Source organism: Sinorhizobium fredii NGR234, from assembly GCF_000018545.1.
GTDB lineage: Bacteria > Pseudomonadota > Alphaproteobacteria > Rhizobiales > Rhizobiaceae > Sinorhizobium > Sinorhizobium fredii_A.
In genome coordinates, this window is the sequence record NC_000914.2 from 173,014 (window position 1) to 288,356 (window position 115,343).

Sequence of the window (115,343 nt, forward strand, 5' to 3'; positions counted from 1 at the left end):
GTAGCAAGTTCCTGGCGCTGTCTTCTACTTAGACATTCGAAGTTCTCGACCGGTTCGGTGATAATCTGGCCCGCGGTGAGACGCGGGTTCAGAGAGGAGTACGGGTCCTGAAACACCATCTGCATCCGCCGGCGCCAAGCTCTGAGCTCGTTCTTTCTTAGTCCTGCGATGTCGGTCCCCTCCACCAGCACTCGCCCACTCGTCGGATCTATGAGCCGCATCAGGAGCCGCGCAAGCGTGGATTTCCCGCAGCCTGATTCACCGACAACGCAGAGCGTTTCTCCTGCCTGGACAGTGAACGACACGTCCTCAACTGCCCGAACTACAGGAACGTTCGTCTTGAACCATCCCGCTTCGATAGGATAGTGCTTGGTCAGGCTCTCAACTTTCAGCAGCGCGTCGCTCATAGGTTCACCACTTCATTCGAACGCCAGCAAGCGGCAGCGTGTCCAGGTTGTATCTCGCTTAGGACAGGCATCTTTTCGCGACATACCCCAATTGCAAAGGGGCAGCGCTCAGCAAAGCTGCAGCCGACAAGAGGCTCGCGGAGGCTCGGTACAACCCCCGGAATTTCGGGAAGGCGAGATTGCCGACCGCGCCGCCGATCGGGCACAGAATTCATGAGGGCTCGCGTGTAAGGATGTGTGGGGCGAGCGAACAGGTCAGTGACGCTCGCCTGCTCCACAATGCGGCCGGCATACATCACGATGACACGTTGGCAGGTCTCAGCGACAACACCAAGATCGTGCGTGATGAACATCACGGCCGTTCCCATACGGTCCTTCAGATCGACGATCAGCCGCAGAATTTGCGCCTGAATCGTTACATCGAGCGCCGTCGTCGGCTCATCAGCAATCAAAAGTTCAGGCGAGCATGCGAGCGCCATGGCGATCATGGCGCGCTGGCGCATTCCGCCGGACATTTCGTGCGGATAGTTGTTGAGGCGTCGCTCGGGATCGGCAATGCGAACAAGTCGAAGCATCTCCAATGCCTTTTCGAGGGCCTCGGCGCGAGACACGCGGCCGTGAATTTGGACTGCTTCAGCGATCTGGCGCCCAACAGTGTGAACAGGACTCAAGCTTGTCATCGGGTCCTGGAAAATCATGGCGATCCGGTTACCCCGGACCTCACGCATCTGGCGCTCAGACAGTTCTAAAAGGTTGCGCCCCTTGAAGATGACCTCGCCCCCGACTGTTTTAGCTGTTTGCTTTGGGAGTAAGCGAAGAATCGAAAGAGCAGTTACACTCTTCCCGCATCCCGATTCACCTACAATACCCAGCATCTCTCCACTTTTCACATGGAAGTTGACACCGCCCAGAGCACGAGTAACGCTCTCTTCGCCGTAAAAGTGCGTCTCCAGGTCGCGAACGTCCAGAAGCAGATCGGCTTTCGGATTTGATTGCATTCTCATTTTAACGCCTCCGCTTCGAACGGGGGTCGAACATGTCGCGCAGGCCATCCCCGAGCAGGTTGACCGCCAGAACAGTGACGGCGAGACACAGTCCAGGAGCAAAGATCGTCAAGGGAGCGATCGCGAGAAAGAGGCGTGAGTTGGCGATCATATTACCCCAACTTGGGATCTCGGAGGGCACGCCCACGCCGATAAAGCTCAAACCAGCCTCGGTCATGATCGCACTGGCACACACAGTCGCGCTTTGAACCATCAAGGGCGGAATGGTGCTCGGCAAAATATGCCGCCAAAGCACCCTAGGCAGGCGTGCCCCACCACACAGCGCTGCTTCTACATAGGGTCGCGAACGAACGCTCAGAACCACGGAACGCACTAATCTCGTAACAGCGGGTGTTTCTGGAATCGCAATTGCAACGATGAGAATCCCAATTCCGGGGCCCGTGAGAGAGAGAAGCGCTATAGCGAGCAAGAACGTCGGGATGGACATCAGTCCGTCCATAACCCGCATGATAATGTTATCAAAGGTGCGGCTGTAGCCGGCGATTACACCGATCAAAAGACCGCAAACCGCTGCGCACACTGCTGAAAGCAATCCCACGATGAGTGATATGCGCGCTCCATAGATTGTTCGGGCGAAGACATCCCTCCCCAGGTTGTCGGTGCCGAACCACATTGAGGCGGAGGGCTGCTGGAGACGCTTGAAGGGGTCCATCACCAAGGGATCACCGCTGTAAAGGGGCGCAGCAAGCGCGAGCAAGATAAGCAACAGCAGGATCCCTCCCCCGAGGAGGACCAGCGGATGCCGCTTTGCGATGCGGACAACGGTGTGGGTTTGAATACGAGGCGATCCCGAAGCGCGCGAAGTGGTAAGGGCCATCTTTAGTACCGGATACGCGGATCGATCAGGGTATAGGCAAGATCGACGAGTAGGTTGATCAGAACGTACAGGCCGGAAATTAGGACCAGCACGGTCTGGATGATGGGATAATCACGGTTTTTGATTGCATCGACGACGAGGCGGCCGATGCCAGGCACATTAAACACGGTCTCTGTCAGAACGACGCCTCCGATCATATAAGCGAAGCTTATCCCGATCACAGTAAGAATGGGTACGCCGGCGTTCTTCAGTGCATGATGGAATAGCATGGCAAATGGCGAGGCACCCTTGGCGGCAGCTGTTCGCATATAGTCTTCCGACAGCACTTCGAGCATGCTGCCCCGCGTAATCCGCGCAATGAAGGCGATGTAGGGGACGCTCAAAGTGACCGTTGGGAGTATCAGATGTAAGAACCAGGGCGCCACACCTTGATTGATGGACGTATATCCTTGAACCGGAAGCCAACGAGTTTGAATGGCGAAGAAGTAGATGAGGATATAGCCAATGACGAAGACCGGGACGGAATAGCCGATAGCTGAAAAAGTCGCGAGGGCGCGGTCGACGAAACCGCCAGATCGCCATGCCGCCAGTACACCGAAGGAGACTCCAACGGTGACCGAAAGGATCATTGTCAACACAGACAGGGAGATCGTCGGTTCCAACCTCTGGGAAAGCAGTTGGAGAACGGGCACCCCCGTGAAAACCGAGGCTCCGAAGTTCCCCCTCAAAACATCAGAAGCCCAATGGACGAACTGAACAGGCAACGGTTCGTTAAGACCTAACTCCTCGCGGATGTTAGCAACCATCTGCTCCGTGGCGGTTGGTCCTGCGATGACCGCCGCCGGATCACCTGGCGCCAGCCTGAGAAGCAGGAAGATGAAAATCCCGACCATCGCCATTACGGCGATGGTCGAAACCAGTCTGCGAAGAATGTAAACACCCACGGTATCAGGCCTTCTGCATGTTCCACATAAGCGGCAGTGTTGCAGGGATGAGGCCGGTAAGCGTCTTGCTGTAAGCGCTAGGTACAATGTTTTGACCGAGCGGAACCTCAGGGACGTAGTCCCACCACAGCTTCTGCATTTCGCGCGCAAGCGCCTTGCGCTCATCGAGCGTTTCGAGGGTCAACCATTTGGCCCGGAGCGCCTCATATTCATCATTCTTTGGCCAACCATACCATGCCTTTTCGCCGTTCATGGCAAGGCTAATGTCGGTAAAAACGTTGGCACGTGTTGCCTCAGACTGGTCAGTGATAAAGATGCTCCAGCCGCCGTTGTCGACGGAGTCTCTCTTCGAGCGGCGGGAGACAAGGCCGCCCCAGTCGCTCGGCGCGAGCTCGGCGTTGACGCCGATTTCACGAAGCTTCGCCGCCACGACCTGTGAAGCATTGCTTTGCTCGGCCCAATCGGTCGCTTGCAGAATGACAATTTTTTCGCCCGCATAGCCAGCCTCTTTGAAAAGTTGCTTTGCTTTTTCGGGATCGCCGCCTGGTTTGAACCATCCCGTATTTTCGTCGTTGGTAACCGCTGCCGTGTTGCCGAACATTGACGTGACGGGCTTGAAATACTGGGGATTGCCGTACGCAGCGCGCAATACTGCCTCTTGGTCCACGAGGTGGAGCAATGCCTGTCGAGCCTTTACGCTGTTAAACGGCGCCTGAAGGCAATTCATGCGCAGAGTCATGTCCACACCAGCCCTATTCAGCGCCTCGAGTTTCAGGTTGGGATCGCTCTCGATTAGAGGCAACAGATCAATCGGCGGCCTGTAGAGAAAGTCGATTTCGCCCGTCTGAAGAGCGGCCACGGAAGTCTGCGGGTCGGCGAGCACGCCGATATCCCACACGACCCGATCGACATAGACCGTCTTGCCGCCAGCCATTCCGTCAGGCGGCTCTTTGCGCGGCACATATTTTTCGTTGCGGTCGTACGTGAAACTCGCGCCAGGTTTGGCTAGGTCGTGATTGAACTTAAACGGTCCTGATCCGATGTTCGCAGTGACCTGCTCCGTCGGAGGTAGTCCGGCGTCTTTCTCCCGCATGATAAACGGACCCTCGAAGGCCAGGATGCTTGGCAAAGCCCCCAGGGGCTCCTTGAGCGAGATGACAAATGTCCTGTCATCTTTTTTTGAGATGTCGCTAGCTCGCGACATAAGGATCTGTCCGCCGGATCCAACCTGCGCCCAGCGGCGAATTGACGCCACGCAGTCAGCTGCGGTGACAGGGGTACCGTCATGCCATCCTAAACCGTCGCGCAATTCGAATGTGTACGTCTTCTTATCATCGGAAACGCCCCAGTTCCCCACCATTTGCGGATGAGGTTGAGACTGCGAGTCAGCCGAGAACAGTGTGTCGTAGATCGCCAGAGCATGGGTTTGGCTGATGCCGGCTGTCGTGGCCACCGGATCAAAGACGCTGAGATTTTCCAGTGCCATCCGAACAGTTTTATCCGCCGCAACTGCGGTCTGCGCCCGAAGAAGCGAAGGAACTGAGAGAGCAGCTCCTGCAGCCAAGCCTGCCTTGAAGAGATCACGCCGAGAAATTGTCATCGCTTTGGTTCCCACTTTTTAGTTGTTACTGCGTTGAAACGCTGGTCTGGCGCGTCCCTCACGCTCGAGCCGCTAGCCACCTTGCACTTTGATCATAGGCGACGCAGGGTGCACATTTCCGGCAGAATGATTTCCGCTGCGACGAAATCCTGCATTTAAGGTGACGCTTCTGACCGAATGCGGCTTATTCGGATATTTTACGTCATACTTTTCCCAATCGGAGGGCTTCGATTTTTCCGCACGCTTTCCAATCCTGTTCAGATATTTGGCGAGTTGACCGAAAAAGGCCAAGGCGCTTCCTTCTCTAGTTGCGCCCCGGAGGGCGAGCGCGTTCATCGATTGTGCAATCCGAGGAAAAACGACTGGGCAAAACTGTCGCAAGCGCCGCCAGACCGCCCTTTTTTCGTCCTGCAGAAGTCGCGGCCGCGATTTAGTTCTGAGCTCGTTGTTGGACGCGCAGATCAGATGGAAGGACACGTGACACGGCGCCGCTTGCCAAAGCAGTTGAGAATTGAGTCCAAAAAAAACGCATACAGGCGACGGCTGCGACGCAAACGAAAGTCGAAATCGGACTACACGTCGCGTTGAAGTGCTCATAGCCTCGGCGGGCCCATCTGGCGTCAGTCTTTAACGACCAGTTCCCGAGGCGTAGCCGTAAGGGGTTCGTGACCCGTTGCTGTTACAACGAAAGACTGCGTGATCGTTATTCCGGTGTTTGCCAACCACAATCCACCCATGAGGTGAAATGCCGCCCCAGGCTCAAGAACAGTAAGATCCGTCCGCCTTATGCTCGCCGTTCGCTCGCCCCATGTCGGTGTGTAGGCAATGCCAATGGAGTAACCCAGCCGGTTTTCCTTCTCGATGCCATGAGCGCTCATGCTCTTGCGCCACGCTAATTCGATGCCTTCGCACGTCACACCAGGTCGGACAGCATCGAGTGACGTTTCGACGGCCTCAATCACATAGGACGCTAAGTCCCGGTAACTCTGGGGCGGCCTGCCGAAATAGACTGTCCTGCTCATGGGTGCGTGATATCGAAGTCGGCATCCCGACAATTCGATATTGGCAACAGAATTTGTGTCGATACGTCGATCGGTAAATATCGGGTGCGGCTCCCTAGCGCGCTCACCGAACCCCATGTGTGGTGGGCTGGTGGCAGGAAGCCCGCCATAGTTCTCTGTGCCCGACATTTGTGCATGGTAGATTGCAGCGGCCACGTCACACTGTCGTACACCTGGCGCTGCGACTTCTACCGCCCGTTTCATCATGCGTTCAGTAATCACGCCGGCTTCTCGCATGTAAGCGATTTCCCGCTCGCTCTTGATGAAGCGCACCCAATTTACGAGCAACTCTGCGTCCTTGAACGCGACATTTGGCAATGCCTTCTGCAGTTCAGCATGATCACGCGCTGTATAATAATAAGCGCCCATTTCCACGCCGACAGTCTTGGCACGCGGAGCCTCCCTTAACAGCATTTGCGCAATAAATTGCGCGGCGTGCCGATCTGGGGAATGAACATATATGTCCGGATATGGTATAATCCGTTCATCAGGAAGATTTGTTGTAACAATTGCGGATTGCTTATCTATTGATCTGCCAATCCACATCGGTAAATCAACGTCTTGGAACACCAACAGTGCCTGAACCGTATAGAAGGACCAAGCATCGTATCCAGTGAGATAGTTGATGTTGGCCGGCTCAGTGACAATCAAGACATCGATGTCTTGAGCTTGCATCCGCTGTTTTACTCGGAGCATCCGCTGCTGATACTCAGCGTCCGAGAAATGAAGAATACGCATTTTGGTTCCTTGACGCTTCGAGAGCGCTCGCGTCCAACGACGCTAAGGCTCCCTGCTGACGGTTTGAGAATTGACGCTTCTCCGCGGCCGAACCAGCCAATTTGCGTCTGATTATCGAAGTGGGTCACGTTGTTAGAAACCAACTTTCGTTGGCTGCCTTCTTTAGATCACACACAGTTGCCGCGGCGACTTCGTCAGCACTTCGCAGCCGGCTTCGGTGACACGGAAGGTCTCACTGAGTACGTAGCCAAAATCTTCTTCAATCCAATTGCCGAGCATCAGGTGGAAGGTCATATTTGGCTTGAGTTTGGTCATATCACCATCCTTCAGGCTTGCAGTTGGTTCGCTCCAGTCGATCCCGATCGCATATCCGCAGCGGGAGTCCTTTTGAAAGCCGGACTTTTCGATCGTGCGGTAGAATGCGTTTGCGACGTCGCTACAAGTAGCGCCAGGCTTTACCGTACTGAGCGCGGCCTCCAAACCCAGTACCTCCGCGTCATGAATGCGTCGAAGTCGATCGGATGGGGCACCTACGGAGAAAGTCCGCATTATTGCTGAGACATAGCCGTGACGAACGCCCGCGATTTCAAGATTGATCTGAGAACCATCGCGGATGACATCTTCACTCCATCGAATGTGGCATGTGCCGGTTCGGGGTGAAGAACAGAAATACATCGACGCGAGATCTGTTCCCGCTTTACCGTTTGTCCCCCGCGCAAGTTGAGCTGCGACGTCAGCCATAACGTCGGCTTCGCGCACTCCCGGTCGAATGACTTCGAATGCCTTTTGGACTCCTGCGTCTGCGATTGCGGCCGCATCACGCATCATCGAAATTTCGAGATCGGATTTGATCATGCGGATCCACGCGACCGAATGGGTGCAGTCAACAATTCGCGCGCTTGGCAGGCGCGTCTTAAACTTTTCAGCTGATCTTACGGACAGATAGCCAAGCTGCACTCCAACACCGCGCTTGTTGGCACCATCGCGTTCGTTCAAGAAGTCAACTACGGCGTCATAGCCGTCCTTATCGGGGTTCCCGATGAGGGCTTCAGAGTACCCGATAACTTTGTCCCGATCCATGAATGTCTGGTGGATCGCCGCAGGCGCGTCTTGGCGCCGCAGGATGAATGTGGGCTCTTCGTCATTCGATGAGATTACGAGAGCCTGTGGCACATATCCGGACTTAGCCGTATAGCCGGTCAGATACGTGATATCAGCAGAACTGCCGACAATGAGCGCATCGATTTCAAGCCGGCCCATCTCCAGCTTCACAGCATTGAGTCGCCTAAGGAATTCGGCGCGAGGAAATACTTGGGGTCCCTTGATAACCGGCATGGCTGCCTCCTGTAGGATATGGTCTGAGCATTTAGTTGCATGATTGTCCGCAGGACGGCGGATACTAAGGTAACGTGTGAACAGATGAGAAGTCAGCGCCTCAACATGGCTGAGGCGTCAGGAGCGCGAGTTGTTCAGCTCTCGAATAGGCTTCCGGCACTGCGTTCTTCGGCGCGCTGAAAGGCAAGCGTGGCAATTGCCGTGTCCTGGACACCGGTCCCCGTAAGATCTGCTATAGTGATATCTGACTCGCGGGTACGTCCGGTTTTCACGCCCGCAATCACCTCCCCCAACTCCGGAAAAGCAGCGTCCCGCGCGATGAGGCCTGCCTCTATGGCATGGTGAAGTTCACCCAGTCTCCGTGTCTGTGTAAGACTATCCGCCACATAAACATCCGCGCGCGCGATTGCCGCTGGATCAAGTTCGTTTTTATGCTCAGCGTCGGAGCCCATTGCAGTTACATGCTGCCCAGCTTCAAGCCAGGACGCTACGAGGATTGGCCGGTCTGCGGGCGTCGTCGTAACAACGATATGGGCACCGGAAACGGCTTGCCGTGGATCATCGGACGCGCTGATGGCGAAGCTATGCTCAAGCTTCAACTGCTCGACGAGTGCCTCCGCCTTAAGCTGATCGCGCGCCCATATACGGGCTTGGCGGATAGGCCTCACCAGAGTCAGCGCACGCAGTTGCAGTCTCGCCTGAACGCCCGCTCCAAAGATGGTTGCGACCGAAGCATCTTGTTGCGACAAATGTTTTGCAGCAACGGCGCCAGCGGCCGCCGTACGAACGTCGGTGAGGTAACCATTGTCTAAAAGAAGCGCTTGAACCAAACCCGTTTGGCTCGAGAGCAATACCATCATCCCATTTGTGCTCGGAAGGCCGATCTTTGGGTTGTCGAAGAAGCCGGGGCTGATCTTAATCGCAAAACCGCCCAAACCGGGAATATACGCAGTTTTCACATCGACTTCACCCCTGCTGTCAGGCACGTCCAAGCGCAGAATGGGCGGCATTTTTACGGCGTTTGGTACGGCGAGTGCGCGGAAAGCGTCTTCGGTGCACTTAACCGCGTCGAGGTCGAGCGGCACGATTTGCCTCAACTCCCCCTCAGTGAGTATTTTCATTGTAGGCATCAATCCTCCTCGGTCGCTCTGACAACTCCGTTAATGACCTCCCGATGCAGGCCCATGTCGATGTTTTGACCTGACAAAACGACTCCTACTGAACCTCCGCGAGCAGCCACCTTGCCGGAGAGAAGCGCTGCGATACCGACAGCGCCGGCGCCCTCGAGTATCTGACGCTCATGCTCATAAGCATGTCTAATTCCCGCGGCTATTTCGCCTTCATTAACGAGGACAACATCGTCCAGAAGGGCTCTGCACATTTGAAAGGTCCAAGCGTTGGCCATGCCGATTCCTCCACCTAAAGAATCAGCCAAGCTCCGATACTCCTTCACTTGTACCGGATGCCCAGCTTCGATGCTGGCCTTCATCGCGGCGCCTCGATCCATAGTGACACCGATGATCCTCGCATGAGGCCGCAGTGCCTTCACCGCTGCTGCAACGCCTGCAGCCAAGCCGCCACCCGACAGTGGAAGCAGTACCATCGCGACGTCCGGCATCGCCTCAACGATCTCAAGACCGACGGTTCGCTGGCCGGCGATGATATGCGGGTGATCGAAAGGCGGGATCATGCTGAGGCCTTCCTCCGCGACGAGCCGCTCGACTTCGACTTGCGCATCGTCTTGTGACGATCCCACTATCCGAACTGTCGCGCCAAGCTTCCGGATCTCGGAAACCTTGTTTTCTGGAACAAGATCCGACATGCAGATGGTGGCGCGAGAGCCGACCGCTTTTGCGGCGTAGGAAAGAGCCCGTCCGTGATTGCCCGTAGATGCCGCAATAACCCCACGTGCCCGATCCGACGGGCTGAGTTGAAGAATTGCGTTTGTCGCACCCCGCAGCTTAAAGCTACCAGTGCGCTGATAGTGCTCGAGCTTGAGGCTGACCTGAGTTCCGGTAAGTTCGGTTAGCGACCTTGATGTCGTCAGAGGGGTACGGAAGACGTGCTCTTCGATCCGCTCACGCGCTCGCTCGATCGATTCTAGACTTAAGTTCGACAATTCATTCACCTAATACAGTGGCAAACATCCTGGCATACAAGTCGATCAACGTGCAGACTGCCCATGCAGCAAATCGAAACAATACTTCACAGCAAGTTCGGTCGTCGGGATGAGAACGTCGTCGGAAACCGCGAACGTGGGGGTATGCACACCGGACTCGTTCCCGGGTTCGCCACTGCCGAACCAGAAATAGATCGATGGAATGCATTGAGAGTAGAAACCGAAGTCATCGCTCCCGCTAATGGCCTTGCCCTGCGTCAACGCGTCGGAACCCGCCATATCGGACACGGCGTCGCGGAAGAGGCGCACCATTTCGGGGTCATTGATGACCGCCGGTTCACCTGATGTAACGACGACCTCGGCTTTTCCGCGATGAAGTGCTGCGACGCCTTCGGCAATTTCTCTCACCCGTTGCGACAATAGCGGTCGCAGTTCTGGGTTCGTCGTTCTTATTGTTCCCTCCATCACGACCTTCGGACAAATAATATTAGTCGCCTCTCCGCCGTGGATTGTGCCTATCGTGATGACCGATCGATCATCGACCGGCACTTCCCTTGAAATGACCTTCTGCACTTCGTTGACAAAAGCTGCCGCAATCGTAATTGCGTCGATGCCATTATGGGGTGTTGAGCCATGGGCTGCACTGCCAGACACGGTAACCTTGAATTGGTCCGACGATTTGCTCACTGCTCCTTCGCGGGCGCCGAATTTGCCCACCTGTATCGACGGGGTAACATGGAAGCCCACAGCATTGTCGAAGCCCTCAAGGAGTCGCTCTTCGAGCACCGTGCGACCGCCAAGCGGTTCAGCCTCTTCTGCCGGTTGAAAAAAGACGCGCAGTTTGCCAGCGAAATTGTTTCGCATTCGGTGAAAGGCCAACGCCACCCCCATGGCGATGGAAGCGTGGAGGTCGTGGCCGCAAGCATGCATCACTCCCTCCACGTGAGACTGGTACGGCAAATCATCGCGAGTTTCTTGTATGGGAAGGGCATCGATGTCGCCGCGGACAGCAACCGCTCTCTTTGGTCCGGAAGCAGACCCTTCGATGTCGATGTAGAGCCCTGTATTATGGAAAACAGTCGCCCCTTTCAGGCCGAACCGCTCAAGCATCCCTCTTATTCGCTGCTGCGTTTTCCACTCGTTGTTGGAAAGTTCCGGCTCCCGATGCATCGCGTGACGCAATTCAAGAACCGCGTCGCGCTCGGCTTCGATTAGAAGACTGTTATTGATACGGAAGTTCATTGCTGCCCTCATCCAATAAAGCTGTTTGAAACTAGATTATCATCAACAGACGAGCAGGTTTGCCGATTTAGGTGCTGATGCTGCAGGATTCCGGCGTTCGGTGAGCGTTTCACGCAGATTCCGGCCCTTCCATTCGTTTGCGCAGGACGCAAGCGGAATGCGAATCTTTTAGGTACGGTGGATTGGCGATTAAGCTCATTTCGTTGCCTCACAAACGGCTCGACCGTCCCACCCGTACAACGAGTCTGAGGCGCCTACGTCGCCGTCGATCCTGTGGCGCCGAGACCAGCCAGCCCGATCGAGTACTGCCAAAACGGAGCCGCTTGTCCACGCAAACGCGATGATCATCGCGACGGCAAGAAGGCACCCGAGATAGGAATGCACCGGCTCGGGATGAGTTCGGATCTCAAATTGAAGCAGTCACGCTGCTGGCCATGGGCCCACTGGCCGGCCGCCAATCATCACCCGTCAAGAACCGCCTTGAGAAATTCGCGCGTACGCTCTTCCTTAGGCTGACTAAACAATTGCTCTGGCGTGCCCTCTTCACGGATTCGTCCTTTGTCGAAGAAGCAGACACGATCGGATATTTCGCGCGCGAATCTCATCTCGTGTGTAACCATCAGCATCGTCAGGTCGTGCTCGGCCGCGAGCCTCCGGATGACGTTAAGGACTTCGCCGACCAGTTCAGGATCTAGAGCGGAAGTCGGCTCATCGAACAGCATAATCTTCGGTCGCATCGCCAAAGCTCTGGCAATCCCCACACGCTGCTGTTGGCCCCCCGAAAGCTGAGCTGGAAATTTATGTGCGTGATCAACTAGGCCGACCAACTCAAGAAGTTCCTCGGCACGTCGGCGCGCTTCCTCTTTCGATAGGCCGAGTACAACCCGCGGAGCCTCCGTGAGATTTCTGAGCACCGTCATGTGTGGAAAGAGATTGAACTGCTGAAAGACCATGCCCAGTTGGGTGCGCATCTTCCTGAGATGTTTTTCTGTCGCAGGCATCATAGAACCGTTCTTTAGCTCATGCCAAAGAGGCTCCCCGCCCACGTAGACTGCTCCATCGTTGATGCCTTCGAGCGTCATCAGTATGCGAAGGACAGTCGACTTTCCGGAGCCGGAAGGGCCAATGATAGATACTTTTTCCCCACGTCGAACCTCGAAATCGAGTTCGTTGATCACGGTGAAATTGCCGTAGGCCTTTTTTACCTTGTCGAAAACGATGATGGAGTCACTCATCTCAGGGGAACCCCTCTTTTGGGAAGGTTGACGTCGACGATCCGAACGAGCGCCGAGGCAACGATTGTTAGGATAAGGTAGATGCCACCAACCATAGAAAGCGGCACGAGATAATTGAAAGTCTGGTCTCCGATGATCTTAGCCGCGTTTAGCATCTCAACAATTGTAACGACCGAAAGAACGGGAACGTCCTTCATAATAGAGACGAGATAATTTCCGAGAGCGGGTATGACACGAGGAATGGCCTGCGGAAGGATCACGTGCGTAAACGTGCGCGCAGGAGGAAGATCAAGCGACTTGGCCGCTTCCCGCTGCCCGTGGTCAACAGCCTGTATTCCGCCCCGATAAACTTCGGAAATATACGCGCTATACTGGATGCCAAGGGCCAAGGCTCCGGTCAAAAAGGCAGGGAATATTATTCCATACTCAGGAAGTACATAGTACAAGAAGAACAATTGGGCGATTAATGGCGTGTCCCTTATGAACTCGATTAGGACAGCGGCCGGCCAGGCTACCCATCTCGTACGCATCCCCCGTAAAACCGCGAACACCATTCCTAGGACGCATGCGACGAAGAAGCCCAGAAAGGCCGCCTGGAGAGTGGTTATCAATCCCATCAAAAGCATTGGCAAAATGGAAATAGCGAATGCTAACTCTCCGTTGCCGGTATCCCATGTAAAACCGTAGAGCATTTCTACCTCCGATGTCCGCGCCAGCGGGTTACCGACGATTCTATGAGGCGCATGAAGAAAGACAGTACGAGTGCTATCCCGAAATACATAAGAAGGACCATTGTATATACGGTCGTGCTATCTTGGTAGAAATTGCGCAGTTGCTCCGCGGCGAAAGTCAAGTCATGCAATGTAATGAGCGATACCAGTGAGGTATCTTTCAAAGCGGCGATCGCGAGATTGGAGAAACTCGGCATCATCTCCGGGATCGCTTGCGGTAACGCCACGCGCCAGAGAGCTTGTGACGAGCTGAAGTTCAACGCCGTTGCTGCCTCATATTGACTAGGACTGACCGCCTGAATTGCCCCTCGAACGATTTCCGCACCATAAGCCCCCAGGTTAAGGCTAAGAGCGAGAACGCCAGCCACTACGGGAGAAAGTCGCAGATCGATGCCCATCATGTCCCCGGCGATCGGCAGGGCGAAAAAGAGCCAGAACAACTGGACCAATAGAGATGTTCCGCGGAAGATCTCAATGTAGAGGATTGAAAAGCCTTTGACGAACGGGTTCTTGGAAAGCTTTCCAATCCCGAACGCGAAAGAGCAGACAGCCCCAAAGAACATAGAGTAAAGAGTGAATTGGATCGTGACCCAGGCGCCACGACCCAACGGTCCGAGGTAGTCGTGCCAATCCATTGATAGCTCGCCTTTAAGTGGAAGGTAGACGCGGCGCGTTCGCACCGGAGAGACGTCGACGGATGTTTCGGTCGACGTTCAATCGTTCTTGCTGCCTCAATTCGAGCATAACTCTTTGGTCGTCTTGTCGGGTATCGCCGCGATCGACTCTGGCAAATAACCGTACCCGAGCAAGAGCTGCTTGAACTCATCCGTCTTGCGGAACTCCAGGAGCGCCTCGTTGAACTTGTCACGCAGGTCGGCGGATTCCTTGTTGAAGCTGAAGGCACCCCAACTGCGCTGAATTTTGCCATCGATGACCGGATCTTGGAAAGGCGTGGCGAGTTCGACTTTGTCGCTCTTTTTGGCAAGGTCGGCTGCAGTTGAGGCCGCCGCTGCATAGGCGTCGGCGCGCCCGGTGGCGACCGCTGAAATAGCGTCGGCATTTGCTGCGATCGTTATTATGTTCTCGTTTGGGACGCCCAATGCCTGCATCATTCGCAACTGATCGGCGCCCGCCATGATCGCAATCTTCCCCTGTTGAGCCACGTCTTCATAGGAGTGAAAGTTTCGCGGGTTGCCTTTGATCACCAGCATTCCCTCGCCATAACTGGAATTCGGCTCACTGTAGATAACCTTCTCGCAACGCTCTGGTCGAATGGCCATCCCGGCGGCGGTCATGTCAAAGCGGTTGGCTTGCAGCCCGGGAATTAACGACCCAAAAGTCGTGACGACCCATTGAATGTTCTCTGGTTTGATCCCCAATTTCTCGAGGACGCGCCGCGCAACATCGGCCTCAGAGCCCTTCACCTCGCCGTTCGGGTCGGTATAGCTGCCGGGCATCTCATTCGCTATTGCGATAGTGATGTACCCGCGCGCTTTCACTTCCTCGAGCGTCACGGCACCTGCAAGCTGCGCTGACAAGAACAAACTTAGGGCCGCAGCCACACTCGCAATGCGGCCGGCAGGAAGGAAGCGAGCAACAGCAGGTGCGGTTTTGGAGATCTTTAGATGTGTCATTTGGTTCCCCTTTTTGAGCGGGCTTACGAAGCCGCCGCTGGGGATGATCAATGCACTCGGCCGCCAGGATTCGGCATTTTTCTGCCTCGGCCGCAGGAAATCAGTAAAATTCAGGCGGGTTTCGCAGGGTTTGGACGGGAACCACCCGGACTTCCCCGCATGGGGTTGTAATGCGCTCTGCTTCTAGTCCGAAGACTGACAGTGCGAGGGATTGGCGGACGTCCTCCTGTACTGCTGGTTTCTAACTGACACGTGCGGCGTACGAGGATCGCGTCCTAGTGGACAGGCGCCTTTATGTTAGAGACACAGAAGGGGTCTACTATTTCCAGGGCCGGTCACGCTACCCCAGATGATTGACCGACGGCACTTCATCCGGCCTCCAGGTCATTGCGCTAGCAGGTCGCGCCAGCCTACGTTTGTGCGAGTTCGCCGGCTATGGCGTCGGGCGAACACGATAGTTTCGGACTAGATTTCGATTGGAACTGCAAATGTGGCTTTCACTCGATCCATAACCACCATGGTCTTAAAGCCCTTGATGTCGTGATTCTCATAGAAAAACCTCCGAGTAAACTCCTCGTATTCCTCCATGTCCTTTGCTGTCACTATTAGGATGAAGTCCGCATCACCTGTGACGTAGTAACCAATCATTACCTCCCGCGTATTTCGAATAGAGGACTTGAACCTGTCGACAATATCGGCACGTTCTCGTTCCAATGACACCATAACAATCATCGTTACGGGGCGGCCGACAGCCTTGGGAGACACTATGGACACATCCGCTTCGATCACACCTAGGCTACGGAGCCGTTTAAGTCTCCTCTGACATGCTGTGGGTGAAAGGCCAACCTTGTCGGCGAGTTCTTCGGAAGTGAGCCGGTTATTTTTCTGTACGGCATTGAGGAGCGCCACATCTGCCCGATCAAGTTCCATAGCGTAATCCTGCAGGATTTCTTGAGAATTGCAGACATCCTGCATAATGACGCTTTCTCCGGCTGTCAATCACCGAGGAACGACGCCCGTACGCTCGAAACTGCGTTCCATTAATTGAAAGACCTCGAAACCCGAACTTGGCGCGAGGAACAGCGTGTTGGTCTGCTGAGGCCGCAACGCTCCTCTGAATGCATTTGTAGACTTTTGTCCCATTCAGTGTCGCTGGTGCACCCGGTCACAATGGTTGTCACAAGGCTGTCGCGAGTCGTATTCGAAAGAAGGACTTAGGAATGGGTCGCTGGATGAGCGACCCATCAATCTTCCGCTTTACGGTGAACAAAGGACATCGGTGGTTTTCGTTGGGATCGCGGCAATGCTTTCCTTTGTCATGCCATACGCCAATTGAATCTCTTTGAATTTCTCAGTCTTTTGAAACTCAAGAAGCGACTTGTTGATCGCGTCGCGAAGGTCGCCGGATTCTTTATTGAACGTATAGCCGCCCCAGCTCCTTTGGGGCTTCCCGTCAATAATCGGATCCTTAAAGGGTGCTGCGAGTTCGACTTTATCGCTCTTACCTGCCAAATCAGCGGCGGTAGTGGCGGATGCTGCGTAGGCGTCAGCGCGTCCCTGAGAGACAGCTGCAATAGCATCTGCATTCGATGCGATGGTGATAATATTTCCTTCTTCAACACCCAGCTTCTGCATCATTCTGAGCTGGTCAGCACCGGCCATGATCGCAACTTTACCTTGCGTGGTAATGTCCTCGTAAGAGTGAAGATTTTTGGGATTACCTTTTGGGACCAGTAGACCCTCGCCATAGGAACTGGTTGGCTCGCTATAGATTACCTTTTGACATCTTTCTGGGCGGATAGCCATTCCAGCTGCCGTCATGTCGAAGCGATTTGCCTGTAAGCCTGGTATCAAAGAGCTAAAGGACGTAACGATCCATTGGATGTTTTCACGCTTGATGTCCATGCGTGCGGGTTTCGGCAAAGTCCGGACAGGATTTCCGGTAATCTCCGGACACAGTTTTCAGTAATTCCCGGACAGCGATTCCGCTAAATCCCGGACAGTTTCCGGCGGCGGTTTGACGGGTTGGTTCGCGGCTGCGCCGTCTTGTTGGTTAGGCCTCTCACGACAACGTTGAGAGGGGCCGATGCCGAGACGGAAGCAAGCAAGACGAACGACAGTGAGGGATATCCGGACTATTCTGCGCCTGACCCATGAAGAGGGTCTTTCGGTGCGCGAGATTGCCGAGCGGCTGAAGATCGGCAAGAGCTCGGTATCGACCTATTTGCTGCGATCTCGGGAAGCCGGGCTTTCGTGGCCGTTGCCAATCGGCGCGGACGAGGATGCAAAGCTGGAGCGGCGGCTGTTCGGCCGAGCCGGTCGACCGCCGCGCGATCTCAGCGAGCCGGACTGGGCGCTGGTGGTTCGGGAGCTGAAGCGCAAAGGCGTGACGCTGACGCTTCTATGGCAGGAATACCGCGCCAGCCATCCTGATGGTTACGGCTTCACCTGGTTCTGCGAGCAGGTTGCCGCCTTTCGGCAGCGCACCAGTGTAGCGTTCCGCAATCGGCACGCGGCGGGCGCCGTGATGCAGACCGACTATGCCGGGCCGACGGTGCCGGTGATCGATCCGGCAACCGGTGTCATCCATCCGGCCCAAATCTTTGTCGCGGTGCTGGGCGCCTCCAACCTGACCTTCGCCCATGCCAGCTTTAGCCAGCAGTTGCCGGATTGGATCGACGGTCAGGTGCGTGCTCTGACCTTCTATGGTGGGGTCACCAAGGCAATCGTGTGCGACAACCTCAAATCGGGGGTGGCCAAGGCCCTTTGGTTCGAGCCGACATTGACTGCGACGTTCGCCGCCATGGCGGAGCATTACGACACCACGATCCTGCCGACCCGCAGCAGGAAACCGCGCGACAAAGGCCGGGTCGAAGGCGCGGTATTGATCGTGGAACGCTGGATTCTGGCCCGGCTCAGGAACCGTACCTTCTTCTCGCTTGCCGCCCTCAACACGGCGATTGCCGAATTGCTCGAGGACCTGAACAACCGGACGATGCGCCATGTCGGCAAAAGCCGCCGCGAGCTGTTCGAGGAGATCGAGCGGCCAGCCTTGAAGCCCTTGCCGGCGATACCGTTCGAATATGCGGAATGGAAGTCGGCGAAGGTCCATCCGGACTATCATGTCGAGGTCGACAAGACCTTCTACTCGGTGCCGCATCGGCTGATCGGATGCACCCTCCAGGTGCGGCTCACCCACCGGGTGGTCGAGATCTTCCACGACCACCAGCGTGTCGCCAGCCATGTTCGCCGCTCCCAGCGTTCCGGCCACGTCACCGTCAACGACCATATGCCCAAGGCGCATCAGCGCTATGCCAACACCACGCCGGCCAATCTGATCGGCCGTGCGACCCAGATCGGCCCCAATGCCGCCATCCTGGTCGAACGCATGATGCGCGACAGGCCGCATCCGGAACAGGGATACCGCTCGGCCATGGGCATTCTGTCGCTGGCGCCGCGCTATGGATCCCAGCGCCTCGAGGCGGCCTGTGAGCGGGCGCTCACCATTAATGCCATCACCTATTCCTCCGTCGCCTCCATCCTCAAATCCGGCCTCGACCGGGAAAGACCGCAGGCTGAACACGCGGCCCCCACGCCTGCGCATACCAATATCCGTGGCCGATCCTACTACCAGTGAAGGAAGCAAGAATGCTGACGAACCCCACCCTCGACCAGATGCAGGCCCTCGGGCTGACGGGCATGGCCGCCGCCTGGCGCGAATTGACCGAGCAGTCCGGCACCAATGAGCTCAGCCGCGATGAGTGGCTCGGACTGATGCTCGACCGCGAAGTCACCCTGCGCGCCGACAAGCGCATCCGTAACCGGCTCGCCTCCGCCAAGCTACGCTTTGCCCAGGCCTGTATCGAAGATATCGACTTCGCCGCCGCCCGCGGTCTCGACCGGCGCAACACCATGGCGCTCGCCCAGGGGCAATGGCTCACCGCCCACGAGGGCCTGATCATCACCGGCCACACCGGCACCGGCAAGTCATGGCTGGCCTGTGCCTTCGGCAGGCAAGCGGCCAGGCTCGGTCACTCCGTGCTCTATGTGCGCGTGCCCCGAATGTTCGAGGAGCTCGCGCTTGCCCGCCTCGACGGCTCCTTCCCCCGCCTCATCGACAGGCTCACCCGCGTCCAGCTCCTCATCCTCGATGACTTTGGAACCCATACGCTCTCCGATCAGCAGCGCTTTCACCTCTTCGAAATCGTCGAGGAGCGTTATCAGCGAAAGTCCACCCTGATCACAGCTCAGGTTCCCGTGGCAAGCTGGCACGACCTTATTGCCGACAGCACGGTCGCCGACGCCATACTCGACCGTATCGTCCACAATGCTCACCGCATCACCCTCCGGGGCGAGAGCATGCGAAAGCAAAAAAGCGCACCCCTCTTGACTGGGGCAGAAAACGGCGAAATCAATCAGCCCTGATGCTAACCAGGCTGCCGAGGACCAACCGCATCAAACTGTCCGGACTTTAATGAAATTGCTGTCCGGGATTTAGCGGAATCAATGTCCAGTTTTTGCGAAGCGCGCACATGCGTTCAAGGACATGTTGGACCACTTCCGCTTCTCGCCCCTTAACGTCGCCGTTAGCATCTGTGTAGCTGGCTGGAATCTCGTTGGCGATCGCAATTCGAATGTACCCTCGTGCCTTAACTTCCTCGAGGGTCACCGCTTCTGCCGCACTAGCCCAGACGAGTAGGCACACGGCGGCACTCGCTAGTGCAGCGCCTTTCGGACGTACGCCAAAGAATTTGATGACTTCGCTGTACACGTCGACCATTTGGTGCTCCCCTGTTTTGAGATGAATCGTGGTCCATCGCCCGATTGTATCGGCGCGGCTCTGCAGTGATCCTGCAAAGACTCGCAAGAATTGCAGGCTTCGGGTGTTTAAAGGCTCATCTCGCAGCAATCCTGCACGTCCATGGACTTTTCCAGTCCCACGACGCGGAAATTTTGCTCACGCAGTCCAATCGGAGGATGATATTCCGCATCTGGCGTTGAGACAGCCGCGCCTCGCCGCATTAAAGCGCGAGCGGGCGAAACTTTGCAGGATTCCGTCGTGCTCACCTACATTGCGCCCAAAAGCGCCTTCGTTTCCGAATTATTGTGTGGCCCTGGGCTTAAGCTTCTTACTTCGTCTTGGCCGCAGAAGCCTTTCTAGCTGGGACTGACGTATAAACCCGGAGAAGTGAGCCGTGCCTGTCGCAAGCTGTTCTGCAACCATTGGTGGGGAGCTTGAGGTGCGCCTCCGCGGGGTCGGCTTGCCACACAGGGGAATTGACCGGTTCGCGAACACGGAGCGTTGGCTCAACTTCCTGGACCCATCGCCTTCCGACGCCTCAGAGTTCTTCCCGTTGTTGCTCGGCAACCGTCGGCTTTGGCTCAGCCCTGCAAAACGCTATGTCTGCAATCCAATTCCAGGAGCATTCTGATGGAAAATAAGTCCCTGCAGCCCCCGCTTCCCCGAAGCGAACGCCGGATTCGAGTGCTTCATAACGACGTCACGATCGACTCCTACGGCTGGCTGCGCGACAGGGAAGATCCTGATGTCCTCGCATATTTAGAAGCCGAGAACCATTACGCGGATGAAGTGACGTCCTATGTAGCAGAACTCAAAGCCGATCTAATCGCCGAAATCGAGAAGCGAGATTCTTGCGATGGCGCACCACCACCGTTCCAAGTCGGCTTTTTTTTCTATTTCCAGAAAAGTCAAAGCGGCTTGCTACATTCAGCATGGTGGCGCCGGCCGGTAACTGGAGGTCCAGAAGAGCTTGTCTTCGATCCGAACACGCTCCCTGGGGCAGAAGTGTTCTATTCTCTCGGCGCGCTCGAACCGAGCGATGACGGTCGCTACATAGCATTCAGCTTCGACCTCATCGGTAACGAGCGCTACGAATTGAGAGTGAGGGACATGACCAACGGCCGCGAGATCTGGCGCGACCCCTCCCGCGCTGGGCGACTAGTTTGGGCAGCGGACAATCGCACGCTCTTCTTTACGCGCGAGCGCGCCGATCGGCGCCAACACGACCGTGTTGTTCGATTGGACGTCGAGACCGGACGTTCCGAGGTGGTGTTCGAAGAAGTGAATGAGCGACTGGCCCTGGTGGTTCGGCGGTCGGGCAGCGGCGCTTACCTGTTCATAGACGTGATCATCACCTCGGACATGTCTTCTCGCATCCAGCGCGCCGCCGCGGAGGTATGGTGTCTTCCTGCCGAACGACCGACAGACATGTGGCGCCGGATCCTTGCACGTGAACTGGGGCACGAGATCTACGCGGAACACTGGGGCAACGAGTTTCTTTTTCGAGTTAACGACACTGGCCCGAATTTGCGCCTCGTGCGCACGGCGATTGATGACACCTCACCGTCGCGCTGGCAGGAAGTGGTTCCACATCGGGCCGGCATAACGCTCGAGGAGATTCATGTCCTTGAAGAGCATGTGATTGTGTTAGAGCGCGAAGGGATTCAACCTCGCTTAGTCGCGCACCACCGAAATGGACGAGTCGGGCCCAGTATCGTCCCCGTCGAACATAGCTGCACCGTGACCGTTGGTCTATCGGCAGGCGGCAGCTACTCCTGCGCACGACATCCTTACCGGGTCTCTGCGCTGACCTACAAAATCTGTTCTTTTGTGACGCCTGACATATTCATCCAACACGACCTCCTAACGGATAAGTCCAAAGTCCTCTACCGAACCCTGGTATCAGGTTTCGAACCAGAACTGTACGAGGCTAGGGTCGTAATGGCGAAGGCAGAGGACGGAGTGGAGGTTCCAATCTCGATAGTAGCGCGGCGAGATAGAGGTGAAGACGGTCCGGTTTTGCTGAACGTGTATGGCTGCTACGGAGCACAAAGCTTACCGGCTTTCTTTGGCTGGCCTTCATCAATGACCGCTCGCTTGAGCCTACTCGATCGCGGGGTAGCCTTTGGCATCGTGCACGTGCGAGGAGGCGGCGAACTCGGTCGGGCGTGGCACGAAGCGGCGACCCGCGATCAAAAGCGACTGACGCACACGGACTTGATCGCTGCGGCCGAGTGCCTCGTCGAGCATCGGTTCGCCAGCCGTGACGGCATTGTCATCGAGGGCAGGAGCGCTGGCGGCGGTACGGTTCTGGCCGCCGCTGTCCTGCGCCCTGACCTTTTTCGAGCTGTGCTCGCCGAGGTTCCACTTGCCGATATCATCGACACGGAGTTGGACTTCACGCTCCCATACGCCCTAAGAGAAACTGCAGAGTATGGAGATCCGCATCTTGCTAACGACTATCAATATCTACGAAGCTATGACCCTTACTATAATCTGACGCCTGATCGACGGTATCCGCCGACATACATCGACGCGGCCCTCCACGACAGTCAGGTGCTCTACTATCAGCCCGCTCGCTATGTTGCGCAGCGCCGATCAAAGGCCGTTGATCGTGATCCGGACCTAATCTTCCGCACTCGGATGATCGGCGGCCATATGGGTGTGTCACATGGACCAGGAGTAGCAGAAGAAGCCGCGTTTCGCATGGCATGGATTCTCCACCGGCTGGGACAAAGCGGACGTTGAAACCCCTCGGGCCAAAGCTTCCAACGCTTGGCACACACCGACGCGAAAGCGAGGCTCAAGCTATTGCTCGGCGGCAAAGAAATAAAGAAGGCGTCGGGAGATCGACGCCATTGATGTGGGCGCGGCGATCGTCTCGATGCCGCCTCGCGACAACCTTCCGGGTCAACCGCCGCGGAGGGGGCCGTCCGCTGTTGTCGACCCGGCTGGCGAATTGGCAAGCAGCCATGCAGCCGTCAATTAAGAATCGCGTTTCAAGCCATTCTTCCCGTCGTGACGCGACGGGAAGATAGCGCATAGGCCCGCTAGGTCGTAGTGACGATTTAACTATTTGAGCCATATGGCGATAGCGGCGAGTTTGACAAAGCCCATGAAGTTGGCGAGCAACTTGTCATAGCGTGTCGCGACGCGGCGGAACTGTTTGAGCTTGTTGAAGAAGCGCTCGATGCGGTTGCGTTCTTTATAGAGTGCGGCGTCGTAGGCCCTTTGCATTTTGCGATCCCGTTTGGGCGGGATGACGATTTCAGTTCCTGTTTTCTCCAGTTTCTCAATGAGATGTCCGGCATCGTAGCCCTTGTCGGCCAGCAGGGCATCGGCGTGGAGACCGTCGACGAGATCATGGGCGGCTGTGATGTCGTTGCGCTGTCCCGCCGTGCCGATGAGGCGAAGCGGCAGGCCGAGCGCATCGCCGGCAGCATGGATTTTGGTGCTCAGCCCGCCTCGAGACCGACCCAAGCCCTGGGCATCCGCCCCCCTTTAGCCCTGCGCGCCCCGGCCGCATGCTGATGGGCGCGCACGATAGTCGAATCGATCATCAACCATTCCAAATCAGCTTCGCGGGCAAGCACGGCAAGCATCTCGTCGAGCACGCCCATCTCGATCCAGCGGTAATAGCGTCGTTTTACGGCGCGGTAGTCACCCAGTCGTTCTGGCAGGTCTCGCCAGCGGCCGCCCGAACGGGCCATCCACAGCAGCGCATCCAGAAACAGCCGGTTGTTCGTGCGCGGGCCACGCTTGCCCTTCGTGCCCCCGGGCACAAAACCTCTGATACGTTCCCATTGATCGTCCCGAAGCCCATCGCAATCCATCACTGACCTCCAAAAGTCAGTGTTGAATCTGATTTGCCCCTTCTTGGGAATCTCAATCCGTTAAATCGTCACCACGACCTAGTGCCTTCGATTGCTGAGCTCACATCTTCTGTGGCCTGTAGCCCCTGCGGATCTTGAGGGGCAGCGGTCATATGAGGTACACAGCCTACCTCACTGCCGCGCAATCTCTCAAATGGGCAAGTTTCATCTTTTTGCTTTCAGACGGCCCGCTAACACATTTCTAATCGAGAAGCTCGAATGGATACGCAGCACCCCAGGCAACGTCGACAGGACCTCTTTGTGTATGCGCTCGAATGCCCCGGCATTCTCGACGTCCACCCTCAGCATGTAGTCTGATCCGCCGGTCATTAGATAGCACTCCCTAATTTCGGGGTGCTTGCGCACGGCCGCTTCAAACTTGTCGAGGTACTCCTCCGTCTGCCGCTCCAGCGTAATGTTGATGATGACGGCTATGGTCGATTCCGACTGCGTCGGATCGACAAGCGCCGTATAGCCCCTGATGACACCTGCCTGCTCCATAAGCTTGATACGCCTCAGGCAGGCTGACGGCGAAAGCCCAACTTCCACGGCGAGCTTCGCGTTGCTGACCCGCGCGCGACAAGATCGTCGGTGGGCTGCTGACGCCGAAGGACGAGACCGGCGACTGCTTCAAGTTCACCAACGCGCTTGCGAAGAAGGCGGAGCAATTGGGCGTCCGCTTCTCCTGGGGCACGGAAGTCAGGAAACTGGATGTCGAGGGCGACAAGGTCAGGGGTGTCGTAACCAACTGGGAAAGGCTCGCGGCCGATGCTGTTGTCGTCGCACTCGGCAGCTATTCGCCGCTACTGCTGAAGCGTCACGGCATCAAGCTGCCGGTCTACCCGGTCAAAGGCTATTCGCTGACGATCCCGATCACCGATGCCTCGCGGGCGCCGGAATCGACCATCATGGACGAGACGTACAAGATCGCCATCACGCGCCTTGGCGACCGCATCCGCGTCGGCGGCATGGCAGAAATTTCCGGATACACCAATGATCTCGGCCCCGCCCGGCGACGCACACTCGAGCATTCCGTCATGGACCTCTTTCCCGGCGGCGATGCAAAAGAAGCATCCTATTGGTCGGGTCTGCGCCCAATGACGCCGGACGGCACGCCCGTCATCGGCCCAACGAAGATCGCCGGTCTCTTCCTTAACACCGGGCACGGCACGCTTGGCTGGACGATGAGCTCCGGCTCTGCCCGCGTCATTGCGGACCTGGTATCTGGCCGGAAGCCCGAGATCGACGCCACCGACCTCGCCGTCAGCCGCTACGCTTGAGCACTCACTGGATACCAATGGAGGACTAAAACTTTGATCGAACCCATTTCTACAAACGATGCCCCCGGCGCGGTCGGCCCCTACTCCCAGGCCATCAAGGTTGGCGATCTGCTTTTCGTCTCCGGGCAGTTGCCAATCGATCCGGCCACCGGGGAGTTCAATTCGGCCAATGCTGTCGAACAGGCCGAACAATGCCTCAAGAACCTTCAGGCGATCGCCAGGGCCGCCGGCACGGATCTGTCGAAGACGGTCAAGACGACAGTGCTGCTCACCGACCTTGGCGACTTCGCGGACATCAATCGCGTTTACACGGGCTTCTTCTCCACCCCCTACCCGGCGCGCGCCTGCTATGAAGTCAAGGCGCTGCCAAAAGGTGCCAAGGTCGAGATTGAAGCCGTCATCTCTCTGACTTAACGGAGAGAGCAGTCCAAGGGACGAGCCGGCGCAATGGCGATCATTGCTCCGGCTTTGCCTTTCGCGACAGGCGGGAAGAGGCGCAATCGAACGCGCGTGGGAGGAACGAAGAATGACACTGACATCGGCATTGACGCGGCACCTGAAATGTCCCGAGCTTTTTCGCAACCTTGCCAATGAACCGCACCCTTCGGTCGCTGGCCAGCGGCAACGGTTCTCCGTGTTTAACCCATCCACCGGCGAATTGCTGGCCGAAGTGCCGGATATGGGTGCTGCCGATGCCCACGCGGCCATCGAAAGGGCTGATGCCGCACAGGAACCGTGGTCGGGACTGACCGCGCGGGCGCGATCGGATATCCTCTGGAAATGGCACCGGTTCATTCTTGAACACAGCGATGACCTCGCAGCCATCCTGACCGCCGAAATGGGCAAGCCGCTTGGCGAGGCGAAATCCGAAGTGCAGCATGCGGCAGCCTATCTTCAATGGTATGCGGAAGAGGCGAACCGCATCTATGGCGAAACCATCTCGGCGCCATCGACCGACCGGCGCATGCTGGTGATCAAACAGCCGATCGGCGTCGTCGGCGCCATCACACCCTGGAACTTTCCCGCCTCGATGGTGGCGCGCAAGATTTCGCCGGCGCTTGCGGCAGGCTGTACCGTCGTGCTCAAGCCCGCCGAGCAGACGCCTCTGGTCGCAGGCGCGATGTTTGCATTGGCAAAACTGGCCGGTTTTCCGGACGGCGTCCTGAACCTGGTCTATGCGTCGGAGGGGGACGCGATCGGCCGCGAACTCTGCACCAATCCGAAGGTCCGGAAGATCAGCTTCACAGGCTCGACCGAGGTCGGCCGGTTGCTGATGCGTCAGTGCTCCGACCAGATCAAGAGGATCAGCTTCGAACTCGGTGGCAACGCCCCCTTTATCGTCTTCGACGATGCCGACATCGACGCCGCGGTCGACGGAGCGATTCAGGCAAAATTCCGCAATGCGGGACAGACCTGCGTGTCTGCCAACCGGATTTATGTTCAATCCGGCGTCTATGCCGAGTTCGCCGAAAAGTTCACCGAGCGGGTGCGCACTCTGAAGGTCGGTGACGGCTTTGATCCGAATGTGGCGATCGGTCCATTGATCAATCAAGAGGCTCTCAAAAAGATTGAACTCCACATCAGCGATGCCGTCCAGAAGGGCGCAAGGGTTCGCAGTGGCGGCCGTCGAACTGGATCATCCGGCACGTTCTTCGAACCGACGGTCGTCACGGATGTTTCTAAAACGATGCGTCTGGCTGAGGAAGAGACCTTCGGACCGCTTGCACCTCTGTTACGGTTCGATGATGCAGATCACGTTGTGCGCGAGGCGAATGACACGATCTATGGTCTGGCAGCTTACTTCTACGCCTCCAACCTGAAGCGGGTTTGGCGGGTGGCAGAAGCGCTGGAATATGGCATGGTCGGGATCAACACCGGCCGGATGTCATCCGAGGCCGCGCCCTTCGGGGGCGTCAAGCAATCGGGTATTGGCCGGGAGGGGTCCAGGCATGGGCTGGAAGACTACCTCGACATGAAGTATCTCTGTGTGGGCGGGCTTTGAGGCTGTCGGGTGGAAGAACCCCCTCCCAGTTCGAATTGTTGAATTAGTTCCAACAGATGCTGCGCCTCGGCGTTCAAGGATCGACAAGCGGCGTCCGATTCCTCGGCCATCGCCGCTGTCTGCTGAGTAGATTGATCAATCTCAGCGATCGTAGTCTGAAATTCAGACAGATGCTTTGCTTGGCTCGTTGCCGTTGCAGCAATGTTGGAAACCGTGGTCCTGATCAGATCGACACGCGCGGCTATATGCTTGAGCAATTCACTCGCGCTATCGACAAGCTCTTTGCCGCGCTCCACACGTTGGGTAGAAACATTGATCAAGTCCTTAATTTCCTTGGCGGCGTCAGAGGATCGCTGTGCGAGCGCCCGGACCTCCGAAGCAACGACCGCGAATCCTTTCCCGGCTTCCCCCGCTCTGGATGCTTCAACACCAGCGTTGAGTGCTAAAAGGTTCGTTTGATGTGCAATCTCCTCGATGACCGAGACGATCGTTGCAATCTTTGCAGAAGACTCTTCGATCTCCAACATGCCCGCTATTGCGCTCGAAACAATCTCGTCCGACGCGGCTGCAGCGGAGTGGGCGTCGCGGACAAGCGCATCAGCATTATTTGCCGCGTTCGCTGTGACGCTTACATCGTTTGATATTGCATCCATCGTATTCACGGCACCATCGAGCACGATAGCCTGATGTTCCGTCCGTTTCGCCAGGACATCAGTTGCGCAGCTTATTTCGGAGACGATAGACGACATCGACGCGGCTTGAGCCGCGACAGTTCGTATTGTCTCTCTGAGTTGCCCTAGTGCGCGGTTGAAATCGCTCTTGAGCGGACGATACTCTTCTGGGAAATCCACGGTGATGGGTCTACTAAACACTCCATCGGAGAGTGCTGCTAAGCCTCCGCCAATTTGAGCCATAACTCGGGCTTGCTCGTCGAGCCGCTCTGACCGCTCCATCTCCATCATCCTGCGGTCGTGCTCCATCGCCTCTTCAGCGCTCCTTGCATCGTCCTCCGCAGCAACCCTAGCTATCGCGTTATCTCGAAAGACGAGAACTGCTCTAGACATTTCGCCCATCTCGTCGCGGCGATCGACACCAGCGACACGCACGTTTATGTCACCGTTTGCGAGTCTTTTCATAATAGACACCAGCCCCGCCAGTGGCCCTGATATTGAGCGAGAGGCGAGGATGGCCATTGCCAGCGCCAGAATCGCAGTGGCAGCCGTAATGCCGATAATCTTGATCAACATTGCAGTTGACGCCGAGACAACATCTGCCTCCGGCTCTAGGGCAATGATCGACCACTGGTGATCCTGCCATTTCAGTTGTTGTGATGCAGAAAGAACCTCTTGAGCGCCGAAATTGGACGTCTTTATACCTTGGGAGAGCAGGTCACTGTTGACGACCGCTTCAGCGTCTTCGTCTCTGGATATGGACGACAAGGAGCGAGGTTTGCCGTCGCTCCCGGCAATGAGCGCTTCGCTGTGTGGGCCGAAACCCTTTGCTTGACCCATGACTGCATTTAGCATTTCGGTACTCATGGAAATCAGTAGAGTACCATTTCGTTTGTCAGGTATGAACGGGTGAACGATCGCAACGGCATATAGAGCCTGCCCCGGTGCGGACAACGTTGGAGGCGTGAAATCAGTCATCACCGCCTCCTGACTGTTAGCTGAGCTTGCGATGGCCAAGTTGATCGATCCGTTGGCATCTACGGGGCCGACCGGATTAGTTCCGGTGCTATAGATGATTGCGCCCTCAGCATTTGCTAAAAGGATCCCCGAATATGACTGCTTGGCGGCCAACGGCTTGAGCCAAGCATCCAGCTTTTGATAATTGTCGACATAGAATTTCGTGGTTGGTGTTGCCGCGAGACTAAACTTCCCACTCTCGACTTTATCTACCGACGCTGCCGTGAGGTCTGTTGGCGACACCGCCGCGAAACCAACACTCGTATTATTAAAGAGTTGAAGCAGCCCAGGATTGGCGGAGAGCCCTTCGACTTCGAACTTGGTCGCCTGGAGTTTTGTGAGGAGCGCGTCTCGCATCGAGATAGCGACATAATTAAGGTGCTTCTCGATCAAGCTCCTGGTTGTTGCGACTGAAGTAATTCCCGCGAATGTCGCGACCGTCGTGCAGGACAGTACCGCTACGCAGACGGTCATAGCCGGAATCTTTAGACTTATCGGCCACTTCAATGGCGATACATTCAACAGCGGCATTCGTCCCCCCATCCGAAGCAATCGGTGTGTGAGACTAGATTCGAATTAAAGGCGTGATCGTGCGTTATCGAGGGAGCGCTCGCAGAAATTATGCTTCCTTACGCCATTTTTTGCTAAACCAGTCGCCGTTTTCGGAAGCGGGGGAACGTCCTTTTCCGGGGGATTCGGAGCACGCCGCGTCATTGTTGGCATCTGCTGTTGGCAGACCACATCATCTGAGATGCGGTGTCATGGCTTGCTGCCGCCTTATCCGCAATAGACAGTCGGCGTGGTCGCTTGGCCGTAGCTTAAGGGCTGTCCCGTGGCTGCAATGGCAGACCATAGGCGCGCATTTTGTTGTACAGCGTCTTGCGCGAAATCCCGAGATGGCGAGCGGCTTCACCGCGGCGGAAGCGATGACGCTGGAGCGCGTCCAGGATCCATTCGCGCTCGTTTGCCGGGTGCGATTCACGCATATCCGCGTGGTCCAAGGGCGGCAAATTCTCCGCCTTGATCCAATCGCCCTCGCAGCGGATGGCGGCTGTCTCGAGCACGGAGCGCAGTTCGCGGACGTTTTCTGGCCAGGAATAGGCCATCAGAAGGCGGTAGGCCGAGTAATCGACCGACAGCTTGAGGCTGCGCCGATCCTTTCTGAGCGCCTGCAGGAAGTGCTCCGCAAGCAGAGGCAGGTCTTCCAGGCGGTCGCGTAGCTTGGGCAGGAAGACATGCCCGGGAACCAGGCGCGAAGCGAGCGAGGAGATTACCTTCCCGCTTGAGCTAAGTTGTGACAGCGGCTGCATCGATGTCAGGATCAGACGTCCCTCGAAAACCTCTGTCGTTATCACCAAGCCGCCGGTAAACGCCAGTCTCGATGACCTCGGTCAGCCGCTTCTGAGCGTCTTCGCACAAAGTTTCGAAATCCTCAATCACCAGCGTCGCCTTGGGATGGAATTGGAGCAGCCCGAGCACCTCGCGTCCACCCTGCGCCGGGGCCGAACCGAAGAGCGACTCGCCAATAACATCCGCCGTAGGCGCGTTGATTAATTTGCTGCCAGGACGTCTGGCAGCTTCATGAATGGCGCGTGTGAGCAGCTTCTTTCCGGTTCCTGGTTCCGGTAATCATGACCGACAGGGGCGAGGCTGCGAGCTTTTCAATCCGCTGCTTGATCTGGTGGATCAACGGCGAGCGCCCGACAGTCAAATACTCCCGCTGCACGTGCTCGAGCTTTCGCTCCAGCTCATCGATGCGCTTTTGCAAGGTGCCAACAGATTTAAAGGCTGATGTGATCCGTTCCATCGAGGCTTCGAGCGGCACCCGGTCGATGGTCGAGCCGCCGATATAACCGTCTGCCTTGGCGACGATCGAGGCCTCGTACATCTGATCGGGGCTAACGATCGGGCCGCCCCCGAGCAGGCACAGTATCTCCTGGGAAATTCCCCTTATCTGCCGGAACACGATCTTGGCGTACTCGGCCGCCTGTGCCAGACCAAGCCCGCTGCGGCTTCCGACGGATCCGCCGACGTTCCAGCCGAGATTAAGATTGATGATGTCCACGCCAGCCTCTGCCGCCTGCTCTGCTTCAGTCATGCTGCAGACATACGCGAGTGTCGCCATGCCGCGCTCTTGGGCAACGCGGAGCATTTCGAGCTCACGCTGAAAACCCAGTCCGGCGCACTCTATATCGGCCCTAAAGCGACCGTTGAGGAAGATCGCAGTCGGGAAGTTGACGACAGCACCGAAGCCGGCTTCCGCGATCCTCCCCAGTTCAGCTTCAACCGAGGAGCGGGGGTCGAAGGCACTGGCGCCGAAGAAGATCGGGACCTTGGCGAAGGGTAGGATCTCCGATCGGGCGAAATCGAGGACGAAATCGTTGCTGTTGCGGAGAGCCAACAGGGAGAAGATCGACGGGGCACCCATGCTGCGCAAACGACCTGCATTTAGCGCAAGGATGAAGTCGGCGCCACCGCGCGAGGCGGCCTGATCATTTGAGCGCTCGCATGATCGCGGCTGCCAGGTCGCATGGAGCCGCTGAGCCAATTCTCACCTTCACGCCGTTCGGGAACTCCACTGCCATGGCCAGTTCGACCGCATCACTGCTGCCAGAGTCAACAAGCTTGGCTGGCACAAAGGGCGGGCTCGGCCTGCTGGACCAAAGCTTGCCGCCGCCATGTGTAGATCAGGCCAGTCGAAACCTCGAAGCGGCGCGCAACTTCGGAAACCACCGCGCCCGGCGCGAAGGCCTCCGCCAGTATCTGCGCGCGATCTTCCAACGACCATCGCCGACGCCGCTCTGGCCCCGTCAGCAAACTGCATGTCCCATGAATTGCTCAGTGCGCTCTTAAGTCCACTCTTAAGAGCGCAGACTCACGGGAGACGCGGAACTTCGCAAGTCGGTCCCCGCCGGAGGGACACGCAAATGCTGCCCTTCTTCTCGAAGCTACCATCATGCCTGATCGGGATGGAAGCGCGCGGAACAGCGCATCATTGGCCTCGCACGCTCGCGGCGATGGGCACGAGCGTCCCGCTCTCCTATGTGATGCCTGTGTCAAGCGTGGCAAGAGCGAGCTGGACGCCGAAGCAATCTGCGAAGCTGTGCGGCTCCCGACGATGCGGTTCGTGCCTGTGACGACGGTGGAGCAGCAAGGCATTCTCGTGATCCACCGCGCGCGAGCGTTGCTCGTTCGCCAGCGCACCATGGTCGCACATGCGCTGCGGGCGCATTGGCAGAATCTGGTCTTGTGGCCAATCCCGGCGCTATCTAATCTGGCAAAGTCGCAGCAACCGCTGTCCGATGCCAACGGCCTGGGCTTATGCACGCACTTCGCTGGATATTCTGAGCCGGCAGATCATGGCGTTTACGGATGAGATTACGGTACCGCATCAGCAACTGCACGCTTGGCATGTAGCTCGCTCTCAGACAGCGACACCAAACCGCTCCCTCATTCCTTCTACACGAACGAGGATAAGCAGGGATCAGTTCTACAAGTCAACTGAAACCGGCTTGGAACATCGCTTTCCTTGAGCCATCTGTTATCAGTTCCCTGCTCAGCCGATAAGAGCGACCCCATACGGGCGAGAAATCGCAGCTTGGGAGGTTCGTGACGATGCGTGGTTACAGTCTAATAAGACCGACACGGTCCTCGATGGTGATTCTCGTTCCAAACGGCTCTGACAACCTCTGCAGGCGTTCAAGAATCGAGATTGCCTGAGGGCGTGGAGCAAGACTAGGGACGCCCCTGTTCGCAAGCCTTTTGGAATAACCGAGCTCGATTGGATAAAGCCGCAGTTCGGCCAGTTGGTTCTCCTCAAAGCGGCTAACTGCGACGACGCTCTCGTAATACACCGGTTCGGCGAGCGCGCCTATGAACCCTGCAGCCGTAGGGTAACCCATTGTTTCTTCCGCTGCGGTTACTTCGGCATCGGTGTCCACCTGTGGGTCCTTGTCGTACACATCGTACATGTCCGCCCCAACGGGTGTCCGGAGGTCATCATAAAAGAAGTTCCCCAGACTATAGAAGATGGGCCGGCGTTTGTAGATTTCGATGCCACGCAGTCGGTGCGGTCCGTGTCCAACGTACGCGTCCGCTCCCGCATCGATTAGCTTGCGAGCAAGCGCCTGCTCAAAATCGGCCGGCTCTTCGCTCCAATTTCCCGGCTCGTGTGCGTGGTTTGTAAAAATGCAGAAATCGGAATATTGCTTGCCGCGCCGAACGTTTCTTAAAATATCGGCCAGATCTCGCGTATTAGCCGCATAGGTGTAGCCGACGTCTTTGCCGGTTCTATAGGTCGTTCCTGCGAGCACCAACATTTCGCGATCATCGTGTTTAGGCCCAGGATTGGGCAAGGCATCACGTATCTTTCTTAGGCTCTCAAGCATGTCGGGCTCGACGACGACGCTTCTCTCTAGACGGAGCGCATTGACTCCAGGCCTGGCTGGTGCCTCGCCCGCTGGATCGCATGCACGCGACATCGGCGTGAATGAGGTGGCGCATGAGAGCAAAGCGACGCGACCGCGGGCCGTTTCTAAAAGACGTGCAGCGCTGGCTTGTGCGCGACTTTCACCCACACCGGCGTGGATGATGCCGCTCTCATCGAGGATCCGGCTCGTCTCACGCATGCCTTCGACGCCCCAGTCCAAGGAATGGTTGTTTGCGCGGCCCATAATATTGAACCCCATCGCCTTCAGATCAGGTCCAATCTCGGGAAGGCTGACGTGATACGCCCCCCCGTACTCAGCCTGCGGTGTTCCATTGAATGATCTGATGTCGAAGATCAGCGTCTCCATGTTGCCGAAAGTTACGTCTGCGGCTCGCAGGAGCTCGACGATCTCACTAAAGCCCGGATGGTGCCCGTTCGCCAGGGTTCGCGACACGATAACGTCGCCAACTGCCACCATTGTGAAACCGTCCACGACGTTCGTCGCCGTCGAACCAGTGATATCGTATTTGCCGTCATTCTCCGCCGAATGACGACCGCTCTCGTGTGAGCACTTCTCCATATTTCTTCCTTGGTGTTCTGGGCTAGCTTTTTGATTCAACGACGGGCGAGAATTGTTCCGCCGGGCTGAACGGTTTTTGGCAGTGCAAGAGACGCGAGAGCGCTCGGCGAAATATGAGCCGCGGCAGCCGGGGCCCGTACGTGGCAAGCCACCGCACGACCATCGGGCATAGGGACGAGTGTGAATCTCTCCATGTTTACAGGTGTAATTTGAACATCACGGCAGACACGGTGCTTGCGGTCAGTTTCCGGCATGTTTGTGCGAGCTGCTTGACCGCAGGCCTTGATGGTATTCGCGATCGGAGGCCAGTCAAACGGACGAGCTCTTTTGCATCGTCTCATCGGTGTTTCCCAAACCGCACCATACCGGTTTGTCGTCACATTCACCTCTCCTCGCAAACCCGCACTGTTCCTACGGCGCGTGTCGTTTTGTGCGCGACCGCGACCGCGGCGACGTTCATGAACTCTTAGCCGTCGACTTCATCCATGCTTTCCGGCTTGATCGGGACAAGAGCATCGAGACAAGGGGCATCCGCCGTACCGAGCCGCATGCAGCTATCATTCCTGTATGACACTCGCTAATGCGTGGATCAGATTGACAGCTGCTGCGACCGATACGCCTAAACCTTTTTCGGAAATCTGTATCGCAGTTGCCGCCATCTTTGGGCTATGATGACTGAACCACCCTCACCCTAGGATGCCGTTTCCGAAGTACCGCCTATGGGCGACGTCGAGGATGCCATTGATCAAGCTAGAGTAACTGTGTCCGGCAGTCATCGCGGCTAAAACATAAGCGGAGTGAGTACTGAGTCCCGGCATCGAGTTTATCTCAAGAACAAAGGGCTGGCCGGAACGGTCGAGCCGGAGGTCGACGCGAGCATAATCCCGGCACTGGCAGGCGCGGAAGGTCGCAACAGAAATATCCCGCAGCAAAGTCGCGAGCTTGCTCTCGATTTTCGCCGGACAGGTCTTTGGCGGCTGCACGGCCGCCAAGTACTTCGCTTCCCAGGTTAGAAGAGGGGCTTCGTGTTCGCCAAGCTCAAATTCCACCATAGGCAACACCTCGACTTCTTGGTTTCCCAACAGCGCGACGTGGATTTCTCGCCCATCGATGTATTCTTCCACAAGCGCATCCTGCGCATACTTCGTGACGATCATTTTCACTGCTTGCTGCAATTGAGCCGGCTCATGTACGAGCTGCAATCCGAAGCTGTTGTCCTCGTGACGCGGTTTCACCACGACTGGGAATCGGAGATCGTCGGTACTCTCGGTGCCGCGGCGCATAATACTAAAGTTCGGCGTGGGCACGCCGCTATCGCGCATAAGCGTCTTGCTGATGACCTTATCGTCGGTCAGCCCATGCCCCAGAGGGCTCGATCCGGTGTAGGGGACGCCGGCCATCTCGAGCATAGCCGGAACATGGGTGAAACGGTACTCGCCCTGAATTCCCTCGGCCAAGTTGAAGACCATTCCCGAAGTACGGGCTAGCGGATCGGGTGGCATGAACCGCTCAAGCGTAGTGAGCAGTCCTTTGTCGCCTTCACACAGCAGCGTCTCGTGGCCGCATTCTTGCAGGGCCGCCACCACGCTGTCCGCTATCCGGCCCTGCGGCCAAGGCTGCGGCGGCTGCGGATAAGGCTGACCGAACCGATTGATTACACCCGTAAAAGCACTGTTACACACGACGGCTATTCGCATGAGCTACTCCTTGGTTGTCTGGTAACTGTCACTCTCATTTGCTCGAATTTGGTCGCTAATCGAGGGTAACAGTTGGTCTCATCCCACGCGCTTACACGGAGTCCAATGCAATCGGCGTGCCAACGAATGAGAACAAGGGGAGAAAACTTACGTTTTTTCGCGCCACGCCGACGGAATACCCGCCCTCAGTCTCTGGGGTTTCGCACATGGAAGTCTCAAACGGACAAAGCTGAACACAAGTGCGAGGGGACGATCTTCATCCTAGGGCACGCCGTCCCTAGCGGGCCAAGACGAAAGGCTAAGGCCAAGAGACCGCTTCGCCTTGGAAAGCACCATGCCGCCGTATTTGGCTTTCCAGTTGTAAAGGTTGCTTCTGAAATCCCATGCTGCAGAGGTCGGGCCACCTTCGCGCCAGCCTTCTGCTCCTTGGGGTCAAGCCGTTGAGGACCGTGTGCGGGCGGTTCAAGTTATAGGGCGTGACCGATAGCGCACCATTTTCTGGTCAGCGGATATGATCTGGCAGGCCCGCCGCTCCGACAGACCCATGACGGCCTTCAGATGCGCGCCGGCTTCACGCTTGGCGGCAGGCCCTACCATTAATGGGATGGTCCGCCTTGTCCTCCTGCCGCATTCTGAGGCTGTCAAACCGAAGGAGGTTGCAATACCACAACGCAATCTGCCGCGCCCAGCGGCTGTCTACGGAATTGATATCGGCAAGAGTATATTCCACGTCGTCGGCCTCGGAGCGATGGCGTGCCAGTCCAGAAGGTTGGTTTCCGACGCGACACGCTGTTACAGTTCTTCGCGCGCGCAGCACCGGCGATCGTGGGGATGGAATCGTGCGCAGGATCTCGGTGGATTGCCAGGAAGATACAGGCGCTCGGACACAAGGTGCGCTTGATCCCCGCGCAGTTTGTGAAGCCCTACGTAAAGTCGAACAAAACCGATATCATCGATGCGGAGGCGATCGCTGAGGCAGCCACGCGACCAACGATGCGATTTGCTGCACTCAAGAGCGAGGAACAAGCCGATCTTCGGGCTTTGCATCGGGTGCGGGGCCAGATGATCGGAACGAGAACGCGTCTGATCAATCAGATGCGAGCCTTCTGCCTCGAACACGGGGTCGCCCTACGCCAGGGCGCAGGTCTGTTCAAGCTCGACCTGCCACTGGTTCTCGAGGACCAATCAAAACGACCTTTCGTCGGCGATGCGTAAGCTGCTCGCAGAGCTGTTCACCGATCTGCGCCAATTGGAGAAGCGCATTGGTGACGTCACACGCGAGATTGCGCGGCGACAAACAAGGTGAGACTCAGCGTCAATCAGGATGAGACTCGGCGGTGGGGGTGTGACGAAGGGAGGGCGTAGCCCGACCGGAGTTACACCCCCGCCGCGGCGCAATTTTTAGGCGTCTCATGATCGCGGTCGGCCCGCTACGGTGGCGGTTTTCTGGAATGGAGAACCACCTTTGTGCCGGGTCGCCATGTAACCGATCATCAGATGAGATTATTCATGAAGTACCGACAAACGCATTCTGTTGAGGTCGCCGCCGCGAAGGCGTCGATCAGCCGGGCGACGGCGTTCCGCATGGAGAAAGAGCAGCGCCTTCCGTCGCAGAACAAGCCGCCCCGCGGTCGGCGTCGACCCGATCCGCTTGAGCATATCTTTGATGCGGAGGTCGTTCCGCTCCTCAAGGCCGCTCCCGGCATTCGTGCGGTCGCCGTTTACGACGAGATGCTGCGGCGTCATCCGGAACTGCCCGAAGGCATTCGCCGCACACTTGAGCGGCGCATCCGGTCATGGCGGGCGGTTCACGGTGAAGCACAGGAGGTGATCTTCCGCCAGACGCACGAGCCCGGCCGACTAGGGCTGTCGGATTTTACCGACATGGGCAGCCTCAGCGTGACGATCGCCGGCCAACCGCTCGACCATCTGCTCTATCACTTCCGGCTGGTTTGGTCGGGTTTTGAGCACGCCCATGTCATCCTTGGCGGCGAAAGCTTCGTCGCCTTGGCGGAGGGCCTGCAGAACGCCCTGTGGTCGGTCGGCGGTTCGCCGCTCTATCACCGCAGCGACAGCCTGTCGGCTGCCTTCCGCAACCTCGATGCCGATGCCAAGGTCGATCTGACAAACCGCTATGAGGAGCTGTGCGCTCACTACCGGATGACGCCGACGCGCAACAACAAGGGCGTCGCCCACGAGAACGGCTCAATCGAAAGCTCCCACGGCCATCTCAAGAACGCAGTCCGCGATGCACTCCTGATGCGCGGCACCAGAGACTTCGACGATCTGCGCTCCTACCGCGCCTTCATCGACGAGATCGTCAGCCGCCGCAATGCCGCGCATGGCAAGCGCATTGATGCCGAGCGCCCGCATCTGCAGGTGCTTCCCGAGCGCCGCACCACCGACTTCGAGGAGGTAGTCGTCACCGTGTCGCGCACCGGCGGCTTCGCCTTGCGCAAAGTCTTCTACACCGTCCCCTCCCGTTTGATCGGCCATCGGCTGCGTGTGCGTTTGTTTGACGATCGTCTCGACGTCTTCATCGGCGGCACGCATCTGCTGACGTTGCCACGAGGTCGCGCCCACGCGAGCGGCAAGCATGACCAGGTCGTCAACTATCACCACGTCATCCACTCTCTGCGCAAAAAGCCCATGGCGCTTCTCAACCTGGTCTATCGCGACAAGCTCTTCCCCCGGCCGGAATATCGCAGGGCTTTCGACGCTCTCATCGAGCAACTGCCTGACCGGCAGGCTTGCAAGATCACCGTCGAATTGCTGGCCCTGGCTCATGATCGCGGTTGCGAGCGTGAACTGGCCGAGGAGCTTGCCAGAACGCTCGACGCCCGCAAACTGCCCGACCTGATGGCCTTGAGAGCCATCTTCGGTCCGGACCCGGATCAGTTGCCGACCGTGCATGTGCAGCTCGCATCGCTCAATAGCTATGAAGCCCTGATGGGGTCTGCTTATGCGGGAGAGGCCGCATGAAAAACGTCCACAACACCATCGACGAAGCCCGCCTCGGCATCATGCTCAATGACCTGAGGCTGCCGACGATCAAAACGCTGTGGCCGCAATTTGCCGAACAGGCCGATCGTGAAGGGTGGCCTGCGGCTCGTTTCCTTTCGGCCATCGCCGAGCATGAACTGGCTGAACGGGCGCATCGCAGGATCGAACGTCACCTCGCCGAGGCGCATCTGCCGCCCGGAAAGACGCTCGAGAGCTTCGCTTTCGACGCCGTGCCCATGGTCTCCAAGGCCCAGGTCATGGCCATTGCCGCCGGCGACAGTTGGCTCGCCAAAGGTGCCAATATCCTCCTGTTCGGTCCGCCGGGCGGCGGAAAGAGCCATCTCGCCGCCGCCATCGGCCTCGCGCTGATCGAGAATGGTTGGCGGGTGCTGTTCACGCGCACGACCGACCTCGTCCAGAAGCTTCAGGTCGCACGGCGTGAACTCCAGCTCGAATCCGCCATCGCAAAGCTCGACAAGTTCGATCTGCTCATCCTCGACGATCTGGCCTACGTCACCAAGGACCAGGCCGAAACCAGCGTGCTGTTCGAACTCATCTCCGCAAGATATGAGCGGCGTTCCATCATGATAACCGCCAATCAGCCCTTCGGAGAATGGAACCGCGTCTTTCCGGACCCGGCCATGACGCTTGCCGCGGTGGACCGACTTGTTCATCACGCAACGATCTTCGAAATGAACGTCGAAAGCTATCGGCGACGTTCCGCCATGGAAGCCAAACGCCACCGCGGCAGACCCGCCGCCTTCGCGACAACCAAAAGTGCTTCCCTGATTGTCGCGGAGCGACAATCAGAACACGATGAGACCCTTGCCAGCGACAATCAACATGATACCTTCATGCCGACCGCGACATAAGAGTCTCATCCAGATTGTCGCCGCCGTCTCATCCTGATCGCCGCGCTATACGAGATCGAGGCGATCGCCAGTCGCGAGGATGTGGCTCGACGGCTCATGACGATCCCCGGGATCGGAGCTTTGGGTGCGACTGCACTCCTCGCGGCCATTGGCAACGGTCGGCAAGTCCAAAAAGCCCGCGATCTAGCTGCGTGGCTGGGCCTTTGCCGCGCGAATACTCGACCGGCGGAAAGCAGAAGCTTCTCGGCATCAGCAAACGAGGAAACCGCTACGTGCGCAAACTGCTCGTACATGGCGCACGATCATGCTTTCGGCATCTCGACCGAACAAGAGATCGATTGGGGAACTGGCTGGATGGCCTTCAAACTCGGATGCACCCTACAAAGTCGTCGTCGCACTTGCCGCTAAGATGGCCCGGATTGTCTGGGTCGTCCTGATCAAGCCTGGAGCGCTCTACGAACGCAGAGACCCTGCCTTCACCTGGCGATCCAAGCTCGATTGCAAGGCTCGGGAATAGTGATGACGAAACAGTGGATCAACATGCCGTAATACCAACGAGCGCCGTTTCTGACTCTCATGGGATTCCCAAGGTGTCGCGAATCTGAATCCATGCTGCAAACAGGAGGTTTGCGATGGGTTCGGCGGTTTTGTTGCGTGATGATTTCGACGGAGCTGCTCTTCGACAGCTCGCACGGCAGACGAAGGATGCCAATCAGGCCCGGCGGTTGCTGGCTCTTGCCGCGATCTATGACGGCGGCCCGCGCTCGGATGCGGCACGGATCGGCAGCGTGACGCTGCAGATTGTGCGGGATTGGGTCCTGCGTTTCAACGCGCGCGGCCCCGATGGACTGGTGAATGGCAAAGCGCCTGGCGGCCGAGCGAAGTTGAATGCCGCTCAGCGCCAGGCTCTTGCAAAGGTCGTCGAGAGCGGCCCGATCCCGGCGATCCACGGTGTTGTCCGTTGGCGGCGCAAGGACCTGGTTCAGTGGATATTCCAGGAATTCCGCATCTCGATGGACGAGACGACGGTCGGCCGCGAGTTGAAGGCGCTCGGCTTTGCCAAGCTGTCGGCTCGCCCACGCCACTACGCTCAGAACGAGCTGGAAGTAGACGCTTTTAAAAAGACTTCCCCGCCGCTCTGGCGGAAATCCGAAGCCGGCTCCCGCAAGGCACGGACATCGAACTCTGGTGGGCCGACGAAGCGCGCATAGGCCAGAAGAACAAGATCACGCGCCGATGGGCGCGTCGTGGCACCAGACCATCCGCGCCCTTGGATCAGCGCACCATGTTGAGGTGGACGGCTCCCAACGGCATCGAATGTGCCAGAATGAGTTCGTTGAAGTTCTCAATCGAGGGAAACCGTCCGTGGAACAGATTATCCGAATTGGTATGGATACGTCAAAGAGCGTCTTCCAATTGCATGGTGTGAATGCGGTTGAGCAGCCAATCCTTCGTAAGAAGCTGTCGCGCCGGGAAATGGTGAAGTTCTTCGAGAAAACACCGCCGACCATTATCGCACTTGAAGCGTGCGGTGGGTCACATCACTGGGCACGGCTGTTAAGTTCGTTCGGCCATGAAGTAAAGTTGATAGCACCGCAACTGGCCAAGCCGTATGTGAAACGGGGCAAGAACGATGCCGCGGATGCGGAAGCATTGTGTGAGGCAATGAGCCGCCCGACCATGCGCTTCGTGCCAATGAAAACGGCTGATCAGCAGGCGGCGTTAATGCTGGTCGGTATGCGAGAGAGACTCATCCGCAATCGGACACAGCTCGCCAATGCCATTCGCGGTTTTGCCATGGAATTTGGCATCGTTGCGGCCAAAGGCATGTGCCGCATCGAAGCGCTATTGGAGCGCATTGCCGCTGACCCGTCCCTACCGGAACTGGCGCAGGATCTCTTCGCGCTGCATGGACAGGAATACCGCGAGCTAGCTTGCCAGATCAAAACGCTCGATGAAAAGTTGATGAAGTTGCATCGTGCTGATGAATGCAGCAAACGCCTGGCCGAGATCCCGGGTGTCGGCCCGATAGGCGCCTCCCTTCTCTTGATGAAGACACCGGATCCTCGAATGTTTAAATCGGGCCGCGACTTTGCAGCATGGATCGGTCTGACGCCGAAGGACCATTCAACTGCCGGAAAGGTCAGGCTTGGTGTCATTACCCGGGCTGGCGACGAAATGTTGCGGAGCATCTTGGTGGTTGGCGCGACATCTCTTCTACAGCAAGTCAGAACAGGCCGCAGCAGGCACGCCTCTGCATGGCTTATGGGGCTGCTGCAGCGGAAAAGGCCAAAGTTGGTTGCCGTAGCGCTCGCCAACAAGCTGGCGCGGATTGCGTGGAAGCTTATGACGAGCGGCGAGTCATATCGCCAGGCAGAAGGCCAAGCGCAGACATCATAAAAGTTCAGCCACCACGGTGAGCAAAGACAAAATGCTACCGTGTGAGCTGATGCTGTGAACTTGCAAGCGAAGAGCAGATGATGCGATCGGACGATCCAAGACGCGTGAAACTCCGTTAGGCCCACTGACCGCTAAAGGTCGAGACCATGTTAGGAATACGCGTTGCGGAAATCATCTTGGCCAGTGGTCATGTGCGACCACACCAAAAGGCCGCACATATGGAAGCAAGCGATCCGGTCAAAAATATCTGCAGAAAACACTTGCAAGCGGGAGCCGTCCACATATGTGGGCCTACATCTTCGGGGCCGTCTGCCCGCGGAAGGGAAAGGGCGCGGGCCTGGTCCTGCCCTATTGCGATACCGAGGCCATGCAGGAGCACCTCGCCGAGATCGGCCGGAGCGTCGATGACGGCGCCCATGCGGTGCTCATCCTCGATCAGGCCGGATGGCACGTGACGCCGAAACTGAAGGTGCCGGACAACATCACCTTGATGTTCCTGCCGCCGCGCTCACCGGAACTCAACCCAGTCGAAAACGTCTGGCAGTTCATGCGCGACAACTGGCTCTCCAACCGTATCTTCAAGGACTACGACGACATCGTCACCCATTGCTGCGCCGCATGGAACAAGCTCGTCGACCAGCCGTGGAAGATCATGTCCATCGGACTCCGCGAATGGGCGCATCGGTCATGATCACCGCTCGTTGGTATAAGTCCTGTTCAAAAAAGCGGGCTTCGTGCCCGAACCATTTATTGGGAACGGCATGTGCGGATCTCATGGCCTGGCTGCAACCGCAGCCCACTCGCGAGAGGCCCGGATACATTTATGCAACTGGAATTGTCATTCACGATGTCGCGTACCCTTGCACGGACGAGGCGGACCATACATTTTTTGCAAGAAGCTCGCGGAGTGCGGCGGCATCCAGCATCTGCTCGGCCAGCAGCTTCTTCAGCTTGGCATTCTCCTCTTCGAGCGCCTTCAGACGCTTCGCCTCGGAGACCTACATGCCGCCATACTCTGTGTGCCACTTGTAGAAGGTCGCGTCGGTGACACCGTATTTGCGGCACAGCTCGACGGCCGACAAACCAGCCTGGTGCTCCTGCAAAATGCCGATGATCTGCTCGTCGAAACGGGATCGCTGCGTTCTCTGTCTCCATCTTCGGAGAACAGACCAACCTCGAACCCGGGACATTCCAGGGGGCAGGTCAACGTCTCGGCAATCAGGCGGTCCTTCTCCTCGTCCGGCCGGTCCCGCGGCTTGCGTCGCGCCCGCACCGGCGCCGCCGTCAAAAGCTCGAATGTTCGCGGCTGACTGACACTGTCGCTCATAGGATTCTCCGCATGACTCATGCAGAAAATTCAAGATCAGCACCCCAAATGATACGCCGTACCCGCGCGCTTACTTTGTGTCGACCATTCTACCAGTTCTTCATTAATCCGCCGGAGTGCCGACACAAGGTAACGATTCTCCTCATAGGGTAGCACAGTCAAGCGCAGGTATCGGTCACCATACTTCATACACTGATTTTCACAGTTCTGGACCAACACGCCGTATCGCTTCGCAAGCATCGTGGCAACATGCTTCGCACTTGGCCAAGCCTCAGGAGTTCTGCAGAAGAGGTAGTTTGCTTGGGAAGGGTGGACCTCAAGCTCCGGGATAGTATCCAACATTCGAGAGAAGGACACAACGTCTGCTCGAGTGCGACGAAAGCTTGCTTCCCACTCCTCGCGAAATTCTGGCAAAATCCAAAGGAGATATTCTGCGATGCCATTTATGTTCCCAAGCGGAAGCCGCCGGCGAACTCCGTGGGTGAGTTGTTCGTCTTTCGAAGCAAGATAGCCGATCTGGGCACCTCCCAGGCCCATTATCGCACCTAGGCTTTTAAGAATGACCATCTTTGGAAAAACGCTGAGAAGCTTCTCTACCGAATTTCCTTTCCCTGCCACTGAAAACTCTATGAACGTCTCATCGACCACGAGCCGGCACTTCTCTATAGCGAGTTGTGACGCCAACCATTCTATCTCCTGGACGGGAACCAAGCGTCCTGTTGGGTTGTTTGGGTTGACCAGTACAGCGACGGACGCTTGCCGCCTTTTTGCAAAATTTGCGAAAGCCTCCACGTCTAAGTCAAAGTTCTCAGGCGGAAGCTCGAAACGACTCACTTTATTTGGTTCGACGGCATCAATGTACTGCGCGGATGTTGGGGTTGGAATCACGATTCTCGGATCGAGGTAGCCGTAGAGGGCTTTAATTAACTCGCCCACGCCGTTACCAACTGCAAGATTTCGAGCCGGAAGATCTGTCATTTCCGAGAGCTTTGCTATAATATCGAGCTGGTCGGAGGGCTGAAGATAGAGCAGGTCCTGCAAACGTTCGCGCAGTCGGTCGACTACTGAGGCTGGAGGAAAATGATGATTACAGAGCAAGATGTGCTCACTGGCTGGATATCGCCAGTTCCCCGCTTGCAATCGTTCAAGTATACTAAACTGGTCGCCGCTGGAACTAGACGCAAAATTTGCCGCCTCAAGATCGGTGGCATCATTCACTCTCCTTACGTGTTGAGGGTCGGCATACATCAAGTAAATTTGATGGCGTTGAAGCCCTAAAGCGGTTTCGAAGAACTCCAGATCGTCATTAAACCGATGGGGGCGGATACGAGCAATCGCTCGGAGAAGTGCGGGATCAAATTTATAGATCCCGACGGGGCTAACGTCTGCAGAAGCACTTTCTCGAATGGGAGAGTCACCGGGCAACATGGCAGTAAGACGGCCTCCAATATCGCCCAATAAACGCAAGCATCGTCTGCGTTCTGATCTGCTTACTACCGTGATATTGCGGTCAGATGATCGCAATAAACGTTGAATCAGTGAGGGATCGATGACAGCGTTCTCAGTGAACACTAAAACTTGACCGTGGAACTCAGCGATTTCCGTAATAGTTGCTAGATCTATAAGGCGACCAGAGCCCGGGGTCGGCATGATACGTATCACGAGCTCCATGCGCTTCATGCGGTTGTTGAGAATACGTTTAACGTCGCCGATACCATCTAATGCGAACACGATCGTTTTTTGTACCCCCGCCTGTGCCAATTGAGAGACCAAGCGGGCAAGAATTGGCATGCCGCCGACCGAGCTCAGCGGCGCTGGACAGCGATCTTTCCAAGTCGAGATTATCAGTCGCGGGTCAGTGACAATAATCGCTAAACTCTGGACGTTGGGCATTCTTCAACTCGCATTGCGGGGGCTAACATTACCAGATCACGTGCAAACTTTGATCATGCTGACCGAGAAGATAAGCATGTGGTCGGCACCGCCACTAACGTGAACAAAGGCATAATCGCACTGAGCTTCGTGGAGAGTCTCAGCATAGAGCGCCATCTCGTGCACCTATTTACGTTGGTAGTATCGTGTTGGGCTATTCTTCGATTTCCATCAATGCCTATATCTTAGGAAGGAGGCGAGCGGGTGCTCCGCCTGGATCGCTGGAGGAGGTTTTCATTTTCAGCCTTAATCATGCGGCACGCCGTCGGAGCGAGTCTATAAACAGAATCAGACACTCGACTTGTTAGACTGGCGACACGGCCAAAAGCAGTGCCGATTGTCTGATGCGGGAAGGTGTCGGCGGCTACGGATACGCTGCTCTTGGACTTGTCGTGTGCTCGAAAGGACCCGGCCCCCCAGTAACACGTCCGGATGTCTCGTAAACTGCAACCAACATAGCGCCCGTGTGCAGGTCACCATGGAACGACAAATTTCATACAGAAGCCTTTCGAAGATACCTGGCCTATTCTCCTTGCTTCTTGCTGCAACCTTGTCCCGCCTGGCCGGACGCATGTTCGTCCTCACATTGGTGCTGTTCGCGCTGGCGCGTTTTTCGTCACCAGTTCTGGCTGGGTGGCTTACATTTGCAGCAATTGTCCCGGGCCTGATTGTAAGTCCGCTCGCAGGTGTTTTGCTTGATTGCGTAGGACCGACAATCGCAGTAAGGATCGACATGATCGCTAGCACTGCCTTCATTACCGCGATTAGCCTTGCCGGTTGGCTTGGTTGGTCCAGTCCTCCAGTCGTATGCACCCTGGCGATGCTATTTTCGCTAGCCGGCCCCTTAGGCATTGCTGGAATCCGCACGCTGTTGCCCCGACTCGTTCCACCACACGCGCTTGATCAGGCGAATGCGCTAGACACTGCGGTCTATTCCATCGTCGATGTGGTGGGGCCGGCGATGGCGGGCGGACTCGTCGGATGGCTCGGGCCAGAAGCTGCGATGTCTCTAATCGCTGCGGCCTGTGCAGGTGCCGCGGTCTGCTTATCCCAGGTCCAGCGCCTGCCAGGGCTGGCATCCTCACGCACATCTTTGCTACGCCAAGCGATCAAAGGCATTTATGTGGTGGTCCGACAGCCCACATTACGCGGTCTGGCCGTCTCCCAGTCGCTGTATCAAATGACATGGGGCGCCCTTCACGTGGTCATTCCGGTGTTCGTTGCCGGTAACTACACTGTTGCGGCGGGCAGTACAGTAGTAGGGCTTTTATGGGCTCTGGTCGGTATCGCCGGAGGTGTTGGTGCGCTCCTCGCTGGACATCTGTGCACCACTGGGCGCGAGCGCCACATTATGACCGCCGGAATGGCCGTAACCGCTTTTGCCACGTGGCCCATTGCAGCGGAATTCGGCTTCCGTGGCCTGACGATCGGCCTGTTGCTCGCTGGCGCAATGTCCGGTCCTATTGATGTCGCGATGCTGACCTTGCGCCAACGGCGCACCAATCCCCGACAGCTTGGTCGAGTGATGTCCATTTCGATAAGCGTAAACCAAGCGGGCTTCCCACTAGGAGCGGCCATTGCTGGGGTAGTGATCACAGAATCGTTGTCGGCTATATTCGTTTTGGCGGGCATCACATCTGTGCTTGCGGCGATTGCAACCCTCTCCATCCCTCCCGATGCAACGCCGGTGGCCTAACGTACCGTTGCGGGATGTCGCAAACCTCAGCGCTATAAATGGGCAGTGGTGACAAACGCATGCGCACTGGCTCAGCACATCGTCGCTTGCGCGAGGCTGACGGTATCCCACGGTGAAGGCCGGATGACCTGAAGGCTGCAACTCCTGGTGCGAGCACTTCTCTATTCGGCGGTTGTGGTCAAGCGCTTTTGAGCTTTACGTTCCGGCTAGCGTTGAAATGGTCTCCGCGGGTTCTTTTTTCTTTTCGGGGATCGGCACCCTGGCCCTCCCACCATGGGGTCGGAAGAATGCAGCGGTCTAATCTAGACTAGTGCCCGTCCATAAACGTTAAACTGCTGAAATTATTGTATTAATCACGATATCTCGGCGGGCAAAGCCCGGCGGCTTCAGGTATACTTTAGATCAAGCTACTGATTCTAAAGATAAACCCGTAACCGCCGGAGCCGACAATGCGCCAAGAACGCACCGTCCAGGCGTGTCGGGCGAAATGAAAAATTGACCCCGCATTGCCTCAAGCAAAATGTTACCGATAGTGTTGATGCTCCCGATGGGATGGCCATGGTTCGCTGTTCCGGCTCGGGGGATGGATGGCACGGCGGATCAGCATGGCGACACGGACGGAACTGGTCGAGGCGATCATCGAACGATATCGATCGAGCTGTCGGGCGGACAAGCAAAGGATCCTAGATGAGTTCGTCGCAGTTACCGGATATCACCGCAAGCATGCGATCCGAGTGCTCCGCCCTAGTGAGAGCGAGCCGCCTTGCGCTCGGCAATATGCTGTCAGGTATGGTCCCGAGGTTCGGGAAGCGCTGGTGGCTCTGTGGGAAGCATCCGATCGCCTCTGCTCGAAACGTCTGAAGCCGCTGATCCCGATTTTGCTGCCAGCTCTTGAGCGTCACGGCCGGCTCGATCTGAGTACCGAGCTTCGCGATAAGCTACTGACCGTCAGTGCGGCGACGATGGACCGGTTGCTGTCAGAGATACGTGTGGTGGCTCGTGGTGGCCAGCGTCGGCGCGCTGGAATGAGTTCTGCTGTTCGCCGCTCGGTCCCGGTGCGCACTTTCGGGGACTGGAACGATCCGCTGCCCGGTTATGTCGAGGTCGACTTCGTGGCTCATTCGGGGACCTCTTCGTCCGGTAGTTTCGTGCAGACGATGGTGCTAACCGATATCGCTACGGGCTGGACCGAGTGCGTGCCAGTCCGCACGCGCGAAAGCGGTCTCGTTATCGCTGCCCTCAATCAGGCCCGCTCGCTGTTTCCATTCCCGCTGCAGGGCGTGGACTTCGACAACGATAGCGCCTTCATGAACGAACGTGTGGTCTGCTGGTGCCGAAGTCAGGGATTGGAGGTGACCCGTTCGCGCGCGTATCGAAAGAACGATCAGGCTTGGGTCGAGCAGAAGAACGGCGCGATCGTGCGACGGCTGGTCGGTTACGGAAGGCTCGTCGGCGCGGAGGCGACGGCTGCCCTTGGGCGTCTCTACGACGTGGTGCGTCTCTACGGCAATCTGTTCCAGCCTTCGTTCAAGCTGCGAGAGAAGACACGGATCGGCGCCCGCGTCGTCAAACGCTACCATCCGCCCGTGCCGCCTATCGCGCGGGGTGGTTGCCCATTCCGGTGTGGCCGAGGCCGATAAGGAGCGGCTGCAGGCGATGTTGGAAAGGGAAGATCCGGTGATGCTGTTTGCCGGAATTCGTGCCGCCCAGGAGGAGCTCGGAAAGCGGGTCGATTGCCGTGGCTTGAATGCCGGGACCGAAGAACCGCTCGCCATCGATCTGCAGCGATTCACCGTGAGCCTGAAGACAGCCTGGCAGGCCGGAGAGAAACGGCCGACACATCGGCGGCCCTATCGGCGGACCAAGCCTTACCCGAAAAGGCCGAGCATGCTGGAGCCATTCGAGCCCCAGATTCGAGCGTGGCTTGAGGCAGATCCGGCGCTCTCGGCAGCCGCGGTGCTCCAGCGCCTTGTGAGCGCCGATCCGTCACGCTTCACCAAGAAAGCGCTGCGGACGGTGCAAATGGCCGTCAAGGCTTGGCGCATGGAAATAGCCGGGCAGATCATACTCGATGGCGACTGGATGAAGCGCGCGCCCGTATCTCAATGCCCCCAACTTCAGTAACATTCCTGGGTGAGGCAATAGGGGGGGTCAATTCTTCGATTCGCTTGACAAGGCGAGCATATTCGATCTTTTCGCCGAACACGAGATCGGTCGTGAACTGAAGGTGATGTCGCAATGGCTGGATGAGCATCGCGATCTGCTCGGGCTGGTGACGCGGGACCTGCGCCGGCATGGCCTCAAGGAGACCGGCCGCGAGGGGCTGCCGGCCGAGGCTGTGCTGCGCTGCGCGCTGCTCAAGCAGCATCGCCAGTTGAGTTTATATGAGGAGCGTCAATGTGGAACTGTCGTCAGGGTGACTTTTTTTGCTTTCCATCGGTTGTTGCGGCATCCACGGTCTGAGCCCGATTGCAAGACGCGGCTCGTTGCCAAGCCAGATCCAACTTATATACGGTCGCTGTTCGAGACAGCGGAACCAACATCCCGCTTGCGGCGGACAAGGGCTCAGGAGGACGAGACCATTCTATCAAGCGGCGTTTGAAGCCATACTCAACTGCGGTTCGTCCCACCTAGATCCGCCAGGACTGATCGGGTCCTGGAAGATTGCAGAATTTCGGTTGCGATCGGGATCAGGGGGTCTTCATCACGGCCCCCTCGATGACGACGCCGGCATTGACGTATTTCCACAGCGCGACGAGTAGCTTGCAGGCGAGCGCCACGATCGTCTTCTTCTTCTTCAGACGACCATCGTTCTGCTTCCCCCGCTGCTTGAACCACAGGCTGAGCGCTGAGTGCGGCTGATGGCGCAACCACAGCCAGGCCCCCTGGATCAGCGTCGTTCGCAGCCTTGGATTGCCGGCTTTCGATACCCCCTGGTCGTGATCGACCGAGCCGCTCTGCCAGGGTGTCGGCGCAAGGCCGGCATAGGCGGCAACCTGTCGTCGGTTGTCAAAATGACGCGACAGCCCCTCCGACCACAAGACAGCGGCAAACTCCGGCCCGATGCCTTTCAAGGCGAGCAGCATCGCCGGTGCCGGCTGCTCACAATCAGCGAAATGCGCAGAGCCGACCGGCGCGGCAGCGAGCATGGCGTCGCGCTCGACCTCGACTGCCTTGATCTGTCCGATCAGCAGCTCCAGCCGATCGAGTTCGCGGCCGACCTGCGCCTTAAGATGCGTCGGCAATGGTCGGCCGTCGCCGGTCCTCAGCTCCTCGAGCCGCGTGCGCCGGTCGCGGCGCAGCGGCTGGTAGCCGGAGACGCCCTGGCTGAACAGCAGGCCCTTGATGCGATTGACGTGGCGTACGCGCTCGTTCGTCAACGCCTTGCGCTCACGCGAGATGCGGCGACGGTCCTCCTCCTCGGGCGTCGGCACCCGCAGCATCGCACAGACGCGCGGCTCGCCCCTTTTATAGGCGAGCAGCGCGCGCACCAGCGTCTCACCGTCGATCTTGTCGGTCTTGGCCCGCCGCCGCCGGCGCGAGGTCGGAATCGGGGCCGGATCGACGACGTGGCTTTCGATCCCCTCGGCCTGCAGCACCCGGTGGATCCAGAAGCCGTCGAGCCCGGCCTCCTGGATCACGATGGTGGGAAAGTAGCGCCCGGTCCGGGCCCGCGCCTTCCTCTTGAGCTCGGCAAACCGCGCCAGCAGGCCGGCGATGTCGTCGGCCGCCACCGCATGTTTCGACATCTTCTCGCCGCCGCCCGGCGACAGCGAGGTGATTAGCCATTTCGAACGGCTGAGTTCCAAGGAGACGAAGATTGCGCCAAGATCAATGCGGATAGCGGTCGGCGCTTCAGGTCGTTCATTCGCAGCGAGCATGTTCGGCCTCTCCAGAGTAAGGTGTTGATTGAAAGCGACATCACTTTGTCACAGCGCGGATCGCTATCCACCTCTCCTCATAGGATCTATCAGGAACTGGCCTTCCATTTCGAAGACTCCGCCTCTTTCCGGGCCTTTGCCCGGTTGCCGTGGGGGTGGAACCCGAAGAAGTCGGTCTTGCACAAGACAATCAGCCCGATCCGGGCGCAAACCTTTGAAGAGATCAACCGGGTGCTGCTGGCGAGCGCCCGGCAGGAGAAACTGGAAAGCGGCAAGGTCGTGCGTGTGGACAGCACCGTCACCGCCGCACCGATCCATGAGCCGAGCGACAGCAGCCTGTTATGGGACGCTGTCCGGGTGATGGTGCGACTGTTGCAGCAGGCTGATGCACTGGGTCGCGCCATCCCATGGCACGATCACTGCCGCGCGGCGAAGAAGCGGGCTCGAGCGATCGAATATACCCGCGGTCGCCCGAAACGGGTGAAGCACTACCGCGAACTGCTCAAGATCGCGCGCACCACCTTGAGCTATCTGCAGCAGGCGAGTGGACAGTTGCTCCTCACGGCGGGCCCGGCGGTCGAACTCTGGCAGGCGCAAGTCTGCCGCTACAAGCCGCTGGTCGAGCGGATCATTGCCCAGACGGAGCGGCGGGTCCTGGCCGGCGAGGCGGTGCCGGCTGGCGAGAAGCTGGCGAGCCTGTTCGAGCCGCATGTCGACATCATCGTCAAGGGCAGCCGCGACGTCGACTACGGCCACAAACTCAATCTGACCACCGGCACAAGCGGACTGATCCTCGACCTTGTCATCGAAGCGGGCAACCCGGCCGACAGCGAGCGCTTGCTGCCGATGCTGGAACGCCACATCGCTTTTTACGGCGAGCCGCCGCGTCAGGCGGCGGCCGACGGCGGCTATGCCAGCCGCGAAAATCTGAGCGGAGCCAAAGCCCGCGGCATACGCGACATGGCCTTCCACAAGAAGCGCGGTCTCAAGATCGAAGACATGGTCAGGAGTCGCTGGGTCTATCGCAAGCTCAGAAACTTCCGCGCCGGCATCGACGCCGGCATCTCTTGCCTGAAACGCGCTTATGGCTTGGGGCGCTGCACCTGGCGCGGCCTCGACCACTTCAAGGCTTATGTCTGGTCCTCGGCGGTCGCTTACAATCTCTCCCTCTTCGCCCGCCTCCGGCACACCTGACTCCCCTTGTCTGGCACTGTTCAGAGCAAACCCCGGCGAGCGTCGGCGGATACCCCATGACCCATTGCCGCCAGATCGCTCTTCGGGTGATAATCTGCATGGCATTGCGCCATCACGCGTCCAAGAAACACGCGTCAGCCGGCAAGAAACCTTTGAAAATTCCACAAAAACAGGCGTTTATGGACGGGCACTAGACTAAATTTAGGAGACGCCCTGACCGCAACTGATGCGACCGGGACAGCGCTTGCAACGAACTCACCTCATCCATCGTCCTGCGAAGGACATCCATACCGCCGGAGGCGGAATATCTTCACCTCCACCGTTCGGTCTCGAGACCCCATGCTCGGCGCGGAGCCTTCAATCAGCAGCGTTGAGCCGGGCCAAGACCTTCTTTTCTGCTCCAGCAAAAACTCCGTTTCGTCACTCCACATGCGATGCATGATCGTTTCCAGCCGGCGGCCAAGCGCGACAACCGCTCTCTTGAGACCACGTCTCCTGGCGACATTCATCGCCAGTGCCGCCGAGGCCGGTATCACCGGAGCCGCCGCCGGCCCCTCGCTCGCGCAAGAAGGCAAGCATGGTGACGATCGAGCCGGGCGGTGGGCGTCGCCTGGGGGTCCAGAATGACATCGACACTGATGCCCTCGGTCGGATTCTTGATGTGCTGGAGCGGCGATGATCCCGGTCCCGATCGGTGTGAAGGTCTCGCTCGCGACCGGCTATACGGATATGCGCATGGGCTTTCCCGGCCTGTCGCTGATGGTGCAGGAGACGTTGAAGCGCGATCCGATGAGCGGCCAGCGGAAGTAGCAGGCATAGCTCAGCGCCGTTGCGCCATCCAAGAGATGGCGTTTGTGCTTGGAGTGAAGGGGCGATGAGATTCGATCGTAGTCTGCCGGATGCCGAAGTGTGGTGGCCCGCGGTGGCCGGCGTCGGCGCGCTGGAATGACGGCGCCAGGTTTTGTCGAGGCGGATCTCGTCGCCCATTGCGGCCCTAGGGCTCGCGGCAGCTTCATCCAAACCCTTGTTCTCACGACATCGCGACTGGCTGGACGGAATGTGCGCCGCTGCTGGGTTGCGAACAGACACTGTTGAGGAGTGTGCTCACAGAATTGCGCAAGCAACTGCCCTTCGCGCTTCTCGGCCTGGATACGGACAACGACACCGTCTTCATGAACGAGACGCTGAAGGCTATTGTGACGCCGCCAACATCGTCTTCACGCGCTGCCGCCCCTACCGCAAGAACGACCGGGCCTTTGTCGAGCAGAAGAATGGCGCCGTGGTGCGCAGGATGGTCGGATACCGTCGGTTCCAGGGACTGGAGGCCGCCACGCTGCTAGCGAAGCTCTACCGATCAGCGCGGCTGTTCGTGAACTTCTTTCAGCCATCGTTCAAATTAATGGCGAAGCAGCGCGACGGTGCTCGTGTGCGCAAGACGTATAGTCCGCCCAGCCACGCCGCATCAGCGCCTGATTGCCGACGCTCGCGCGTAAGATGCAGCTCGCTCCGTCTGCAGGAAATCTACGCCGGGCTCGATCCAGTCCTGCTATTGCGCGATATTCGCGCCCTGCAGGAGCGACTCGCTGCGCTTGCCGACACGCCGCCGGCCATGCGCACTGACGGGATAGCTCAGCCGATCGACCTTTTCCTCGCGAGTTTGCGAACGGCCTGGAAGGACGGAGCTACCCGGCCGACGGATCGCCCGATCGTGAAAGCCAAAAGACGACGGCATGCTGGAAAGGGAAAATCCGGTGACGTTGTTTGCGGGCATCCGTGCTGCCCAGGAGGAGCTCGGAAAGCGGGTCGATCGCCGTGGCTCGAATGCGGGCCCGAAGAACCGGTCGCCATCGATCTCCAGCGATTCACCTCGAGCCTGAAGACGGCCTGGCAGGCGGGGAGAGAAACGGCCGACACGTCGGCGGCCATATCGACGGACTAAGCCTTACCCAAAAAGCCGAGCCTGCTGGAGCCATTCGAACCCAAATTCGAGCGTGGCTAGAGGCGGATCCGGCGCTCTCGGCAGCCTCGGTCCTGCAGCGTCTAAAGAGCGCCGATCCGTCACGCTTCACGGAGAAAAGCCTGCGGACGGTACAAAAGGCCGTCAAGGCTTGGCGGATTGAAATAGCCGGGCAGATCATACGCAATGGCGACTGGTTGGAGTGCGCGCCCGTATCTCAGTGCCCTCAACTTCAGTAACATTCCTGGGTGAGGCAATAGGAGGGGTCAATTCCTCGATCCGCATGACATAGCGTTCGGCGCCTATATCGAACAAGTTCTCGTGCCAACACTTGCTCCGCCGTTGCGAGCTTCCTAATGGCATTCAGAAACGCTAGGGCGGTCCGGGGTAAATGGTACTAACTCCCTTTCGAGGCCGCGAGCCGCCCCGCCCGTCAACCCACCTAATGCCGCAGTATCCGAGCGTTGGCCAGAGCTTTAGAAATAGAGCCGTCCGATGCAATAAAACGGGGTGTACCAACATGCAAAGCAACGTGACCACACTTGACGTTTCAAAGTACATTTCCTGCGCAGATGATGTAGCCCGCAACGCAGGCCTCAATATTGCAATGGGCGACGATTTTCGGCAGTACGTGGCGATCACCAGCAAACTTCCAGGCAAATATCCAACTACTCCGAACTTCAATCCGAACTACTCTGATCTTTCACCTGAGAGCTCCTTCTGGATTGTAGGGCGTGACCAAGAAGACAGAGTCGCCCATGTACAGGCATTGCGACTATACGATCTATCCAAAACCACACTTGTTGAGCATCTGGAGTCGCTGCGCGCCTGCTTTGCGGACCCCGTCGGCAAATCAGGCCTTAACTCAACGTGTCGTTGTTACGCACCCAGCGCTCGCAGCATTACCGGGCGAGTCGCTTATCGCGGTGACATGTGGTTTCGCGACGACTTTAGGGGTCGTGGTTTGCTAGCACCGCTTGGTCGCCTTGCATTCGCGCTTGCTTGGGTGAACTGGTCCCCTGATTTCATCTACTCACTTGTGGCCGAATGGTACATCAAAAAGAGAATATTCGATCGATCAGGACACTGTCATCGAGAGCCCCATGGATCAGTCCTTCGGTTGCCAACATTAGGAATAGACGACGACGAATGGCTCCTCTGGACGACTCGCGACGAGCTTCTCAAGATGCTCTCGAATACGTCAGAAGTCGCCCGTGAGTGGGAAAATCATGTTCGGGACAGCACGCTCCTTCACTCTGGCTCTTTATGATGTACGCGTTCGCCGATTGTGCATGCGCAATTACAGCCGGGAGTGGGCACCGTCCTCAGCGGCTGAAACAACTGATGCAGATCGCCTGGGCCACCCACAGAACGTAACAGCAGAGGCAGATAAAATGCGAAAAGCGCTCATTTTAATTGAAAATACGCGGACTAATGGCCGGTCGTACGTAGAAGCCGTCCGGCGTCTTCGGCTACATCCAATAATCCTGGCGGCAGATCCAGCACTTTACGACTATGTCGCGGCGGAACGCATTGAAGTCGCTCGCGTCGATACAACCAATTTGGATGCTCTGATCGGCGAATATTCTCGGCTGGGTAAGAGTTTCGACATAGCCGGAGTTACATCTGCCGCAGAGTCGTTCTATGCGACAGTTGGCAAGATCTGTCGGAATTTCAATCTACCTGGACCTGATCCGGAATCAATTGAACAATGCTGCAATAAGGCCGCCCAACGTCAGGTCCTTGCGGCAGCCGGAGTTCCCGTGCCTGGCTATCGGTCGGCGACCACAGCCGCCGAAGTACAATGCGTTGCAGCGGAGATCGGCCTGCCAGCAGTACTTAAGCCTGCAGTCGGCAGCGGTAGCCGAGGAGTCCGCTTGTGTCGCGACGCTCGCGAGCTAGCTGAACACACAGATTATCTATTGGGCGGGAAGCACATGTGGCGATCTTCACCCGAGGTATTGGTAGAGCAGTTCGTGGATGGCCCTCATTACATCGCCGAGATCATGGGAGACGAAGTTATTGGAATAGGCATCACTGAGTATGGCCCACCGCCGCATTTCGTGTTCCGCCAGTTGACCTTTCCTGCACCCTTGACCGATGAGCAGTACGAGCGTGCCGTTGATGTTGTACAACGCTGCCTCCGGGCACTCGGCCTTGGCTGGGGACCAACGAACATTGAGTTCCGGTGGACCGAGGTCGGTCCAGTCGTTATTGAAGTCAACCCGCGACTTGCTGGTAATCCTGATCCGCAATTGGTTCAGCTGGCCTTCGACGTCGATCTCATCGGCGAGCACATCAAGCTTGCTATTGGTGAACAATGCAATTTGTCGAAGAGGCAGTCACGAACAGCGACCGCCCGATCCTTGATTGCGGATCGCGATGGCACACTTGATTACATTGATGGTATCGACCGGGCGGCAGCTATACCCGGTGTCGCGGACGTCAAATTGTATGTTAGACCAGGAACGCCAATAGTCAGAAATGGTGATTACTGTGACCGAATTGGATATGTCGTTGCTGTAGCGCCCTCGCGCTCCAGCGCTGATACGATAATTCAACGCGCAGTTGAATCAATCGATTGGTCTATTTCACCATTCTCGGACCTTCATGATCAGGAACAATATACTCCGCTGTACTTTCCGGACTAACCAGTTGTGAGCTTTCCATAGACTATCCATCGGATCCGGACGAGAAAGCTGAGGCTGTCGACGCTTCAGTGATTCGAAACCGACCAGCAGACCCCATCTGGCCGGCTTAACGCGTGACTAGATAAGGCAGACATTCGATTTCTCGTAAGCGGGTAGGTCACCCCACGTATCTTTAGGGCCGCTGAACGGTCATTCTCTGCATGAGTCATGCGGAGAAACCTATGAGCGACAGTGTGAATCATCATCATCATCGAACATTCGAGGTCCTGACGGCGGAGCCGGTGCGGTCTCGACGCAAGCCGCGTCATTGGTCGGACGAGGAGAAGGCGCAGCTTGTCGCCGAAGCGCTCTCGCCGGGGGCCAATGTGTCGGCGATTGCGCGGTCTCAGGGATTGGACCCGTCGCAGCTCTATGCCTGGCGTCGTAAGGCGCTCTCGTCGGGAATGGTCGCGCCATTGACGGAGGGAGCGCCCGCGCCAGTCAAGTTCACGCGCTTTGAAGCGGTGGGCAGTTCGATGGTGGAAATCGTCGTGGGCGATATCGTGGTGCGCGCCGGCGCCGATGTCGATCCCGATCACCTGGCCAAGATTCTCCGGGTGGTCCGCTAGGTATGATCGCTTCCGGAGTTGTGGTTTACGTGTCGTGCCAGCCGGTCGACTTCCGCAAGGGAGCCGCGTCTTTGATGGCGCTGGTGAGGGACGGCGGCCTCGACCCGTTCTTATGTGCCGGGCGAGATTATGTGGCGGAGCCGTCCCAGCGCCAGCCGAGGCCCGCCTAATCTGGAATTCTCCGCCACATAATATTTCGTGCCTCTTGGATGAGTGCGGGATCCCCCCGCGCCGCTATTCCGGAGGGACAACATGCTCGAGTTCTATTTCTCGTATCGTGGGGTGCTCAAGCGCCTACGTAGCGGTGCGCTCGGTGGCGAGATGGATCGCCTCGCCGAGCATTTTCTTACGCTCGGTTATAAGCGAGCGTCCGCCAAGATTTACCTGAGCCGGGTTGCGCGTTTTAGCCAGTTTGCCGCGACGCGCTGTGGCTTGATGCCAATCCATCAAGATGTCATCGACAGCTATTTGGGCACGTTTACTACAGATACTCCGCGGATCGGGGCCGTATCGGCTCTGGCACACGCACGGCGAGTGGCTCCGGAGCGGTTCATTATTCCCGTTCCAAGTGAAGAGGCTGACCCGGATGCTCTGCTTCTGGCCTCCTTTTCGGACTATCTGCGCACGGTACGGGGCCTGGAGCCGAAGACCCGCGAAGGTATTCTTCTGGGCGGCCGCCGCTTTTTGGATTGGTTCCGCCATCGCCACCCCGGCCAAAATCTTGAGGCGTTGACGGCCGAGCACGTGCTCGCTGCTGTCGAGCATCGGCTGTCGCTATCGGCGACCTCCGGCACCCGCACGGCAGCGACCTCTCACATTCGAACATTTCTTCGGTTCTTATGTTGGGCTGGCCACCATCGCCAAGATCTTGCCCGCATCGTCCCGAGGACGCCCTATTGGCGTTTGGCGCATCTGCCGCCGCGCCTTGCATGGGGTGACGTTCGGCGCGCAATCGATGCGATCGGCGCAACGACGCCGGTCGCTATCCGCGATCGAGCCGTCCTGCTGCTGCTCGCCACCACGGGCATTCGCAACGGCGAGTTACGCGCCATTCGGCTGCAGGATATCGACTGGCGTACTGGCGAGGTTTTTATCCGGCGCACCAAGGGCAAGCGTGATCGGGTGGTGCCACTCCTTGAGGAGACCGGCGCCGCACTCGTCGACTACATCCTGCGCGCTCGACCGAAGGTGGACAGTCCGTATCTGTTCCTGTCGTTCACGCCGCCGGTGGGAGCGTTCAAGTCTGCGGCGCCTGTATCAAGGATCGTGAGGAAGCGATTGCGACATGGCGGGGTCGAACTCGGGCGGGTCGCAGGTGCACATCTCCTGCGCCACAGCCTCGCCACCCAGCTTGTCGGGCAGCGAAGGCCAATCAACGAGGTCGCCGATCTTCTTGGTCACCGGAGCATCAACACAACGGCGCTGTACGTAAAGGTTGCGGCCTCGCAACTCGCCGAGGTCGCACTCCCCTTTCCGGGAGGCGCTGCATGACCGCCTTTGCCCGATTCCTCGGCGAGAAGGTCGAGCGTTACATCGACCTGCGTCACTCGCTCGGCTATGCCTTCAGCAAACAAGCCGGCACGTTGCGGGCTTTCGTCCGCTACGTTGAACGCGCTCAATTCGATGCGCCCGCCACCCGGACTATGGCGCTGGACTTCGTCCTGTCGTTCGGCGGCGCCGCCAACAGCCGCGCCACTCGTCACGGCGTGCTCCGCCGATTCTACGAGTATCTCGCTGTCTATGACGCCCAAACCGAAGCCCTGAAGCGCAGAGCCTTTCCTAGATCCAGGGCGATTCCGCCTCCACGTATCCTCAGCGAGGCAGAGTTGGCGTCGCTCATCGACGCATGCGCCCGCATTTCGCCAGGCATCCCTCTCAGGGGGCTGACGATGGCGACGCTGATCGGACTGTTAGCAAGCTCGGGACTGCGGTCGGGCGAAGTGGTCAGGCTTGATCGTTCCGATGTCGATCTGACCAACGGGGTTCTTCTGGTTCGGAAGACGAAGTTCCGCAAGGATCGTCTCGTTCCGGTTCACGCGACGACCCAAACAGCGCTTTGTCGCTATGCCCGTGAGCGCGATGCCGCTTTTCCCAGTCCCAAGGACCAGGCCTTCTTCCTCAGCTCTCGTGGCAACCGCCTCTCGGCGACTGGCTTGCAATGCGGATTTGCTCAGGTCCGCAAGTTCGCCGGCCTTGATGACGGCAAGACGTTGCGGCCGCACGATCTGCGGCACCGGTTTGCCGTGACCCGCATGAGCCTTTGGCATCAACAACGCGCCAACGTCCAGGCGCTACTCCCGGTGCTCGCCACCTATCTCGGCCACGCCAATTACAGTGACACAGCCTACTACCTCACTGGCTCGGTGGATCTTCTCGCCATGGCGGCGGAGCGCGCCTTCCTCGATGGAGGCGCAGCATGAGCGAACACTTACTCCTGGCGCCGCTCCTGGAGTCCTACTTTCGCCGGCGCTTGACCAAACAACGCAACGCGACTCCCGCGACCATGGCCAGCTATCGCGACGCCTTGCGCATGCTCATCCTCTTTGCCGCCACCCGGTTGCGGAAGAAGCCGGCGGCTCTGGTGCTCGAGGAGCTCGATCGAGACCTCATTCTCGCGTTTCTCGACGAACTCGAGGAGAAGCGGAACAACACGATCGCCACGCGCAACGCCCGCCTAGCGGCGATCCGATCGTTCTTCCACCATGTCGCGGCCGCCGATCCGGCGTCCTTCGGTGTCGCCCAACGCGTGCTGACGATTCCCATAAAACGGGCGCACATCGAGGTGACGCATCACCTCACCAAGGCCGAAGTGGACGCCCTCATTGAGGCGCCCAATCCAAGGACGCCCCGTGGTCGGCGTGACCGCACGTTTTTACTGTTCCTGGCACGGACCGGCGCGCGGGTCTCCGAAGCTACCGGCGTCAACGCAAACGACCTTCAGTTGGAACGGTCGCACCCGCAAGTGCTGCTGCGCGGCAAAGGGCGCAGAGACCGCGTCATCCCCATTCCTCAGGATCTGGCGAGAGCACTGACAGCCTTGTTGGCCGAGCACGGAATCGCGAACCACGAGCCGCGACCGATATTCGTCGGCGCCCGCAACGAGCGCCTGACGCGCTTCGGAGCAACCCACATCGTGCGGCGTGCGGTGGCCCAGGCCGTGACCATCAGGCCGACCTTGGCCCAAAAGCCTATATCGCCGCACATCTTCCGACACTATCTACCCCACCCGACTATGTCGGGTACCGAAAACGCAAGCGTCTGAGGAACAACGAGATTTCCTACAGGATCGGCCGAGCCACACGACATAGTCAGCGGGATCTACAGGCTGTTCAAGAACGCCAGCAGATTGTCGTCGGGCCGGAATCGGGATGACTTCCCGGAATATGGGGATGTCTTTGCCAACGCCGCCTCCTTCATCGCCAACGTCGCCTCGAGATAGATTTGTGTCGTCTCGACCGATTCATGGCCGAGCCACAGGGCGATGACGGCGCGATCGACGCCGGCCTGTAGGAGGTCCATGGCCATCGTGTGCCTCAGACGATGAACAGTGACGCGCTTTCCCTCCAGCGACGGGCTCATGGCAGAAGCGATCTGACGGTGTTTGTTCAGCATATACTGAACGCCATGAACGCTCAGCCGCTCACCTCTGGCGCTGGGAAACAGGATACCTTGGTCTCCGCGCTGCGGCTCTTTCAGCCAGTTTCTCAAGACGGCGGTCGTAGACTTGGCGAACGGGGTGCAGCGTTCCTTGCGCCCTTTACCAATGACGCGCAGGTGGGCCCCCGTGCCGAAGAACAGATCATCCCGCTTGAGACCGGTGATCTCCGATAGGCGCAATCCGGTCTGCACCGCGACCAGGAGGAACGCGTGGTCGCGGCGGCCGGACCAGGTCGATCGATCCGGTGCGGCCAGCAAGGCATCGACCTCCGGACGGGTCAGGAAATTAACGAGGGTTCGGGTGAAGCGCTTGCTGGGAATCGCAAGCACGCGTTGGATTTGGGCGGAATGCTCGGGTATCTCGAAGGCCGCATAGCGAAAGAAGGAATGAATCGCCGTGAGGCGCAGGTTGCGGCTGCGGACGCTGATACCCTGGCGGTTCTCCAGGTCATCAAGGAAGGCAACGATCAGCGGCGCGTCGATCTCCTCGAAGTTCAGGCGAGAGGGCGGCTTGCGCAATCTTCGTTCTGCGAACTTCAGCAGTTGCCGAAATGTATCGCGATAGGAACTGATCGTATGGGGGCTTGCCTGCCGCTGTTGCATCAGGCGTTGGAGGAAAAAGCTCTCCAAGAGTGGCGCGAGGCTGGCGTGCTTGGTCATGTCCGATCCTCCCAGCGACGTTCAAGGCGGCGCATTGCTTCTTTCATCAGCTCGGGTGAACCGGTGAGGTACCATTGGGTATCGGCCACGTGGACATGACCGAGATAGGTGGACAGAATGGGCAGGAGCCGCTCGGGATCTTGCTCGGCTTCGTACCAGCGCACCAGCGTGTTCGTGGCGAACACATGCCGCATGTCATGCAGCCGCGGACCGTGGCTGTCAGTTGCGCCGCGCAGGCCGATTTGGCGAGACAGAGCATAGAATGTTCGGTGAATGTCTCCGACATCAAGGCGATTGCCCAGTTGCGAAGTGAATAAATAGGGAGATGCCGCCTGGGCTGCACAATGCTGTCGTCGGCGTTTGAGATAATCGCGGAGCACTGCGCATGTCGATGCGTGCATCGGTACAAGACGGGACTTTCCGAACTTCGTTCCGCGGATCGTCAACACCGCAGCGTCGAAATCAACGTCCGCGAGCTTGAGGTTGCGCGCCTCGCCGAGCCGCAAGCCGGAAACGCTCAGCAGCCCGAACAGGCAATAATATGTCCATGGCCTGAGCTTGCAGCGGGTATATCGACACGGCATCTCCAGAGCGGCCGACAGGAGGCGTTGGATGTCTTCCTTCGAATAGAGATATGGTCGAGCCCGCTTCGGGCGAAAGGGAAGCAAGCCGCTTGGAGGAATCTGAGTTCGCGGATCGGCGGCGGCCCGATAACGGGCGAATACGCGGACATAGCCCAGCCGTGTCGCCCAATGCGAAGGCTGCGCCCGCGACGGTCGCTGAGCCCAGGCAAGGGCCAGTTCCGTCGTGATGTGTGGCGTGTCGTTGGCCTCCAGGAAGGCGGCGAAATCGATCAATCCCCGTTCTGTCTCTCGCAGCTTGAACCCCAGCCCTCGCCGCATCTCGATGTACTCCTGAACAGCCTGTCGGAATGTGCTCATTGGGCTTCTCCCGGCCATGGCAAAGCCAGTGTTCGCAACGCGTCGAGATCGACCTTGGCGTAAATTGCCGTTGTCTGCACATGACGGTGTCCCAGGACTTCGCCGATCTCACCCAGCGACGCGCCGCCACGCAGCATCTCCGAGGCAAGCCCATGTCGGAATTGGTGCGTTCCCTTTGTTGGAGAGTCGATGCCGGTCCTCTTGAGTGAGCGTCTGACAATTGACCCGAGTCCGCTCGGGCCCACGAAGCCTCGGATCGGGGCCTTGTCGCGTAGAAAAACACGGCGACTGGCATTGCGCGGACGCGCCCTCCACAGGTAGTCGGCAATCGCCTCGCCAACGTCCGCCGGCAACGGAAGTTCGTTACGTCCGTGTTTACCGCGCACCCGGATCCGTCCGGCTACCCAGTCAATATCGTCGAGCTCGAGCGTCACCACCTCGCTCGACCGCAATCCCAGTCGCGCCAATGCGAGGATCATCGCATAATCGCGACATCCGATGGGCGTATCCCGATCGATGCTGGAGAGCAATCGGCTCACGTCATCGCGGCCGATTGCACGAGGAATGGATGAGAGCGACCAATTAGCCACGATCGGGACCGCGGCCGCGAGGTCCGACGTGATGTCCCCCCGATAACGCGCATAGGAGAGAAATGACCGCAGTGCCGTGGTCACAATCTTTGCGCGTCGCATATTGAGGCGCGATACCTTCTTTTGCACGAAATCGGTCACGTCGGCGGCGCGCAATTGTGCGAGCGAGATCTCGCCATCACCGAAGCGGAAGCTGAGAAAATCCCGGACAACAGGTCGGTAATTTATGATCGTTTGACGCGACAGGGCACGGGCGTCTCGCAGATGCCGCTCATATGCCTGCACATGTTGTTCTACCGCTGACGGGTTGTGATCGACCTCAATCTCTTCGGCGATCGCGTTTTGACTTCGAAGAAAAGCCAATAGATGTCGAAGAGCGGCGTCATCTCCAAGCTTTGGGCGCTGCACTCGGTCGAGCAAATAACGCCCAGCATGCTCTCCATTTATGTCGCTGAGTCCAATCCCCTTTTGCCGAAGCCAACTGCTGAAGCCGGCAGCCATCAGCACCTGGTTCCTTGTAGAAACAAGGCCGTAGCCTCGATCAACGAGCCATTCGGCAAAAGGAATAATGTAAATCGCCACCGGGCCCTCTGGCGGCCGCGACAGCGCAAAATCGGCATTGACGAAATACTTCATTCTTCGCTCCCTTCCCAAGCTGGATTGCTGGAAGGGCTACGAACTATCTCTACACGCTATCTATAAAGCATTGAAATCTTTGATCGAAATCTAGTTACACGACATAGTCCGGCGGGGTAGATAGTGTCGCCTATATCGATCAAGACATAGCCGACACTCACTGGCCATGAAGCTTCTCCAGGCGGGCGTTGACCTTTTAACGATCCAAGCCTGGCTCGGGCACGCACAGGTCGCTACAACCCATCGCTATGCCGCCGCCGATGTCGAGATGATGCGCAAAGGTCTCGAGAAGGCTGGAGTCGCCGGCGATCTGGGCATCCGTTTCCGACCAAATGACGCCGTGCTGCAACTACTGAACAGTATCTGACTATTATGTGGCGGAGAATTCCAGATTAGACGGGCCTCGGCTGGCGCCGCGACGGCTCCGCCACATAATCTCGCCCGGCACATAATCGCATTTGGACTAACCCGCTCCGCTACCGCGGAGCGGCAAGGAGGTCATGTATTCAGTAGGAGCCCCAACTGCGCGACGATGGGACGGCTGTTTGGCAGCCTATTCCATCAGACAGAGGAGCTCGTCATGACCCCACTTCGCCAGCGCATGAGCGAGGACATGCAGGTGCGCAATTTCTCGCTCAATACCCAGCTTTCATATCTGCGGCAGGTGTCGCTGTTTGCACGACACTTCGGCAAGGCGCCGGACTTGCTCGGCCGCGAGGATATTCGGACCTATCAGGTCTATCTGGCCAACGAGAAGAAGCTGGCGCCTAACTCAATCCATATCGCCATTGCGGCGTTGCGCTTTTTCTTCAGCGTCACACTCGAGAGGGACTGGGTGCCTGCAGAGGTATTGCCGCTTCCGAAGAAGCCGCAGAAGCTGCCGATCATCCTCAGTCCGGATGAAGTACAGCACTTTCTCGGCTGCGTGCTTGATCTCAAACACCACGCCATCCTGACGACGTGCTATGCCGCTGGCTTGCGCATCTCGGAAGCGGTTCAGCTGAAGCCCACGGACATCGACAGCCAGAGAATGGTCGTCCGTGTCGAGCAGGGTAAAGGCCAGAAGGACCGCTATGTGATGTTGTCGCCCAAGCTCCTGGAGATCCTGCGCGACTATTGGAGGATGCCGCGGCCAAAAGAGTGGCTCTTCCCCGGAGATCGCGCCGGCCACCCGATCACTCGGGATGCAGTCGGGCAAGCCTGTGCGAAAGCGCACGATCTCTCCCGCTTGTCCAAACCGGTGACGCCACATAGCTTGCGGCATGCCTTCGCCGTCCATCTCCTTGAGGCCGGCGCCGACGTGCGCACCATTCAATTGCTGCTCGGTCACCGCAGCCTCGCGACCACCGCCCACTACCTGCGCATCGCCACCAACAAAGTCTGCGCCACCTCAAGCCCGTTCGAGCTTTTGCCCCGTCCGGCGCCCACGCCGCCGCCCGCCAAACCTGAGTATTTCTGAGCTCCCGATGGCCCGTTCGGGGCCGGAAGTGGCGGATATCTTCCGTCGCTACGGCGAGGCCTATCGTGCCCAGCACACGTCGCTTTCGACCGCGCAGCGCCGCGTCATGACGGCGATCGAGTTGTGCCGGACCGCCGCGCTCGGTGGGCACGTCGAAGCGTGCGATCAATGCGGCCACCGGCGCATCGCCTTCAACAGCTGCCGCGACAGGCATTGCCCCCGCTGCCAATCGCTTGCCCGTGCGCAATGGCTGGAGGATCGTCGCGCCGAGCTGCTCGAAACACAGTACTTTCACGTCGTCTTCACACTGCCGGAGGCCATTGCCGCCATCGCTTACCAGAACAAGGCGCTCGTTTACGGGCTGCTCTTCCGCGCCACCGCCGAGACGCTACGCACCATCGCTGCCGACCCCCGACATCTCGGCGCCGAGATCGGCTTCTTCGCCGTCCTGCACACCTGGGGGCAAAATCTACTGCACCATCCCCATCTGCACTGCGTCGTCCCGGGTGGCGGGTTCTCGCCGGACGGCACGCAATGGATCGCCTGCAAACCCGGCTTCTTCCTGCCGGTCCGCGTGCTCTCTCGCCTGTTCCGACGCTTGTTTCTGGAGCACCTGGAGAAAGCCTTCGACGGCGGCAAGCTGCAGTTCTTCTCCGACTTGCGAGCCCTCAACGAGCGCAACGCCTTCCGGCGCTATCTGGCGCCGCTGCGAAAGGCCGAGTGGGTCGTCTTTGCCAAGCCGCCCTTCGCCGGGCCCGAACAGGTGCTCGATTACGTCGGCCGTTATACGCACCGCGTTGCCATCTCCAACAACCGGCTCGTCGATATCGAAGATGGAGCGGTGCGTTTCCGCTGGAAGGATTATCGGCACGGCGACCGGCAAAAGGTCATGACCGTGTCGACCGACGAATTCATCCGCCGCTTTCTGTTACACGTCCTGCCTGAGGGCTTCCACCGCATCCGCTATTACGGTTTCCTCGGCAATCGCTATCGCGAACAAAAGCTTGCCCAATGCCGCGACCTGCTCGGCATGTCCGTTCCCGCCCCATCGGAGACCCAGGCGCCGAAGGAGTACCGCGACCGCTACGAGGAACTCACCGGGCGTTCCCTCAGACAATGCCCGGCCTGTCATCAAGGGCAGATGATCACCATCGAAATCTTCGACGGCGTCACCGGACCGCCGCGATGCTGGGACACGTCATGAAAGAAGCGCTTTCATCGTCACCGTCGCACCGTTCCGCCGGAAACCGGTCGGTCCCGAGAAGGTGCGTGCCGTTGCGCCTACCGATCCTTCCCGGCAGGTTACAATGGCAATCTCAACCCCTGTCGAATTCCATATCGGCGCTGCTTTCGTCCCGTGCACCCAGCGGCGGCGTACGTCATCACCGCCCCTGCGACGCCTTTCCTTCGAGCCGCACCATTCAATACCCATAGGACCTGAAACGCACCCGCGGCTTAGTCCAACACGTTTTTAGCGCACCGTCGCCATCCGCCTCGGCGCGCGCGTCAACGTGGATACACGCGACGCCACGCTAAAAACGCTCTGCATTATGTGGTGCGGCACATAACCGTTCAATGGTTCGCTTTACGTGTTCCGATCGAAGCGGGCGGACCGTGTTCGGATAGTTTGGTGGGACGGCAGCGGGGTCTGCCTCTATTCGAAAACTCTGGAAGAGCAAAGCTTCTGCTGGCCGGGCATATCGGCGGCGCGGATGCGTCTGGACCATTCGCAGTTGATGGCGCTTCTGGCCGGGCTCGATTGGAAAAAGATCCGCCCGGCCAAGGTCAGGCGGCCGTTGTTAACGGGCTGAAACCGGCCTGCGACATGATGAATCATGTGGCTGTAACGGTTGGGAAAACGGCTGTTTTTGTGCTCTATTGCCTCCCATGGTTTTGCCTGTTGCCGATCTTCCCGACGACGTCGATGCGCTGAAAGCGATGATCCTCGCAATGGCCAAGGAGCGAGCTGCGAACGAGGCCCGACTTGCAGCCGCGGCGGCAGAGGTCGCCCGGCTGAAGGCCGTCGAGAAAAGCGCCAACGAGCGGATCGCCAACCTCACGTCGATCCTGAAAGTTCTGCAGCGCACGCAACATGGCACGCGGTCCGAGCGGCTGCGCTTGGCTGTCAACGACGAACAGGTGTCCTTTGCGTTCGAGGAGGTCGAAACCGGCCTTTCGGAAATCCAGAGCGAACTCAACCGCGCGGCCGGGGACAAGCCGAAGCGTGCGCCGCGTCCGCGCAAGGGCTTTGCCGCACACCTCGAACGCATCGAGGAGGTTATCGAGCCGGAAGTCCCGGCCGACTGCGCGGGGCTGGAAAAGGTTCTGATCGGCGAGGACCGCTCCGAGCGGCTGGACGTCGTGCCGCCGAAGTTCCGGGTCATCGTGACGCGCCGCCCGAAATACGCTTTCCGAGGCCGCGACGGCGTGGTTCAGGCACTGGCGCCGGCACACCTCATCGAAAGCGGCCTGCCGACGGAGCGGCTGCTCGCCTATATCGCCGTGTCAAAATACGCCGACGGCCTTCCGCTTTACCGGCAGGAGGCGATCTATCTGCGCGATGGTGTCGAGGTCAGCCGATCACTGATGGCGCAGTGGATGGGGCATCTGGGCTTCGAGTTGCAGATGCTCGCCGATTATATCCTGGAGCGCGTCAAGGAGGGCGAAAGGGTCTTCGCCGACGAGACGACCTTGCCCACCCTTGCCCCCGGTTCCGGGAAAACCACCAAGGCCTGGCTGTGGGCTTACGCACGCGATGATCGACCCTATGGCGGAACCAGTCCGCCGATGGTGGCCTACCGTTTTGAAGACGGCAGGGGCGCCGATTGCGTGGCGCGTCATCTCGCCGGATTCAGCGGCATTCTGCAAGTGGATGGCTACTCAGCTTATACCAACCTGGCCAAGGCGCGGGCCAAAACCGGCAGCAATGAAACGATCCAGCTCGCAGGGTGCTGGGCGCACCTGCGCCGCAAGTTTTACGACCTGCACATCAGCGGGGTCTCGCAAGCCGCAACGGATTCAATCATCGCCATGACCGAGTTGTGGAGGCTCGAGGATGAAGTGCGCGGCAAGGATGCCGCAAGCCGCGCTGAACTCCGCCAGGAAAAGTCCTCGGCCATCGTCGCCAGCCTCTTCGAGCTGTGGGAAAAGGAGCTGGGCAAGGTCTCGGGAAAATCCAAAACCGCCGAGGCGATCCGCTACGCGCTCACCCGGCGCGAGGCGCTGGAGCGCTTTCTGACGGACGGCCGTATCGAGATCGACTCCAACATCGTCGAACGGGCGATCAGGCCCCAAACGATTACGAGAAAGAACAGTCTATTCGCCGGCAGCGAGGGCGGTGGACGAACCTGGGCGACGGTGGCCACCTTGCTGCAGACCTGCAAAATGAATGGCGTCGATCCGCTCGACTGGCTCTCGCAGACCTTGACCCGCATTGCTCAAGGCTGGCCCGCATCCGAAATCGAAGCGCTCATGCCCTGGAACTTCAAGCCTGACGCTATCGGCTGACCGCTTACGATTTCTCTGACTGTGAGGATCTATGTCTACGCCTACAGCTAGCCCTAGCAGGCTGTTGAAGAAGTCTCCTGTTTGGCCCTGAGTATGGCCTCGTCGCCGTTGTGGTATGCGAAAGTGATCTCGACCGTAAGAGCGGCAAGGGAACCCCGTCTGGCGGAAGGGGGTGGCGGCCGGATATCGTAGCGCGTTGTGAGCCGATGTGAGCTTCTATGTCTGCGCCTCGTTCTGAAACTAGTTCGCAGTCGAGGCAGCAGGCTGCGGCTCCCGCTTTGGATTGCCGAACGGCTTCCTGGACAAGCAAATGGCCGATGCGTAATGCATAGCCTCACAGTGCAACCACGCAACGGACACTACTGTCGCGTTTGTCGAGCCCACGACGTAGCGGCATGCGGCTGAGTACTGGCTGCATGGTGTTCAAATCCCTGACAAACGAACAAGAATTTCGTTGACGCCCCCTTTCTGCAAACTTGGCACGACTTTTGAACCTCATTGGCGACGCGAGTAGGACTCGTCAACGATATACATTACTCAACGGACGAAGGAGGAGAGCAAGATGCCAGATCTCCATCGACTTGCATTGAGCGCCCTGCAATACCGGCCGGTGGGGGCGCAGAGCGGTAATGCCTCATCGGCTGCCGCGTCGTGCACCGGTGACTACATGGCGGGCGATTCGTCACTCGAGCGAGACTGTGGAAGACTCGCGGATGGCTGCAGTTTCCCTCAAGTCCGCGGATCGGCCACCGGAGTTTCTGATCAGTCCTTGGGAGGATCGATCCATTTCTCAAACGCAGGTAGGGACGAGTATGTGGTCGAGCTCGGCCGGCTTCTCGACCTGACAGATGGTGTCGCTCAACCAAAAAAATTGTTCGACCTTTTGTCGGCTTTTGCGTTTAAATTTGGCTGCAAGTGGCTGGCCTATGGTCCGCTTACAAGCGACCATAAGGCTCTGAACCGAGTGAAATGCGACTCGGAAGAGATTCTGAATTATCCTGATGGTTGGCGGGAGCGATGTCTCGAAATGGGTTACGAGACGATAGCCCCTGTCATCAAAGAGAGTCGAATGGGGGCTGGCCCGATTCGATGGAGCGACATGTACAGTGACGCAAGCACCACTGAATACGAGCGGCGCATGTTTGACGAGGCTGCAATGTTTGGCTTGAGGTCCGGCATTACTGTTCCATTGCGTGGCCCTAGAGGTAGCTGCGCGATCATGAGCTTTGCTCGGCATTGCGAGCGTGAATTCCACGACAGAACAATCGCCTATTTACAACTTGCCGCGACCCATTTCCATCTGAGAGTCGCGAAAATCGCGAATTTGAACGCCGTCCAAAAAATTCCTGCCCTTTCTTTAAGAGAAAAAGAGTGTGTGTTGTGGGTGGCACGAGGGAAATCTTCGTGGGACATAGGGGTTATTATGCGGATTTCCGAAAATACTGTGAACTTTCACATTAAGAACGTGATGCGGAAGTTGGGTACTTCGAGCAGAACCGTCGCAGCGATTAAAGCAATAAGCCTTGGAATTATCGAATTGTAAGAAGCGACCAAGCAACGTCAGGCTCGGGCACTCTCTAAAGGGAGTACAGGTGATTCGAACATCGGCCACGCTGCTACTCTTGTGAGCCTGCATTCAGAGCTCGCGGCCTCTGCACCGCGGCAGTGAGTTACCCACATGGCTGATCGTCAGACTCGGCTCGGAACCGATCTTGGAGGGAGCGCCAAGTCTTTATCGTGGGAGCCGCATCTGGCTGCATGGCGGCTACATGTCCTCTCGCGTCTGCAATAAGTAGTGCGACTCAGATAGTTTCAAGCTCTCAGGAAATCGGATGTCGAAAGGCACCAGGGGCAAACTCTCCTGGTTCTCGTCTAGTCATATCAGAACACGCGAATATACTGAAGAAGTGGCACCGACGATACTGCCAGCCTGGGTAGGCGCGTGGGCCTGCATCGCCGTGTAAAACCGCGGAGCCACGTAAAATTCCGATGTGGCATTGGCATCGGTTTCAAGAGCATGAGGCGCGCCGCTCTGACGCCATCGTCTTGTTGAGGAAAATCATGTCAAACGAGAGTAAGTCCAATTCACTCTACGCCTTCGAGAGCCTCGAATCGAACGTGCGATTTTATTCGCGATCGTTCCCCGTGGTGTTTGAGAAAGCCGCAGGCGCCATTCTGCATGACGAGAGCGGCCGCGAGTTTATCGATTTTCTCTCTGGCTCAGGCGTTCTTAACTACGGTCACAACGATCCGTATTTTCTTGACGAAGCGACTCAATACCTGAGATCAAATGGAATAATCCACGGGTTGGACATGGCTACGCCAGCTAAACGAGAGTTTATGGAGTGTTTTGACGCCATAATATTGCGGCCACGTGGTCTGACTTACAAATTTCAGTTTTGCGGTCCTACCGGCGCTAATGCAGTGGAAGCTGCTTTGAAACTCGCGCGCAAGGCCACTGGACGGCACAGCATAGTTTCATTCACTAACGGCTTCCATGGGATGAGCTTGGGTGCGCTCGCGGTTACGGGCAATCGATACTACCGGGACGCGGCAGGCTTTCCGCCAGCCGGGGTGGCGTTCATGCCCTATGACGGGTATTGGGGTGCCGATAACGACACTTCGGAATATCTCGATAAGGTGCTCGCTGATGCAAGCAGTGGCGTAGATGTACCTGCGGCAATCATTCTGGAAACCGTGCAAGGCGAAGGGGGGATCAACGCCGCGCGAAAAGAGTGGCTGCAGTCGATCCAGCGGATTTGCAGAAGCCATGGCATCCTGCTGATTGTTGACGACATTCAGGCAGGTTGCGGAAGAGCAGGCAATTTCTTCAGTTTCGAGTTTGCGGGTTTGTCGCCAGATGTTGTAGTCTTGTCGAAGTCTATAAGTGGCTGCGGACTGCCTTTGTCCCTTTTGCTGCTCAAGCCAGAATTAGACGTTTGGCGGCCGGGCGAACACAATGGGACTTTCAGGGGCAACAATCTTGCGTTCGTGACGGGTGCCGCTGCTTTGCGAAAGTACTGGACGAATGATGCGCTGTCTGCCCGTGTCATGGAGACAGGACGCATCATAGCGGAGCGCCTTCGGCAGGTGGCTCAGACCAACCGAGCTCGTAGCCTCTCCGTACGCGGAAGGGGCATGATGTTGGGGCTCAATTGTGGTACAGGTAAGCTGGCTGAGAGGATCGTCCGCAAGGCCTTTGAAGAGGGACTTGTGGTAGAGCGATGCGGAGCGGAAGATCAAGTTATCAAGCTTCTACCTCCTTTGACAACTGACGAGCAGACGCTTCGACGTGGTCTGGACATCCTGCACAAATCTGTGGCCGCAAGCATCTAAAGCGGATCGCGACTCCGGTTCATGGGCGGGTTAAGCGCGATGCAGCGACGCATCGACTTGTTAGTGGAGGGCGGTGATGAATACGACGCTTGTTCTCATTTCAGGAGCGTTGTGATGTGGGACAAGAGCCTGCGGCCACCGCTTCCGCGTGCCGAGCCACGGATCCGTGTCCTTCATGACGACGTCACTGTCGACCGGTATGGATGGCTTCGCGACCGAGAGAATCCCGACGTCCGCGCGTATCTTGAAGCCGAAAACAGCTATGCAGAGCAAGCGACAGCTCACCTGAGAAGACTAAAGACTGAGCTCATCGCCGAGATCGAAGGGCGTCAGCCTTGCGAGGGCGCCACGCCACCGTTCCAAGTTGGGCCGTTTGACTACTTCCAGGGACACGAGCGGGGGCTGCCTCATCCGGTATGGTGGCGGCGGCCGGTGACCGGAGGTTCGGCCGAGCTTGTCCTCGACCCGAACGCGATACCCGGGGCCGACGTCTTCTATTGGCTCGGTGTGTTCGAGCCGAGTGACGACGGGCGTTACCTAGCGTTTAGCGTTGATCTCATCGGTGCCGAGCGCTACGAGTTAAGGGTGCGAGACATGTCCGACGGACGCGATGTCTGGCGAGACGCGGGTAGCGTCGGGCAGGTTGTCTGGGCCGCCGACAATCATACGCTCTTTTTCACACGGGAGCGGCCTGACCGGCGGCAACATCATCAGATCGTCCGCTTGAACGTCGGGCGAGGAAACTCGGAGGTGGTGTTCGAGGAGGCAAACGAGCGACTGGCGGTGCTGGTTCGGCGTTCTCAGAGCGGCGCTTGGTTATTCCTCGACGTACTTACTACCTCGGACATGTCCTCTTACGTTCAGCGAGGGGCTGCAGAGGTGTGGTGTCTTCCCGCCGACGAGCCGGGAGGTCAGTGGCGCCGGATCGTGATGCGTGAACTGGGGCACCAGATCTATGCCGAGCACTGGTACGACAGGTTCCTGTTTCGGGTGGATGATGCTGGACCGTACTGGCGGCTGGTGAGTGCGCCGATAGATGATCCCTCACCGTCGCGGTGGGAGGAGGTCGTGCCGCATCGAGCGGGCGTGACGATCGACGAGATCCACGTGCTCGAACAGCACTTGGTCCTCCTGGAACGAGAAGGCCTCCGTCCTCGCCTGATCTCGCGTAATCGAAGCGGGCGGGTTGGCGCTGTGATCGTTCCCGACGAGCCGAGCTGCACTATAAGGGTCGGCCTGTCGGCCGGTGGTTGCTATTCGGCCGCACGACATCCGTTCCGAAGCTCGAAGTTGACCTACTCGGTTAGCTCGTTTGTGACGCCCGACACCTTCATCGAGCATGATTTCGCCAACGACCGATCGGTGGTCCTGTGCGAGGCCCGCGTTCCCGGGTATGATGCCACTCAATACCTTGCAACGGTCGTAATGGCAGAGGCTGAAGACGGGGTGCAGGTCCCGATCTCGTTGGTCGCGCGGCGCGATCGAACGAGCCCTGGACCAGTGTTATTGAGTGTGTACGGCTGCTACGGGATACCGAGATTGCCCTCGTTCCTCGCTTGGCCCTCTTCCATGACGGCGCGTTTGAGCCTGCTCGACCGCGAAGTAGCTTTCGGCATCGTGCACGTGCGAGGGGGTGGCGAGCTCGGACGCCCATGGCACGACGCGGCTACCCGCGACCAAAAGCGCATTACTCACACAGATCTCATCTCCGCTACCGAGGGGCTTATTGAGCGTGGGTTCGCCACCCGCGACGGCGTCGTTATTGAGGGAAAGAGTGGTGGCGGGGGTACGGTGCTTGCAACGGCCGTCTTTCGGCCCAACTTGTTCCGCGCCGTGGTTGCCGAGGTCCCACTGGCCGACATCATAGATACCCAGCTGGACTCGACAATGCCGTACACGCTAAAGGAAACGGCAGAGTATGGAGATCCCCAGGACGCCTACGAGTATCGGTATCTGCGCAGCTACGACCCGTATTACAACCTCAGCCCCGAGCGATCTCTTCCACCTACATACGTCGACGCCGCGCTCGACGATGGCCAAGTGATCTATTACCAACCTGCTCGTTACGTGGCGCAGCGTCGGTCCTGCGCGACCGATCGCGACCCCGATCTTGTCTTCCGCATCCGGATGGTGGGCGGACACAGCGGCCCGTCACATGGGCCTGGCATAGCGGAACAAGCAGCTTTTCGCATGGCCTGGGTTCTCGACCAGCTCCGAAGTCACGCTCCGCCCCCATCAAGGAAGGCGCGCTCCGCCGCCAGAAGGTCCACCGATCCAGTGAGATAGTGGGCTGTGTCACTGTAGCTGGAGTGGCCGAGATAGGTGGCAGCAACGGCAGCAGCGCCAGGGCGTTGGCGCGTTGTTGATGCTCAGGCGGGTCACGGCAAACCGGTGCCGCAGATCGTGCGGCCGCAACCGCTTGCCGTCATCAAGGCCGGCGAACTTGCGGACTTCAGCAAAACCATTTTTTAGGCCGGTCGCACAGAGGCGGTGGCCACGGGAGCTCAGAAAGAAGGCCTGGTCCTTCGGCTGAAGAAAAGCCACGTTGCGCACACGCATCTAGTGGCGAAGGGCAGCCTGAGTCGCGTGAACTGGAACGAGACGGTCCTTGCGGAATATCTTCTTCCGAACGAGGACAGACCCATTTGTCAGATCGACGTCGGAACGATCAGGCTTGACCACTTCGCCCGATCGCGGTCCCGAGCTTGCCAACTATCCGATCAGCGTCGCCATCATCCGCCCTCTGCACATGATCGAGCACTTCGCCGACCGGACACAAGCGATCACGCTGGGTGCCGACAAGGCCTATGACACAAAGGACTTCGTTAAAGATCTGCGGTCGATGAAGGTGACGCCCCATGTGGCGCAGAACATCAATGGTCGCCGCTCTGCCATCGACGGGCGCACGACGCGCCATTCCGGCTATGGGGTCTGCTTGCCGCTCTGATGTCCGCTGTCAACGTTGCAGACACGTCGAGTCGCTCGTTCCGTAGAGGAACGCTCGAGGTGGATAGCTTGCGCATTGGTGGAGGCGGAACTGAAAGACGTCGGTGATCAAGCTCTGATACGCGGGTTGGCTACCGCATTCCCGATTTTGCGTCTGGGGCTGTTCCTGTCTTACTGCGGGCGTCGGACTTGCCGGCCACAAAGCGGTTAACGGACATTCCCCTGCCGTTGTCCCGCCTCCGCCAATGCGCGAGTCGGTGCGCGGCTGTTATGACGTGGTCTGTCGCGCCTCCCTTGCAATTGCCCACATGAAGCCGGCGAGTTCCCGTGCGACTGCGGTGCACACGACCGTCGACTTTTTCCCTCGGGCGCTCAGCATGCGGTAGCGGGCCGTCAGGCGGGTCTGCGCCTTCCAGGCGATCTCGCGAACCGACGATGATACCTCTTCGAGGCGATACAGCTTCCTCTTGCCGATCCGAGGCGGATACCGATACGTCCACGCGCATTCAACCAGCAAAGTCCGGACTCGGCTGTTGCCTGCCTTGGTAATGCCGATCCTCTTTGTTGTCTCCCCGGTCGATCGTTCGCCGGGAACAAGACCGAGATACCCCATCAGTTGGCGGGGGCTCTCAAAGCGGCCGGCATCTCCCACTTCTGTCGCAAACGTCACCGCGGCGATCAAGTCCACGCCGCGCAAGGCCCGCAGAGCGCATACGACCGCAGCGAGTGACCAGTGGGGCACGAATTCGGCGATGACCGTTTCGACCATCTCCTGCAGCGCGATCTGATGGGCAGGATGGTCGAAGTGCTGTTCTTGCAGCCATCGAAGGTAGCGCATCGTCCAGCTCCTCTTGCCGGGATAGATACGACCGTGCTTGAGCATGAACGCGTTGACCTGCTGGCGATGGGTGCGCAGCGTCTCGACGGCACTCGTGCGAGCCCGGACAAGGTCGCGCATGGCCTCATGATCTTCATCGGGAACCCACACCGCCGTGAGCTCGCCGGCCCGCAATAGCCGGGCGAGCGAAATGGCATCGCGGCGGTTCGTCTTTACCCGGTCGCCTGGTTTTCTCGGGATCAAAGATGGAGCCACAACGATGCATTCGTGGCCGAGTGAGCGGATCAGCCGGTAGAGCCCGTAGCCAGTGGGCCCCGCCTCGTAACAGAAATACACGTGTTCAAACTTCGCCGTGATCTGCTTGATCGCGCGACGTATCCCTGCATCAGACGCCTCGACCTCGCCCCAGTATCGTACCTCGCCGTTTCGACCGGATTCGGCGACCGCAATCGCGTTCTTTAATTTTGCAACATCGATTCCGACAAAAGCTTCTCTATAATCAGCCACGGCTCGTCCTCCTGTTATGAGGATCGGCCCGGCCTGTCCGAGCAACCCTCGGAAGAACAGTCTAGGGCGAGCCACCTCACTCCCGAAGAAGGACATACGGTCTTACGGAACATTGACCCATCAATACACCTCAACTCTTTTGCGCACTTCACCTACAGTCCGACTTCGAAGTCGCACCAATACTATTTGCCCTGGTAGTAGATAGAACGCTCGCCCTCAGATAGATTTTGAGGAAGTTCTCAGTCCGAGGATCGACGAAATGCGCGAAGTTCAGAGCTTGGGGATTGTTATTACCGACCCACAACAGATGATCTCGACGTGTAAGAGGCGCTTTTCAGCAGCTCTAGGTGTGGTTGGCGGCACGTCGGTTCTGCGACGCTTATTATCTCAATTGGCACACGCTGGGGTGCAGAGGACGATGGTGCTGGCCCGAGAAACTTTAGGCGAAATAGCCGGCGACCTCGGTGGCGAGCTGAATGGGATGGAGCTCTGCTTACGCGCTCTGCCCAGGCCGAATGCCGGACGTCTCGTGGACGCAGCAACGGCAAATGAGATCGCCCACGTTGATGGCGACGTGCTGGTGTTCACGGAGAATTTGGTCATAGACTTCGATGTGATCGAACGCCTGTTGCGGTCGCAAGACCGCAATATTGCCGTAGTCAGCAAAACACAGGGCGGACGATCCCTGCGCGTACTGGCGGACGATGCGCTGCGCCTTACAGCAGTGCTACCCGACCGCCCTTCAAGCCAGCATCACGCCTCTGCAGATTGGAATCTAATGGGTGTTTATAAGTTTGACCCTGCATTCGTTCGGGCCATTGCTAGAAACCGCCGGTATCGCGCGCATGACGATCTCGAGTTCTTTGAAACCGCTTTGGGTATTCATGCACACCCGATGCACCTCATGTGTGCTGAACCTCAACGTGTGAGAACGGTGAACGATGCAGTTGATCTAGCAGCGGCCAATTACGCGTTCAGGTCCAGTTCCGATTAACTACCTACGGCTGAACGCACGCATGGGCACTGACCAAAACCTGCCGAGGCGCTTCCTTGTGAACAGGGCGCCTTTTCAAGACTCCTCATGGCACGAGGCGGCAGGTTCCACGTGGTGCTGCAAACCGAATGAGCGTAGGAGGGACAGCAGGATGTCAGGTCTGGGCCGAGCCGCGGGCTCTCGCGGCCAACTATCTGGTGCATCAGCGGCAACATGGGAGGGCGATACCCAGGAGAAACTGTATGATGCCTGGAGAGCACGAGGGTTTTGTGGGAAGTTAAGCGACCACGGCGTTGTGACGCTCGGCGCGGCCGACCTGCTCCATACCGGCATTCGAGCTGCGAAACACCGGTGCGGTGTGCGGCGGACGCGGTGGTCGAAATAAGATTGGTTCCTCTGAGGTAGGCGCGGGATCCCCCTGCGCCGCTATGCCGGAGGGGCGGTATGCTCGAGTCATATTTTTCGTATGGTGGGGTGCTCAAGCGGCTAGTAGTGGTGCGCTCCGCGGCGAGATGGATCGCCTCGCGGAATATTTTTTCACGCTTGGTTACAAGCGAGCGTCGGCAAGATTTACCTGAGCCGAATTGCGCGCTTTAGCCGGTTTGCCGAGACGCACTGCGGTCGATGCCGATCCATGTCGTCAACGCTATTTGGGCGCGTTTAGTACGGATCCTCCGCGCATTGGGGCCGTGTCGGCGCTGGGGCACGCACGGCGGGTGGCTCCCCGTTGCAAGTGAAGAGGTTGACCCGGATGCTCCGCTTCTGGCCTCCTTTTTGGATTATCTGCATAGGGTACGGGGCTGGAGCCGAACACCCGCGAAGGCGTTCTTCTGCGCGGCCGACGCTTTCTGGATTGGTTCCGCCATCACCATCCCTACCAAAACCTCGAGGCGTTGACGGCTGAGCAGGTCCTTGATGCTGTCGAGCATCGGGTGTCGCTATCGTGACCTCCGGTACCCGTTCGGCAGCAACTTCTCACATCCGAAGGCCGATCAACGAGGTCGCCGATCTTCTCGTACATCGCAGCATCAACACAACAGCGTTGTACGTGAAGGTCGCGGCCTCGCAGCTTGCTCGGCTGCAGCGACGCCCACGCGCAGCTCAAATGTATCTGCGGGCGTCGTCCTGTATTTCCAGAAGCGTCGTTCATCGCTGCCATCTTTGCCGAGTTCGGCAACGGCGCCGTCCCAAGGAAGGAGACACGCATTGCTTCCGACAGCGCCGGACGCGGCATCGCGTCGGCGTGAACCCGACCGAAAAATGCGAGCTCCTCCTCCGACGGGCTGCGCCTTCAAGTCGCGGCAAGCAGTACTAACGCCCTGGTCCTTTCCGCCGACTGGATCGCGTCACCTTTTGGGGCCATCGCACTTACTTGCAGCAACCCTGCGGGCCAGCTGAAAAGTTGCTGATATCCTGCGTCTTCCACCCTATAAATGGTGAAATCTGACTTAGGCGCGGTCGTATAGTCGCTCCATATTGAGAGGCTGGCTCGTCAAGGTCCTCGGCCCAATTAGTAAGTCAATTGAGGACAAGCCGTGACCATCAATATCAAAGACATCAGCGAAAAGGGGCCGCAACACAGTCCTGGGCTCACAGCTACCAAGCTGAAACGGACGCTCGACATGAATGACGCAATTTTCGACGAATCGGCCGACTACGGATACACCAATAAGTTCTTCGCATGGAATACCAACCAGGTATACGCTTCTTAAGCCGTTCACCGTGCCTGAAGACGCCTAGTCGAACAACACTAAAACTTAGCACCGACCGCAGAAAGAAGGAGCCTCAGATGGCAGGCAAAGCTGACAATCCGGGACGCGAGCCCGGCAATCCCGATCATCCTGGTCATCCCGGTCATCCGCCTGGTCCGCCGAATCATCCGGGTCCAAGCGTTCCACCCAAAGTGCCTCCGAAGCACGTTGGTTGAACATGAAGCCATACACCGACTTTGAGCCACCTCCTGCTCTTGCTGTCACACCAGCAGGGCGCAGGAGGCTGGCGGAACTTCAAAAGCTTCATTCTGCTGCTGGAGAGAGCCTCCTCGTAGATGAAGAGGCGGCGGCTGCCGGAATCCTTCGAATCGAGTTTTCATGGCCATTGAACGACGGAAGAACGATTGGGCTGCGGGCAGTTTATCCAGATACCTTTCCACGCCTGCGCCCCCATGTTTTTCTGACCTGCGACCCATCCGAATATCCTGAGCGGCACTGTGGATCCGAAGGAGCTCTTTGTCTGCTGGGGCGCGATACCCGCTATTGGCAGGCCAACATGTCATTGGCGGAACTCCTCGACGAAAACCTCGCGCATGTCCTGGACGGCACGGGAGCGGAGGATCCACAAGGAGAGCCGATCGAGTATTGGTGGAACAGCCTCGGCCAAGCGAGCGGAAGCTTCGTCCTCGTTGACTCCAGATGGAAGCTCTCCGGCTATGACGAAGGGACTGTCGATGTCCTCGTGAACGCAAGCCGGACAGAAATCGGCCGGACCATCAGGGCTGCGATCTTAAGCGTCAGGGCCGGTGACGGTAGTCTTTTGGGGGAGCGTGTTGCGCCTCTTCCTGCCGCCGTTTCTTCGACTGCCATTCGCGCCTTCCCTTGGCGGCGGGACGACCAACTTTCCCTACCAACAGGTTCTGCTGAACAGACGGTCGGCAAAGTCGCGTACGGGAAAACATATGTGACATGCGACGGAGCAGATATCCGGCTCTCATTCACGATCAGCAGGACCGAACTTCAACACAACGAGCATGGAGATGCTTGGGTGTGCGGAATGGCGGTAAGAGAGCACATTTCACACTCAAGTCGTAGGGGACCACGACGTAAAGACACGGTCCCGTCCATCGTGCCTGTTTTTCGGGACGGCGAGATAGACATCGGCTATCGAGTTCCATCGGTCGCGAGTCTGAGAGGCAAACGCATTGCGGTTGTCGGGCTCGGGGCGCTGGGATCACCCGCTGCCGTCGAACTGGCTAGAAACGGCTGCACCTCGCTCCACCTGATGGACGACGACGTCGTCGAACCGGGCAACACGATCCGTTGGGAACTTGGAGCCAGTAGTTGGGGAACGAAGAAGCAGGACGCCTTGAAGCGGTTCATCGAACGGGAATTTCCATGGACGTCCGTTCTGGCCGTCCCGCACCGCATTGGATTACCAAACTGCGATCCGCACATTCCCGGAGAAACAGATCGGCTGAACGAGTTATTAGACAGCGTCGATCTCGTTGTGGACGCCAGTGCCGCGCCGGGCGTTACCTACCTTCTCGGCGACATCTGCCGGGAGCGTGGCCTTTCGCTCATCTCCGTTTTCGCCTCACCCAACCTGCATGGCGGGGCGGTCGTATTCCATCATCCGGAATCCGGTTGTCCGGTGTGCATGGCGCACGCCAACGAGACCCCGGAAGGAAAGTCGGGGCACATCCCCTATCCGAACGGCATGAATGACGAATCAACGCTCGTTCAGCCACCCGGTTGCTCCGAGCTCACCTTCACCGGAGCTTCATTCGACCTGAAGGAACTGTCCTTGGAGACCGTCCGGATGGCCGTCGATGTCCTGTCTAGCCCGGATGAGTGGACGGTATCCGAGGTCCGCACAGTCAATCTGCATAACGTAAAACGTCGTATGCCGCCGAGTTGGCGGATCGATCCACTGGAACGACACCCGGACTGCGGATGCCGAAGCTGATTTGGATACCGGAGTCCGTCGTCGAAGCGATGCTGAAAGACGCGAGCCGTTGGCACGACCTCGAAACAGGCGGGACCTTTATGGGATACTGGTCGGACGCGAATGTCGCGGTAATCACGAAGATGATTGACGGCGGATCGGAAGCGATCCGCACACGCAAAAGCTTTTCCCCGGACCGTGAATGGGAGCAATCCGAGATCGACCGTCATTATCGCGTGTCAGGCCGTGTAGACACCTACATTGGCGACTGGCACACGCATCCGAACGCTCAGAGCGGCGAACCAAGCTGGACCGACCGTCGCTGCCTCAGAACGATCATCCGCTCTCCAGAAGCGCGAGCGCCCAGACCAGTCATGATCCTCCTATGTGGCGGACCCGAGAACTGGCTGCCTCATGCCTGGATCGGACAATTAACACGTCGGGCGCTTCTCTTCGAAAGGGTGGAAACCACCGCGGCCACGATCTCCACCTACAAGACCTAGCTGAACTCTACCGTGTCGGCGAGTGTTATCAGCCGCCCATCGTGCAAGTAGGGTGGAGCGTCCTTGATGCCACGCAGCGTCGCGGTGTGAAGGTTTTGGTTGGACCACCTGGTAACATCACGAGATCGTTGGCCGTCGGGCTGATATTAGAGAAGCGCCCGAGCTTCGGGTCGTGCATGTTGTTGCACATGAAGGCGGTCTGCGGGGGCGTGGCGAACGGTGCAGCGGACTCTCATAAACACCCGTTCGCCCTCTCGCTGCTGCTCGCTCGCCCGGCTTGGCGTCCAGACGCGTCCAGCTTGGGCGCGGGCGGGAAGTCGATAATGTTCTGCATCTGCGCCATCATCGAGGCCCAGCCCATCCGCCGGCAAACTGATCGTCGCGCACGACCGACAGCAGCTTGCCACTCAATCTCGTGAATTCCTCGCGCAGCTTTCGCCCTGCCGCCACTCACTTATGCAAGCATTCAGCCCCCGGCGAATGGCGTGGTGCAGCAAGCTCGCTCCGGCGTCGTTGACGCCGGCTCAGGTGTGCTAAACGCTTGCGTTGGATTATCGGACGGGAGTGCCAACGTGTCTTCAGCTTCGCTTCGACAGCCTCGGGACCGGCGTCATGCGCAATCGAATTCTCTTGCACATTCGCCGGTCGTCGCCGCGAGGACAATTGAGCGTGCGGCCGGCGAATATCTCCCCTTCTCAACATGGACTGTGGGTCTCTACAAGCGACTTTTAATGAAGTCGCCTGGCAGTCCGCCGGCTTTACGGTCTTGACGGCCGGCAACGTCGAGAGCTCCAGCGCCGGACCGCCGCTTGGAGCCTTTTAAACCGGGGCATTCTGGTCCGTCGTTAAGACACGGAGCGCCACTGCAACACCCAGAAGAGACACTTGGTTGGAGTAGCTCTCGTTCATCTGACGAGAGGATTTGATGGAAATCCAGCGCCCCAACCGCCCTGAGGCGAACATGCGACCTTCAAGCAAAATAGAATGAGTGCGCTGTCAGTGGCCGCGCGTCCTCAACTCGTCAACGTTCACGACGCTGTCGAAAACATAGCCTGCGCCCCTTTCCGTGCGAATATATTGCGGGTTCGAGCCGGTGTGCTGACCTAGCTTGCGGCGAAGGCGCAGGATTTTAACATCGATGCTGCGGTCAAAGACCTCTTGATCATAGACGTGCGTCGCCACCAAAAGCTGCTCGCGCGAAAGGACCTGCCCGGATTGTTGAGAAAGGCCATCAGGAGGTTGAATTCGCCCGCAGTGAGCTTGACTTCACCATTGGTCCCTCGGCGCAAACGGCGACGCTTCGTGCTGACGCGCCAGTCATCGAAATGGAAGATCCTGTTCCGATGACGCTCTGGCCGATCGCGTAAAGCGGCGCTCACGCGGGTCAGGAGCTCCGGCAAGCCGAAGGGCTTGGAGATACAGTCGAGGGCGCCGGTGTGGAGTCGGCTGATGTTGTCACCCTCTTCAAGGTCGTCACCGCTGATGATGATGATTGGAAGGTCTATCTTTGCGCCAAAATCCCCGACGAGCCAATGACCATCTTCTCGGCGGAGGCTCATATCAATAATTGCTAGATCAATCACCTCGGAAGCCATCTTGCTACCGGCCTGCTGGCCGTTTTCCACCGCTCTGACGCTAAACGCATGCTTTGGCAAGAACTCCATCAGCAGTTACCTCATCGAAGCGTCCTGACTGATAACGAGAATGTTTTTCATAGTCACTCCTGCTGTAGCTTTGGCCTCCTGGGCCATCACTCCCAAAATGAGGACGGCCACCGAGTGGGGCAATCATCATCAGGTGCATAGCAGAATAGCGCAGACAAATAGGGCTATGCGGAGCGTTCTGCTGTTGCGCGGGAACTGAGCTCTCGAAGGCCGCTGGTCTTCGGCGGTCGCGTTCTGCTGATTTAACGTAGAGTATTGCTGGTGCGGTACACCAACATTGTGGGAGACCCTCTTCCTACGAGTCTCGTTTGCCTCCGCTCCTTTAGCCCCATCGTTGGCATCTGTGCACGCTTGATTGCTGTTTTTTGAAACATACTAATCCGGCTCAGCTTTATTTCACTTGAAACCTGGGAAAAGTTGACGGAGCCGTGCATTTTGCGAGCCTTACTATGCAAACTATCAGTACTATTATTAGTTGACATGCCAACTAACCTACATCTGAAAAGTCTACTAATGAAGCTATTGTTACCATCATCAAAACATCTTCTCTCAATACGAGATACTGATGTGTATATGCTTACGCACATGGCTGCCGTGGTCGCGCAGAATGAGCTACCCTGGCCAGCAACTTCTGAACAACTGGAGAGCCGCGTTCGCATGGATAGGCCGGCGTGTGCGACGACGGGAGGTCGAAATGAGTAGACTGATCGTCGTGTCTAACAGGGTTACCCTGCCCGGCTCGTCGTCGGCCGGGGGGATGGCGGTTGCATTGAACGCCGCACTCCGGCGAAAGGGCGGTGTCTGGATGGGATGGTCGGGCAAGGTCGCAGCCGAGGAAGAACCGTCAGCGTTGATCAGAAAGGACGTCGGCGGCATCACTTACGCGCTTACCGATCTCTCGCAGACGGATCTGGAAGAATTCTACTATGGCTTCGCCAACCAGGTTCTTTGGCCGATCTTCCACAACCGTGCCGACCTCGCTGAATATTCCGAGACGCGGGAGTCCGCATATTACCGCGTCAACGAACTTTTCGCAGATCTGTTGGAGCAGGCCCTCCGGGAGGACGACGTCATATGGGTGCAAGACGGGACTGTCAGGAATTCTGTGCGGGGGGCCGGTTTGATCAGTTGAAGAACCGTTCGCCGAAGATAACGGCAAACTGTGTCTTTGCCTCAACCCATTCCCGCGGCGCGCGCTTCCATTGCTCGGCGGCGTTATTGAGAACCAGATATAACAGCTTCATCGCGGCTTCGTCACCAGGGAAATGGCCGCGCGAGCGCACAGCTCGGCGAAGCTTCGAGTTCAAGGCCTCTATGGCGTTCGTGGTATAAATGATGCGGCGGACGCCTTCCGGGAAAGCGAAGAAGGGAACGACGTGTTCCCAATTGCGCCGCCAGCTCTGAGAGATGGCAGGGTATTTCTGACCCCAATAACCCTCCTCGAAGGCCTCCAGCGCCTTCAGGCCGGCCTCCGCATCCCGAGCACGGTAAATGGCTCTCAACGCCGGCACGACGGGCTTTCTATCCTTGTAGGACACGAATTCCAGGGAATGCCGGATCAGATGGACAATGCAGGTCTGCACGATCGTTTGGGGAAAGACGGCGGTGATGGCATCGGGGAAACCCTTCAGGCCGTCGACCACGGCGATCAGGATGTCCTGGCAGCCGCGGCTCTTCAGTTCGTTCATCACCCGAAGCCAGAACTTTGCCCCTTCCGTCTGCTCGATCCAGAGCCCGAGGATTTCCTTGGTACCGTCCGCCAGAACGGCGAGCGCAACATAGACCGCCTTGTTGCGAACGAAACCTTCGTCCCGGATCTTGACCCGGATGGCATCGAAGAACACGAGTGGATAGCAAAGCTCGAGCGGCCTATTCTGCCATTCCCCAACGGCTTCCAGAACCTGGTCTGTCACCGCCGAAATCAGGTCCGGCGACACGTCGATGCCGTAGATGTCTTCGAGATGGCCCTGGATCTCGCGCACCGTCATGCCGCGGGCATACATGGAAATGATCTTGTCGTCGAAATCGGGAAAGCGGCGCTGATATCTCGCGATCAGTTTCGGGTCGAACGTGCCGGCCCGATCGCGCGGGATGGTGAGCGTCATTTTCGACGTCCCAGTCAAAACCGTCTTCTTCGAAGAGCCATTGCGGCGGTTGGCGGCTGTTCCCTCGCTACGCTCGACGTCAAGATGCTCGTCGAGCTCCGCATTTAAGATGCGCTCCGAGAGCGCTTTCTTCAGATCGTCCAGCAACCCGTCCTTGCCGAAAACCTCGGATGGATCACGACCGGCGAGAAGCTGGTCCAGAAGTTCTTTTTCGATAGCCATGTGATGATTCGCTCCTTTTCATCATCATGGCCCCCCGCACAGAATTCCTGACAGTCCCGTGCAAGACTATCACCTGATCCCGCTTGCTGAGAAATTGCAACAGCGTGGCCACAAAAACCGGATCGGCTTTTTCCTGCACACTCCGTGGCCGCCGGCCGACATCCTCTTCACCCTGCCGAGCTATGATAACCTGCTGCGCGGGCTTTCGTGTTATGACCTCGTCGGCTTTCATACCGAAAACGATCGCTACAACTTCGCCAAATGCCTGCTCCGGCAGAAAGTGGGGGATCTCAACGGAGATGACTGCCGAGCCTATGGAAAAGAATTTCGCTGCGGCGTATTTCCAATCAGCATCGATACGGCCGAGTTCGCATGTCTCGCAGACCGCGACGACGATCTGCAGGATCGCTTTTGCAGGCTTGCTGGATTTGACGTCGCCATCGGCGTCGATCGTCTTGATTATTCCAAGGGCATCGAGAACCGCATCGACGCCTTCAATCGATTCCTACAGCGCAACAAACATCGCAGGCGCAAGACAGTGCTGCTGCAGATCACCCCGAAATCCCGCGACAAAATACCGGCATATCAGACGGTGCAAAAGGACGTCGCCGAGCTGGTGGGGCGCGTCGATGGGGAACTCGGAACCATTGGGTGGGTGCCGGTGCACTACATCAATCAGTCGCTCAGCCAAGCGGAACTGGCGCGCGTCTACCGCAGGGCACGCGTCGGTCTTGTGACGCCACTTCGCGACGGCATGAACCTGGTGGCGAAGGAATATGTCGCTGCGCAGGATCCCCGGGACCCGGGCGTTCTCGTGCTCTCGCGCTTTGCCGGTGCCTCCAGTGAGTTGGAAGGAGCGATCCTCGTCAATCCCTATGACCCGGAGGACATGGCAAGCGCCATAGAAACGGCCGTGGACATGCCGCGAGATGAGCGGATTAGACGATGGACCGCGATGATGGAGAGGCTTCGTGAGCACGATGTCTATCGCTGGTGCCACGACTTCCTCGCAAGCCTGGATCCACCCCGAGGTTTGGCGGCGCCGTTGGACGCGGCCGCGCCAGTTGCAGGCTGACCGCGACTGGGTAAAATAAATCAGCCAGCAATCTGTCTTGCGGAAGTATGGTGAATGTGTCGCGGTCACAGCACGAAGGCGAAGACAGACCAGTTTCCCGGCTGACGAAGTAAGGCGATGGCGCAGACCGCGGGGAGAACTCACGGGTTGCGCCAGATAATCAAGCTCGTTGAGGCGATCCTCTCCGCATTCTCAAATGCGCCGGCTCAGTCGCCGGCCCGAAGAGATCGCCTCCAACAGCGTCGAGCGGTAACCGGCCAAACGTCAGAAATGCGCTCGTCGCCGGCACTGAAGGGTCGAGCGTTTGACCAGTTATCACCTCTCTAATCGACGCCGTGTTTTGACGATGTCGATCCGGCTGGAGAAACCCCTGATGTGCTCAGCATGCTCGGGCTACTCCGCACCGCCAGTTCTCCGAGACGTTAGCCTGAGCACACTGCGTACGAAGACAGAAGGAGAGGCTCGTGGATGAGCCCGCTTGTAATGGCACCTCGAACGAATGGCAGCGGCCGCAACTGATCGTCGCCGGCCCTCGCGCCGCACGGCGACGGCAAATGTTGGCATCGCTTGACCTGAACACGCTGTTGGCTCTCGAGGCGCTGCTCGAGCACCGCAACGTGACGCAGGCAGCCCGGCACCTGGGCCTGAGCCAACCGTCGGTAAGCCGGGCCTTGATCAGGCTGCGTGGCGTTTTCAATGATGATCTGTTGGTTCGCGGCTCAAGCGGCATGGTTCCGACGCCTCACGCCCAACGCCTGGGCCAGATGCTACCGCCGGTGTTGGATTCGATCCGCGGGATGGTGGACCCCGGCCTTGATCAGGGAGAATGGCGATTAACGGCAAGAATGGCAATGCCTGATCATCAAGCGATCGTGCTGCTACCGCCTTTCCTGCCGCTGATGCGCGAGCGCGCGCCTAACCTGGACATAGTGACCGATTCGCTCCTAGCGCTCCGACGCCTTGAGCAAGGCGAAATTGATTTAGCCGTTGGCCAGATCGGTGAGGCTCCACCGGGCTACTTTCGGCGCAGGCTCTACAACGACCGCTTTGCTTGCCTGCTACGCAACGGCCACCCAGCCCTGGAGCAGGAATCGATAATCGACACCTTCTCAGCCCTGCGCCACGCCGCCATTGCCTCGGATACCAAAGACGGTTTCGGCCGGGTGCATGATGATCTGGTCAAGTTGGATCTCCAGGATCCCGATCCGGTGCTGGTTTCCAATGTCCTGACGGCCGGATTGGCGATCGTGTCGACCGATCTGGTGCTGGTCGTACCACGCCGCGTCGCGACCAGGAACGCCGCCTTGCTGCCGCTAGTGATTGTCGACCCGCCTGTGGAACTGCCGCCCTACGAGGTCGCGCTGATCTGGCACGAGCGTTGCCATCGCGACCCGGACCATCGGTGGTTGCGCCAGGAGATCGCCGCCGCGGCAACGGCAACAGAGCAAGGGCAGTCGACCGATGCTGCGTCCAGGCAATGAGTCCGAAATCTGGCCGCCTTCGGTCCATATCGGCGACGGTTGGTTACCCTCTCCTCATGCGCCGGCCGGCGAAGACGCCGCTGCGCCAATACAACGAGCTCGATGCGAGCCTATCGCGAGCCGGAATTTGAATCGAGGGTTTTCGGCAAACTGCCAAACGAGCGCGTATTCACACGTTCGGCCATCTACACAATCCAAGTCTCCCCTCGTCAACTGCCGTGCGCCGCACCAAGCCAATTGGTAGGCCATATCCTCAGGGTGGGCCAAAGGTGCATGCATCCATTCTGGGAGCGTACCTTGGGTCCGACCTGGTCACATGTACGTCGTTGGCCCAAATCGCGAGCTCTCTGCCGAAGGTCGATATCGTTGATTACCGTTTGTTGCGGCCAGGACGCTCGGCGGAACTCGTCATCGTGGATTGTCGCGCCCCGCAAAACAATCACGATCGTACGGAGCTCTCATCCGAACTCGTGCAACTAGCCTTGGTTGCGGAAGGCAGCCTGTATCGAAGGGCAGTTTACTCCAACGGGTACTTTGACTAACTGCTGTGACCGCCTATCGAGCAGGAAGTTCTGAGCAGACTTACCGCCTGCGCCGCCGAGATCGCTCGGCGTTCTGCTCCGCCATTCTTCTCAGCTGATCCCATGGTGCAGGACTCATGCGACCTGCTTGCACAGCAGGTCGACCAGAAGATCACCCTCAGCAAATTGGCTCGCATCATCGGCACCAATAAGCGCTTTGCTGCATCCTTTAACTGCGCCCCATGACTTGGTTACGGCACTACCGGATGACCATGGCTGCCGCGCGCCTGCGAAGCGGCCACGAAAGCGTCGCCGCCGTCGCAGAGTCACTAGGGTACGACAACAGCAACAACTTCTCGACAGCTTTCAGGGCGTTTCATGGCCTCTCGCCGCTACGCTATCGCAAAAATGGTCGCGGGCAGAGAAAAGCCTGCCTGACGCAAAGGTGGAGACCGGAATGACCTGGTATACATCAACAGACGCCCAAAATGTTCTCGCACTCAGGCTTTGCGCGTTCAGGGCACCTCACGGATCTTACAGTAACGCTCAGATCTCCCCACGAGGAAAAGCATGTCGAACGCAATTGCAGTGGATACTCACGAGCATAAACAGGGCTATTCAGACAAGAACTACGAGGCGGCGAGAGCGCTTTTCTGCCGCAAGCCCCTGGTTTTGGCCCAGAGAAATGCTGCGCCCCCCAGTGACGACACGATCGCGAACGATCAAGGGGCAGTACAGTTTCACCTCATCGGCCAGAAAACGAACGATCCGATCTATAACGGCATTATGAATGAGAACCAGGACAACCTGCTGGCGATAGGAGGACTCATTCACGACTACGCGCACACCCATTATTCCATCATCGATTCACAAAAACTGGACATCAACACCTGGACAGACGTTGTTGCCAACATCCCCGACGTTTCGATCGGCAGACACAAGCAGAAGAGTTTTGCAACAGGTTTGCCGGCACCTCTGTCGCAGCCACCTTTCTCTCCTTGCTTGCCAACGCAATCATCACAGATGGCGCATCGCTGCTGATGGATTTCCAGATCTTCCTCACCGAGATGGGCAACCTCACCTTCAGCGGCAATGGCAAGCCGCCGCAATACAAGGCACTGACATGCACCTACCAAAGTTACCTTCTCGAAAATGGGGCAGGCGGATATTACGAATACGGAGCAATCGTTCTGCGGCAGATCGAGTTCAAAGAGCACTTCCTTGAGCTGAAATCCTCTTGCCCCTCGACGCAATACGTCAACGTCAACATCGACTATACCGAGGTCAGATGGGGATTTGCCCAGTGCCCTTGCGTCAGTTTGCGCTGATGCGGCTGGCGACCGCGCAACGGGCGTCAACCTGGCGAAGCCAATCAGAATCTACCTTAGCCAATACCGGGAACCGATTGCATTCAATTGTCTAACCCTGGTTCAATGCGACCGCGCAGCAATCCACCTAATATTAGCTTGCCTTACGGTGGTCGAAGCTGGTAGCCCTGAGCTGCGCCATCCTCGACGCTGCTCTCGGCGTCGCTGAACCTGTTTCACGAGCATACGCAGGCAACAATCGCGCAGGTTTTTGGCCACTTCGGCCCACCGAGCGAATCACCATACTACCTGCGCCTAATGCCCTGATCAGTATGCCCTCCGGCGACGTTGTCGGGCGCGAAAGGCACTGGTTGGAAACCAAAGTGCCTGCGGACGGTAGAACGATAGCCGGATATCGAACGGCCGCCCGCTTTCATTTTTTCGAACGGCAGGGACTGTCTTGAGGCGCACCGCGCGTGGAGAACGCCTCAGGGCGAAAGCCATCGACAACACGCGCTTCTTACCGTCGGCCTGTGAAGCCGTTCAAGAGTCTTTAAAACCACAATTCAAGGAGATAGCGATTTTTGGCTAAAATTCACAAACGCCTTGCAAATGGCACAGGACTTATCTACCTTATGGTATGGCTTTGCCACGGGGTTATTGCTTTTACGCTAACCGCCATAAGGGACCTTCGGGTCCCTTATGTGTTTCTGGGGTTTCCTTCAGGAGCCACGTATTCCTTGTACGGATCGTCGTAGCACGAATACTTAATCGAGATCGTCGGATCATCGGTGCGAGAGTCTAGAAGTTGGCCTGACTCTGCGAAGCGGTCATATGCTCTATTCCTAAGACCCGTTGGGCGATGCCCCAATGGATGGACCACCAAGTCTGCCAATTGCAGCATCGGGTTTCCCTTGCCGTCTGGCCAGATCGACATCAATGTGTCAGCCAAATCGGCAGATGACATGGGACTGTGTTGAGCGGAGTTTTCAACGCTGAACTCTGTCCCGGTTGTCCGCAATCTCTGGAAGTAACCTTCAATCAATCGATCCTCGGTTTCTCCTGTTCGTTCATAGACCACCGAAAGCTTACGCTTGAGAGAACGGGCATATTTGGCAGCCCTTTCGACGGATATATCGAATGCGGTCCGGCTCATCTCCCAACGGACACCCTCAGGGCGCTTGTCATGGTAGCGGTCTCTGTAGCCTGGCCGACAGATGACACAAGCATGGGCGGTAATCCGGTCGTCGATCAGGATTTCTTCCAGCTCTTGAAAGAACCGCGCTTTCTTGTTCTCGTCTTTCTTCAGGAAACCAAAGCTCCCTCGCGCCCCTCTGATCTTGTTTCCGTGCAGCACGGGCACATCCCATCTTGCGCAAAGGTCATTGGTCGCGCTGGAGATTTCGTGAACGGCCTCCGATGGAACGATGATTCCACCCAAGCCGAAGCTGAATACATGCGACCACATGGGCAAAGTTTCGGTCGCCTTGCAAGCCGTACGTGTTCCGAAATCATCCATGAAGAAAATCAAATGGTTCTGGTCTGTGGACAAAAGCTGTAACCCGCTAAATCTGGAAAAGAACAATATAATCCAACGGCCGATGGCACAGGCGTCTGGCGGCTTAATTAGGAGGCAACCGGGGAAGTTGCAATCGAATATTTGACGAAGACAGCCTATGCCATCTCGGGGTTACCTCTTGCCTCGCGTTTCACGCCGCCTCGGCGTCTTTTCTATCAGATGGTGCCGATTCCGATGAAGCCGCCCCTTTGTTCCGAGATGATTGCGCCCCCGGATTCCGGGATGATCTCGCCCCCTTGAGGCTGGGGTCCTGCTGGCTGTCATTGTTGTCAGTTGATCGTGGTCGCGAGTCAAGATTTCCGGCGCTGGTTTCGCCGTAAGCTTTCGCCGGATAGGTCGATGCGGTGGGCATTGTGAACGAGGCGGTCGAGGATGGCATCGGCATAGGTTGGATTGCCGATGATCTCGTGCCAGGCTGATACCGGAAGCTGGCTGGTAATGATCGTCGAGCGGCGTCCGTAACGATCTTCGAGGATCTCCAGAAGATCGTGGCGCGCCTGCTCGTTGAGCGGCTCCAGGCCCCAGTCATCGAGGATCAGGAGCTGCACGTGCCCGAGGGTTCGCTGCAGCCTTGCATAACGGCCATCGCCGCGAGCCAGAGCAAGGTTGGCAAACAGCCGCGGAACGCGCTGGTAGAGAACCGAGCGATCATCACGACACGCTTTGTGCCCGAGTGCGCAGGCCAACCAACTTTTGCCGACGCCGGACGGCCCGCAAATGGCAAGATTGTCGTGGGCATCGATCCAGTCGCCGCCGATCAGCTTCATGAACAGGGCGCGATCGAGACCGCGTTCACTTCTATAATCGACATCCTCCGGCACGGCCTGGTGGCGCAGCTTGGCGAACCTGAGACGTGCGGCAAGCTTGCGATCGTAGCGCCAGCTCCATTCTCGCTCGAGCAGCAGCCCGAGCCATTCGGCATGGGAGAGTTGCTCGCTTTCGCCGTTGCTGATCAGTTCACTGAACGCCTTGGCCATGCCGGTCAGGCCCATGGTGTTCAATTTATCAAGAGTGGGATGTGCAAGCATATGGCTTCTCCTCAGTGGTAATAGCGTGGACCGCGGATGTTGGAGTGGTGGATGGGTTCAGGCGAGGCTGTGCCGGCTGACGCTGGCGACCGATCGAGATTGTTGTCGAGAATGGAGCGCACCGATCCATAGGTTCGCGCGCCGATTTCCAATGCCCGGCCGCAGGCCGCATTGACCCTCTCGCGCTCGAAGGCTTTGACGAGGCGGATAATGCCCAGGCAGGCCCGGAAGCCCTGTTCCGGATGCGGCCGATCAGCGAGAATACGCTCGCAGAGCAAGGCAACATCCGATCCGATTGCCGATGCCTCGCGGCTAATGCGCTCTATCGTCCAGTCGGCAAAGCGGCGATGCGATGATGGCATGTGTTCGGGTGTTGTCGTGTGCTTCCCATTGCCACTCGAGCGGCGGTGGGCAGCGATGCGCTCACCTTTGTGGAAGATCTCGATGGTATTGGCGGTGATGCGCGCCTCGACCTGCTCGCGGGCAAATCGGTAGGGCACGGAGTAGTAATGTTTGTCGATATCGACATGATAATCGAGGCCGGCCCGGCGTATGCGCCATTCGGCAAAGACGTAGCGTTCGGAGGGCAGCGGCCGGAGAGCAGGATGGTCGATCTCTTCAAACAACTGGCGTCGCGTGCGCCCGACACGGCGCAGAACACGGGTGTCGTTGAGATCGACGAGCAATTCGCCAATCGCCGCATTGACGTCGGCAAGGCTGTAAAAGACGCGGTGGCGCAATCGGCCAAGTAGCCAGCGCTCGACAATGCGAACCGCGGCTTCGACTTTTGCCTTCTTTCAAGTCCAGGACTGCAGTTCGTACTGACACTCAAGTGCGTATAGAGTTCGAGGTCACGCACCCGTTCCATCCGTGGCGCGGCCAGCGCTTCGTGTTGTCGACACGCAAGCAGAACTGGGGCGAGGATCGCGTCATGTTCTACGACGCGGATGGGCGGCTTCGCTCGCTGCTTGCGTCATGGACGGACGTCGCTGCACCCGATGTTTTCATTCAGATCGCGGCCGGTAGGTCGTTCGTGCGTCCAGATGATCTGGCAACCCTAGCCGCATTGATCGAGCAAATCGAGCGCAGCCATGGCGGCTGAATGCGTGTCAGGCAATTTATGCCGATTATGTAAATCTAATTATGCCGAATCATACGGGCGCTCACAGCGATAATTGCCTCTACATTGTAGTTATATGCAGCATAAACAGCCATATCGCCCGGCGTCGTTAGGTTGACACGTTCTCTATCGAGGCGTAATTTGATTTACACCACTAGGAAGAGGTTATGCCATGCCCAACGAGACCAAACGTGAGCGACTGCGCGAGCTCGGAGCACTCAATGCGCGGCCCGAAGCCGTCCGTGCACCCTGGTTTCGTGAGTCCACCTTCTTCGATCCTCTCGATCTCGTGCAGGTGAAGTACGAGATGCTGCGTCACGTCCAGGAGGATGGCGTCAACAAGGCCGATGCCGCCGCGCTTTTCGGTCTGTCGCGGCCAACCTACTATCAGGCCGAGGCCGCGTTCGAACGCGACGGCATTGCCGGCCTGCTGCCGCGCACCCGAGGGCCAAAGTCGGCCCACAAACTCACCGACGAGGTCATGCAGCTCATCGAGCAGAACCAGCATGCGGGCGCCCCGCTGCAGGCGCGCTCCCTGGCAGAACTGCTGCATTCGACGCTCGGCATCAGTGTCCATCCCCGCAGCATCGAACGCGCGATCGCCCGTAAAAAAAAACGGTGAGCCCCATGCACGCACCCCGGTGCTACCGCGCAGCTGCAAGGATTTCTACGAGACGCTGCGCACCGCCGTCCTTTGCGGTCAGGCCTGCGCCAAGGACATGGGCGCCATCGTTTTCCACGGCCTTTGGCAAGGGCTGGCGGTGCTGATCGCGCAGCCTCCCCCGCCGACGCATCGGCGGCTGGAATCACGGCCTACGGCTTCGGTCGCAGTGCACGATCGCCAGCTCGTGCACATGCTCGCCAACATGGTGCTGGCAGCAGAGACCCGAGGGAACCATGTCTACTGACATCGCCATAAAGGTTGACGCCGACCATCTGCGGCGTGATGCATTCCTCTACGTGCGTCAGTCCTCGCTTCGTCAGGTGTTCGAGAACACCGAGAGCACCAAGCGGCAATACGCCCTGCGCGATCGCGCCGTGGCGCTGGGCTGGCCGATCGAACGTGTCCACGTCATCGATAGCGACCTCGGCCTCTCCGGCGCGCAGTCGCAGGACCGCGACGGCTTCCAGCACCTGGTGAGCGAAGTGGCGATGGGACATGCAGGGATCGTGCTGGGGCTGGAAGTGTCGCGCCTGGCACGCAACAATGCCGACTGGCACCGTCTCCTTGAGCTGGCCGCCTTGTCGCGCACGCTCATCATGGACGAGGACGGCGTCTATGATCCGGCCTATTTCAACGACCGCATGCTGCTCGGCCTGAAGGGCACGATGAGCGAGGCCGAACTGCACATCCTGAAGTCGCGGCTGCAAGGCGGCATTCTCAACAAGGCGCGCCGCGGCGAACTCGAGATGCCGCTGCCGATCGGGTTGGTCTACACCCCTGACGCGCGGGTCGTGCTCGATCCCGACCGACAGATCCAGGACACGGTGCGGCTCCTGTTCGATACTTTCCGCCAGACCGGCTCGGCCTGCGCCGTCGTGCGCCGCCTGCGGGGCGAGAAGATCCTCTTTCCGCGGCGTATCCGTCGCGGCATCGGCAAGGGCGACGTCCTGTGGAACGAGATCGACCATTCCCGCGTGCTCCAGATCTTGCACAACCCGCGCTATGCCGGCGCCTTCGCCTATGGACGCACGCGCACCGCCTACAATGCCAAGCTGAAGCCCGTGCAACTGCGCGTGGCGAGATCCGACTGGCAGGTACTGATTCCCGACGCCCACGACGGCTACATTTCCTGGGCCGAATACGAACGCAATCAGGCAGCCCTGGAACAGAACGCCACCGGTTTTTCACCCGGCCTGCGTGGACGCATGCCCCGCCAGGGCAGCGGCCTGTTGCAGGGACGGCTGCTGTGCGGCCGCTGCGGTGCACGCATGCGGGTCCATTACGAGCCGTTCGAGGGGCGGCTGCGCCCATATTACGTCTGCAACGAAGCCGTCGTGCGACACGCCGGCAAACACTGCCAATGGGTGCGCGGTGCTCCGGTCGACGAGGCGGTGAGCGCGCTACTGCTGGAGGTAATGGCGCCGGCAGCGATCGATGTCGCGCTTGCCGTGCAGCAGGAGATCACCCAGCGCGTGGAGCAGGCCGCGGCGCTGCGCGGCACGCAGCTGCAACGCGCCCGCTATGAGGCTGAACTGGCCCGCCGGCGCTACCTGAAGGTCGATCCGGACAACCGCCTGGTCGCCGACGCGCTGGAAGCCGACTGGAACGCACGGCTGCGCGACCTCGACGCACTCCAGCGCGAGCACGAGCGCCAGAACGAGGCCGACCACTCGCTGCTGGACGAGCCAGCGCAGCAGCGCATCAGGGCGCTGACCGCCGATTTCCCGCGCATCTGGAACGACGAGCGCACCGGTGCCGTCGAACGCAAGCGCATGCTCGGCCTTCTCATCGAAGACGTGACGCTGCTCGTCGACGATGAGGTCAACATCAACATCCGTTGGCGCGGCGGGCGCACGCAGAGCCTGTCGGTGGCCAGACCTCGGCCTATGTCGGTGATACGCAAGACGCCGGCACAGGTCGTGGCGTTGATCAACGAGCTGCTGGAGGCCACCAACGACCGGCAGATCGCCGCTCGTCTCAACGAACTCGGGCATCGCAACTGGCGCGGCGAACCCTTCACGCCGAAGAAGGTCATGCTCGTGCGCCGCACCTATGGTTTGAAGAGCCGGTACGAACGGCTGCGCGAGGGCGGCATGCTCACCGGCGAGGAAGTAGCCCAGCAGCTCGGCGTATGCGAATCGACCGTTCACCAACTCGGGCGCAAAGGCACTCTCAAGCGTCATCGATACGCCAGCAACCATCGATACTTGTACGAACCGCCGGGCAACGTCAGACTCGAAAAAGGCGCCGGCAGTCGATATGGTGGCCGTCAACCCAGATTAATTGTCGCTCAACCACTCCAACAAGGTGCATCGTGATGTCCGCTCCTTGTCGCGCGGCCGGCGCGGTCGCGTCGGAAGAACAGCGCTTCCGTAATGCGCTGCCATGCCGGCATAGGTGCGATTGACCTGCGGATCAAAATGGCAGGCCTTGATGACGGCGACCTTGGCGTTATCGGGAACCAGCAGCGCCGGCGCACCACCAAAGGCCTCAAGCGCCAGCAGGTGGCATTCAATCCAGTCGGGAAGTGTTTCACTCCAGCGAGCATGGGCGAATGACAGCCTCGATGCCCCGAGCACTGCCACGAACAGGTGCGCTTGCCGCGTCTTTCCCGACAATCTGTCGATGACCACTGTGACCGTGTCGCCGGCATAGTCGACGAACAGCTTTTCGCCAGCCGCATGGTCCTGGCGCATCGTCACCGGCAGCTTCAGTGCCCAGGCGCGATACAAATCGCAGTAGCGGCTGTAGCGATATCCATCGGGATGAAGGCCGATATACTCGTCCCAGAGGATCTGCAGCGTCACATGCTTGCGTTTCAGCTCGCGATGAACATGCGCTCAATCCGGTTCAACGCTGCGACGATGACCGGTCTTCGTGCCGGCAGCTTTATAGAGAGCCGCTTCCAACACCGCATCGCTGACATCGTCGCCCAACGGCCAGGAAAGGCCGGCACGCTCCAAACGGCGCAACGTCTCGCGCACGGTCGAGGGGGCCGCTCCAACGCGCACCGCAATCGACTTGTGGCCAAGGCCTTCCTCAAATCTGTATCTCAGAACCTCGCGGACACGCCGCATCTTTAGTCTCTCCGCTGGCATCCCGTTCCTTCCCCTCTGACACTGAAAGGAGGAACGTCTCATACCAACGAGCGCCGTTTCTGACTCTCATGGGATTCCCAAGGTGTCGCGAATCTGAATCCATGCTGCAAACAGGAGGTTTGCGATGGGTTCGGCGGTTTTGTTGCGTGATGATTTCGACGGAGCTGCTCTTCGACAGCTCGCACGGCAGACGAAGGATGCCAATCAGGCCCGGCGGTTGCTGGCTCTTGCCGCGATCTATGACGGCGGCCCGCGCTCGGATGCGGCACGGATCGGCAGCGTGACGCTGCAGATTGTGCGGGATTGGGTCCTGCGTTTCAACGCGCGCGGCCCCGATGGACTGGTGAATGGCAAAGCGCCTGGCGGCCGAGCGAAGTTGAATGCCGCTCAGCGCCAGGCTCTTGCAAAGGTCGTCGAGAGCGGCCCGATCCCGGCGATCCACGGTGTTGTCCGTTGGCGGCGCAAGGACCTGGTTCAGTGGATATTCCAGGAATTCCGCATCTCGATGGACGAGACGACGGTCGGCCGCGAGTTGAAGGCGCTCGGCTTTGCCAAGCTGTCGGCTCGCCCACGCCACTACGCTCAGAACGAGCTGGAAGTAGACGCTTTTAAAAAGACTTCCCCGCCGCTCTGGCGGAAATCCGAAGCCGGCTCCCGCAAGGCACGGACATCGAACTCTGGTGGGCCGACGAAGCGCGCATAGGCCAGAAGAACAAGATCACGCGCCGATGGGCGCGTCGTGGCACCAGACCATCCGCGCCCTTGGATCAGCGCACCATGTTGAGGTGGACGGCTCCCAACGGCATCGAATGTGCCAGAATGAGTTCGTTGAAGTTCTCAATCGAGGGAAACCGTCCGTGGAACAGATTATCCGAATTGGTATGGATACGTCAAAGAGCGTCTTCCAATTGCATGGTGTGAATGCGGTTGAGCAGCCAATCCTTCGTAAGAAGCTGTCGCGCCGGGAAATGGTGAAGTTCTTCGAGAAAACACCGCCGACCATTATCGCACTTGAAGCGTGCGGTGGGTCACATCACTGGGCACGGCTGTTAAGTTCGTTCGGCCATGAAGTAAAGTTGATAGCACCGCAACTGGCCAAGCCGTATGTGAAACGGGGCAAGAACGATGCCGCGGATGCGGAAGCATTGTGTGAGGCAATGAGCCGCCCGACCATGCGCTTCGTGCCAATGAAAACGGCTGATCAGCAGGCGGCGTTAATGCTGGTCGGTATGCGAGAGAGACTCATCCGCAATCGGACACAGCTCGCCAATGCCATTCGCGGTTTTGCCATGGAATTTGGCATCGTTGCGGCCAAAGGCATGTGCCGCATCGAAGCGCTATTGGAGCGCATTGCCGCTGACCCGTCCCTACCGGAACTGGCGCAGGATCTCTTCGCGCTGCATGGACAGGAATACCGCGAGCTAGCTTGCCAGATCAAAACGCTCGATGAAAAGTTGATGAAGTTGCATCGTGCTGATGAATGCAGCAAACGCCTGGCCGAGATCCCGGGTGTCGGCCCGATAGGCGCCTCCCTTCTCTTGATGAAGACACCGGATCCTCGAATGTTTAAATCGGGCCGCGACTTTGCAGCATGGATCGGTCTGACGCCGAAGGACCATTCAACTGCCGGAAAGGTCAGGCTTGGTGTCATTACCCGGGCTGGCGACGAAATGTTGCGGAGCATCTTGGTGGTTGGCGCGACATCTCTTCTACAGCAAGTCAGAACAGGCCGCAGCAGGCACGCCTCTGCATGGCTTATGGGGCTGCTGCAGCGGAAAAGGCCAAAGTTGGTTGCCGTAGCGCTCGCCAACAAGCTGGCGCGGATTGCGTGGAAGCTTATGACGAGCGGCGAGTCATATCGCCAGGCAGAAGGCCAAGCGCAGACATCATAAAAGTTCAGCCACCACGGTGAGCAAAGACAAAATGCTACCGTGTGAGCTGATGCTGTGAACTTGCAAGCGAAGAGCAGATGATGCGATCGGACGATCCAAGACGCGTGAAACTCCGTTAGGCCCACTGACCGCTAAAGGTCGAGACCATGTTAGGAATACGCGTTGCGGAAATCATCTTGGCCAGTGGTCATGTGCGACCACACCAAAAGGCCGCACATATGGAAGCAAGCGATCCGGTCAAAAATATCTGCAGAAAACACTTGCAAGCGGGAGCCGTCCACATATGTGGGCCTACATCTTCGGGGCCGTCTGCCCGCGGAAGGGAAAGGGCGCGGGCCTGGTCCTGCCCTATTGCGATACCGAGGCCATGCAGGAGCACCTCGCCGAGATCGGCCGGAGCGTCGATGACGGCGCCCATGCGGTGCTCATCCTCGATCAGGCCGGATGGCACGTGACGCCGAAACTGAAGGTGCCGGACAACATCACCTTGATGTTCCTGCCGCCGCGCTCACCGGAACTCAACCCAGTCGAAAACGTCTGGCAGTTCATGCGCGACAACTGGCTCTCCAACCGTATCTTCAAGGACTACGACGACATCGTCACCCATTGCTGCGCCGCATGGAACAAGCTCGTCGACCAGCCGTGGAAGATCATGTCCATCGGACTCCGCGAATGGGCGCATCGGTCATGATCACCGCTCGTTGGTATCACCAGCAGGACACCCCGACAAACGACCCCTTTCAGGGGGCGGCATCATCTCGGAATCAGGGGGCGACTAATTCTCGGAATTGGGGGGCGGAATGATTTCGGAATGCGGGGGCGGCTTGCCTCGGAATCCGCACAGATGGTTCTGGGAGGCGGATAGGCACTCGGTGACTGTGAGGGTGCCCGTGATCATCGAGAGCAGCCAAAAGCCGAATGCGACCAGCGAGCGTCGCCTCGAACTTTGCGTATCTAAAGTCACGCGGGTTTTTCGACCGGATGGCCGTTTGCTCGGCCGTGGTTCAAGTTCCGAGCAGCGGCCTGCTTACGCGACGAGAATGATCTCGGTGAAACCAACGCGTCAAAAAGAAAAACTCTCGGCAAAAATCAACCGGCTCCCTGTCGGCCTTCCTTCTGACCGAAATATCTGCAAATTGCGCGGACGGATCTAAGTGACGGAAGATGCAGGAGAAGAACATTGAACCAACCGCGGTTAGCCAGCGGGCAACGGAATCTTGAGCTGACAAGCCGGGTTGTCTCGGCCTACCTGAGCCGCAATATCGTTCCTGCCGCCGATCTGGCCAGTCTTATTCAGCAGACGTATCTCTCGCTATGCAGCACCTCTCAGGCAGACAAGGCTGAGGAGGCTGCCGTCGAAGAACAGCGGCCCGCCGTCCCGATCAAGAAGTCAGTGACCGCAGACTTCATCATATGCCTGGAGGACGGTAAAAAATTCAAATCGCTGAAGCGACACCTGATGGCTAAGTACGGCCTCACGCCGCAGCAATATCGAGAGAAATGGGGTCTCCCGGCTGATTACCCCATGGTTGCTTCAAGCTATGCTCAAAAGCGTTCCGAGCTTGCGCGCGCTTTGGGTCTGGGAAAGAAACGGACGGCACCTGAGCTAGGGTCAGGACTCGTTAATCACAGCCAGAAGATGACAGAAGCTGCGATGCAGATTGCAGAGAAGAAGGTGTGGGCACATCGGTCATAGCGTGTTGCGATGCGCCTCCAATCCTTGAGCTTGGCGAAAAGGTTCTCGACCTTGTGTCTGCGACGATAGAGGTCTTTGTCGTAGACGTACGGTTTCTTCCGGCTTTTAGAGGACGGGATGCAGGGCTCGATGCCCCTTGCGAGGAGCTCTTCTCGGAACCAGGTGCTGTCGTAGCCCTTATCGGCGATGAGGCAATCGGCTTTAGGCAACGCGTTGAGCACGATCCGGGCGCCCTTGTGGTCGCTCATCTGGCCTTCAGAGAGCAACATGATGATCGGCCGGCCGTCCTCGTCGCAGACGGCATGGAGCTTCGAGTTCAGTCCGCCCTTGGTGCGCCCGATACGACGGGGAACATCCCCTTTTTTAGAAGGCTTGCCGCAGTGCGGTGGGCCTTCAGATGTGTTGCGTCGATCATGATGCGCTCAGGTTGGGGGCCTTCGCCGGCGAAAGCGGCGAAAATCCTGTCAAACACACCGAGCCGGGCTCCAGCGAATGAAGCGGTTGTAGAGCGTCTTATGTGGCCCATACTGCGAAGGTGCATCCTTCCACTGCAGACCATTGCGGATCACATAGACGATACCACTGACGACGCGCTGATCATCGACACGCGCAACCCCATGAGAAAGCGGAAAATGCGGAGAGATGCGAGCCATTTGGCGCTCGCTTAGCAGAAACAAATCACCCATCAGGACCTCCTTCAATGGAGACTCTGAATCACATCCCAAACGAAATTAATAGGTCCTGACCCTAGATCCTGGCGCTCGCAAGACGGTCAGTCTGAAATTCGGTTGATACCCTCGAAACAACAGTCGCATCGCGTGCGAGGTGCGCACGGTAATTCCGTGTATTCGGGTGCGGTTCGGAGGCAGCGAGAGCCGATTTCGGGTTTGGACACCGGGTCCGGTGGAATCTCAATCCCGTGCCGACGATCCAAATGCGGCCAGGCGGCTATGGCGATAACGCCGCAGCCGGTCGCCGGACTTCATTAATGGCACGATGATGATCTTTGATTGAAGGAGCCCTAACCACATCGATCTGATGATGCCGTCAGATCATTGAGAAAATCCCGGCACCAGCGCGAAACGTCGTGTTCCAGCAATTGATCCATCATCGTCGTCCAGCGTTCCTGCCGCTCTTCCAGCGGCATGCTGAGCGAGCGCGCCATGGCGTTGGCGGTGCCCTCTATGTCGTAGGGATTGACAAGAAGTGCTCCCTGTAGCTCGCGGGCAGCGCCCGCGAAGCGCGAAAGAACAAGCACGCCCGGATCGTCCGGATCCTGCGCGGCAACATATTCCTTTGCGACGAGGTTCTTGCCGTCTCGAAGCGGCGTCACGAGGCCGACTTTGCCAAGCCGGTAAAGCCCTGCAAGAACGCGGCGGCCCACCGAGCGGTTGATGTAGCGCATAGGCACCCAATCGACGGCGCCGAGCGCGCCGTTCACCCTGCCGGCCTGTTCGGCAACAGTGCGTTGCATGGCTTCATATTCCGGCACTTCGGAGCGCGACTTTGGCGTGATTTGCAGATAGGTGACACGCCCCCGCTGTGCCGGATTGGCCAGGATGAAGCGCTCAAACGCTTCGATGCGCTGCGTCAGTCCCTTGGAATAATCGAGGCGATCGACACCGATGATGAGGCTGCGGCGCTCGATGCTTTCACGCGCCTTTTTGACCGTGCTGTTGGTCGATGCCTTTTTGGCGAATTCGGCGAAGGCCGCAGTCTCGATGCCGATTGCATAGACGCCGCCTTTGAATATGCGGCCATAGGCACTCAAGCGGCCTCCGCCAAGTGCGTCGCCGATGCCTTCCCGCCTGAGGCAGCTGGCGAAGTTCTCAAGGTCATGATCGGTCTGAAAGCCGACGACGTCGTAGTGCGACAGGCCGCGCATGATCTCCTCGTGAACGGGCATCGTGAAGAGTACGTCTGCAGGCGGCCAGGGAATGTGGAGGAAGAAGCCGATGCGGTTCTCCAGGCCCATCTGACGCAGTTCCGCGGCGAGAGGAATCAAGGGGTAGTCGTGCACCCAAATGACGTCATCGGGTTTGACAAGCGGCGCCAGGCGATGGGCGAAGAAGCGGTTGACGCGGAAATACCCGGCCATTTCCTTGCGACCGTATTCGGCGAGATCAAGGCGGTAGTGGCAAATCGGCCAGAGAACGCGGTTGGCGAAGCCGTGGTAGTATTCCTCTACGTCGGTATCGGTCAGATCCGTCAGTGCATAGGTAATATTGCCCTGCTGCAGTTGCGCAAGCGGCGCCGGCTCGTCCTCGCCACTCGACTTTCCCGACCAGCCCATCCATATGCCGCCGCCCTGCTCTTCGAGGGCGACTTTCAGCGCGACCGCCAGCCCACCGGCCGGCGCAATGCCACCCTTGTCCGGAACAGGTACGCGATTGGAAACAATGACGAGACGGCTCATGCCGAATTCCTTTCATGCAAGAAAATATGTCAGGTGCTCAAATATTCAGGAGGGCCAATGCGGCGATGATGCCGCGCAGGGCCTCGGCAGAAGGGATGGAGCCGAGCGCTTCGCTCGCAGGCACAGGCGGTCCGATGCGGATCGAAAGGCCGCCGAGCCGGTTGACCGTGCGAAACATCGCTTCGTCGGTCACATCGTCGCCGATCGCGATCGCGCGTCTGCCGGCAAAGGGCGGCTGGCCGAGAAATGCCGCAACTGCATCGCCCTTGTTGGCTCTGGCTGGACGGATTTCGACGACCATCTTGCCGTGCTGGATTGCCCAGTCTGGTCCGGCTCGATACAACGCCCACTCCATCAGCTGTTCAAGTTCGAGTTGTCTATCCGGCGCAAGCCGATAATGGGCAGCGACCGCCGCCCCCTTGTCCTCGATCAGAACGCCCGCCCAGCTGGCAGTAGCGGCGACCAGCTCGGCCTTCAGTCGCTCAAAATCCGCCGTCTCTGCGGCTTTGTGCACACGGCCATCCGGGTCGCGGCGCTCGGCACCATGAAGGCCCGCAATGGGAAAATTGGCCGGCGAAAAAAGCTGGTCGGCATAATCAAGGCCGCGACCGGTCACGAGTGCCAAAGCGCCGCCGAGTTTTTTCGACAAGTGATCGAGACTTGCAGGCAGCGAAGGCGGAACGGCTACGGCGTCCGGCGTTTCGGCCAGGTCAAGCAAAGTACCATCGATATCGAGGAACAGAGCCCAATTGTCCAGATCCGTCGAGAGAGCGGAGAGGAAGTCCTCTCCTAAGGCGGCCTCCGAGGCGCTGAGAAGCTGCGTCTGGCATGACATGACGCCATGTCTATACCAGATGCCCGTTACCGGCCACCCCTGCCATCCATTTAAAGTCAGATGGCGAGTTGAGAGGCGCAGCACTTCCTTTGGACAGTCAAAAGCAGATGCTTTCGCTGACACCTTGAGATCGCTGTTGAGCCACGGCTCGGAGGGCCGTTCCACACCATCAAACTCGGAACACCTAGCCTGCTTTAGCGTTACCTTACCATAAAAATGCGATCCTCCGCATAATTTGCTCGTACCTGATCAAGGATGAGCTGCCGAGGGCCGTGCTGGGGATCGAGTGAAATGTCACTGGTTCGCAACGGCAGAGCTCGGCTGGCGCTAGCCCTGCCTCGTCACAGAGATCTGCTGCGGCACATCAGGAGCCGCGAATTGAATTGGATGGCCTGTTTGAAGCCTACGCCGTCGCGGCCGAGGCTATTGAACGTCACCGGAGAGAGACTCCGTACCTGGAGGAAGGGGTACTCAAATACGAAGCCCTTTGCCTAGACATTCAAGCCGAGGTCTTAGCACTTCTTGCGAGGCTAAAGCCGGACAGCGACTGACGGTGTTGCCACCTCGCTACTTCCCCGCCGCCGCTTCAATTACCCCCGAACAGTGCTGTCGCTCCCCCCTCTGTGAAAGTCGGCGAGAGGCTTCTTTTCGCTTTAGTGAAGGCCTGCACGTCCGAGCTTGTGTTGAGCTTAGGCGCCCCACTACCTCGCGACCCCAATAACCGGTCTGGGCGCTCCGGCTGCGGTCGTTCGGCGGCGGCGCTGCAGTCGCTGAACAAGCTACCTGGAGTTATTTGGCGCCCTCGCCTAGGATCTTTCTCTTGGCTGCAACGGGAGACCGTACACTCGCATTTTGTTGTATAGGGTCTTTCGAGATATCCCGAGATATCGGGCGGCTTCACCGCGGCGAAACCGATGGCGCTGAAGCGCATCCAGGATCCATTCCCGCTCTTCCCCCGGATGCGGATGCGGCGCGTCCGCGTTCGCGTCACCGAGCGGCGGCAGATGCTCGGACTTGATCCAGTCGCCTTCGCAGCGGATGGCGGCCGTTTCGAGCACGGATCTGAGCTCGCGAATATTTTCTGGCCAGCCATAGGTCATCAGAACTCGATAGGCCGAGTGGTCCACCGACAGCTTCCGGCTACGACGATCCTTTCGGAGCGCTTGTAGGAAGTGTTCAGCTAGGAGTGGAAGATCTTCGAGGCGATCGCATAGAGGGGGAAGAAAGACGTGACCCGGCGCGAGACGCGACTCAAGAGCAGGTATCAGCTGCCCGCTCGAGCCCAACTCAGGAAGCGGCCGCGTCGATGCCAGGATCAGGCGGCCTTCGAACCGCCCTCTCTCGTTGTCGCCCAGGCGCCGATAAGCGCCTGTCTCGATGACTTCTATCAGACGTTCCTGAGCGTCGACGCACAGGCATTCGACGCTCTCGATCAGCAGGGTTGCTTTGGGATGGTATTGGAGTAGCCCAAGCACCTTCCTGCCGCCCTCGCTCGGGGCGAAGCCAAAAAGCGATTCCCCACTTGCGTCTTCTGAGCTGATGAGCTTGCTGCCGGAACGTCTGGCAGCTTCATGAATACCCCGTGCCAGAAGTTTTTTGCCGGTTCCGGCTTGTCCGGTAATCATGACCGGGAGACTAGAAGCGGCAAGCTTTTCGATACGTTGCTTGATTTGCTGGATCGAAGGTGACCGACCAACGATCGAGTATTCGCGCTGCACATGCTCGAGCTGGCGCTCCAGTTCATCAATTCGCTTTTGCAAGGTGCCGACGGATTTGAAAGCCGATGTAATCTGCTCCATCGAGGCTTCGAGAGGCACCCGATCGATGGTGGAGCCGCCGATGTATCCGTCTGCCTTGGACAGTGCGGATACCTCGTACATTTGGTCGGGGCTGACGATGGGGCCGCCCTCGAGGACACAAAGAGTATCCTCCGAGATGGCCCGTATCTGACGGAAAATGATCTTCGCATACTCAGCCGCTTGCCTCAGGCTGAGCTCTGTGCGGCTTCCGACAGTCCCTCCGACGTTCCAGCCGAGATTGAGATTTATGATGTCCACGCCGGCGGTCGCGGCCTGCTGAGCCTCGGCCACAGTTCGAACATAGGCGAGAGTCGCCATATTTCTTTTCTGAGCGGCCCGAAGCATTTCAAGCTCACGCTGGAACCCCAGCCCTGCTCCCTCGATATCGGCTCGAAACCGTCCATCGAGAAAAATGGAGGTGGGGAAGTTTACAATTGCGCCAAAACCAGCATCCGCAATTCTTTCCAGTTCAGCTTCTATCGAACACCGGGGATCGAAAGCACTGGCGCCGAAAAAGACTGGAACTTTAACGAAAGGCAGAATCTCTGATTGAGCGAAATCCAGGACAAAGTCGTTGCTCTTGCGCAATGCGAGCAGGGAAAAGATAGAAGGGGCGCCCATGCTACGCAAACGTCCCGCATTCAGGGCAAGGATAAAGTCTGCGCCGCCCCGCGAGGCTGCCTGGGCGGCCATTCCCGTGCCGATCGCAGCACCAACGAGAGTCGTGTTTGGCTTGCCAAGCGCGGCCCTGAGTGTCGCGATAATCTCCGCTCTCGCGTGGAGGGGAGCGGAGAATTCGGGACGATGAACCCCAGGATGAACGATCGGATCAGCCATTGTGAGGCTAACCTACATCTTATCGTTACTCGATCGAAGCCCCCACTCGGTAGGACTGGAGGAATTCCTGCACTTTCACCGGTTGACCCAGCCGGACGCTTTCGATCGCTGAGAATACGAGCGCAACAGACTGCAGATTTTCCCAAACGTTGGTTGCCATCGGCGGGCCGCTGTCGAGCCATTGACAAAATTGCTCGATCAACAGGGCATTCTGCCACTTCCTGCCGGGTAGCAGCGACACTTGCTGACCTTTTCCTTGCCGGCTCGCTTGTCGAAGCCGCATCGGGTAACGGTGAAATACCTCGATCTCACGATGGTCGAGGATAGCCGTGCCGCTTTCCCCCTCCACCCGAACATATTCGAAAGCCCAATCGTTAAGACCCGTGGCTTGTGCCGAAGACCCTTCATAGACCCCATGAGCGCCGTTCGCAAAGTCCATCAAGACTATGGCATCTGTGTCGCCTTTGTAATCTGCCCATTCCGGCTTCCACGTGCGGGCATAGATCGACGTGCAGGGTGCGCCGGCGAGATCGGCCATGATATCCAAGTGATGGACAGCGCCCTCGATAAGCATCGGATGCATCATTTCGTGGCGAAAGCGCCCCCAGGAATCATAGAGGCGGAAGTCTCCGGCAAACCGACACGATACCGTATTGACACGGCCGATGGCGTCGGCACCGACGAGCGCCCTCAGCGTCGACTTGTCCTGATCGAACCGGTGGCTCATCGTCACGCCCATGTTTAAGCCGGACTTCCTCACTTTCTCAGCGATACGGACGGAGGCCTCCATGGTGTCGGCGATCGGCTTCTCGGACAGGATGTGCATGCCGCGCGCAAGGGCGAGGTCGACGATCCCCTCGTGCAGAGCTGGCGGAATGACGATGGTGCAAAAGTCGGCATCCACCATCTGGAAGGCTTGTGCGGCCGCGGTGAAACACTGTTCGGCCTTCAAGCCGAGATGCTTGCGGCCGATATCGAGCGCTTTGGCATCGATGTCCACGAGGCCGACCACCTCGATCGTCCCGTCCGCCACGTTCTGCGGCAGGAACGTGTCGCACCAACGCTCTCCGAAACCGCCGGCGCCGATATGCAGGACCTTATACGTCATTGATGTTCACCTCCAGGTAGGCAGGACTTGGCGCACGCGACGGATCAAACCCGCTCGGGACGGACATCGGCAGGCCCATGCGTGTGCTCCCAAAGATGACCAAAGCGCTTCCTGCCTTCGAGCGTCGTCTCGAAATATGCGCCCTTCACGTCGGACCACACTTCGGAAAGATCATGATGGTGCCCCATGCCGATGGCGACGCAATCGCCGACCTCAACCTCGAAGCTGCGTGAGCCGACGACGACCGTCCCCGCCCCCTCGATAATTACCCAGTATTCGTCGCAGTCGTGATAATGCGAATCGAAGTTCGTCGACTTGGGATAATTAACCGGATCCCCCCTGACCGGAACCGGGGTGTCGGGGCCGAGCTTGAACACCCCGCATCCGCCGAGTTCGTTGCCCCATCTGCCATAAAAAACGAGCACTTGTGCGGCCCCTTCTCCGGCATCCGCGGTGAAGGGACCATTGGCCCCATCCATGTCGAGGAACTGGCCTTCACTCAGAACCTGCGCTCCCTCGGCGCTCCTCACGCAGCACGATCCGCTCGTGACGAGCAGACGTTGCTTTTCGGCGGCAAGCGGAATCGGCAAGGGTTGATCGGTCAAGTCAACGAACTCGAAGTCGGTGAGTTCGCACCAACCCGGCGGCTGGTCTCCACTTCGAAAGATGGTCATCTGCTTGCTTTCCCTTCTCACGGTCAGGCCGGCTTGCGACGGATCGCTTTGAAGGCGAGCGTCTGCGACTTGATCGCCTCTTCGGTCGGCAGCCGCTCCATGCTGCTGGCGCCATAGAAACCGTGGCAACCGGGGCAGGCGCCGAGAATGAAGCGCGCGTCCTCAGGATTGGCAATCGGGCCGCCATGGCAAAGGATGATGATGTCGTCGCGAATTTCCCGCGCCGCCTTGATGCACTGGTTGATGAGGGCGACGCAGTCCTCCATCGTTTTGCCTGATTGCGCGCCAATCGCTCCACCGGTCGTCAGCCCCATATGGCAGACGAGAATATCGGCACCGGCCTTCGCCATCGCCACGGCATCATCCGGGCCGAACACGTAAGGCGTCGTCAGGAGATCGAGGTTGTGCGCCTCAGCGATCATCGCGACCTCTTGGGCATAGCTCATGCCGGTCTCTTCGAGGTTCTGACGGAAAAGCCCGTCGATAAGACCAACCGTCGGGAAGTTCTGCACGCCGGCAAAGCCAATCTCCTTCAGTTCGCGCAGGAAGGTCGGCATGACGACGAACGGATCCGTGCCGTTGACACCGGCAAGCACCGGCGTGTGCTTGACGACCGGCAGAACCTCGCTCGCCATGTCGACGACGATCTGGTTGGCGTTGCCGTAGGCGAGAAGCCCGGCGAGCGAGCCGCGGCCGGCCATCCGATAGCGGCCGGAATTGTAGATCACGATCAGATCGATATCGCCGGCTTCCTCGCTCTTGGCCGAAAGGCCCGTGCCGGCGCCGCCGCCGATGATCGGCTCGCCGGCGCGGATCTTACTATGGAAACGGTCGATCAACTCAGAACGAGTGGGACGCTTGACAAGAGTATCAGTGCTCACGAAGGGCCTCTTTGAAGTTGGTGACAAGGAGTTCCGCAAATTGCGGATCATTGATGTGAAGGGGAACGCGGATGAGTTGCCGCTTGGTCGTCCGGCGAAGGGTGCGCTCGAGCGCTGCGAAGAGCGCGCTATCTGCTTCAGGATCGTGGAAGGGCTGACCGGGCGCATCGATCGCCGAGACACCGAGCTCCGGGATCAGGAAGCGGACCGTCCCCTCACAGAGGTTCAGCCGTTCCGCGATCCATTCGCCAATCCTGTTGCACTCCTCAGGGGTCGTGCGCATCAGCGTGACCTGGGGATTGTGGACATGCAGACGGCGCGAGCGAAATCGGCTGGGCACTGTGTCCATCGCCCCGAAATTGACCATGTCGAGCGCACCGCAGGAGCCGACATAGGGCAGTCTGGTCCGGGCGAAGGCACCGAAGCGATCGGCCGTACAGGGGAAGACGCCGCCGACCAGATAGTCGCAGACCTCCGTCGTGGAGACATCAATCCCGCCGACAAGCAGGGCGGAATCGGCGAGCTTCTCGAAGGACTGGCCGCCGGTTCCGGTGGCATGAAACACCAAGCAGTCGAAGTCTGCCTCCAACGCACGGGTGACCGCCTGGACGCAAGGGGTCGTGACACCGAACATCGTCAGGCCGATGGCCGGCCTCTCGTCCTTGGCGGCGCTAACCTTGTTGAGGACCATGCCGGCTACGGAATGGGCGGCGTTGGCGAGGACCACCCGAGAGATGCGGTTAAGCCCGGAGACGTCCGTGACCGAGTACATCATGCTGATATCGGTCGGCCCGACATAGGGGGCGACATTGCCTGAGGCGACGGTGGAAACGAGCACCTTCGGGGTGCCGATCGGCAGCGCCCGCAGGGCAGGAGCGATCAGCGCCGTACCGCCGGTACCGCCGGCACCAATGATGCCGTCGACGTCCGGTCGTGACCGGATAAATTCCACCAGGGCTTGCGCCATGGCGGCGACAGCCTTGCCGCGGTCCTTGAGATCCTCGGGCTTCGGCGGGTTCGGATGGAAGCGCGCGACCTCCGACGGCTGAACGTCGACATCCGCAGCTTGGCTGTGGAACTCCGAGACGGAAACGTCGACCAGGACAGCGTCACACCCTGCTTGCCGGATAAGATCGCGGAGATAGCGCAGTTCGCCGCCCTTGGTATCGCAGGTCCCGACCACATAAACTGTATTCATCTTTCTCCTCCCGGCCCTTCCTCAGCGGGCTTTCCTCGCCTCAAAGAAACGGTAGTGGCGCGCCACAGCAAATCAATTGGCTGAGGCCGCCGATTTGGGTAGAATTGGGTAAACGTTTCTCGGGTACACAATGCACTCTCCCTCAACACTTCCCTCCATTCCGATCGTGACGGATCTCGCCGCCCTTCCCGGCGATCATCTACAATCCGTGACGCTTTGTTGCCCGTCCTGCGAGGGATTGGGTGGCAGCGCCTATGACAGCCTGGTGCTGCTCCCGATCCATGACGCCAACGAACGTCTCTTGTCCGAGCTCCGGAAGGGCGTTTTGAGCGAGAGCCAGGTTTTTGCGGGCGTGTTCGCCCTTGATCCTTTCCGCCGCCACGTCGACATCCTCAAAGCCCTCGAGACCGCCGGCTGCCACAGAGTGGTCAACTTTCCGAGCGTGACAGCGATCGACGGAGAAATGCGCGCCAGCCTCGAGGACTTCGGCTACGGCGTGACCGCCGAGATGAATCTCTTGCGGACCGCGATCGCCAAGGGCTTCAGCACGCTCGCCGTCGTCGACAGTTTCGGCATGGCGCAGGAAGCCGTCGCGATCGGCGTCAGCGGACTGATCGCGGCACGGCATGCCAACGACGCCATGCTCGCCGAGTTCTCGGAGCTTGCGCATGAGACCTCCCTCGGGCTGTTTCGACTTCCAGACGCGGTCGGCGGGACGTGAGCGGGCAATCAGCCCGCGATCCGTGCGCCGGTGTTCGGGTCGAAGAGGTGGGCGCAGCCCTTCCTTGGTGTTAGCCAGATTTTTTCGCCCGGCCGCACGTCGACCCGGTCCCTCAGGACAGCGACGACTTCGCGCCCTCCGACCGTGACATAGAGCTGTGTTTCGGAACCCGTCGGCTCGACGACCACGACCTCTGCAGGAATACCGGTCTCGCCGAGCTGCAGGTGCTCCGGACGAATGCCATAGGTCACCTCCGAGCGTCCGGTAAGCGTCGGACCACCATCGATTGGCAGCGCCACGCCTTCCGGCGTCTTCAGAAGAGGGCCGTTCGTCGCAGCGACCGTCGCCGGCAGGAAGTTCATCGACGGCGATCCGATAAAGCCAGCGACGAAGATATTGGCCGGGCGGTCGTAAAGTTCGAGCGGCGTGCCCATCTGCTCCACCCGTCCCTCGTTCATGACTACGATCTTGTCAGCCATGGTCATGGCTTCTATTTGGTCGTGCGTCACGTAGACGGTAGTTATCTTCAGCCTTTGGTGAAGCGCCTTGATCTCGGCCCGCATCTGCACCCTTAGCTTGGCATCGAGATTGGACAGCGGCTCGTCGAACAGGAAGACCTGCGGGTCGCGCACGATCGCACGGCCCATGGCGACGCGCTGTCGCTGGCCACCGGAAAGCGCGCGCGGATAACGATCCAGCAACTTGCCGAGCCCGAGGATCGCCGCCGCCTTGTCGACGCGTTCATCGATCTCGGCCCGCGGGCGTTTGCGCAGTTTCAGCGCAAAGCCCATGTTTTCCGCGACTGTCATGTGCGGGTATAGCGCATAGTTCTGGAAGACGATCGCCATGTCCCGCTCCTTGGCGGGGCGATCATTGATTACGTCGGCTCCCATCAGGAGGTCGCCGCCGGAGATCTCCTCCAGTCCCGCCAGCATGCGCAGAAGCGTGGACTTGCCGCAGCCAGACGGTCCGACCAGCACGACAAACTCCCCGTCCTCGATCCTGAACGAAAGCTGAGGGATGACGGTCAGAGCGCCATAGCGCTTGGTGACATTGCGGATAGTTACATCAGTCATATTCTGCTCGGCCTTTCTGCGAAGAATTGTACCAACCATGCCTGTCACTTGACGGAGCCCATGGTCAGGCCTTGCACCAGGTAGCGCTGCATTATGAAGGCGAAGGCGATGACCGGCGTCGACACCAGGAACGCCGCAGCACCGACAGCGTCCCACTGCACGCCGTACTGGGTTCTAAAGCCGAGCATCGCCAAAGGTGCCGTCGGGCTAACGGAGGTGGTCAGGATGAGAGCAAATAGAAATTCGTTCCACACCGCGATGAACACGAACACGGCGGTCGCCAGCATCCCGCCAAGCACCAGCGGCATCATGATCTTTGTGAAGACCTGCCATTCGCTGCAACCGTCCGAAATCGCCGCCTCGCGGAGCGTCGGATGCACCTCCATGAAGAAGCTGCGCATCAGCCAGATCGCGAAGGGAATGTTGACGGCCACATTGATGATGATCAGCGCCTGATAGGTATCGAGCTGGTGGAGGCGCGTCGCCAGCAGGTAGACCGGCACGCCGATCGCAATGCCGGGAATGATGCGGGCGACCAGGATCGCCACCAGGAGAGTACCGCCCCGCTTGGTGACATGCGCAAGCGCGTAAGCCGCCGGCGCGGAGACTGCGATCACCAGCACGACGCTGACAATCGTCACCACCGCACTGTTGATGATGTATTTCTGAAACCCGGTCACCTCGAACAGGTGCTTGAAGCCGGCGAGCGTCGGCTCGAAGATGAAGCGTGGCGGCATCGAGATCGTGTCGACGCCATGACGAAAGCCGGTCAGCACCATCCAGGTGTATGGAAACAGATAGACGAAGGCGAGCACGCACCAGAAGAGGGTCCAGAGCAGCTTGCGGGTGGTGCGGCTGGTGTTGGATGAAATAGCCATGCCTCACCTCCCCTAGTGGCGGTTGACGCTTGCGCCGCGGAACAGGCGCCAGATCAGGGGCGCGCTGATCGCGAGAACGAAGACGACATAGATCCACGAGATCGCCGTGGTTCTGCCGATATCGAAGACCTTGAAACCGGTGTTGTAGGCGTAGACGCTGAGCGTCGTCGTGACATTGCCCGGCCCACCGAGCGTCAACAGGAAGATCTTGTCGAAGTCGGCCATGACGCCGATAATGCGAAATGCCGCGGCAATCATGATATAGGGGACGAGATGCGGCAGCGTCAGGTAGCGGAAGACCTGGAGCGCATTGGCGCCGTCCGCCTGCGCGGCGCTCACCGTGTCGCGGTCGAGGGACTGCAGCCCCGCCAGAATGATCAGCGTGAAGAACGGCGTCGACTGCCACACGTCCACGATGATGACGGAGGCGAGCGCCACGGTGAGGCTCAGCCACGGTACCGGCTCGAAGCCGAGGGTTCCAAGCAGATAGTTGAAGACGCCGGAATCCTGCTCATAGAGCAGCTTCCAGAAGATGCCGACGACCGCCGGGGTGATCACCATCGGGATCAGCATCAGCGAGCGAAAGAGGCCGCGGCCGAAGAATTCTAGGTTCAAAAGCACGGCGAAGAGGATGCCGAGCGCGCATTCCAGCGAGACCGCGACCACGGCATAGATCAGCGTCACGCGGATCGCCGCCCAGAACTCGCTGCTCCTCAAGACATCGGTATAATTGAGAAGGCCGATGAAGTCCTGATCGCTGCCGGGAACGACGAGAGACCAGCCAGTGAGGCTGTAGTAGAACGAGTAGACCAGCGGGACGCCGAGCACCAGCAACATGATTGCCGCAGCAGGCATCGTGAACCACACCACAGTGCTGATGCGGATGCGGCGACGCCGGCGAACCGCCACTGCGCCCCGTGGAACTGTTTGAGAGATTGTCATCAGGTAAACTACTTGCAGATTTGCCGTTGTAAAGGGGGGGCAGACGGGGAGGAACGCCTGCCCCCCACGGAGCGCGACCTCAGGTTTTGAGATAGCCGCGGCGCCGCATGAAAGACTCAACCTTGCCCTGAAGATCGCTGGCCGCCTGTTCCGGCGTCTTGATCTTCGCCACCGCCGCATTCACCTCATCATAGATCATGATGTGGACCTGCTCCGCTTCCTTGATCGGCGGATATTCGGCGACGTCGCCCTGCAGACCGGCAAGCACAGCCGGTCGGTTCGGAGCCTGCTTGATCAACTCCGGATCCTTTAGCGCCGAGATGCGTGCCGGAGCCCCGCCAATAAGACCCATGCGGCGAACGATGTCGGGAGATGTGAGCCATGCCACGTAAAGCTTGGCGGCATCCTTTGACCGAGAGGCATCGTTGACGCCCATCGACCAGCCACCCAACAGTGAAGCTTGCGGCATCGGCGACCACCCGATTTTGTCGTGGACCTGGGACCTCTTCGGGTTGAGCAGATCGCCGAAAGCTCCGGGCCACATCATCGACTGCCCCGACTGACCGGTCGACAGGCTGTTGAACATCTCCGGGAAATCCCAGGCAAGATTGCCGGGAGGGCTGACCGCCGCCAGCTTCTCGACCAGGAATTTCATCGTCTTGACGCCGGCTTCGCTGGCAAAGGTCGGGGCGCCGGACGCATCGAAATATTCGCCGCCCATCGACTTGAACACCATGATCCAGGTCACGGTCGTTTGAATGCCCTTGCCCGCCGGCATGGCGTAGCCGAATTGGCCGTTGCTGACGAGCTTGGCGCCGCGCTCGACGACTTCGTCCCAGGTCTTCGGTGCGGCGTCAGGATCCAACCCCGCGGCCTTGTAGGCCTCCTTGTTCCAGACGAACAGCGTCACATCGCCGAGTGTCGGCAGACCGATGAGCTTGTTGTTGGCACGGCCGTAGATTTCGAGTGCTCGTTGCGGATAGTCGTCAAGCGCGAGATCTGGCGCACCCTGAATTTCCTTCGGAATATTCGCAAGATCGGCGCAATACGGCTCGATCTCGAATTTCCACTGATAGGCGAAGTTGAAGACGTCGAAAGACGCCGCACCGCTGGTTAGATCGAGGATCAGCTTCTGGTACTGCTCGTTATAGGACAGGTTGACGTATTCGACGGCGATGCCGGTCGCCTCGGTGAAGTCTCGGCTGACCGTAGCCATCGCTTCGAAGGCAGCACCGGTCGAGGCCAGCGCTCGGATCTTCTGCCCCGAATAGGTTTTCGGGAGCGAGGCGGCAGCATCTTGCGCGAATGCGCGGGTGAGGCTGGAGCCGAGGAACGGCAAAGCCGCCAGCCCAGCGGTGAATGTACGACGTTTCATATCTCCTCCTTGCTGAAGCATCTGCGGCCCCCTCGACCGCCTTCTCCTCTCGCTCCATGTATGATGGCTTACGGCACCCCCATGACGCATTCAACGCCGATGAGCCCTACGATTGAGTAA

The 115,343-nt window shown here is 58.5% G+C and carries 94 protein-coding genes and 17 pseudogenes (1 of these 111 running past the window's edge); 55 read left to right on the forward strand and 56 right to left on the reverse strand.

The window, feature by feature from the left end; all coding sequences use genetic code 11:
* From NGR_RS30450 to ehuB (NGR_RS30530), 17 genes are all read right to left on the reverse strand, one after another.
* Nucleotides 1–407, reverse strand: partial view of an ABC transporter ATP-binding protein gene (locus tag NGR_RS30450; RefSeq protein WP_010875178.1) — the start only. Its footprint begins 655 nt before the window's first position; only the first 407 of its 1,062 coding nucleotides appear in the window; its start codon is at nucleotides 405–407; its stop codon lies off the left edge, out of view.
* The gene (locus tag NGR_RS30455) at nucleotides 404–1,411 is read right to left on the reverse strand and encodes an ABC transporter ATP-binding protein (RefSeq protein WP_010875179.1); all 1,008 of its coding nucleotides are present in this window, start codon (nucleotides 1,409–1,411) and stop codon (nucleotides 404–406) included. The genes NGR_RS30450 and NGR_RS30455 overlap by 4 nt, the downstream gene beginning before the upstream one ends.
* Nucleotide 1,412: 1 nt before the next feature.
* Nucleotides 1,413–2,288 carry an ABC transporter permease gene (locus NGR_RS30460; RefSeq protein WP_010875180.1) on the reverse strand — a complete coding sequence of 292 codons (876 nt, stop codon included), beginning with the start codon at nucleotides 2,286–2,288 and terminating at the stop codon, nucleotides 1,413–1,415.
* Nucleotides 2,289–2,290: 2 nt separating this feature from the next.
* Nucleotides 2,291–3,232, reverse strand: coding sequence for an ABC transporter permease (locus tag NGR_RS30465; protein WP_010875181.1), 942 nt, complete (start codon nucleotides 3,230–3,232; stop codon nucleotides 2,291–2,293).
* 4 nt (nucleotides 3,233–3,236) lie between these two features.
* Nucleotides 3,237–4,832 carry an ABC transporter substrate-binding protein gene (locus NGR_RS30470; protein WP_010875182.1) on the reverse strand — a complete coding sequence of 532 codons (1,596 nt, stop codon included), beginning with the start codon at nucleotides 4,830–4,832 and terminating at the stop codon, nucleotides 3,237–3,239.
* Nucleotides 4,833–4,904: 72 nt separating this feature from the next.
* Entirely contained in the window at nucleotides 4,905–5,168 is a 264-nt protein-coding gene (locus tag NGR_RS33360; protein ID WP_240545268.1) for a hypothetical protein, read from the reverse strand.
* Between the two features lie 284 nt (nucleotides 5,169–5,452).
* A complete protein-coding gene (locus NGR_RS30480; RefSeq protein WP_010875184.1) occupies nucleotides 5,453–6,631 on the reverse strand; it encodes a M24 family metallopeptidase in 1,179 nt (392 codons plus the stop codon).
* A 162-nt stretch (nucleotides 6,632–6,793) separates the two neighbouring features.
* Nucleotides 6,794–7,966 carry a M24 family metallopeptidase gene (locus tag NGR_RS30485; protein ID WP_010875185.1) on the reverse strand — a complete coding sequence of 391 codons (1,173 nt, stop codon included), beginning with the start codon at nucleotides 7,964–7,966 and terminating at the stop codon, nucleotides 6,794–6,796.
* A 134-nt stretch (nucleotides 7,967–8,100) separates the two neighbouring features.
* Nucleotides 8,101–9,096 (reverse strand): ectoine utilization protein EutC, encoded by a 996-nt coding sequence (gene eutC / locus NGR_RS30490; RefSeq protein ID WP_010875186.1) that lies wholly within the window; start codon nucleotides 9,094–9,096, stop codon nucleotides 8,101–8,103.
* Nucleotides 9,096–10,094 carry a hydroxyectoine utilization dehydratase EutB gene (gene eutB / locus NGR_RS30495; protein ID WP_010875187.1) on the reverse strand — a complete coding sequence of 333 codons (999 nt, stop codon included), beginning with the start codon at nucleotides 10,092–10,094 and terminating at the stop codon, nucleotides 9,096–9,098. Before eutB ends, eutC begins: the two co-directional genes overlap by 1 nt.
* A gap of 36 nt (nucleotides 10,095–10,130) precedes the next feature.
* On the reverse strand, nucleotides 10,131–11,327 hold the full coding sequence (locus NGR_RS30500) for a M20 family metallopeptidase (protein ID WP_164924727.1): 1,197 nt from the start codon (nucleotides 11,325–11,327) through the stop codon (nucleotides 10,131–10,133).
* Nucleotides 11,328–11,788: 461 nt separating this feature from the next.
* A complete protein-coding gene (gene ehuA, locus NGR_RS30505) occupies nucleotides 11,789–12,562 on the reverse strand; it encodes an ectoine/hydroxyectoine ABC transporter ATP-binding protein EhuA (RefSeq protein ID WP_010875189.1) in 774 nt (257 codons plus the stop codon).
* Nucleotides 12,559–13,254, reverse strand: coding sequence for an ectoine/hydroxyectoine ABC transporter permease subunit EhuD (ehuD, locus tag NGR_RS30510; RefSeq protein ID WP_010875190.1), 696 nt, complete (start codon nucleotides 13,252–13,254; stop codon nucleotides 12,559–12,561). The genes ehuA and ehuD overlap by 4 nt, the downstream gene beginning before the upstream one ends.
* A 2-nt stretch (nucleotides 13,255–13,256) precedes the next feature.
* A complete protein-coding gene (gene ehuC / locus NGR_RS30515; protein WP_164924728.1) occupies nucleotides 13,257–13,928 on the reverse strand; it encodes an ectoine/hydroxyectoine ABC transporter permease subunit EhuC in 672 nt (223 codons plus the stop codon).
* A 96-nt stretch (nucleotides 13,929–14,024) separates the two neighbouring features.
* Nucleotides 14,025–14,927 carry an ectoine/hydroxyectoine ABC transporter substrate-binding protein EhuB gene (gene ehuB / locus NGR_RS30520; protein ID WP_010875192.1) on the reverse strand — a complete coding sequence of 301 codons (903 nt, stop codon included), beginning with the start codon at nucleotides 14,925–14,927 and terminating at the stop codon, nucleotides 14,025–14,027.
* A gap of 465 nt (nucleotides 14,928–15,392) precedes the next feature.
* Nucleotides 15,393–15,857 carry an Lrp/AsnC family transcriptional regulator gene (locus tag NGR_RS30525; protein ID WP_164924729.1) on the reverse strand — a complete coding sequence of 155 codons (465 nt, stop codon included), beginning with the start codon at nucleotides 15,855–15,857 and terminating at the stop codon, nucleotides 15,393–15,395.
* A gap of 327 nt (nucleotides 15,858–16,184) precedes the next feature.
* Nucleotides 16,185–16,832 carry an ectoine/hydroxyectoine ABC transporter substrate-binding protein EhuB gene (gene ehuB, locus NGR_RS30530; protein ID WP_164924730.1) on the reverse strand — a complete coding sequence of 216 codons (648 nt, stop codon included), beginning with the start codon at nucleotides 16,830–16,832 and terminating at the stop codon, nucleotides 16,185–16,187.
* Nucleotides 16,833–17,013: 181 nt separating this feature from the next.
* Here ehuB (NGR_RS30530) and istA (NGR_RS30535) point away from each other — a divergent pair, with 181 nt between their 5' ends.
* Both istA (NGR_RS30535) and istB (NGR_RS30540) read left to right on the forward strand, forming a co-directional pair.
* A complete protein-coding gene (gene istA, locus NGR_RS30535) occupies nucleotides 17,014–18,564 on the forward strand; it encodes an IS21-like element ISRsp2 family transposase (protein WP_010875060.1) in 1,551 nt (516 codons plus the stop codon).
* Between the two features lie 11 nt (nucleotides 18,565–18,575).
* A complete protein-coding gene (gene istB, locus NGR_RS30540) occupies nucleotides 18,576–19,352 on the forward strand; it encodes an IS21-like element ISRsp2 family helper ATPase IstB (RefSeq protein ID WP_012708757.1) in 777 nt (258 codons plus the stop codon).
* A gap of 46 nt (nucleotides 19,353–19,398) precedes the next feature.
* Here istB (NGR_RS30540) and NGR_RS30545 read toward each other — a convergent pair whose 3' ends face one another.
* Nucleotides 19,399–19,707: a hypothetical protein gene (locus tag NGR_RS30545; RefSeq protein WP_164924731.1), complete on the reverse strand. Its 309-nt coding sequence runs from the start codon at nucleotides 19,705–19,707 to the stop codon at nucleotides 19,399–19,401.
* Between the two features lie 651 nt (nucleotides 19,708–20,358).
* On the opposite strand from NGR_RS30545, the gene NGR_RS30550 reads away from it, so the two are divergent.
* Complete coding sequence (locus NGR_RS30550) at nucleotides 20,359–22,476, forward strand: prolyl oligopeptidase family serine peptidase (protein WP_010875194.1); 2,118 nt, start codon at nucleotides 20,359–20,361, stop codon at nucleotides 22,474–22,476.
* Between the two features lie 324 nt (nucleotides 22,477–22,800).
* On the opposite strand, the gene NGR_RS30555 is transcribed toward NGR_RS30550, so the two are convergent.
* Both NGR_RS30555 and NGR_RS30560 read right to left on the reverse strand, forming a co-directional pair.
* Nucleotides 22,801–23,561 (reverse strand): IS5-like element ISNGR9 family transposase gene (locus NGR_RS30555; RefSeq protein WP_164923967.1). Its coding sequence is split into 2 segments (ribosomal slippage): nucleotides 22,801–23,222 and nucleotides 23,222–23,561, totalling 762 coding nucleotides; the frame shifts between segments, so codons are not numbered across the junction.
* A 204-nt stretch (nucleotides 23,562–23,765) separates the two neighbouring features.
* On the reverse strand, nucleotides 23,766–24,149 hold the full coding sequence (locus tag NGR_RS30560) for an Lrp/AsnC family transcriptional regulator (protein WP_010875196.1): 384 nt from the start codon (nucleotides 24,147–24,149) through the stop codon (nucleotides 23,766–23,768).
* A 26-nt stretch (nucleotides 24,150–24,175) separates the two neighbouring features.
* On the opposite strand from NGR_RS30560, the pseudogene NGR_RS30565 reads away from it, so the two are divergent.
* The 3 genes and pseudogenes from NGR_RS30565 to NGR_RS30575 form a co-directional block, all read left to right on the forward strand.
* Nucleotides 24,176–24,880: pseudogene (locus NGR_RS30565) on the forward strand (FAD-dependent oxidoreductase); the annotation flags it as partial.
* A gap of 33 nt (nucleotides 24,881–24,913) precedes the next feature.
* Complete coding sequence (locus NGR_RS30570; RefSeq protein WP_010875198.1) at nucleotides 24,914–25,294, forward strand: RidA family protein; 381 nt, start codon at nucleotides 24,914–24,916, stop codon at nucleotides 25,292–25,294.
* 112 nt (nucleotides 25,295–25,406) lie between these two features.
* The gene (locus NGR_RS30575) at nucleotides 25,407–26,882 is read left to right on the forward strand and encodes an NAD-dependent succinate-semialdehyde dehydrogenase (protein ID WP_010875199.1); all 1,476 of its coding nucleotides are present in this window, start codon (nucleotides 25,407–25,409) and stop codon (nucleotides 26,880–26,882) included.
* On the opposite strand, the gene NGR_RS30580 is transcribed toward NGR_RS30575, so the two are convergent.
* The 5 genes from NGR_RS30580 to NGR_RS33890 all read right to left on the reverse strand — a co-directional run bounded on the left by NGR_RS30580 (nucleotide 26,843) and on the right by NGR_RS33890 (nucleotide 31,387).
* The gene (locus NGR_RS30580; RefSeq protein WP_240545269.1) at nucleotides 26,843–28,963 is read right to left on the reverse strand and encodes a methyl-accepting chemotaxis protein; all 2,121 of its coding nucleotides are present in this window, start codon (nucleotides 28,961–28,963) and stop codon (nucleotides 26,843–26,845) included. The two genes, NGR_RS30575 and NGR_RS30580, sit on opposite strands and share 40 nt — an antisense overlap.
* Nucleotides 28,964–29,388: 425 nt before the next feature.
* Nucleotides 29,389–29,925, reverse strand: coding sequence for a helix-turn-helix domain-containing protein (locus NGR_RS33365; protein WP_240545270.1), 537 nt, complete (start codon nucleotides 29,923–29,925; stop codon nucleotides 29,389–29,391).
* The gene (locus tag NGR_RS33370; protein WP_348774947.1) at nucleotides 29,858–30,172 is read right to left on the reverse strand and encodes a sigma 54-interacting transcriptional regulator; all 315 of its coding nucleotides are present in this window, start codon (nucleotides 30,170–30,172) and stop codon (nucleotides 29,858–29,860) included. Before NGR_RS33370 ends, NGR_RS33365 begins: the two co-directional genes overlap by 68 nt.
* On the reverse strand, nucleotides 30,150–31,118 hold the full coding sequence (locus NGR_RS33375) for a phosphoenolpyruvate hydrolase family protein (protein ID WP_240545271.1): 969 nt from the start codon (nucleotides 31,116–31,118) through the stop codon (nucleotides 30,150–30,152). Before NGR_RS33375 ends, NGR_RS33370 begins: the two co-directional genes overlap by 23 nt.
* Nucleotides 31,119–31,186: 68 nt before the next feature.
* Complete coding sequence (locus NGR_RS33890; protein WP_432654038.1) at nucleotides 31,187–31,387, reverse strand: transposase; 201 nt, start codon at nucleotides 31,385–31,387, stop codon at nucleotides 31,187–31,189.
* A gap of 5 nt (nucleotides 31,388–31,392) precedes the next feature.
* On the opposite strand from NGR_RS33890, the pseudogene NGR_RS33380 reads away from it, so the two are divergent.
* A pseudogene (locus NGR_RS33380) lies at nucleotides 31,393–31,796 on the forward strand (hypothetical protein); the annotation flags it as partial.
* Between the two features lie 397 nt (nucleotides 31,797–32,193).
* Here the strand turns inward: NGR_RS33380 and NGR_RS30600 are convergent.
* From NGR_RS30600 to NGR_RS30610, 3 genes and pseudogenes are all read right to left on the reverse strand, one after another.
* Nucleotides 32,194–33,579: a CapA family protein gene (locus NGR_RS30600; protein ID WP_010875201.1), complete on the reverse strand. Its 1,386-nt coding sequence runs from the start codon at nucleotides 33,577–33,579 to the stop codon at nucleotides 32,194–32,196.
* Nucleotides 33,580–34,265: 686 nt separating this feature from the next.
* On the reverse strand, nucleotides 34,266–35,276 hold the full coding sequence (locus tag NGR_RS30605; protein ID WP_010875202.1) for a D-alanine--D-alanine ligase family protein: 1,011 nt from the start codon (nucleotides 35,274–35,276) through the stop codon (nucleotides 34,266–34,268).
* 312 nt (nucleotides 35,277–35,588) lie between these two features.
* Nucleotides 35,589–35,704 (reverse strand): annotated as a pseudogene (locus NGR_RS30610) (transposase); the annotation flags it as partial.
* 233 nt (nucleotides 35,705–35,937) lie between these two features.
* Here NGR_RS30610 and NGR_RS30620 point away from each other — a divergent pair.
* The 7 genes and pseudogenes from NGR_RS30620 to NGR_RS30650 all read left to right on the forward strand — a co-directional run.
* Nucleotides 35,938–36,561 (forward strand): annotated as a pseudogene (locus tag NGR_RS30620) (IS110 family transposase); the annotation flags it as partial.
* 182 nt (nucleotides 36,562–36,743) lie between these two features.
* Nucleotides 36,744–38,258 (forward strand): IS21 family transposase, encoded by a 1,515-nt coding sequence (gene istA, locus NGR_RS30625; protein ID WP_010875203.1) that lies wholly within the window; start codon nucleotides 36,744–36,746, stop codon nucleotides 38,256–38,258.
* The gene (istB, locus tag NGR_RS30630; RefSeq protein ID WP_010875204.1) at nucleotides 38,255–39,151 is read left to right on the forward strand and encodes an IS21-like element helper ATPase IstB; all 897 of its coding nucleotides are present in this window, start codon (nucleotides 38,255–38,257) and stop codon (nucleotides 39,149–39,151) included. The genes istA (NGR_RS30625) and istB (NGR_RS30630) overlap by 4 nt, the downstream gene beginning before the upstream one ends.
* A 96-nt stretch (nucleotides 39,152–39,247) precedes the next feature.
* Nucleotides 39,248–39,588, forward strand: a pseudogene (locus tag NGR_RS30635) (transposase).
* Between the two features lie 195 nt (nucleotides 39,589–39,783).
* Nucleotides 39,784–40,436: pseudogene (locus NGR_RS30640) on the forward strand (IS630 family transposase); the annotation flags it as partial.
* Nucleotides 40,437–40,516: 80 nt separating this feature from the next.
* The gene (locus NGR_RS30645; RefSeq protein ID WP_076611292.1) at nucleotides 40,517–41,551 is read left to right on the forward strand and encodes an IS110-like element ISRsp4 family transposase; all 1,035 of its coding nucleotides are present in this window, start codon (nucleotides 40,517–40,519) and stop codon (nucleotides 41,549–41,551) included.
* A 124-nt stretch (nucleotides 41,552–41,675) separates the two neighbouring features.
* Complete coding sequence (locus NGR_RS30650; RefSeq protein WP_240545281.1) at nucleotides 41,676–42,242, forward strand: IS630 family transposase; 567 nt, start codon at nucleotides 41,676–41,678, stop codon at nucleotides 42,240–42,242.
* Between the two features lie 190 nt (nucleotides 42,243–42,432).
* Here the strand turns inward: NGR_RS30650 and NGR_RS30655 are convergent.
* Nucleotides 42,433–42,741, reverse strand: a pseudogene (locus tag NGR_RS30655) (transposase); the annotation flags it as partial.
* A 173-nt stretch (nucleotides 42,742–42,914) separates the two neighbouring features.
* On the reverse strand, nucleotides 42,915–44,771 hold the full coding sequence (locus tag NGR_RS30660) for an aminotransferase class I/II-fold pyridoxal phosphate-dependent enzyme (RefSeq protein ID WP_010875208.1): 1,857 nt from the start codon (nucleotides 44,769–44,771) through the stop codon (nucleotides 42,915–42,917).
* A gap of 517 nt (nucleotides 44,772–45,288) precedes the next feature.
* Here NGR_RS30660 and NGR_RS30665 point away from each other — a divergent pair.
* The 4 genes and pseudogenes from NGR_RS30665 to NGR_RS30675 all read left to right on the forward strand — a co-directional run.
* Nucleotides 45,289–46,506 carry an MFS transporter gene (locus NGR_RS30665; protein ID WP_010875209.1) on the forward strand — a complete coding sequence of 406 codons (1,218 nt, stop codon included), beginning with the start codon at nucleotides 45,289–45,291 and terminating at the stop codon, nucleotides 46,504–46,506.
* Nucleotides 46,507–47,321: 815 nt separating this feature from the next.
* The gene (locus NGR_RS33385) at nucleotides 47,322–48,146 is read left to right on the forward strand and encodes an integrase catalytic domain-containing protein (RefSeq protein WP_240545273.1); all 825 of its coding nucleotides are present in this window, start codon (nucleotides 47,322–47,324) and stop codon (nucleotides 48,144–48,146) included.
* Nucleotides 48,130–48,630: a hypothetical protein gene (locus tag NGR_RS33390; protein ID WP_240545274.1), complete on the forward strand. Its 501-nt coding sequence runs from the start codon at nucleotides 48,130–48,132 to the stop codon at nucleotides 48,628–48,630. Before NGR_RS33385 ends, NGR_RS33390 begins: the two co-directional genes overlap by 17 nt.
* Nucleotides 48,631–48,688: 58 nt before the next feature.
* Nucleotides 48,689–48,949 (forward strand): annotated as a pseudogene (locus NGR_RS30675) (ISNCY family transposase); the annotation flags it as partial.
* 247 nt (nucleotides 48,950–49,196) lie between these two features.
* On the opposite strand, the gene NGR_RS30680 reads toward NGR_RS30675, so the two are convergent.
* The gene (locus NGR_RS30680; RefSeq protein WP_010875212.1) at nucleotides 49,197–50,387 is read right to left on the reverse strand and encodes an IS110 family transposase; all 1,191 of its coding nucleotides are present in this window, start codon (nucleotides 50,385–50,387) and stop codon (nucleotides 49,197–49,199) included.
* A gap of 87 nt (nucleotides 50,388–50,474) precedes the next feature.
* Between NGR_RS30680 and NGR_RS30685 the strand changes: the two are divergent.
* The 9 genes and pseudogenes from NGR_RS30685 to NGR_RS30730 form a co-directional block, all read left to right on the forward strand.
* Nucleotides 50,475–51,581: pseudogene (locus NGR_RS30685) on the forward strand (ISNCY family transposase); the annotation flags it as partial.
* Between the two features lie 675 nt (nucleotides 51,582–52,256).
* Nucleotides 52,257–52,391 (forward strand): IS66 family insertion sequence element accessory protein TnpB, encoded by a 135-nt coding sequence (tnpB, locus tag NGR_RS30690; protein WP_164924733.1) that lies wholly within the window; start codon nucleotides 52,257–52,259, stop codon nucleotides 52,389–52,391.
* 122 nt (nucleotides 52,392–52,513) lie between these two features.
* A pseudogene (locus NGR_RS30695) lies at nucleotides 52,514–53,310 on the forward strand (ISNCY family transposase); the annotation flags it as partial.
* Between the two features lie 748 nt (nucleotides 53,311–54,058).
* Nucleotides 54,059–54,808: a hypothetical protein gene (locus NGR_RS30705; RefSeq protein ID WP_193377915.1), complete on the forward strand. Its 750-nt coding sequence runs from the start codon at nucleotides 54,059–54,061 to the stop codon at nucleotides 54,806–54,808.
* Nucleotides 54,753–56,189 carry an ATP-grasp domain-containing protein gene (locus NGR_RS30710; protein WP_010875213.1) on the forward strand — a complete coding sequence of 479 codons (1,437 nt, stop codon included), beginning with the start codon at nucleotides 54,753–54,755 and terminating at the stop codon, nucleotides 56,187–56,189. The genes NGR_RS30705 and NGR_RS30710 overlap by 56 nt, the downstream gene beginning before the upstream one ends.
* Nucleotides 56,190–56,410: 221 nt before the next feature.
* Nucleotides 56,411–56,797 (forward strand): transposase, encoded by a 387-nt coding sequence (locus NGR_RS30715; RefSeq protein WP_164924734.1) that lies wholly within the window; start codon nucleotides 56,411–56,413, stop codon nucleotides 56,795–56,797.
* A 252-nt stretch (nucleotides 56,798–57,049) separates the two neighbouring features.
* The gene (locus tag NGR_RS30720; protein ID WP_164924735.1) at nucleotides 57,050–58,288 is read left to right on the forward strand and encodes a site-specific integrase; all 1,239 of its coding nucleotides are present in this window, start codon (nucleotides 57,050–57,052) and stop codon (nucleotides 58,286–58,288) included.
* On the forward strand, nucleotides 58,285–59,217 hold the full coding sequence (locus NGR_RS30725; RefSeq protein ID WP_010875216.1) for a tyrosine-type recombinase/integrase: 933 nt from the start codon (nucleotides 58,285–58,287) through the stop codon (nucleotides 59,215–59,217). Before NGR_RS30720 ends, NGR_RS30725 begins: the two co-directional genes overlap by 4 nt.
* Nucleotides 59,214–60,059 carry a tyrosine-type recombinase/integrase gene (locus tag NGR_RS30730; RefSeq protein ID WP_010875217.1) on the forward strand — a complete coding sequence of 282 codons (846 nt, stop codon included), beginning with the start codon at nucleotides 59,214–59,216 and terminating at the stop codon, nucleotides 60,057–60,059. The genes NGR_RS30725 and NGR_RS30730 overlap by 4 nt, the downstream gene beginning before the upstream one ends.
* A 56-nt stretch (nucleotides 60,060–60,115) precedes the next feature.
* On the opposite strand, the gene NGR_RS30735 is transcribed toward NGR_RS30730, so the two are convergent.
* From NGR_RS30735 to NGR_RS30745, 3 genes are read right to left on the reverse strand one after another with little or no spacing between them, the layout of a single operon-like run.
* Nucleotides 60,116–61,114 (reverse strand): site-specific integrase, encoded by a 999-nt coding sequence (locus tag NGR_RS30735; RefSeq protein WP_010875218.1) that lies wholly within the window; start codon nucleotides 61,112–61,114, stop codon nucleotides 60,116–60,118.
* The gene (locus NGR_RS30740) at nucleotides 61,111–62,055 is read right to left on the reverse strand and encodes a tyrosine-type recombinase/integrase (protein ID WP_010875219.1); all 945 of its coding nucleotides are present in this window, start codon (nucleotides 62,053–62,055) and stop codon (nucleotides 61,111–61,113) included. Before NGR_RS30740 ends, NGR_RS30735 begins: the two co-directional genes overlap by 4 nt.
* Nucleotides 62,052–63,281, reverse strand: coding sequence for a site-specific integrase (locus NGR_RS30745; RefSeq protein ID WP_010875220.1), 1,230 nt, complete (start codon nucleotides 63,279–63,281; stop codon nucleotides 62,052–62,054). Before NGR_RS30745 ends, NGR_RS30740 begins: the two co-directional genes overlap by 4 nt.
* Nucleotides 63,282–63,441: 160 nt before the next feature.
* Here NGR_RS30745 and NGR_RS30750 point away from each other — a divergent pair, with 160 nt between their 5' ends.
* From NGR_RS30750 to NGR_RS30785, 8 genes and pseudogenes are all read left to right on the forward strand, one after another.
* The gene (locus tag NGR_RS30750; protein ID WP_282096861.1) at nucleotides 63,442–63,648 is read left to right on the forward strand and encodes a tyrosine-type recombinase/integrase; all 207 of its coding nucleotides are present in this window, start codon (nucleotides 63,442–63,444) and stop codon (nucleotides 63,646–63,648) included.
* A 213-nt stretch (nucleotides 63,649–63,861) separates the two neighbouring features.
* On the forward strand, nucleotides 63,862–64,740 hold the full coding sequence (locus NGR_RS30755) for a tyrosine-type recombinase/integrase (RefSeq protein WP_164924737.1): 879 nt from the start codon (nucleotides 63,862–63,864) through the stop codon (nucleotides 64,738–64,740).
* Between the two features lie 7 nt (nucleotides 64,741–64,747).
* Nucleotides 64,748–65,944 carry an IS91 family transposase gene (locus tag NGR_RS30760; protein ID WP_010875222.1) on the forward strand — a complete coding sequence of 399 codons (1,197 nt, stop codon included), beginning with the start codon at nucleotides 64,748–64,750 and terminating at the stop codon, nucleotides 65,942–65,944.
* 376 nt (nucleotides 65,945–66,320) lie between these two features.
* Nucleotides 66,321–66,551: pseudogene (tnpB, locus tag NGR_RS33895) on the forward strand (IS66 family insertion sequence element accessory protein TnpB); the annotation flags it as partial.
* A 76-nt stretch (nucleotides 66,552–66,627) separates the two neighbouring features.
* Nucleotides 66,628–68,247: an IS66 family transposase gene (tnpC, locus tag NGR_RS30770; RefSeq protein ID WP_010875223.1), complete on the forward strand. Its 1,620-nt coding sequence runs from the start codon at nucleotides 66,628–66,630 to the stop codon at nucleotides 68,245–68,247.
* A gap of 562 nt (nucleotides 68,248–68,809) precedes the next feature.
* A complete protein-coding gene (locus NGR_RS30775; protein WP_010875224.1) occupies nucleotides 68,810–69,790 on the forward strand; it encodes a helix-turn-helix transcriptional regulator in 981 nt (326 codons plus the stop codon).
* A 518-nt stretch (nucleotides 69,791–70,308) separates the two neighbouring features.
* Nucleotides 70,309–71,583, forward strand: coding sequence for a diaminobutyrate--2-oxoglutarate transaminase (ectB, locus tag NGR_RS30780; RefSeq protein ID WP_164924739.1), 1,275 nt, complete (start codon nucleotides 70,309–70,311; stop codon nucleotides 71,581–71,583).
* 114 nt (nucleotides 71,584–71,697) lie between these two features.
* Nucleotides 71,698–73,869, forward strand: a complete 2,172-nt coding sequence (locus NGR_RS30785; RefSeq protein WP_240545275.1) for a prolyl oligopeptidase family serine peptidase — start codon at nucleotides 71,698–71,700, stop codon at nucleotides 73,867–73,869.
* A 9-nt stretch (nucleotides 73,870–73,878) separates the two neighbouring features.
* On the opposite strand, the gene NGR_RS33400 is transcribed toward NGR_RS30785, so the two are convergent.
* Nucleotides 73,879–74,142, reverse strand: a complete 264-nt coding sequence (locus NGR_RS33400; RefSeq protein ID WP_240545276.1) for a tyrosine-type recombinase/integrase — start codon at nucleotides 74,140–74,142, stop codon at nucleotides 73,879–73,881.
* Between the two features lie 184 nt (nucleotides 74,143–74,326).
* Between NGR_RS33400 and NGR_RS30795 the strand changes: the two are divergent.
* Nucleotides 74,327–74,515: pseudogene (locus NGR_RS30795) on the forward strand (IS5/IS1182 family transposase); the annotation flags it as partial.
* Between the two features lie 282 nt (nucleotides 74,516–74,797).
* Here NGR_RS30795 and NGR_RS30800 read toward each other — a convergent pair.
* Nucleotides 74,798–75,874, reverse strand: coding sequence for an IS110 family transposase (locus tag NGR_RS30800; protein ID WP_164924740.1), 1,077 nt, complete (start codon nucleotides 75,872–75,874; stop codon nucleotides 74,798–74,800).
* A 259-nt stretch (nucleotides 75,875–76,133) separates the two neighbouring features.
* On the opposite strand from NGR_RS30800, the gene NGR_RS30805 reads away from it, so the two are divergent.
* From NGR_RS30805 to NGR_RS30825, 4 genes are all read left to right on the forward strand, one after another.
* The gene (locus NGR_RS30805) at nucleotides 76,134–76,868 is read left to right on the forward strand and encodes a hypothetical protein (protein WP_010875228.1); all 735 of its coding nucleotides are present in this window, start codon (nucleotides 76,134–76,136) and stop codon (nucleotides 76,866–76,868) included.
* Nucleotides 76,869–78,403: 1,535 nt separating this feature from the next.
* Nucleotides 78,404–78,580, forward strand: a complete 177-nt coding sequence (locus NGR_RS30815; protein ID WP_164924741.1) for a hypothetical protein — start codon at nucleotides 78,404–78,406, stop codon at nucleotides 78,578–78,580.
* 217 nt (nucleotides 78,581–78,797) lie between these two features.
* Nucleotides 78,798–80,549, forward strand: coding sequence for a ThiF family adenylyltransferase (locus NGR_RS30820; RefSeq protein WP_010875229.1), 1,752 nt, complete (start codon nucleotides 78,798–78,800; stop codon nucleotides 80,547–80,549).
* Nucleotides 80,537–81,031: a Mov34/MPN/PAD-1 family protein gene (locus tag NGR_RS30825; RefSeq protein ID WP_010875230.1), complete on the forward strand. Its 495-nt coding sequence runs from the start codon at nucleotides 80,537–80,539 to the stop codon at nucleotides 81,029–81,031. The genes NGR_RS30820 and NGR_RS30825 overlap by 13 nt, the downstream gene beginning before the upstream one ends.
* Before the next feature lie 2 nt (nucleotides 81,032–81,033).
* On the opposite strand, the pseudogene NGR_RS33405 reads toward NGR_RS30825, so the two are convergent.
* From NGR_RS33405 to NGR_RS30830, 3 genes and pseudogenes are all read right to left on the reverse strand, one after another.
* Nucleotides 81,034–81,395, reverse strand: a pseudogene (locus tag NGR_RS33405) (cytochrome B6); the annotation flags it as partial.
* 632 nt (nucleotides 81,396–82,027) lie between these two features.
* The gene (locus tag NGR_RS33715) at nucleotides 82,028–82,213 is read right to left on the reverse strand and encodes a winged helix-turn-helix domain-containing protein (protein ID WP_348774944.1); all 186 of its coding nucleotides are present in this window, start codon (nucleotides 82,211–82,213) and stop codon (nucleotides 82,028–82,030) included.
* Entirely contained in the window at nucleotides 82,135–82,695 is a 561-nt protein-coding gene (locus NGR_RS30830; RefSeq protein WP_348774945.1) for a response regulator, read from the reverse strand. The genes NGR_RS33715 and NGR_RS30830 overlap by 79 nt, the downstream gene beginning before the upstream one ends.
* Before the next feature lie 694 nt (nucleotides 82,696–83,389).
* Here NGR_RS30830 and NGR_RS30835 point away from each other — a divergent pair.
* Nucleotides 83,390–83,827 (forward strand): trehalose-6-phosphate synthase, encoded by a 438-nt coding sequence (locus tag NGR_RS30835; protein WP_164924742.1) that lies wholly within the window; start codon nucleotides 83,390–83,392, stop codon nucleotides 83,825–83,827.
* Here the strand turns inward: NGR_RS30835 and NGR_RS30840 are convergent.
* A complete protein-coding gene (locus NGR_RS30840) occupies nucleotides 83,820–85,022 on the reverse strand; it encodes an IS256-like element ISNGR8 family transposase (RefSeq protein WP_010875231.1) in 1,203 nt (400 codons plus the stop codon). The two genes, NGR_RS30835 and NGR_RS30840, sit on opposite strands and share 8 nt — an antisense overlap.
* A gap of 58 nt (nucleotides 85,023–85,080) precedes the next feature.
* On the opposite strand from NGR_RS30840, the gene NGR_RS30845 reads away from it, so the two are divergent.
* The 4 genes from NGR_RS30845 (at nucleotide 85,081) to NGR_RS33415 (ending at nucleotide 89,427) form a co-directional block, all read left to right on the forward strand.
* Nucleotides 85,081–86,097 carry an alpha,alpha-trehalose-phosphate synthase (UDP-forming) gene (locus NGR_RS30845; RefSeq protein ID WP_240545277.1) on the forward strand — a complete coding sequence of 339 codons (1,017 nt, stop codon included), beginning with the start codon at nucleotides 85,081–85,083 and terminating at the stop codon, nucleotides 86,095–86,097.
* A gap of 464 nt (nucleotides 86,098–86,561) precedes the next feature.
* Nucleotides 86,562–87,578, forward strand: a complete 1,017-nt coding sequence (locus NGR_RS30850; protein WP_010875232.1) for a LysR family transcriptional regulator — start codon at nucleotides 86,562–86,564, stop codon at nucleotides 87,576–87,578.
* 793 nt (nucleotides 87,579–88,371) lie between these two features.
* Nucleotides 88,372–88,560, forward strand: a complete 189-nt coding sequence (locus tag NGR_RS33410; protein WP_240545283.1) for a helix-turn-helix domain-containing protein — start codon at nucleotides 88,372–88,374, stop codon at nucleotides 88,558–88,560.
* Between the two features lie 429 nt (nucleotides 88,561–88,989).
* On the forward strand, nucleotides 88,990–89,427 hold the full coding sequence (locus NGR_RS33415) for a hypothetical protein (RefSeq protein ID WP_240545284.1): 438 nt from the start codon (nucleotides 88,990–88,992) through the stop codon (nucleotides 89,425–89,427).
* A 679-nt stretch (nucleotides 89,428–90,106) separates the two neighbouring features.
* Here NGR_RS33415 and NGR_RS30865 read toward each other — a convergent pair.
* The 3 genes and pseudogenes from NGR_RS30865 to NGR_RS30875 form a co-directional block, all read right to left on the reverse strand.
* A complete protein-coding gene (locus tag NGR_RS30865; RefSeq protein ID WP_010875233.1) occupies nucleotides 90,107–90,925 on the reverse strand; it encodes a DUF3800 domain-containing protein in 819 nt (272 codons plus the stop codon).
* Between the two features lie 350 nt (nucleotides 90,926–91,275).
* Entirely contained in the window at nucleotides 91,276–92,013 is a 738-nt protein-coding gene (istB, locus tag NGR_RS30870; protein WP_010875234.1) for an IS21-like element ISRel16 family helper ATPase IstB, read from the reverse strand.
* A gap of 11 nt (nucleotides 92,014–92,024) precedes the next feature.
* Nucleotides 92,025–92,807 (reverse strand): annotated as a pseudogene (locus tag NGR_RS30875) (Mu transposase domain-containing protein); the annotation flags it as partial.
* Between the two features lie 38 nt (nucleotides 92,808–92,845).
* Between NGR_RS30875 and NGR_RS30880 the strand changes: the two are divergent.
* The 4 genes from NGR_RS30880 (at nucleotide 92,846) to NGR_RS30895 (ending at nucleotide 96,115) form a co-directional block, all read left to right on the forward strand.
* Complete coding sequence (locus NGR_RS30880; RefSeq protein ID WP_010875067.1) at nucleotides 92,846–93,115, forward strand: DUF5372 family protein; 270 nt, start codon at nucleotides 92,846–92,848, stop codon at nucleotides 93,113–93,115.
* Between the two features lie 190 nt (nucleotides 93,116–93,305).
* On the forward strand, nucleotides 93,306–93,755 hold the full coding sequence (locus tag NGR_RS33420) for a helix-turn-helix domain-containing protein (RefSeq protein WP_010875068.1): 450 nt from the start codon (nucleotides 93,306–93,308) through the stop codon (nucleotides 93,753–93,755).
* 19 nt (nucleotides 93,756–93,774) lie between these two features.
* Nucleotides 93,775–94,041, forward strand: coding sequence for a transposase (locus NGR_RS33425; RefSeq protein ID WP_010875069.1), 267 nt, complete (start codon nucleotides 93,775–93,777; stop codon nucleotides 94,039–94,041).
* Nucleotides 94,031–96,115 carry a recombinase family protein gene (locus NGR_RS30895; RefSeq protein ID WP_010875070.1) on the forward strand — a complete coding sequence of 695 codons (2,085 nt, stop codon included), beginning with the start codon at nucleotides 94,031–94,033 and terminating at the stop codon, nucleotides 96,113–96,115. Before NGR_RS33425 ends, NGR_RS30895 begins: the two co-directional genes overlap by 11 nt.
* Here NGR_RS30895 and istA (NGR_RS30900) read toward each other — a convergent pair.
* Nucleotides 96,089–96,874 (reverse strand): annotated as a pseudogene (istA, locus tag NGR_RS30900) (IS21 family transposase); the annotation flags it as partial. The gene NGR_RS30895 and the pseudogene istA (NGR_RS30900) overlap by 27 nt on opposite strands.
* Nucleotides 96,875–97,019: 145 nt before the next feature.
* Between istA (NGR_RS30900) and NGR_RS30905 the strand changes: the two are divergent.
* The 5 genes and pseudogenes from NGR_RS30905 to NGR_RS30925 all read left to right on the forward strand — a co-directional run.
* A pseudogene (locus NGR_RS30905) lies at nucleotides 97,020–97,672 on the forward strand (IS630 family transposase); the annotation flags it as partial.
* Between the two features lie 80 nt (nucleotides 97,673–97,752).
* A complete protein-coding gene (locus NGR_RS30910) occupies nucleotides 97,753–98,787 on the forward strand; it encodes an IS110-like element ISRsp4 family transposase (protein WP_076611292.1) in 1,035 nt (344 codons plus the stop codon).
* Between the two features lie 124 nt (nucleotides 98,788–98,911).
* The gene (locus NGR_RS30915; RefSeq protein WP_240545281.1) at nucleotides 98,912–99,478 is read left to right on the forward strand and encodes an IS630 family transposase; all 567 of its coding nucleotides are present in this window, start codon (nucleotides 98,912–98,914) and stop codon (nucleotides 99,476–99,478) included.
* Between the two features lie 199 nt (nucleotides 99,479–99,677).
* The gene (locus NGR_RS30920; protein WP_164924743.1) at nucleotides 99,678–99,941 is read left to right on the forward strand and encodes a hypothetical protein; all 264 of its coding nucleotides are present in this window, start codon (nucleotides 99,678–99,680) and stop codon (nucleotides 99,939–99,941) included.
* A 26-nt stretch (nucleotides 99,942–99,967) separates the two neighbouring features.
* A complete protein-coding gene (locus NGR_RS30925) occupies nucleotides 99,968–100,483 on the forward strand; it encodes a MucR family transcriptional regulator (protein WP_010875235.1) in 516 nt (171 codons plus the stop codon).
* On the opposite strand, the pseudogene NGR_RS30930 reads toward NGR_RS30925, so the two are convergent.
* The 8 genes and pseudogenes from NGR_RS30930 to NGR_RS30965 form a co-directional block, all read right to left on the reverse strand.
* Nucleotides 100,414–101,169: pseudogene (locus tag NGR_RS30930) on the reverse strand (IS5 family transposase). The gene NGR_RS30925 and the pseudogene NGR_RS30930 sit on opposite strands and share 70 nt — an antisense overlap.
* A gap of 335 nt (nucleotides 101,170–101,504) precedes the next feature.
* A complete protein-coding gene (gene otsA, locus NGR_RS30935; RefSeq protein WP_010875236.1) occupies nucleotides 101,505–102,899 on the reverse strand; it encodes an alpha,alpha-trehalose-phosphate synthase (UDP-forming) in 1,395 nt (464 codons plus the stop codon).
* Between the two features lie 37 nt (nucleotides 102,900–102,936).
* Nucleotides 102,937–103,734 (reverse strand): trehalose-phosphatase, encoded by a 798-nt coding sequence (gene otsB, locus NGR_RS30940; protein WP_010875237.1) that lies wholly within the window; start codon nucleotides 103,732–103,734, stop codon nucleotides 102,937–102,939.
* 806 nt (nucleotides 103,735–104,540) lie between these two features.
* On the reverse strand, nucleotides 104,541–106,370 hold the full coding sequence (locus NGR_RS30945) for a sigma-54-dependent Fis family transcriptional regulator (protein ID WP_010875238.1): 1,830 nt from the start codon (nucleotides 106,368–106,370) through the stop codon (nucleotides 104,541–104,543).
* Between the two features lie 25 nt (nucleotides 106,371–106,395).
* A complete protein-coding gene (locus NGR_RS30950; protein ID WP_010875239.1) occupies nucleotides 106,396–107,478 on the reverse strand; it encodes a Gfo/Idh/MocA family protein in 1,083 nt (360 codons plus the stop codon).
* Nucleotides 107,479–107,522: 44 nt separating this feature from the next.
* A complete protein-coding gene (locus NGR_RS30955; RefSeq protein ID WP_164924744.1) occupies nucleotides 107,523–108,152 on the reverse strand; it encodes a cupin domain-containing protein in 630 nt (209 codons plus the stop codon).
* Between the two features lie 23 nt (nucleotides 108,153–108,175).
* On the reverse strand, nucleotides 108,176–109,033 hold the full coding sequence (locus NGR_RS30960) for a phosphoenolpyruvate hydrolase family protein (RefSeq protein WP_010875241.1): 858 nt from the start codon (nucleotides 109,031–109,033) through the stop codon (nucleotides 108,176–108,178).
* Nucleotides 109,023–110,231 (reverse strand): Tm-1-like ATP-binding domain-containing protein, encoded by a 1,209-nt coding sequence (locus NGR_RS30965; protein ID WP_010875242.1) that lies wholly within the window; start codon nucleotides 110,229–110,231, stop codon nucleotides 109,023–109,025. The genes NGR_RS30960 and NGR_RS30965 overlap by 11 nt, the downstream gene beginning before the upstream one ends.
* Nucleotides 110,232–110,361: 130 nt before the next feature.
* On the opposite strand from NGR_RS30965, the gene NGR_RS30970 reads away from it, so the two are divergent.
* A complete protein-coding gene (locus tag NGR_RS30970; protein ID WP_010875243.1) occupies nucleotides 110,362–110,952 on the forward strand; it encodes a phosphoenolpyruvate hydrolase family protein in 591 nt (196 codons plus the stop codon).
* A gap of 8 nt (nucleotides 110,953–110,960) precedes the next feature.
* On the opposite strand, the gene NGR_RS30975 is transcribed toward NGR_RS30970, so the two are convergent.
* From NGR_RS30975 to NGR_RS30990, 4 genes are all read right to left on the reverse strand, one after another.
* Entirely contained in the window at nucleotides 110,961–112,028 is a 1,068-nt protein-coding gene (locus NGR_RS30975; protein ID WP_164924745.1) for an ABC transporter ATP-binding protein, read from the reverse strand.
* 44 nt (nucleotides 112,029–112,072) lie between these two features.
* Entirely contained in the window at nucleotides 112,073–112,906 is an 834-nt protein-coding gene (locus NGR_RS30980) for a carbohydrate ABC transporter permease (protein WP_010875245.1), read from the reverse strand.
* 12 nt (nucleotides 112,907–112,918) lie between these two features.
* Nucleotides 112,919–113,761, reverse strand: coding sequence for a carbohydrate ABC transporter permease (locus NGR_RS30985; RefSeq protein WP_240545229.1), 843 nt, complete (start codon nucleotides 113,759–113,761; stop codon nucleotides 112,919–112,921).
* A 166-nt stretch (nucleotides 113,762–113,927) separates the two neighbouring features.
* Nucleotides 113,928–115,223, reverse strand: coding sequence for an extracellular solute-binding protein (locus tag NGR_RS30990; RefSeq protein WP_010875247.1), 1,296 nt, complete (start codon nucleotides 115,221–115,223; stop codon nucleotides 113,928–113,930).
* Nucleotides 115,224–115,343 lie beyond the last annotated feature (120 nt).

What these genes read in the sequence shown, in the direction of transcription:
- NGR_RS30455 (WP_010875179.1), bottom strand. Translation starts at nt 1,411, where the DNA reads ATGAGAATGCAATCAAATCCGAAAGCCGATCTGCTTCTGGACGTTCGC.
- NGR_RS30460 (WP_010875180.1), bottom strand. Translation starts at nt 2,288, where the DNA reads ATGGCCCTTACCACTTCGCGCGCTTCGGGATCGCCTCGTATTCAAACC.
- NGR_RS30470 (WP_010875182.1), bottom strand. Translation starts at nt 4,832, where the DNA reads ATGACAATTTCTCGGCGTGATCTCTTCAAGGCAGGCTTGGCTGCAGGA.
- NGR_RS33360 (WP_240545268.1), bottom strand. Translation starts at nt 5,168, where the DNA reads ATGAACGCGCTCGCCCTCCGGGGCGCAACTAGAGAAGGAAGCGCCTTG.
- NGR_RS30480 (WP_010875184.1), bottom strand. Translation starts at nt 6,631, where the DNA reads ATGCGTATTCTTCATTTCTCGGACGCTGAGTATCAGCAGCGGATGCTC.
- NGR_RS30485 (WP_010875185.1), bottom strand. Translation starts at nt 7,966, where the DNA reads ATGCCGGTTATCAAGGGACCCCAAGTATTTCCTCGCGCCGAATTCCTT.
- eutC (WP_010875186.1), bottom strand. Translation starts at nt 9,096, where the DNA reads ATGCCTACAATGAAAATACTCACTGAGGGGGAGTTGAGGCAAATCGTG.
- NGR_RS30500 (WP_164924727.1), bottom strand. Translation starts at nt 11,327, where the DNA reads ATGAACTTCCGTATCAATAACAGTCTTCTAATCGAAGCCGAGCGCGAC.
- ehuA (WP_010875189.1), bottom strand. Translation starts at nt 12,562, where the DNA reads ATGAGTGACTCCATCATCGTTTTCGACAAGGTAAAAAAGGCCTACGGC.
- ehuD (WP_010875190.1), bottom strand. Translation starts at nt 13,254, where the DNA reads ATGCTCTACGGTTTTACATGGGATACCGGCAACGGAGAGTTAGCATTC.
- ehuC (WP_164924728.1), bottom strand. Translation starts at nt 13,928, where the DNA reads ATGGATTGGCACGACTACCTCGGACCGTTGGGTCGTGGCGCCTGGGTC.
- ehuB (WP_010875192.1), bottom strand. Translation starts at nt 14,927, where the DNA reads ATGACACATCTAAAGATCTCCAAAACCGCACCTGCTGTTGCTCGCTTC.
- NGR_RS30525 (WP_164924729.1), bottom strand. Translation starts at nt 15,857, where the DNA reads ATGGAACTTGATCGGGCAGATGTGGCGCTCCTCAATGCCGTACAGAAA.
- ehuB (WP_164924730.1), bottom strand. Translation starts at nt 16,832, where the DNA reads ATGGACATCAAGCGTGAAAACATCCAATGGATCGTTACGTCCTTTAGC.
- istA (WP_010875060.1), top strand. Translation starts at nt 17,014, where the DNA reads ATGCCGAGACGGAAGCAAGCAAGACGAACGACAGTGAGGGATATCCGG.
- istB (WP_012708757.1), top strand. Translation starts at nt 18,576, where the DNA reads ATGCTGACGAACCCCACCCTCGACCAGATGCAGGCCCTCGGGCTGACG.
- NGR_RS30545 (WP_164924731.1), bottom strand. Translation starts at nt 19,707, where the DNA reads ATGGTCGACGTGTACAGCGAAGTCATCAAATTCTTTGGCGTACGTCCG.
- NGR_RS30550 (WP_010875194.1), top strand. Translation starts at nt 20,359, where the DNA reads ATGGAAAATAAGTCCCTGCAGCCCCCGCTTCCCCGAAGCGAACGCCGG.
- NGR_RS30575 (WP_010875199.1), top strand. Translation starts at nt 25,407, where the DNA reads ATGACACTGACATCGGCATTGACGCGGCACCTGAAATGTCCCGAGCTT.
- NGR_RS30600 (WP_010875201.1), bottom strand. Translation starts at nt 33,579, where the DNA reads ATGGAGAAGTGCTCACACGAGAGCGGTCGTCATTCGGCGGAGAATGAC.
- NGR_RS30605 (WP_010875202.1), bottom strand. Translation starts at nt 35,276, where the DNA reads ATGCGAATAGCCGTCGTGTGTAACAGTGCTTTTACGGGTGTAATCAAT.
- istB (WP_010875204.1), top strand. Translation starts at nt 38,255, where the DNA reads ATGAAAAACGTCCACAACACCATCGACGAAGCCCGCCTCGGCATCATG.
- NGR_RS30660 (WP_010875208.1), bottom strand. Translation starts at nt 44,771, where the DNA reads ATGCCCAACGTCCAGAGTTTAGCGATTATTGTCACTGACCCGCGACTG.
- NGR_RS30665 (WP_010875209.1), top strand. Translation starts at nt 45,289, where the DNA reads ATGGAACGACAAATTTCATACAGAAGCCTTTCGAAGATACCTGGCCTA.
- NGR_RS30680 (WP_010875212.1), bottom strand. Translation starts at nt 50,387, where the DNA reads ATGCTCGCTGCGAATGAACGACCTGAAGCGCCGACCGCTATCCGCATT.
- tnpB (WP_164924733.1), top strand. Translation starts at nt 52,257, where the DNA reads ATGATCCCGGTCCCGATCGGTGTGAAGGTCTCGCTCGCGACCGGCTAT.
- NGR_RS30705 (WP_193377915.1), top strand. Translation starts at nt 54,059, where the DNA reads ATGCAAAGCAACGTGACCACACTTGACGTTTCAAAGTACATTTCCTGC.
- NGR_RS30715 (WP_164924734.1), top strand. Translation starts at nt 56,411, where the DNA reads ATGAGCGACAGTGTGAATCATCATCATCATCGAACATTCGAGGTCCTG.
- NGR_RS30720 (WP_164924735.1), top strand. Translation starts at nt 57,050, where the DNA reads ATGCTCGAGTTCTATTTCTCGTATCGTGGGGTGCTCAAGCGCCTACGT.
- NGR_RS30725 (WP_010875216.1), top strand. Translation starts at nt 58,285, where the DNA reads ATGACCGCCTTTGCCCGATTCCTCGGCGAGAAGGTCGAGCGTTACATC.
- NGR_RS30730 (WP_010875217.1), top strand. Translation starts at nt 59,214, where the DNA reads ATGAGCGAACACTTACTCCTGGCGCCGCTCCTGGAGTCCTACTTTCGC.
- NGR_RS30735 (WP_010875218.1), bottom strand. Translation starts at nt 61,114, where the DNA reads ATGACCAAGCACGCCAGCCTCGCGCCACTCTTGGAGAGCTTTTTCCTC.
- NGR_RS30740 (WP_010875219.1), bottom strand. Translation starts at nt 62,055, where the DNA reads ATGAGCACATTCCGACAGGCTGTTCAGGAGTACATCGAGATGCGGCGA.
- NGR_RS30745 (WP_010875220.1), bottom strand. Translation starts at nt 63,281, where the DNA reads ATGAAGTATTTCGTCAATGCCGATTTTGCGCTGTCGCGGCCGCCAGAG.
- NGR_RS30755 (WP_164924737.1), top strand. Translation starts at nt 63,862, where the DNA reads ATGACCCCACTTCGCCAGCGCATGAGCGAGGACATGCAGGTGCGCAAT.
- NGR_RS30760 (WP_010875222.1), top strand. Translation starts at nt 64,748, where the DNA reads ATGGCCCGTTCGGGGCCGGAAGTGGCGGATATCTTCCGTCGCTACGGC.
- tnpC (WP_010875223.1), top strand. Translation starts at nt 66,628, where the DNA reads ATGGTTTTGCCTGTTGCCGATCTTCCCGACGACGTCGATGCGCTGAAA.
- NGR_RS30775 (WP_010875224.1), top strand. Translation starts at nt 68,810, where the DNA reads ATGCCAGATCTCCATCGACTTGCATTGAGCGCCCTGCAATACCGGCCG.
- ectB (WP_164924739.1), top strand. Translation starts at nt 70,309, where the DNA reads ATGTCAAACGAGAGTAAGTCCAATTCACTCTACGCCTTCGAGAGCCTC.
- NGR_RS30785 (WP_240545275.1), top strand. Translation starts at nt 71,698, where the DNA reads ATGTGGGACAAGAGCCTGCGGCCACCGCTTCCGCGTGCCGAGCCACGG.
- NGR_RS33400 (WP_240545276.1), bottom strand. Translation starts at nt 74,142, where the DNA reads ATGCGTGTGCGCAACGTGGCTTTTCTTCAGCCGAAGGACCAGGCCTTC.
- NGR_RS30805 (WP_010875228.1), top strand. Translation starts at nt 76,134, where the DNA reads ATGCGCGAAGTTCAGAGCTTGGGGATTGTTATTACCGACCCACAACAG.
- NGR_RS30820 (WP_010875229.1), top strand. Translation starts at nt 78,798, where the DNA reads ATGAAGCCATACACCGACTTTGAGCCACCTCCTGCTCTTGCTGTCACA.
- NGR_RS30825 (WP_010875230.1), top strand. Translation starts at nt 80,537, where the DNA reads ATGCCGAAGCTGATTTGGATACCGGAGTCCGTCGTCGAAGCGATGCTG.
- NGR_RS30830 (WP_348774945.1), bottom strand. Translation starts at nt 82,695, where the DNA reads ATGGAGTTCTTGCCAAAGCATGCGTTTAGCGTCAGAGCGGTGGAAAAC.
- NGR_RS30835 (WP_164924742.1), top strand. Translation starts at nt 83,390, where the DNA reads ATGAGTAGACTGATCGTCGTGTCTAACAGGGTTACCCTGCCCGGCTCG.
- NGR_RS30840 (WP_010875231.1), bottom strand. Translation starts at nt 85,022, where the DNA reads ATGGCTATCGAAAAAGAACTTCTGGACCAGCTTCTCGCCGGTCGTGAT.
- NGR_RS33410 (WP_240545283.1), top strand. Translation starts at nt 88,372, where the DNA reads ATGGCTGCCGCGCGCCTGCGAAGCGGCCACGAAAGCGTCGCCGCCGTC.
- NGR_RS30865 (WP_010875233.1), bottom strand. Translation starts at nt 90,925, where the DNA reads ATGGATGATTTCGGAACACGTACGGCTTGCAAGGCGACCGAAACTTTG.
- istB (WP_010875234.1), bottom strand. Translation starts at nt 92,013, where the DNA reads ATGCTTGCACATCCCACTCTTGATAAATTGAACACCATGGGCCTGACC.
- NGR_RS33420 (WP_010875068.1), top strand. Translation starts at nt 93,306, where the DNA reads ATGCCCAACGAGACCAAACGTGAGCGACTGCGCGAGCTCGGAGCACTC.
- NGR_RS30895 (WP_010875070.1), top strand. Translation starts at nt 94,031, where the DNA reads ATGTCTACTGACATCGCCATAAAGGTTGACGCCGACCATCTGCGGCGT.
- otsA (WP_010875236.1), bottom strand. Translation starts at nt 102,899, where the DNA reads ATGAGCCGTCTCGTCATTGTTTCCAATCGCGTACCTGTTCCGGACAAG.
- otsB (WP_010875237.1), bottom strand. Translation starts at nt 103,734, where the DNA reads ATGTCATGCCAGACGCAGCTTCTCAGCGCCTCGGAGGCCGCCTTAGGA.
- NGR_RS30945 (WP_010875238.1), bottom strand. Translation starts at nt 106,370, where the DNA reads ATGGCTGATCCGATCGTTCATCCTGGGGTTCATCGTCCCGAATTCTCC.
- NGR_RS30950 (WP_010875239.1), bottom strand. Translation starts at nt 107,478, where the DNA reads ATGACGTATAAGGTCCTGCATATCGGCGCCGGCGGTTTCGGAGAGCGT.
- NGR_RS30955 (WP_164924744.1), bottom strand. Translation starts at nt 108,152, where the DNA reads ATGACCATCTTTCGAAGTGGAGACCAGCCGCCGGGTTGGTGCGAACTC.
- NGR_RS30965 (WP_010875242.1), bottom strand. Translation starts at nt 110,231, where the DNA reads ATGAATACAGTTTATGTGGTCGGGACCTGCGATACCAAGGGCGGCGAA.
- NGR_RS30970 (WP_010875243.1), top strand. Translation starts at nt 110,362, where the DNA reads ATGCACTCTCCCTCAACACTTCCCTCCATTCCGATCGTGACGGATCTC.
- NGR_RS30975 (WP_164924745.1), bottom strand. Translation starts at nt 112,028, where the DNA reads ATGACTGATGTAACTATCCGCAATGTCACCAAGCGCTATGGCGCTCTG.
- NGR_RS30980 (WP_010875245.1), bottom strand. Translation starts at nt 112,906, where the DNA reads ATGGCTATTTCATCCAACACCAGCCGCACCACCCGCAAGCTGCTCTGG.
- NGR_RS30985 (WP_240545229.1), bottom strand. Translation starts at nt 113,761, where the DNA reads ATGCCTGCTGCGGCAATCATGTTGCTGGTGCTCGGCGTCCCGCTGGTC.
- NGR_RS30990 (WP_010875247.1), bottom strand. Translation starts at nt 115,223, where the DNA reads ATGAAACGTCGTACATTCACCGCTGGGCTGGCGGCTTTGCCGTTCCTC.